101 protein-coding genes, 2 tRNA genes and 1 riboswitch (2 of these 104 only partly in view) are annotated in these 115343 nt (G+C 66.3%); of the genes, 62 read left to right on the top strand and 41 right to left on the bottom strand.

The window, feature by feature from the left end; translation table 11 throughout:
- Positions 1-1273, top strand: the 3' portion of a protein-coding gene (typA, locus tag LFT44_RS13740) for a translational GTPase TypA (RefSeq protein ID WP_236798999.1). The gene continues 656 nt to the left of window position 1, outside the view; 1273 of the gene's 1929 nt are visible here — the last part of the coding sequence; the start codon falls outside the window, past its left edge; the stop codon is at positions 1271-1273.
- 78 nt (positions 1274-1351) lie between these two features.
- On the opposite strand, the gene LFT44_RS13735 is transcribed toward typA, so the two are convergent.
- Positions 1352-1594: a putative acetyltransferase gene (locus LFT44_RS13735; RefSeq protein WP_236798998.1), complete on the bottom strand. Its 243-nt coding sequence runs from the start codon at positions 1592-1594 to the stop codon at positions 1352-1354.
- A 137-nt stretch (positions 1595-1731) separates the two neighbouring features.
- Between LFT44_RS13735 and fdxA the strand changes: the two genes are divergently transcribed.
- The 3 genes from fdxA (at position 1732) to LFT44_RS13720 (ending at position 4745) form a co-directional block, all read left to right on the top strand.
- Positions 1732-2058, top strand: coding sequence for a ferredoxin (gene fdxA, locus LFT44_RS13730; RefSeq protein WP_013601705.1), 327 nt, complete (start codon positions 1732-1734; stop codon positions 2056-2058).
- A 14-nt stretch (positions 2059-2072) separates the two neighbouring features.
- Complete coding sequence (dapC, locus tag LFT44_RS13725; RefSeq protein WP_272910800.1) at positions 2073-3224, top strand: succinyldiaminopimelate transaminase; 1152 nt, start codon at positions 2073-2075, stop codon at positions 3222-3224.
- Between the two features lie 234 nt (positions 3225-3458).
- Positions 3459-4745 carry a citrate synthase gene (locus tag LFT44_RS13720; protein ID WP_056334606.1) on the top strand — a complete coding sequence of 429 codons (1287 nt, stop codon included), beginning with the start codon at positions 3459-3461 and terminating at the stop codon, positions 4743-4745.
- A gap of 202 nt (positions 4746-4947) precedes the next feature.
- Here LFT44_RS13720 and galE read toward each other — a convergent pair whose 3' ends face one another.
- Positions 4948-5961, bottom strand: a complete 1014-nt coding sequence (gene galE / locus LFT44_RS13715) for a UDP-glucose 4-epimerase GalE (protein WP_236798997.1) — start codon at positions 5959-5961, stop codon at positions 4948-4950.
- Positions 5962-6060: 99 nt separating this feature from the next.
- On the opposite strand from galE, the gene LFT44_RS13710 reads away from it, so the two are divergent.
- Both LFT44_RS13710 and LFT44_RS13705 read left to right on the top strand, forming a co-directional pair.
- Positions 6061-6669 carry a TetR/AcrR family transcriptional regulator gene (locus LFT44_RS13710; RefSeq protein WP_236798996.1) on the top strand — a complete coding sequence of 203 codons (609 nt, stop codon included), beginning with the start codon at positions 6061-6063 and terminating at the stop codon, positions 6667-6669.
- A gap of 103 nt (positions 6670-6772) precedes the next feature.
- Entirely contained in the window at positions 6773-7384 is a 612-nt protein-coding gene (locus LFT44_RS13705; RefSeq protein ID WP_236798995.1) for a hypothetical protein, read from the top strand.
- 28 nt (positions 7385-7412) lie between these two features.
- Here the strand turns inward: LFT44_RS13705 and LFT44_RS13700 are convergent, their stop codons facing one another.
- The gene (locus LFT44_RS13700) at positions 7413-8270 is read right to left on the bottom strand and encodes a hypothetical protein (RefSeq protein WP_442863693.1); all 858 of its coding nucleotides are present in this window, start codon (positions 8268-8270) and stop codon (positions 7413-7415) included.
- A 22-nt stretch (positions 8271-8292) separates the two neighbouring features.
- A complete protein-coding gene (gene dapD / locus LFT44_RS13695; protein WP_236798993.1) occupies positions 8293-9321 on the bottom strand; it encodes a 2,3,4,5-tetrahydropyridine-2,6-dicarboxylate N-succinyltransferase in 1029 nt (342 codons plus the stop codon).
- A gap of 51 nt (positions 9322-9372) precedes the next feature.
- Here dapD and dapE point away from each other — a divergent pair, with 51 nt between their 5' ends.
- A complete protein-coding gene (dapE, locus tag LFT44_RS13690) occupies positions 9373-10509 on the top strand; it encodes a succinyl-diaminopimelate desuccinylase (RefSeq protein WP_236798992.1) in 1137 nt (378 codons plus the stop codon).
- 73 nt (positions 10510-10582) lie between these two features.
- Here dapE and LFT44_RS13685 read toward each other — a convergent pair whose 3' ends face one another.
- From LFT44_RS13685 to LFT44_RS13670, 4 genes are all read right to left on the bottom strand, one after another.
- Positions 10583-11422: an amino acid ABC transporter permease gene (locus tag LFT44_RS13685; protein ID WP_236798991.1), complete on the bottom strand. Its 840-nt coding sequence runs from the start codon at positions 11420-11422 to the stop codon at positions 10583-10585.
- Positions 11419-12069: an amino acid ABC transporter permease gene (locus LFT44_RS13680; RefSeq protein ID WP_236798990.1), complete on the bottom strand. Its 651-nt coding sequence runs from the start codon at positions 12067-12069 to the stop codon at positions 11419-11421. Before LFT44_RS13680 ends, LFT44_RS13685 begins: the two co-directional genes overlap by 4 nt.
- 81 nt (positions 12070-12150) lie before the next feature.
- Positions 12151-13038 carry a glutamate ABC transporter substrate-binding protein gene (locus LFT44_RS13675; protein ID WP_236798989.1) on the bottom strand — a complete coding sequence of 296 codons (888 nt, stop codon included), beginning with the start codon at positions 13036-13038 and terminating at the stop codon, positions 12151-12153.
- A gap of 70 nt (positions 13039-13108) precedes the next feature.
- Positions 13109-13864 (bottom strand): amino acid ABC transporter ATP-binding protein, encoded by a 756-nt coding sequence (locus tag LFT44_RS13670; RefSeq protein ID WP_236798988.1) that lies wholly within the window; start codon positions 13862-13864, stop codon positions 13109-13111.
- Positions 13865-13968: 104 nt separating this feature from the next.
- Here LFT44_RS13670 and LFT44_RS13665 point away from each other — a divergent pair, with 104 nt between their 5' ends.
- The 4 genes from LFT44_RS13665 to LFT44_RS13650 all read left to right on the top strand — a co-directional run bounded on the left by LFT44_RS13665 (position 13969) and on the right by LFT44_RS13650 (position 16922).
- On the top strand, positions 13969-14751 hold the full coding sequence (locus tag LFT44_RS13665; protein ID WP_236798987.1) for a TIGR00730 family Rossman fold protein: 783 nt from the start codon (positions 13969-13971) through the stop codon (positions 14749-14751).
- A 43-nt stretch (positions 14752-14794) separates the two neighbouring features.
- On the top strand, positions 14795-15268 hold the full coding sequence (locus LFT44_RS13660) for a DivIVA domain-containing protein (RefSeq protein WP_236798986.1): 474 nt from the start codon (positions 14795-14797) through the stop codon (positions 15266-15268).
- On the top strand, positions 15265-16521 hold the full coding sequence (locus tag LFT44_RS13655) for a hypothetical protein (protein WP_236798985.1): 1257 nt from the start codon (positions 15265-15267) through the stop codon (positions 16519-16521). The genes LFT44_RS13660 and LFT44_RS13655 overlap by 4 nt, the downstream gene beginning before the upstream one ends.
- 233 nt (positions 16522-16754) lie before the next feature.
- Positions 16755-16922, top strand: a complete 168-nt coding sequence (locus LFT44_RS13650) for a DUF3117 domain-containing protein (protein ID WP_009357720.1) — start codon at positions 16755-16757, stop codon at positions 16920-16922.
- A gap of 60 nt (positions 16923-16982) precedes the next feature.
- Here the strand turns inward: LFT44_RS13650 and LFT44_RS13645 are convergent, their stop codons facing one another.
- Positions 16983-17615: an O-methyltransferase gene (locus tag LFT44_RS13645; protein WP_236798984.1), complete on the bottom strand. Its 633-nt coding sequence runs from the start codon at positions 17613-17615 to the stop codon at positions 16983-16985.
- A gap of 227 nt (positions 17616-17842) precedes the next feature.
- Here LFT44_RS13645 and sigE point away from each other — a divergent pair, with 227 nt between their 5' ends.
- The 3 genes from sigE (at position 17843) to LFT44_RS13630 (ending at position 19838) form a co-directional block, all read left to right on the top strand.
- Positions 17843-18457 (top strand): RNA polymerase sigma factor SigE, encoded by a 615-nt coding sequence (gene sigE, locus LFT44_RS13640; RefSeq protein WP_236798983.1) that lies wholly within the window; start codon positions 17843-17845, stop codon positions 18455-18457.
- A gap of 7 nt (positions 18458-18464) precedes the next feature.
- Positions 18465-19364, top strand: coding sequence for an anti-sigma factor (locus LFT44_RS13635; RefSeq protein WP_236798982.1), 900 nt, complete (start codon positions 18465-18467; stop codon positions 19362-19364).
- Positions 19365-19433: 69 nt separating this feature from the next.
- Positions 19434-19838: a Sec-independent protein translocase TatB gene (locus LFT44_RS13630; protein WP_236798981.1), complete on the top strand. Its 405-nt coding sequence runs from the start codon at positions 19434-19436 to the stop codon at positions 19836-19838.
- Positions 19839-19898: 60 nt separating this feature from the next.
- Here LFT44_RS13630 and LFT44_RS13625 read toward each other — a convergent pair whose 3' ends face one another.
- Genes LFT44_RS13625 through LFT44_RS13615 form a run of 3 tightly spaced genes read right to left on the bottom strand, consistent with a single transcriptional unit; the run spans position 19899 to position 23074 of the window.
- Positions 19899-21056: an Mrp/NBP35 family ATP-binding protein gene (locus LFT44_RS13625; RefSeq protein WP_236798980.1), complete on the bottom strand. Its 1158-nt coding sequence runs from the start codon at positions 21054-21056 to the stop codon at positions 19899-19901.
- A gap of 58 nt (positions 21057-21114) precedes the next feature.
- Positions 21115-21807 (bottom strand): DUF1003 domain-containing protein, encoded by a 693-nt coding sequence (locus LFT44_RS13620; protein WP_236798979.1) that lies wholly within the window; start codon positions 21805-21807, stop codon positions 21115-21117.
- Positions 21791-23074: a magnesium transporter MgtE N-terminal domain-containing protein gene (locus tag LFT44_RS13615; protein WP_236798978.1), complete on the bottom strand. Its 1284-nt coding sequence runs from the start codon at positions 23072-23074 to the stop codon at positions 21791-21793. Before LFT44_RS13615 ends, LFT44_RS13620 begins: the two co-directional genes overlap by 17 nt.
- 77 nt (positions 23075-23151) lie before the next feature.
- On the opposite strand from LFT44_RS13615, the gene LFT44_RS13610 reads away from it, so the two are divergent.
- Positions 23152-24117: a general stress protein gene (locus LFT44_RS13610; RefSeq protein ID WP_236798977.1), complete on the top strand. Its 966-nt coding sequence runs from the start codon at positions 23152-23154 to the stop codon at positions 24115-24117.
- Between the two features lie 97 nt (positions 24118-24214).
- Here the strand turns inward: LFT44_RS13610 and LFT44_RS13605 are convergent, their stop codons facing one another.
- Complete coding sequence (locus LFT44_RS13605) at positions 24215-25789, bottom strand: aminopeptidase P family protein (protein WP_236798976.1); 1575 nt, start codon at positions 25787-25789, stop codon at positions 24215-24217.
- Positions 25790-25869: 80 nt separating this feature from the next.
- Here LFT44_RS13605 and LFT44_RS13600 point away from each other — a divergent pair, with 80 nt between their 5' ends.
- Positions 25870-26718: a PHP domain-containing protein gene (locus LFT44_RS13600; RefSeq protein ID WP_236798975.1), complete on the top strand. Its 849-nt coding sequence runs from the start codon at positions 25870-25872 to the stop codon at positions 26716-26718.
- 6 nt (positions 26719-26724) lie between these two features.
- Here LFT44_RS13600 and LFT44_RS13595 read toward each other — a convergent pair whose 3' ends face one another.
- The 4 genes from LFT44_RS13595 to thiE form a co-directional block, all read right to left on the bottom strand.
- Positions 26725-27597 carry a DNA-methyltransferase gene (locus LFT44_RS13595; protein ID WP_236798974.1) on the bottom strand — a complete coding sequence of 291 codons (873 nt, stop codon included), beginning with the start codon at positions 27595-27597 and terminating at the stop codon, positions 26725-26727.
- Positions 27598-27605: 8 nt separating this feature from the next.
- Positions 27606-29288 carry a DEAD/DEAH box helicase gene (locus LFT44_RS13590; RefSeq protein ID WP_236798973.1) on the bottom strand — a complete coding sequence of 561 codons (1683 nt, stop codon included), beginning with the start codon at positions 29286-29288 and terminating at the stop codon, positions 27606-27608.
- 293 nt (positions 29289-29581) lie between these two features.
- Positions 29582-31063 carry an RNB domain-containing ribonuclease gene (locus LFT44_RS13585; protein ID WP_236798972.1) on the bottom strand — a complete coding sequence of 494 codons (1482 nt, stop codon included), beginning with the start codon at positions 31061-31063 and terminating at the stop codon, positions 29582-29584.
- A 39-nt stretch (positions 31064-31102) separates the two neighbouring features.
- Positions 31103-31852 carry a thiamine phosphate synthase gene (thiE, locus tag LFT44_RS13580; protein ID WP_236798971.1) on the bottom strand — a complete coding sequence of 250 codons (750 nt, stop codon included), beginning with the start codon at positions 31850-31852 and terminating at the stop codon, positions 31103-31105.
- Positions 31853-31879: 27 nt separating this feature from the next.
- A riboswitch (TPP riboswitch) is annotated at positions 31880-31998 on the top strand.
- Between thiE and thiO the strand changes: the two genes are divergently transcribed.
- The 3 genes from thiO to LFT44_RS13565 all read left to right on the top strand — a co-directional run bounded on the left by thiO (position 31992) and on the right by LFT44_RS13565 (position 34373).
- Positions 31992-33320 (top strand): glycine oxidase ThiO, encoded by a 1329-nt coding sequence (gene thiO, locus LFT44_RS13575; RefSeq protein WP_236798970.1) that lies wholly within the window; start codon positions 31992-31994, stop codon positions 33318-33320. It overlaps the preceding riboswitch by 7 nt.
- Complete coding sequence (gene thiS, locus LFT44_RS13570) at positions 33317-33553, top strand: sulfur carrier protein ThiS (protein ID WP_236798969.1); 237 nt, start codon at positions 33317-33319, stop codon at positions 33551-33553. Before thiO ends, thiS begins: the two co-directional genes overlap by 4 nt.
- A 4-nt stretch (positions 33554-33557) precedes the next feature.
- Positions 33558-34373, top strand: a complete 816-nt coding sequence (locus tag LFT44_RS13565) for a thiazole synthase (protein WP_272910799.1) — start codon at positions 33558-33560, stop codon at positions 34371-34373.
- A 67-nt stretch (positions 34374-34440) separates the two neighbouring features.
- Here the strand turns inward: LFT44_RS13565 and LFT44_RS13560 are convergent, their stop codons facing one another.
- From LFT44_RS13560 to LFT44_RS13550, 3 genes are all read right to left on the bottom strand, one after another.
- Positions 34441-34743 carry a hypothetical protein gene (locus LFT44_RS13560; RefSeq protein ID WP_236798968.1) on the bottom strand — a complete coding sequence of 101 codons (303 nt, stop codon included), beginning with the start codon at positions 34741-34743 and terminating at the stop codon, positions 34441-34443.
- A 23-nt stretch (positions 34744-34766) separates the two neighbouring features.
- On the bottom strand, positions 34767-34991 hold the full coding sequence (locus LFT44_RS13555; RefSeq protein WP_142133232.1) for a DUF3107 domain-containing protein: 225 nt from the start codon (positions 34989-34991) through the stop codon (positions 34767-34769).
- A 61-nt stretch (positions 34992-35052) separates the two neighbouring features.
- Complete coding sequence (locus LFT44_RS13550; protein ID WP_236798967.1) at positions 35053-35718, bottom strand: TetR/AcrR family transcriptional regulator; 666 nt, start codon at positions 35716-35718, stop codon at positions 35053-35055.
- 84 nt (positions 35719-35802) lie between these two features.
- On the opposite strand from LFT44_RS13550, the gene moeB reads away from it, so the two are divergent.
- Positions 35803-37002 carry a molybdopterin-synthase adenylyltransferase MoeB gene (gene moeB, locus LFT44_RS13545; protein ID WP_236798966.1) on the top strand — a complete coding sequence of 400 codons (1200 nt, stop codon included), beginning with the start codon at positions 35803-35805 and terminating at the stop codon, positions 37000-37002.
- 83 nt (positions 37003-37085) lie between these two features.
- On the opposite strand, the gene LFT44_RS13540 is transcribed toward moeB, so the two are convergent.
- On the bottom strand, positions 37086-38420 hold the full coding sequence (locus LFT44_RS13540) for a glutamyl-tRNA reductase (RefSeq protein ID WP_236798965.1): 1335 nt from the start codon (positions 38418-38420) through the stop codon (positions 37086-37088).
- A gap of 158 nt (positions 38421-38578) precedes the next feature.
- Here LFT44_RS13540 and hemE point away from each other — a divergent pair, with 158 nt between their 5' ends.
- The 10 genes from hemE to hemL all read left to right on the top strand — a co-directional run bounded on the left by hemE (position 38579) and on the right by hemL (position 49826).
- The gene (gene hemE, locus LFT44_RS13535; protein ID WP_142133236.1) at positions 38579-39673 is read left to right on the top strand and encodes a uroporphyrinogen decarboxylase; all 1095 of its coding nucleotides are present in this window, start codon (positions 38579-38581) and stop codon (positions 39671-39673) included.
- A gap of 4 nt (positions 39674-39677) precedes the next feature.
- Positions 39678-41183, top strand: a complete 1506-nt coding sequence (hemG, locus tag LFT44_RS13530) for a protoporphyrinogen oxidase (protein ID WP_236798964.1) — start codon at positions 39678-39680, stop codon at positions 41181-41183.
- A gap of 936 nt (positions 41184-42119) precedes the next feature.
- Positions 42120-42359, top strand: coding sequence for a hypothetical protein (locus LFT44_RS13525; protein WP_236798963.1), 240 nt, complete (start codon positions 42120-42122; stop codon positions 42357-42359).
- A gap of 113 nt (positions 42360-42472) precedes the next feature.
- A complete protein-coding gene (gene hemQ, locus LFT44_RS13520) occupies positions 42473-43174 on the top strand; it encodes a hydrogen peroxide-dependent heme synthase (protein ID WP_236798962.1) in 702 nt (233 codons plus the stop codon).
- Positions 43171-44412, top strand: coding sequence for a ferrochelatase (locus LFT44_RS13515; protein WP_236798961.1), 1242 nt, complete (start codon positions 43171-43173; stop codon positions 44410-44412). The genes hemQ and LFT44_RS13515 overlap by 4 nt, the downstream gene beginning before the upstream one ends.
- The gene (gene hemC, locus LFT44_RS13510; RefSeq protein WP_236798960.1) at positions 44409-45407 is read left to right on the top strand and encodes a hydroxymethylbilane synthase; all 999 of its coding nucleotides are present in this window, start codon (positions 44409-44411) and stop codon (positions 45405-45407) included. Before LFT44_RS13515 ends, hemC begins: the two co-directional genes overlap by 4 nt.
- Before the next feature lie 7 nt (positions 45408-45414).
- On the top strand, positions 45415-46296 hold the full coding sequence (locus LFT44_RS13505; protein ID WP_236798959.1) for a uroporphyrinogen-III synthase: 882 nt from the start codon (positions 45415-45417) through the stop codon (positions 46294-46296).
- A gap of 58 nt (positions 46297-46354) precedes the next feature.
- The gene (gene hemB / locus LFT44_RS13500; RefSeq protein WP_236798958.1) at positions 46355-47338 is read left to right on the top strand and encodes a porphobilinogen synthase; all 984 of its coding nucleotides are present in this window, start codon (positions 46355-46357) and stop codon (positions 47336-47338) included.
- Positions 47335-48426: an LLM class flavin-dependent oxidoreductase gene (locus tag LFT44_RS13495; RefSeq protein ID WP_236798957.1), complete on the top strand. Its 1092-nt coding sequence runs from the start codon at positions 47335-47337 to the stop codon at positions 48424-48426. The genes hemB and LFT44_RS13495 overlap by 4 nt, the downstream gene beginning before the upstream one ends.
- Before the next feature lie 68 nt (positions 48427-48494).
- Entirely contained in the window at positions 48495-49826 is a 1332-nt protein-coding gene (gene hemL, locus LFT44_RS13490; protein WP_236798956.1) for a glutamate-1-semialdehyde 2,1-aminomutase, read from the top strand.
- 162 nt (positions 49827-49988) lie between these two features.
- On the opposite strand, the gene LFT44_RS13485 is transcribed toward hemL, so the two are convergent.
- From LFT44_RS13485 to LFT44_RS13470, 4 genes are all read right to left on the bottom strand, one after another.
- The gene (locus tag LFT44_RS13485) at positions 49989-50726 is read right to left on the bottom strand and encodes an amino acid ABC transporter ATP-binding protein (protein WP_236798955.1); all 738 of its coding nucleotides are present in this window, start codon (positions 50724-50726) and stop codon (positions 49989-49991) included.
- A complete protein-coding gene (locus LFT44_RS13480; protein ID WP_236798954.1) occupies positions 50723-51487 on the bottom strand; it encodes an amino acid ABC transporter permease in 765 nt (254 codons plus the stop codon). The genes LFT44_RS13485 and LFT44_RS13480 overlap by 4 nt, the downstream gene beginning before the upstream one ends.
- Before the next feature lie 33 nt (positions 51488-51520).
- Positions 51521-52471 (bottom strand): substrate-binding periplasmic protein, encoded by a 951-nt coding sequence (locus LFT44_RS13475; protein WP_236798953.1) that lies wholly within the window; start codon positions 52469-52471, stop codon positions 51521-51523.
- 325 nt (positions 52472-52796) lie between these two features.
- Positions 52797-53507, bottom strand: a complete 711-nt coding sequence (locus LFT44_RS13470) for a 3'-5' exonuclease (RefSeq protein WP_236798952.1) — start codon at positions 53505-53507, stop codon at positions 52797-52799.
- Between the two features lie 63 nt (positions 53508-53570).
- Between LFT44_RS13470 and LFT44_RS13465 the strand changes: the two genes are divergently transcribed.
- The 3 genes from LFT44_RS13465 to LFT44_RS13455 all read left to right on the top strand — a co-directional run bounded on the left by LFT44_RS13465 (position 53571) and on the right by LFT44_RS13455 (position 60888).
- A complete protein-coding gene (locus LFT44_RS13465; RefSeq protein WP_236798951.1) occupies positions 53571-53987 on the top strand; it encodes an MGMT family protein in 417 nt (138 codons plus the stop codon).
- Between the two features lie 161 nt (positions 53988-54148).
- Positions 54149-57367: an ATP-dependent helicase gene (locus tag LFT44_RS13460; protein ID WP_236798950.1), complete on the top strand. Its 3219-nt coding sequence runs from the start codon at positions 54149-54151 to the stop codon at positions 57365-57367.
- Entirely contained in the window at positions 57364-60888 is a 3525-nt protein-coding gene (locus LFT44_RS13455) for an ATP-dependent DNA helicase (protein WP_236798949.1), read from the top strand. Before LFT44_RS13460 ends, LFT44_RS13455 begins: the two co-directional genes overlap by 4 nt.
- 92 nt (positions 60889-60980) lie before the next feature.
- Here LFT44_RS13455 and LFT44_RS13450 read toward each other — a convergent pair whose 3' ends face one another.
- The gene (locus LFT44_RS13450; RefSeq protein WP_236798948.1) at positions 60981-62375 is read right to left on the bottom strand and encodes a macrolide 2'-phosphotransferase; all 1395 of its coding nucleotides are present in this window, start codon (positions 62373-62375) and stop codon (positions 60981-60983) included.
- A 139-nt stretch (positions 62376-62514) separates the two neighbouring features.
- Here LFT44_RS13450 and nudC point away from each other — a divergent pair, with 139 nt between their 5' ends.
- The 3 genes from nudC to LFT44_RS22080 are packed head-to-tail and all read left to right on the top strand — an operon-like array spanning position 62515 to position 66402.
- Positions 62515-63537: an NAD(+) diphosphatase gene (gene nudC, locus LFT44_RS13445; protein WP_236798947.1), complete on the top strand. Its 1023-nt coding sequence runs from the start codon at positions 62515-62517 to the stop codon at positions 63535-63537.
- A 55-nt stretch (positions 63538-63592) separates the two neighbouring features.
- Positions 63593-65728 (top strand): ATP-dependent helicase, encoded by a 2136-nt coding sequence (locus LFT44_RS13440; protein WP_236798946.1) that lies wholly within the window; start codon positions 63593-63595, stop codon positions 65726-65728.
- Positions 65725-66402: a M48 metallopeptidase family protein gene (locus LFT44_RS22080; protein WP_373462119.1), complete on the top strand. Its 678-nt coding sequence runs from the start codon at positions 65725-65727 to the stop codon at positions 66400-66402. The genes LFT44_RS13440 and LFT44_RS22080 overlap by 4 nt, the downstream gene beginning before the upstream one ends.
- Before the next feature lie 121 nt (positions 66403-66523).
- On the opposite strand, the gene LFT44_RS13425 is transcribed toward LFT44_RS22080, so the two are convergent.
- Positions 66524-67969: a zinc-dependent metalloprotease gene (locus tag LFT44_RS13425; RefSeq protein WP_236798945.1), complete on the bottom strand. Its 1446-nt coding sequence runs from the start codon at positions 67967-67969 to the stop codon at positions 66524-66526.
- Between the two features lie 137 nt (positions 67970-68106).
- On the opposite strand from LFT44_RS13425, the gene LFT44_RS13420 reads away from it, so the two are divergent.
- The 5 genes from LFT44_RS13420 (at position 68107) to LFT44_RS13400 (ending at position 74010) form a co-directional block, all read left to right on the top strand.
- Positions 68107-69318: a YlbL family protein gene (locus tag LFT44_RS13420; protein WP_442863648.1), complete on the top strand. Its 1212-nt coding sequence runs from the start codon at positions 68107-68109 to the stop codon at positions 69316-69318.
- Between the two features lie 179 nt (positions 69319-69497).
- Positions 69498-72482, top strand: a complete 2985-nt coding sequence (locus LFT44_RS13415) for a UPF0182 family membrane protein (RefSeq protein WP_236798944.1) — start codon at positions 69498-69500, stop codon at positions 72480-72482.
- 118 nt (positions 72483-72600) lie between these two features.
- Positions 72601-72674, top strand: a tRNA-Met gene (locus LFT44_RS13410).
- 191 nt (positions 72675-72865) lie between these two features.
- Positions 72866-72939: transfer RNA gene (locus LFT44_RS13405), tRNA-Met, on the top strand.
- 138 nt (positions 72940-73077) lie between these two features.
- Positions 73078-74010 carry a cytochrome b/b6 domain-containing protein gene (locus LFT44_RS13400; protein ID WP_236798943.1) on the top strand — a complete coding sequence of 311 codons (933 nt, stop codon included), beginning with the start codon at positions 73078-73080 and terminating at the stop codon, positions 74008-74010.
- A 21-nt stretch (positions 74011-74031) separates the two neighbouring features.
- Here LFT44_RS13400 and LFT44_RS13395 read toward each other — a convergent pair whose 3' ends face one another.
- From LFT44_RS13395 to LFT44_RS13385, 3 genes are all read right to left on the bottom strand, one after another.
- Positions 74032-75459 (bottom strand): cryptochrome/photolyase family protein, encoded by a 1428-nt coding sequence (locus LFT44_RS13395; RefSeq protein WP_236798942.1) that lies wholly within the window; start codon positions 75457-75459, stop codon positions 74032-74034.
- Positions 75460-75547: 88 nt separating this feature from the next.
- Positions 75548-76339, bottom strand: coding sequence for a PspA/IM30 family protein (locus LFT44_RS13390; protein ID WP_236798941.1), 792 nt, complete (start codon positions 76337-76339; stop codon positions 75548-75550).
- A gap of 108 nt (positions 76340-76447) precedes the next feature.
- Complete coding sequence (locus LFT44_RS13385) at positions 76448-78508, bottom strand: TPM domain-containing protein (protein ID WP_236798940.1); 2061 nt, start codon at positions 78506-78508, stop codon at positions 76448-76450.
- A gap of 280 nt (positions 78509-78788) precedes the next feature.
- Here LFT44_RS13385 and LFT44_RS13380 point away from each other — a divergent pair, with 280 nt between their 5' ends.
- The 4 genes from LFT44_RS13380 to LFT44_RS13365 all read left to right on the top strand — a co-directional run bounded on the left by LFT44_RS13380 (position 78789) and on the right by LFT44_RS13365 (position 83231).
- Positions 78789-80456 carry a S1C family serine protease gene (locus LFT44_RS13380; RefSeq protein ID WP_236798939.1) on the top strand — a complete coding sequence of 556 codons (1668 nt, stop codon included), beginning with the start codon at positions 78789-78791 and terminating at the stop codon, positions 80454-80456.
- 238 nt (positions 80457-80694) lie between these two features.
- Complete coding sequence (locus LFT44_RS13375; protein ID WP_236802898.1) at positions 80695-81486, top strand: electron transfer flavoprotein subunit beta/FixA family protein; 792 nt, start codon at positions 80695-80697, stop codon at positions 81484-81486.
- Between the two features lie 13 nt (positions 81487-81499).
- Positions 81500-82447: an electron transfer flavoprotein subunit alpha/FixB family protein gene (locus LFT44_RS13370; RefSeq protein WP_236798938.1), complete on the top strand. Its 948-nt coding sequence runs from the start codon at positions 81500-81502 to the stop codon at positions 82445-82447.
- Between the two features lie 4 nt (positions 82448-82451).
- On the top strand, positions 82452-83231 hold the full coding sequence (locus tag LFT44_RS13365) for a PIG-L deacetylase family protein (protein WP_236798937.1): 780 nt from the start codon (positions 82452-82454) through the stop codon (positions 83229-83231).
- A 70-nt stretch (positions 83232-83301) separates the two neighbouring features.
- On the opposite strand, the gene LFT44_RS13360 is transcribed toward LFT44_RS13365, so the two are convergent.
- The 4 genes from LFT44_RS13360 to LFT44_RS13345 form a co-directional block, all read right to left on the bottom strand.
- A complete protein-coding gene (locus tag LFT44_RS13360) occupies positions 83302-84180 on the bottom strand; it encodes an anti-sigma factor (protein ID WP_236802897.1) in 879 nt (292 codons plus the stop codon).
- Positions 84181-84190: 10 nt separating this feature from the next.
- A complete protein-coding gene (locus LFT44_RS13355; RefSeq protein WP_142133266.1) occupies positions 84191-84799 on the bottom strand; it encodes a sigma-70 family RNA polymerase sigma factor in 609 nt (202 codons plus the stop codon).
- A gap of 205 nt (positions 84800-85004) precedes the next feature.
- On the bottom strand, positions 85005-85472 hold the full coding sequence (locus LFT44_RS13350; protein WP_236798936.1) for a tRNA (cytidine(34)-2'-O)-methyltransferase: 468 nt from the start codon (positions 85470-85472) through the stop codon (positions 85005-85007).
- Between the two features lie 22 nt (positions 85473-85494).
- The gene (locus LFT44_RS13345; RefSeq protein ID WP_236798935.1) at positions 85495-86436 is read right to left on the bottom strand and encodes a J domain-containing protein; all 942 of its coding nucleotides are present in this window, start codon (positions 86434-86436) and stop codon (positions 85495-85497) included.
- A gap of 375 nt (positions 86437-86811) precedes the next feature.
- On the opposite strand from LFT44_RS13345, the gene LFT44_RS13340 reads away from it, so the two are divergent.
- Positions 86812-87384, top strand: coding sequence for a hypothetical protein (locus LFT44_RS13340; protein ID WP_336885623.1), 573 nt, complete (start codon positions 86812-86814; stop codon positions 87382-87384).
- Positions 87385-87510: 126 nt separating this feature from the next.
- Here LFT44_RS13340 and LFT44_RS13335 read toward each other — a convergent pair whose 3' ends face one another.
- Positions 87511-87933: a hypothetical protein gene (locus LFT44_RS13335; RefSeq protein ID WP_236798933.1), complete on the bottom strand. Its 423-nt coding sequence runs from the start codon at positions 87931-87933 to the stop codon at positions 87511-87513.
- Between the two features lie 89 nt (positions 87934-88022).
- On the opposite strand from LFT44_RS13335, the gene LFT44_RS13330 reads away from it, so the two are divergent.
- The 9 genes from LFT44_RS13330 to LFT44_RS13290 all read left to right on the top strand — a co-directional run bounded on the left by LFT44_RS13330 (position 88023) and on the right by LFT44_RS13290 (position 98686).
- On the top strand, positions 88023-88688 hold the full coding sequence (locus LFT44_RS13330; protein ID WP_236798932.1) for a helix-turn-helix transcriptional regulator: 666 nt from the start codon (positions 88023-88025) through the stop codon (positions 88686-88688).
- Between the two features lie 44 nt (positions 88689-88732).
- Positions 88733-89962, top strand: coding sequence for a cysteine desulfurase family protein (locus LFT44_RS13325; protein WP_236798931.1), 1230 nt, complete (start codon positions 88733-88735; stop codon positions 89960-89962).
- A 125-nt stretch (positions 89963-90087) separates the two neighbouring features.
- Entirely contained in the window at positions 90088-91221 is a 1134-nt protein-coding gene (gene mnmA / locus LFT44_RS13320) for a tRNA 2-thiouridine(34) synthase MnmA (protein ID WP_236798930.1), read from the top strand.
- A gap of 269 nt (positions 91222-91490) precedes the next feature.
- A complete protein-coding gene (locus LFT44_RS13315) occupies positions 91491-93131 on the top strand; it encodes an ABC transporter substrate-binding protein (protein WP_236798929.1) in 1641 nt (546 codons plus the stop codon).
- 127 nt (positions 93132-93258) lie between these two features.
- On the top strand, positions 93259-94350 hold the full coding sequence (locus tag LFT44_RS13310) for an ABC transporter permease (protein ID WP_236798928.1): 1092 nt from the start codon (positions 93259-93261) through the stop codon (positions 94348-94350).
- A 1-nt stretch (position 94351) separates the two neighbouring features.
- Positions 94352-95395, top strand: coding sequence for an ABC transporter permease (locus LFT44_RS13305; RefSeq protein ID WP_236798927.1), 1044 nt, complete (start codon positions 94352-94354; stop codon positions 95393-95395).
- Positions 95392-97101: an ABC transporter ATP-binding protein gene (locus LFT44_RS13300; protein ID WP_236798926.1), complete on the top strand. Its 1710-nt coding sequence runs from the start codon at positions 95392-95394 to the stop codon at positions 97099-97101. Before LFT44_RS13305 ends, LFT44_RS13300 begins: the two co-directional genes overlap by 4 nt.
- A 98-nt stretch (positions 97102-97199) precedes the next feature.
- A complete protein-coding gene (locus tag LFT44_RS13295) occupies positions 97200-97607 on the top strand; it encodes a chorismate mutase (RefSeq protein WP_236798925.1) in 408 nt (135 codons plus the stop codon).
- The gene (locus LFT44_RS13290) at positions 97604-98686 is read left to right on the top strand and encodes a hypothetical protein (RefSeq protein WP_442863749.1); all 1083 of its coding nucleotides are present in this window, start codon (positions 97604-97606) and stop codon (positions 98684-98686) included. The genes LFT44_RS13295 and LFT44_RS13290 overlap by 4 nt, the downstream gene beginning before the upstream one ends.
- 3 nt (positions 98687-98689) lie before the next feature.
- On the opposite strand, the gene LFT44_RS13285 is transcribed toward LFT44_RS13290, so the two are convergent.
- The 6 genes from LFT44_RS13285 to LFT44_RS13260 are packed head-to-tail and all read right to left on the bottom strand — an operon-like array spanning position 98690 to position 104634.
- On the bottom strand, positions 98690-99403 hold the full coding sequence (locus tag LFT44_RS13285; RefSeq protein ID WP_236798924.1) for a DUF4166 domain-containing protein: 714 nt from the start codon (positions 99401-99403) through the stop codon (positions 98690-98692).
- A gap of 58 nt (positions 99404-99461) precedes the next feature.
- A complete protein-coding gene (locus LFT44_RS13280) occupies positions 99462-100754 on the bottom strand; it encodes a DUF58 domain-containing protein (RefSeq protein ID WP_236798923.1) in 1293 nt (430 codons plus the stop codon).
- Complete coding sequence (locus LFT44_RS13275; protein ID WP_236802895.1) at positions 100754-101728, bottom strand: AAA family ATPase; 975 nt, start codon at positions 101726-101728, stop codon at positions 100754-100756. Before LFT44_RS13275 ends, LFT44_RS13280 begins: the two co-directional genes overlap by 1 nt.
- Positions 101729-101763: 35 nt before the next feature.
- On the bottom strand, positions 101764-102990 hold the full coding sequence (locus tag LFT44_RS13270; protein WP_236798922.1) for a DUF4350 domain-containing protein: 1227 nt from the start codon (positions 102988-102990) through the stop codon (positions 101764-101766).
- On the bottom strand, positions 102987-103625 hold the full coding sequence (locus LFT44_RS13265) for a DUF4129 domain-containing protein (protein WP_236798921.1): 639 nt from the start codon (positions 103623-103625) through the stop codon (positions 102987-102989). The genes LFT44_RS13270 and LFT44_RS13265 overlap by 4 nt, the downstream gene beginning before the upstream one ends.
- A complete protein-coding gene (locus tag LFT44_RS13260) occupies positions 103615-104634 on the bottom strand; it encodes a DUF7847 domain-containing protein (protein ID WP_236798920.1) in 1020 nt (339 codons plus the stop codon). The genes LFT44_RS13265 and LFT44_RS13260 overlap by 11 nt, the downstream gene beginning before the upstream one ends.
- A 766-nt stretch (positions 104635-105400) precedes the next feature.
- Between LFT44_RS13260 and mtrA the strand changes: the two genes are divergently transcribed.
- The 7 genes from mtrA to secA all read left to right on the top strand — a co-directional run.
- Entirely contained in the window at positions 105401-106075 is a 675-nt protein-coding gene (mtrA, locus tag LFT44_RS13255; RefSeq protein ID WP_018768515.1) for an MtrAB system response regulator MtrA, read from the top strand.
- A gap of 61 nt (positions 106076-106136) precedes the next feature.
- The gene (mtrB, locus tag LFT44_RS13250) at positions 106137-108068 is read left to right on the top strand and encodes an MtrAB system histidine kinase MtrB (protein WP_236798919.1); all 1932 of its coding nucleotides are present in this window, start codon (positions 106137-106139) and stop codon (positions 108066-108068) included.
- Entirely contained in the window at positions 108065-109789 is a 1725-nt protein-coding gene (locus LFT44_RS13245; protein ID WP_236798918.1) for an LpqB family beta-propeller domain-containing protein, read from the top strand. Before mtrB ends, LFT44_RS13245 begins: the two co-directional genes overlap by 4 nt.
- Before the next feature lie 135 nt (positions 109790-109924).
- On the top strand, positions 109925-110887 hold the full coding sequence (locus LFT44_RS13240) for a ComF family protein (RefSeq protein ID WP_236802894.1): 963 nt from the start codon (positions 109925-109927) through the stop codon (positions 110885-110887).
- Positions 110888-111031: 144 nt separating this feature from the next.
- Positions 111032-111757 (top strand): ribosome hibernation-promoting factor, HPF/YfiA family, encoded by a 726-nt coding sequence (gene hpf / locus LFT44_RS13235; protein ID WP_236798917.1) that lies wholly within the window; start codon positions 111032-111034, stop codon positions 111755-111757.
- A gap of 32 nt (positions 111758-111789) precedes the next feature.
- Complete coding sequence (locus LFT44_RS13230; protein ID WP_236798916.1) at positions 111790-113001, top strand: winged helix-turn-helix domain-containing protein; 1212 nt, start codon at positions 111790-111792, stop codon at positions 112999-113001.
- Between the two features lie 99 nt (positions 113002-113100).
- Positions 113101-115343: the 5' portion of a preprotein translocase subunit SecA gene (secA, locus tag LFT44_RS13225; protein ID WP_236798915.1), read on the top strand. The gene runs 499 nt beyond the window's last position; only the first 2243 of its 2742 coding nucleotides appear in the window; it begins with the start codon at positions 113101-113103; its stop codon lies off the right edge, out of view.

Genomic DNA, 115343 nt, shown 5'->3' with positions numbered 1-115343 from the left:
GCCGCTCTTCAAGACCATCGTGGAGCACATCCCGGCTCCTACGTACAACCCCGAGGGTGTCCTGCAGGCACACGTGACCAACCTGGACGCTTCCCCGTTCCTGGGCCGCCTTGCCCTGCTGCGCATATACAACGGCACCCTCCGCAAGGGCCAGCAGGTTGCCTGGGCCCGCCAGAACGGTGAGCTGAAGACCGTCAAGATCACCGAACTGCTCGCCACCAAGGCACTGGAGCGCGTTCCCGCCGAGTCCGCGGGCCCCGGCGAGATCGTCGCCGTCGCCGGCATCGAGGACATCACCATTGGTGAAACCCTCACCGACGTCGAGAACCCGCAGCCGCTGCCGCTGATCACCGTGGATGACCCCGCGATCTCCATGACCATCGGTATCAACACTTCCCCGCTGGCGGGCAAGGTCAAGGGTGCCAAGGTTACCGCCCGCCAGGTGAAGGACCGCCTGGACAAGGAACTGATCGGTAACGTCTCCATCAAGGTGCTTCCCACCGAGCGTCCCGACGCCTGGGAAGTCCAGGGCCGTGGCGAGCTGGCGCTGGCCATCCTGGTTGAGCAGATGCGCCGCGAAGGCTTCGAGCTGACCGTGGGGAAGCCGCAGGTTGTCACCAAGACCATCGACGGCAAGATCCATGAGCCCATGGAGCACATGACCATCGACGTGCCCGAGGAATACCTTGGCGCCGTCACGCAGCTCATGGCAGCCCGCAAGGGCCGCATGACCAACATGGCCAACCACGGCACCGGCTGGTGCCGGATGGAGTTCATCGTTCCGGCCCGTGGCCTGATCGGTTTCCGTACCCGGTTCCTCACCGACACCCGCGGCGCCGGCATCGCAGCCTCCATCTCCGAAGGCTACGAGCCCTGGGCCGGACCCATCGAGTACCGCACCAACGGCTCGATGATTGCCGACCGCGCCGGCGTGGTCACCCCGTTCGCCATGATCAACCTGCAGGAACGCGGCTCCTTCTTCGTGAAGCCCACCTCCGAGGTATACGAAGGCATGATCGTCGGCGAGAACTCGCGCGCCGATGACATGGACGTCAACATCACCAAGGAAAAGAAGCTCACCAACATGCGTGCCGCTTCCTCCGACACCTTCGAGAACCTGACCCCGCCGCGGGAACTCACCCTCGAAGAGTCGCTGGAGTTCGCCCGCGAGGACGAGTGCGTCGAGGTGACCCCGGAGGCCATCCGGATCCGCAAGGTGATCCTGGACACCAACGAGCGCGCCAAGGCCAACCGCGCCCGCGCCAAGGCCTAGCAAGGCAAGGAAAGCCGGAACGGCAGGCGGGGACCCCGCCGTCGTTCCGGCTTTTCTTTTCCCTCTGCCGGGGGCGGTTTAGCGTGCAGCCGGGCGGCGCCGCGGGGGAGCCGGCGGGACTTGCTTGGCTGCCACAACGCGCTCAAGGGGAATGACGACGTCGGCCTGCCGGGTGCGGACGGTGCAGGAACCGGCGTCGCAACCCAGCAGGTGTCCCAGGGCGTCCGTGAGGCCGCCCTCGATTTGGTAGCGCACCACCACCCGGGTTCCCGGCTCAGCCGAGGCAAGGAAACGCGCTGGCGCAGGTACTGGCTGACTCACCAGTTCATACTAGGGGGCCCGGCTAGGTTCGCGGGAATGGGCTGGGAGATAATAGGCTCAGATGTCAGACTCCGGCTGTGCCGCCGGATGCAAGAGCCGGCGGGACGCCGGAACCCCAACGTGGAGAGGCCAGGGACGTGACGTACGTAATCGCGCAGCCGTGTGTGGATGTCAAGGACAAGGCATGTATTGAGGAATGCCCCGTCGACTGCATCTATGAAGGCGAGCGTTCGCTGTACATCCATCCGGATGAGTGCGTCGACTGTGGAGCCTGCGAACCGGTGTGCCCGGTTGAGGCCATTTACTACGAGGACGACACCCCGGAGGAGTGGGCCGACTACTACAAGGCCAACGTGGAGTTCTTCGATGACCTCGGCTCCCCGGGCGGCGCAGCCAAGATCGGCAACACCGGCAAGGACCACCCGATGATCGCAGCCCTGCCCCCGCAGAACCAAGACCACTAAAGCGGACGGACATCGTGACCGCAGCAGTTAATTCGTTTGGCCTGGACCTGCCCGACTACCCCTGGGAGGCCATGGCACCGTATGTGGCGAAGGCGTCTGAGCATCCGGGTGGAGCAGTCAACCTCTCGATCGGGACGCCGGTGGATCCGACGCCGCAGCTGGTGCAGGATGCCCTGAAGGCCGCCGCCAACGCACCCGGCTACCCCACGGTCCATGGGACTCCGGCGCTGCGGGAGGCCATCGCTGCCTGGTTCGAACGGCGGCGCGGTGTGCCAGGCCTCGATCCGCGCAACATCATGCCCACGGTGGGCTCCAAGGAACTCGTTGCGTGGCTGCCGCTGCTGCTTGGGCTTAAGCCCGGAGACGTCGTGGTACGTCCCAAGGTGGCTTACCCCACGTACGATATCGGCGCGACCCTCGCCGGGGTCACATCCGTGGCAACGGACAACCTGGACGAACTGGACGAGGCCACCCGCGCGCGGGTCCGGCTCATCTGGGTCAACTCGCCCGGCAACCCCACCGGCAGCGTGCGGGACGCAGACTCTCTGAAGGCGCTGGTGGTCCAGGCCCGCGAACTGGGTGCCGTTGTGGCGTCGGACGAATGCTATGCGGAGCTCGGTTGGGGCGACTGGGACGTCCAGCGCGGCGGCCAGCGGGTCCCCAGCATCCTCGATCCCCGCGTGGCGGGCGGCTCGCACCAGGGCCTGCTCGCCGTCTACTCGCTCAGCAAGCAGTCCAACCTGGCCGGTTACAGGGCGGCGTTCGTCGCCGGTGACCCGGACCTGATGCCCAACCTGGTCAACAGCCGCAAGCATGCAGGCATGATCGTGCCCTACCCCATCCAGGAAGCCATGCGGGTGGCGCTGGGCGACGACACCCACGTTGAGGCGCAAAAGGAGCTGTACCGGGGCCGGCGCGAACGCCTGCTGCCGGCGCTGCTGGACTTCGGCCTGGAGATCAAGGAATCCGACGCCGGCCTATACCTCTGGTCGACGGCAGGGGAGGACACCTGGGAGACCGTTTCCCGACTGGCTGGGCGGGGCATCGTGGTGGGACCAGGGGTCTTTTACGGCGACGCCGGCAACGGCTACGTCCGTGTCGCCTTGACGGGGTCGGATGAACGGATCGATGCAGCGGTAGCCCGGCTGGCCGAAGCTAGCTCCTAGGGTACGTAATATTCGTGTGACTCGCCCCACATGTGGTGTGTTTTAGGCCGCAGGGGCGGGCCCCGGATTAGTGACACCCGCCAAGGAGCGGTACTTTTTAACTGATCAATGGTGGCTTTCTACAAGAAGGCAGCCCGGGTGTTGGAACCTGTCTCTTCAGGCTTCGTGCACGGCTCACCTGATGTTGGATCAAGCTTTCGACAGAGGCCAAAGACGCCTCATGAAGGGGACTCCATGACTGAGACCAACAATGCTGCGACCCTGCTCCACGCAGGTGGCGAGCTGAAGCTCCCGCGCATCCAGGTTGTTGAAGGGAACGAAGGTTACGACGTCTCCAAGCTGCTGAAGCAGACCGGAGCCGTTACCTTTGACCCCGGCTTCATGAACACCGCAGCAACCACGTCCGCCATCACCTACATCGATGGCGATGCAGGCATCCTGCGCTACCGCGGATACCCCATCGAGCAGCTGGCACAGCATTCCAGCTTCCTGGAGGTGTCCTACCTGCTGATCTACGGCAACCTGCCCACGCCCACTGAGCTGGACGAGTTCGACCAGAAGATCCGCCGCCACACCCTGCTGCACGAGGAGCTCAAGGGCTTCTTCGGCGGCTTCCCCCGCGACGCGCATCCCATGCCGGTGCTGTCCTCGGCCGTGTCCGCGCTGTCCACGTTCTACCAGGACTCGCTGGACCCGTTCAACGCCGAACAGGTGGAGGTCTCCACCATCCGCCTCATGGCCAAGCTGCCGGTCATCGCCGCGTACGCGCACAAGAAGTCCATCGGCCAGCCCATGCTCTACCCGGACAACTCCATGAACCTGGTGGAGAACTTCCTGCGCCTGAGCTTCGGCCTGCCGGCCGAGCAGTACGAGCTTGACCCGGTCATCGTCAAGGCACTGGACCTGCTCCTCATCCTGCATGCTGACCACGAGCAGAACTGCTCCACCTCCACCGTGCGCCTGGTGGGCTCCTCCAACGCCAACCTGTTCGCCTCCGTCTCCGCCGGCATTAACGCCCTCTTCGGCCCTGCCCACGGCGGCGCCAACGAGGCCGTCCTGAAGATGCTCCGGCAGATCCAGGCCGAGGGCCTCAAGCCTGAGGATTACATGGAGAAGGTCAAGAACAAGGAAGACGGCGTCCGCCTCATGGGCTTCGGGCACCGCGTCTACAAGAATTACGATCCGCGCGCCAAGATCGTCAAGGCCACGGCCCACGAGATCCTGAGCAAGCTCGGCGGCAACGACGAACTGCTGGACATCGCCATGCGCCTGGAAGAGAAGGCACTCAGCGATGACTACTTCATCCAGCGCAAGCTCTACCCCAACGTGGACTTCTACACCGGCCTGATCTACAAGGCCATGGGATTCCCTGAAAAGATGTTCACCGTCCTGTTCGCCATCGGCCGCCTGCCGGGCTGGATTGCCCAGTGGCGCGAAATGATCAGCGATCCGAACACCAAGATTGGACGCCCGCGCCAGCTGTACATCGGCGAGCCCGAGCGCGACTACCCGGCCCGCTGATCTCCGCCGGCCACAACAGCAGTTACGACGACGGCCGCCCACCTTTCTCAGGTGGGCGGCCGTTTCGCGTTAATCACCATCCGCTGCTGCGTACTTGTCGTTTTGGGCCGCCAAAACGACAAGTACGCAGCAATCGACGGGGATGGCCCGGGCCCGAGCTTTCGAGGGCGGGGAGCCGGCGGGGAGCAATCGACGGGGATGGTCAGGAGGCGTAGCCCTGGGGGTTGTTCTTCTGCCAGCGCCAGTGGTCCTCGCACATCTGGTCCACGGTCTTGGTGGTGGACCAGCTCAGGTCCGCCAGCGCGGAGGTTGCGTCGGCCCAGAAGGCAGGAAGGTCTCCAGCACGGCGTCCGGTGATCTCGTAGGGGATGGGCTTGCCCACGGCCTTCTCGAAGGACCGCAGGACCTCCAGGACGGAGGAGCCCTTGCCGGAGCCCAGGTTCCAGCGGAAGACGCCGGTACGCCCTGCGATGTGGTTCAGCGCAGCGACGTGGCCCTCGGCGAGGTCCACCACATGGATGTAGTCGCGCAGGCACGTTCCGTCCGGAGTGTCGTAGTCGCCGCCGAACACCATGAGCTTCTCGCGGCGGCCCACGGCCACCTGGGCAATGAACGGGACCAGGTTGTTGGGGATGCCCTGGGGGTCTTCGCCGATGCGCCCTGACGGGTGCGCGCCCACGGGGTTGAAGTAGCGCAGCAGTGCTATGTGCCAGCGGGAGTCGGCGGCGCCGAGGTCGGAGAGGATGTCCTCGATCTGTTCCTTGGTGCGCCCGTAGGGGTTGTTGGCGCCGATCTCCATCTTTTCCACGTAGGGGATGGGATTGTGCTCCCCATAGACGGTGGCCGAGGAGCTGAAGACGATGGACCGGACATCGTGCCTGTCCATGACGCGGATCAGGTTCAGGGTGCCCACCAGGTTGTTGTAGTAGTACTTCAGCGGCTCCTGCACTGACTCCCCGACGGCTTTGAGGCCTGCGAAGTGGATGACGGCGTCGATGCCGCTGCCGGCGAAGACTTTCTCGACGGCGGCCTCGTCCACCAGGTCAACGTGGTGGAACTCGGCGGGCTTGCCGCTGAGTTCTGCCACCCGCCGCAGCGATTCCTCGCTGGAATTGACCAGGTTGTCGATGACGACCACGTCGTGGCCGGCTTCCTGCAGGGAAAGAACAGTGTGGGAACCGATGTAGCCGGTGCCCCCGGTAACCAAGATTTTCATGCCTCAACGCTATCCCACGCGGACCGTTCGCCGCCGCAGCGTTCCGGATGCCGGGCGGCCGGGTGCCTTGATGGAAGCACATCTGTGCTAATAAGGATGGTGCCCAAAATAGTTGACGCCGACGCCAGGCGGCAGGATGTTGTCCAGGCGGTTCTCCGCATTATCGCCGTCGACGGGCTGGAGCGTGCTTCGCTGCGGGAGGTGGCGGATGAAGCCGGGCTGGCGGTTGGTTCGGTCCGGCACTACTTCCAGGGGAGCGAGGAGCTGCTGGCCTTCTCCTTCGGCACGGTGGTTGACCGGGTCGTTTCCCGGTTGGAGGGACTCCTGCCGCCGGTGCGGGACGCGGCCGCCGGCAGCCCTGAGCAGCGCGGCGCTGTTTTAACCCTCCTGGGCGGCGTCCTTCCCCTGGACGAGGAAACAGCCATGGACGCCTGCGCCTGGCTGGCTTTCAAGAACGCCGCTCGGATCAGGCCCTTCCTTGCGGCCGAAGCCGACCGGAGCCACCGTGAAGTGGCGGCCATCGTGGGCGGCGTGGTGGCCTCGCTGCTCCCGCATGACGAACCGCAGGAGAACCTGGTGGTCGAGGCCGAACGGCTCCTGGCCACACTGGACGGTCTGTGCATGCATGCCCTGCTGCAACCCGCGTGGATGACCGCGCAGATGTGCCGCGACGTCCTGGAGCGGCACCTGGACGGGCTGGTCCGTTAAATGGCCTGCACTTCCGTGAATTGGCTGCGGGAATAGACTGATAGCCGGGTGCGCGGGAGCTGTCATGGCGCCCCGGCAGAAGCAGGCCAGGGAAGGACTTCGGATGCAGCACGCAAGCGGTTCAGGGTGGCAGATCACTACGGACACGTCCGGGCCGATGATGATTGCGCTCTACGTCCGGGACGCGGCCGGCCTGAACGGCGTGGGCCGCCCCATGCTGTCCCATGCAACGCCCAAAATCCGCCCGGCCGACCACAGGCACCTGACTTCAGACGTGGGCGGCCTCAGCGCACTGAAGACAGAATGGGAGGCCTGGTGGGAACAGCTGCTCAAGGCCTATCCGCAGGCGTCGCCCGAACTATCGCCGCCGAGCTTCGAAGCCTTCGGCAACTCTCCGGCCCTGCAGCGGGTACTGCAGGCACATTTTGGTTCCGCGCTCACCTGGGCCAGGGAGCGCAGAAGCGAATATGCCGAGCTTGAAGCCGAACGCGTTGCCACGGGAACCGACCAGCTGCTCCAGGACATGGTGGACGACAGGCTGATGGAAGTGGGGCGGGATTCGCGGGACTTCAAGCTGACCATTATCGAACTGCCGCTGGATGAGCAGCGGGCCTGGTACCTGGAGCCCGACAAGATCATCATGAGCCAGGAACTGATGAGCCAGCCTGAACTGTTCCGCAGCTACGTCCAACCGGTGCTGGAAATCCTGGTCTAGCCCCCAGGCGGGAGGCCGACGGCGGCACTCAGCTGCCGCCGTCGGCCGTCCGCACCGTGATGCGCACCTGGCCGTCGGGGGAACCCGTGACCTGCCAGCCGTCGCCACTGGCGCGCTGCCAGGTGTGCCCCTCCGCTTCGACCCGCACCACGGACAAGTCCTTGGCGTTGGCAACTGCCCACTGGGCCACGGACCAGGCCAGCGTCCCCTGGGAGTCCACCACCAGGGTGGAACCATCCACCCGGCTGTCAACGCCACCGTAGGCCTGGTCAAGTTCGGTGGCCACCGATGCGGAATTTCCGCCCGCGGTGGGGGAGCGGAGTGTGCACTGGACTCCGGCCGGAGTCTGTCCGGTGAGCCCCGACGCGAACGCCCGTCCCATCTCTTCATGCTGCGCGTACGCCTTGGGGTAGGCGGACCGCTGGACCTGCTGGGCTGCGTCGGTGATGTCCAGCGTCTCGTAGCCGGGAATCTTCACCAGGGCGTCGTAGAACGCATTGACGGCGTAGTAAGGGTCCATGATTTGCGCCTCCGTGCCCCAGCCCTGGGACGGCCGCTGCTGGAAGAGCCCGCGTGAGTCCGGTCCGGCTTGGTCACCGTGGCCGATGTTGCGCAGCTTCGACTCCTGCATGGCCGTGGCCAGGGCGATGGTGGCGGCACGCGGGGGAAGGCCCCGCCGGACAGCTGCTGCGGTGATTAAAGCCGCATTGGCCGCCTGGTCAGGCGCCAGCTCCCCGCTCCGGCCCGCGGCCTTGGCTGTGCAGCGTTCCGAAACGAGGGTCTCGGAACGCTGCACAAAGTACACCGCCGTATAAATGCCTCCCGCTACCAGCGCGAGGGTGAGGAGCAGCACCGCCAGGCGGCGCAGGCCGCGCCTGCGCGCCACAGACAGAGGTGCCATGAAGGAACTAGTTGGCGTGCAGGGCGTCGTTCAGTTCAACTGTCTGGCCCTTGCGGGGCAGGGCTTCAACCGCACCGGTGGTGGAGTTGCGGCGGAACAGAAGGTTGGGAACGCCGGAGAGTTCGGCAGCCTTGACGATCTTGGTGGTGTCCTCGCCCACCTCGTCCTTGGGCCCGGGAACGCGGACCCGGGTGCCTGCCGTGACGTAGAGGCCTGCCTCCACCACCGAATCGTCACCGATGCTGATGCCCACGCCGGAGTTCGCGCCGAGCAGGACGCGCTCGCCGATGGTGATTTTTTCCTTGCCCCCGCCGGAGAGGGTGCCCATGATGGAGGCGCCCCCGCCCACGTCGCTGCCGTCGCCGGCCACTACTCCTGCGGAAATGCGTCCCTCCACCATGGAGGTGCCCAGCGTGCCGGCGTTGAAGTTCACGAAGCCCTCGTGCATGACGGTGGTGCCGGCGGCGAGGTGCGCACCAAGGCGGACCCGGTCGGCGTCGGCAATGCGAACACCGCTGGGTACCACGTAATCCACCATGCGCGGGAACTTGTCGATGCCGTAGACGGTGACGGCACCACGGCGGCGCAGCTTTGCGCGCGTCAGTTCGAAGCCTTCCACGGCGGCCGGCCCGAAGTTGGTCCACACGACATTGGGGAGCTTGCCGAAGATGCCGTCCAGGTTGATGGTGTTGGGCTGGACCAGGCGGTGTGACAGCAGGTGCAGCCGCAGGTAGGCGTCAGCGGTGTCTGCGGGGGCCTCATCCAGGTTGATCTGGACGAAGACCACCTTCTGTTCCGTGCCGCGGTCCTCGTCGACGCCGTTCTCCGCGATGCGGGTCAGTGCTTCGTCGGCGTTCTCCACCGAGCGGAGGTCTTCCGCCGCAACACCAAGCGCCGGTGCCGGGAACCAGACGTCCAGGACGATGGCGTCACCGCCGGCGGTGGCAATGGTGGCCACGCCAAAGCCATAGGCGGAACGGTCATCAGCGGTTGAGGTCAAGGTTTCGGGCACGGCGGAGGAAGCGGTCTCAGTCATGTGCCCCAGTCTATCGAGGGCCGGGCGGGCGGTTCGAACTAGACTGGCTTCGTGACTGCTGAAACCGCCCCTGAACCTGCCGTGTCCGTCCTTGACCTCCGCCAGGATGTGGCGTTGCTGACCGCAGCCCTGATGGACATCAACAGTGTGTCCGGTAATGAAACCCAGCTGGCGGACGCCGTCGAAACCGCTTTGCTGGAGATTCCCCAGCTCAGCGTCGTGCGCGACGGGGACGCGATCATCGCGCGGACGGAACTGGGCCGCCCTGAGCGCGTCATCCTCGCCGGACACCTGGACACCGTCCCGCTGCCGCTCACCGAAGGCTCCAAGGGCACCGTCCCTTCCAGCTGGGAGTCCGGGGTTCCCGGCGAGGGCATCCTGTATGGCCGCGGCGCCACGGACATGAAAGGCGGCGTGGCGGTCCAGCTGGCTTTGGCCGCAGGGATGTTCGACGGCGGCGCGCAGCCCAAGCGGGACGTCACCTTTGTGTTCTACGACCACGAGGAAGTGGAAGCGGTGAAGAGCGGCCTGGGGCGCCTGGTCCGCAACCACGGAGACCTGCTGCAGGGAGACTTCGCCATCCTGCTGGAGCCAACCGACGGCACCGTGGAGGGCGGCTGCAATGGCACCAGTCGGTTCGAGGCCACCACGGCGGGGGAGGCTGCGCATTCGGCCCGCGCCTGGATGGGCAGCAACGCCATCCACGCGGCAGCGCCCATCCTGGCCCGCCTGGCAGCCTACGAACCCCGGACCATCAACGTTGACGGCCTTGACTACCGGGAAAGCCTCAACGCGGTGAAGATCAACGGCGGCACAGCGGGCAATGTGATTCCGGACCGCTGCGTTGTGGAGATCAACTACCGGTTCGCCCCGGACAAGACGCCTGATGAGGCCGAGGCCCACGTCCGGGAACTGTTGGCGGGCTTCGACGTGGTCCGCACCGACGCCGCCGCCGGCGCCCGGCCCGGGCTGCAGCACCCGGCCGCCGCCTCCTTCGTTGCCGCCGTGGGAGCCGCGCCCAAGCCCAAATACGGCTGGACCGACGTCGCGCGTTTCAGCGAACTGGGCATCCCGGCGGTCAACTTCGGCCCAGGAGATGCGCTGCTGGCGCACAAGGATAACGAGCACGTGGACGCCGACGCCGTCCGCAAATGCCTTGCCGCCCTGCAGAGCTGGCTGGCGGCCTGAGGGAGCTTAAAGACAAAAGAGGGCCGGAACTCCCGCGGGAGTTCCGGCCCTCTTTTGTCGAAGGCTTCGCGGACTAGGGAGCCGCAGCCTCCAGGACGTCCGGTTCGGCCTTGGCCACACCGCCGGCAGCCTTCTTGGAGCCGCGGCGCTCGATCCACACAGCCAGCCGCGATACGGAAATGTTGATGGCGATGTAGATGGCGGCGGCCACGAAGAAGACGGGGAACAGGTACTGCGGCCCCAGGAAGTCTGCCATGACCTGCACCGCGCGCAGCAGTTCACCGTAGGCCACGATGTAGCCCAGCGAGGTGTCCTTCAGGAGCACCACCATCTGCGCCACGAGCGACGGCATCATGCGGCGGATAGCCTGCGGCAGTTCGATGAGCATGCGGGACTTGTAGCTGGTCAGGCCGATGGCCAGCCCCGCCTCGCGCTGTCCCTTGGGCAGTGACTGGATGCCGGCGCGGATGATCTCCGCGAACACGGCGCCGTTGTAGAGCACCAGGCCGGCGATAACGGCAATGAACGCGGAGGTGCGGAATCCCAGCAGGATGAAGAGCATCATCAGGACCACTGGCATGCCGCGCAGGAATTCCAGAATGATCCGGGTGGGGATCCGGATGACAGCAGCATCCGAGATCCGCAGCAGGCACAGCAGCAGCCCCAGCGGGAAGGCGATGACTGCTGCGATGGCGGCTGCGGAAAGAGTGGCACCCAACCCGTTGCCGAGCAGCCGCCACACGTCGGCGCGGGTGAAGATCTGCCAGCGGCGCGCCTCGAAGATTCCCTGCTGCGCGAGGGTCATGACGACCCACGCCAGCAGGCCGAGAATCAACAGGCCGCCGATGATTGAGGCAATCAGGGAGATCCGGCGTGCTTTGGGGCCGGGAACGTCGTACAGAACGGAGCTCATCGGGCAATCGCCACCTTTCGTTCCACCGTGTTGGCGAGGATTCCCAGCGGAACGGTGAGGAGCAGATAGAAGAACGCAGTGCCCAGCAGGACGGTGATGACGGCGTCACCATTGGCGTTGGCCAGTTGCCGGCCGTAGCCGAACAGTTCCAGGACGAAGAAGGCACCGGCCACGGAGGAGTTCTTGACCAGGGCGATCAGGATGTTGATCAGCGGCGGGATCACTGTCCGCAGGGCCTGGGGGAGGATGATGAGCGTGAGTACCTGGCCGAACTTCATGCCGATACTGCGCGCGGCCTCCGCCTGGCCCACGGGCACGCTGTTGACACCTGAGCGGACAGCTTCGGCGATGAACGCTGCGGTGTAGGTGCTGAGGGCGATGATCGCGGCGACCTCGAACTGCTCGAACTTGACCCCAAGCCGGGGGAGCACAATGGCTGCGAAGAAGAAGGCGATGGTCAGCGGGGTGTTGCGGAGGATCTCCACGTAGACGGTGCTGAAACCGCGCAGCGCCGCAACCGGGGAAACGCGCGCTGCCGCCAGCAGGGTTCCGAGGATCAACGCGAAGATGCCGGAGACGACGGAGAGGAAAAGTGTGCGGAGAAAACCAGTCCAGTAAAGGGGCAGGTTTTCAATGATGACGTCCATAGGATCCTTCGGCTGTAAGCGTGGACGGATTAAAAGCTGTGCTGCCGGGGCCGCTGTGCAGCCCCGGCAGCTGGACGCTGGTTAGTAGCGGTCGATGGGCGGGAGGCTGGGTGCGGTCTTGATGACCGAACCTGCGGTGGCTTCCCAGGCCTTCTTGTAGGAGCCGTCCTTTTCGAAGGATTCCAGCTGGTCGTTGATCCAGCTGCGGAATTCCTTGTCGCCCTTCTTCAGGCCGATGCCGTAGGGCTCCTTGGTGAAGGTTTCATCGGAGGCCAGCTTGAAGGCGTCCGGTTCCTTGTCAACGAAGCCGGCGAGGATCACGTTGTCAGTGGTGACCGCTTCAACCTGCTTGTTGCGCAGCGGTTCCAGGCACGCGGAGTAGGTGGCGGCCGGAACCAGTTCCGCGCCGTACTTGTCCACGATGGTGGCAGCCGGGGTGGAGCCGGTGACGGAGCAGACCTTCTTGCCCTTGACGTCTTCAGGCTTCTTGATGGTGTCGTTGTCCTTGTTCACCATGAGCGCCTGGCCGGCCTGGTAGTACGGGCCGGCGAAGTCCACAACCTGCTTGCGCTTGTCGCTGATGGTGTACGTGGCGATGACCAGGTCCACCTTGCCCTGCTCGATGAAGGGCTCGCGGTTGGCCGAAACGGTCTCCGACCACTCGATCTTGTCTGCGGGAATGCCCAGCTTGGCGGCGATCAGCTTGCCGATTTCAACGTCGAAACCGACCGGCTTGCCGTCCAGGCCCACCTGGCCGAACAGCGGCTGGTCGAACTTGGTGCCGATCTTGATGGTGCCGGCGGAGGACAGCTTCTCCATGGTGGTGCCGGCAGCGAAGGAAGGCTTTTCGACCGGGCTGGGGTTGCTGGACCCGCCGGAGTCGCCGCCGCCGCAGGCGCTGAGGGACAAGGCGAGGGCAGCGGTAGCCGCCACGACGAAGGACTTCCGCCGGGACATAAATGTCTTCATGACATTCCTTTCATTGATGGCCGTGGGTTTCCGGCCTGGATGCGAACTGAAGTGTGTTGGTTCGGTTGAATCAGTGGGTGAGCAGCTTGGACAGGAAGTCCTTGGCGCGGTCACTCTTCGGGTTGGTGAAGAATTCCTCCGGGGTGTCGTCTTCAACAATCTGGCCGTCTGCCATGAAAACCACGCGGTCGGCGGCCTTGCGGGCGAACCCCATCTCGTGGGTGACCACGATCATGGTCATGCCTTCCTTGGCGAGCTGGACCATGACGTCCAGGACCTCGTTGATCATTTCGGGGTCCAGGGCGGACGTGGGCTCGTCGAACAGCATGACCTTCGGCTTCATTGCCAAAGCGCGGGCAATTGCGACGCGCTGCTGCTGGCCGCCGGAGAGCTGGGCCGGGAGCTTGGGAGCCTGGTGCCCCACGCCTACCCGTTCCAGGAGTGCCATGGCGTCCTTTTCAGCCGCCGCCTTGGAAACGCCCTTGACCTTGATGGGCCCAAGGGTCACGTTTTCAAGGATGGTCTTGTGCGCGAACAGGTTGAACGACTGGAAAACCATTCCGACGTCGGCGCGGAGCTGGGCGAGTTCCTTGCCTTCCTCGGGGAGGACTTTCCCGTCGATGCTGATGGTTCCGCCCTCAATGGTTTCCAGGCGGTTGATGGCCCGGCAGAGGGTGGACTTACCGGAACCGGAGGGCCCGATGACCACAACAACCTCGCCCTTGCGGACCTGGAGGTTGATGTCCTTCAGAACGTGCAGCTGGCCGTAATGCTTATTAACGGCGTTCAGGGAGACGAGAGCATCGCCGGGCACATGAGTAGTCATAGGAAAGAATCTAGCGAACAACGGTGGGTTATGACGCCAATCACCCCAACTTCATGCTGATCGTGATTCAAGAGATACCTGTGGTTGGAGGTTAGCCTAGGTGAATGAGCATCAACGCAGATCCGGCCAAGAATTCCCAGCCGCGCCGTAAGGGGCCCCTTGAGCTGCGCCGCAAGCAGGCGGCAGTGGAAATGTCGGACCAGCATCTGCTTGATACCAAGGGCCCCGGCCAGTTCGTCCACACCGATCCCTGGCGCGTCCTGCGCATCCAGAGCGAGTTCGTGGAAGGCTTCGGGGCGCTCGCGGATATTGGAAAAGCCGTCAGCGTCTTCGGTTCAGCCCGCACCAAACCCGGCAGCATTTACTACGAGATGGGCGTCGAAGTGGGCCGCAAGCTCGCCGAGGCCGGAGTAGCAGTGATCACCGGCGGTGGCCCGGGCTCCATGGAGGCGGCCAACCGGGGGACGGTGGAGGGCAATGGCGTGTCCGTTGGCCTCGGTATCGAGTTGCCGTTCGAGCAGGGCCTGAACCAGTGGGTGGACCTCGGCATTAACTTCCGCTATTTCTTCGCCCGCAAGACCATGTTCGTCAAATACGCACAGGGCTTCATCGTGCTGCCCGGCGGCCTGGGGACATTGGATGAGCTGTTCGAGGCAATGGTCCTGGTGCAGACCCGGAAGGTGACATCCTTCCCCATCGTGCTCCTGGGCGTCGATTTCTGGGGACCGATGATCGACTGGATCCGGGGCACGCTGGTGGCCGAGGGAATGGTTTCCGAAAAGGACTTGGACCTCATCCAGCTGGTGGACGACCCCGCGGAAGCCGTGGACCGCGTCCTGCATGGCGCGGTGACTCCTTCCATGAACGGCGAGCAGCGGCCGGAGTAACGTGGCGCAACGGTTCCAGCCGGCGGTCTGGCACGATGGAGCCGTGAGCTTCTTCCTCGTTTTCCTCGCCGTCGTGCTGGTGGTGGCGGTCCTTTGGGCCGCCCTGGGCGGGCGTTCCCGCACACCGGGCGGCGCCGGGCTGCCTGCACTCCTGGACGGTGGTTTCGAAGAACCGCCCGCGAACCTTCCGCCGGTGCTCCTTCCCGAGCACGCCGTTCCGGAGGACGTGACGCGGCTGCGTTTCTCGCTGGGCCTGCGCGGCTACCGGATGGACCAGGTGGACCAGGTCCTGGACGAGCTGCGGGACCAGCTCGCCGCAAAGGATGCCGAAATAGCTGAGCTGCGCGGCCGGCTGGAGGCCCCTGAGGAACCTTCTGAGCAGACTTCCGACGGCGGAACCGCCGCTGCTGATGCGGCAGGGCAAGAGCCGGGCACAGGAAGCGCCGGAGAGGCTGGCCTCCGGGGCGGCTCCACTCCCGTCCATGAGGATGCAGCCCCGGGGAAGGGCGGCCTGTGAGCACGGTGGACCGCCGCAACCCGCTGGCATCCGCCGGCAACGCAGCCCACCGCGTGGCTTCCGCCGTCCGCAGCTGGCCCTCCTGGCTCCAGGTGACGGCCCTGTACGCGGCGGCGAGGGTGGTCACCGCGTGCATCTTCATGGCCGCGGCACTCCATCAGGGCCCCAACCCCTGGTTCCCCCCAAAGCCGGACTACTGGAACTTCATCAACATCTGGGATGCCCGCTGGTACGGCCAGGTCATCGCCAACGGCTACCCGTCGGTCCTTCCTACGGACAGTGCCGGCAATGTGCAGGAAAATACGTGGGCCTTCTACCCGCTCTTCCCAGCCCTGGCCGGTGGCCTCAGCCGTATCACCGGCCTCAGCCCCGCCGCCTCGCTCACGCTGATCGCCATGCTGGCGGGCTGGGGCGCAGCGCTGGTGGTGTACAAACTTTTCCGGCAGAAGGCCAGCCATGCCACCGCCATGTGGGGTGTTGCGTTCTTCGCGGCCTTCCCCGTTTCCGCCGTCCTCCAGGTCCCCTACGCCGAACCCCTGTCGCTCATGCTGCTCGCGTGGGCCCTGCTGCTGGTGGTGCGCCGGCAGTACCTGTCGGCCATGCCCGTGGTGGTCCTGCTCTGCCTCTCCCGGCCCGTGGGTGTCCCCTTTGCCGCCATGGTGGGGCTGCTCCTGGTCTTCCGGGCCATCGCATTCGTCCGTGCCAGCCCGCAGCGGGGCAGCAATGAAGCAGCCCATTCCGGCCGGGACCTGGCCGCACTGACGGGGCTAACCGCCGTCGCGGGCGTTTCCGCCCTCGCCTGGCCCGCCGTCGCATGGGTGGCCACCGGTGACCCGCAGGCCTATACCAAAACAGAAACCGTGTGGCGTGGCCAGGATCTGGTGCCTTTCAAACCGTGGTTCGACACCGGCGTGGAGCTTTTTGGCCCCGTCCTGGGCGTCCTTGCCCCCGTAGTTTTCGTGGCGCTGTTCGCCGCGATGCTGTTCCTCCGCCCGGTGGTGCGGCTCGGCGTCGAACTGCGGCTGTGGTGCGCCTGCTACATGGGATACCTTCTGGCCTTCCTCCACCCGCAGACCAGTACCTTCAGGATGCTGCTGCCGCTGTTTCCGCTGGCCCTGGGCGCGGCTTTCCTCTCCCGGTCAAGGGCGTACCGGGGGACCGTGGTGGTGATGTTCCTGCTGCTCCAGGTCGTGTGGATCGTGTGGCTGTGGGCGTGGGCGCCGCTGCCCGGCGGAGGGGATTATCCGCCCTAGCAAAACGTGCTTCTGTGCAGGTCAGGACGGGAATAACACGCGCAGGAAAATGTCCATCGATTAGCTACGGGCGGGTAATTCCGCGATAATGATAGGTAAGCAAGGACAAAAGCATTCAGAAAACGCGCAGCCTTGGCGGTGGAACCACCAGCCCGCCATGGCCGCCTGATCGACATGCGGACACAGCCCGCCCGGGCTGATCAGTCCTGGGACAAAATGGAGGGGAATTCCTCATGGCGGCTATGAAACCACGCACCGGCGACGGCCCAATGGAAGTCACCAAGGAGGGCCGCAGCCTGATCATGCGCGTCCCGCTCGAAGGCGGCGGACGCCTGGTGGTCGAACTGAACGCTGCCGAAGCAGCCAACCTCAAGGAATGCCTCGTCGGCGTTACCGAATAATTGTGCCGGACGGGGTCCGCAGCCTGCGGGCTGCGGACCCTGTCTGTCTTCGGGGGATACCTACTTCTTAACGGCCACCAGCAGGCCGTCCCCGGTGGGAAGCATTGCGGAAGCCAGCCTGTCGTCGTCGCGGATTGCCTTGCCCACCTGGCGCAGGGTCACTGTGTTGGGCTCCCGCCCGGCGGGGTTCGCCACCTTGTCCTTGTCCAGGGCGTCGTTGATGACCAGCAGCCCGGAACGCTTGAGCAGCCGGACGGCCTGTTCCACATATCCGGGGAGGCCTGGCTTGTCCGCGTCGATGAACACCAGGTCGTAGGCCCCGTCAGTCAGCCGCGGCAGGACATCGCCGGCGCGGCCGGAAATGGTGCGCGTACGGTTGGCCGGACTGCCGGCTTCGGCGAACGCCTCGCGGGCCGCCCTCAAGTGTTCGACGTCCACGTCGATGGTGGTCAGGACCGCATGCGGGCTCAAGCCGCGCAGGAGGCACACGCCGGAGACCCCGGCGCCCGTGCCGATCTCCACCGCGGTCTGGGCCTTGGAGGCAGCGGCCAGCACCGTAAGGACGGCGCCTACGCCGGGGCTGATCGCGTTGACGCCCAATTCATACGAACGCTCCCGGGCCCGAAGCATTACCTCATCCTCAGCGGGCAGATCTTCTGCATAGGACCAGCTGCTGGACTTGTCGGCGCTCATGGATTTCGCTTTCTGGGCGTAAGGGGGAATGTCTCCCCAAGCCTACTGTGTTTGGCCGGGCAGGCCGGGGAAGCACCCGTTGCGCCCAAGGCTGAAGTTCGCCTGCAGTCAGGAAATTCCCAGCGAAGTTTGACATGATTGGTATCCGCTCATCCAAAAGGTGACCGGCGCCGAATCAGAGATGTCAACAGTATCCGGGCGTTAGCATTCCATGAGGGGAGTGGACGATGTCATCTTCAGTTGTGGCACCTGTCCCTGCAGTCAACCATCCCGATGATGGGTGGGTCCGTCCCACTTGGGAAGAAGTGGTCACCAACCATTCGGCGAAGGTCTACCGGCTGGCTTACCGCTTGACCGGCAACAAGTTCGACGCCGAGGACCTCACCCAGGAGGTCTTCGTCCGCGTCTTCCGTTCGCTGGACAACTTCAAACCGGGGACGCTCGACGGCTGGCTGCACCGCATCACCACCAACCTGTTCCTTGACCAGGCCCGCCGGAAGACCCGCATCCGTTTCGACGCGCTGGCGGAGGACGCAGAGTCCCGGCTGCCGGGCCGTGAGCCGGGCCCCGAGCAAAGCTTCGAACTGAACAACCTGGACCTGGATGTGCAGGCCGCGCTGGAGGAACTTCCGCCGGACTTCCGCGCCGCCGTGGTCCTGTGCGACCTCGAGGGGCTGTCCTACGACGAAGTCGCGGAGGCTCTCGGCGTGAAGCTGGGTACCGTCCGCTCGCGCATCCACCGCGGCAGGACCATGCTCCGGGAGAAGCTCGCCCACCGCGATCCGCGCCCGCAGCAGTCCCGCCGCAAGCTATCGATGCCCCGCATCGCCGGCATCCTCTGAACGGCGCATGAGGTCCCAGTTTCCTTTCGGCGGCAGGCATCAGCGCACCGGCAGCCACCTTGAGGCCTGCCAGGAGTGTGCCGCCACCGTGCGCCGGGAACAGCAGTACCTTGAGCGCCTCCGGGATGCTCCCATTCCACCCGCCAGCGGTGACCTGACGGCACGCCTGCTGGCGCGCACGAGTGAACTGGCGGCCCAGCCGCCTGCGCCTGTACACCAAAGCGGGACCTCGCTGGCCGCCCGGGCCCTGGCGCTGACGGCCGGCGGAACGGTGGCGGCTGCCGGAGTGCTGGCCGTCGGGGCGTTCACGGCGGCAGGAGACCCCGCGGCCGGCGGGGCGGGGGCCACCGAGGCGGCCTTTTCGCATGTCTCCTCGCAGACACCGGCGGACGGCAGGACGTTGACCGCAGCACAGCTCGCCACGCTGCGCTCCGAGGGCTGGGCCTGCCCTGAACTGCAGGCCATGGGATTCCACGTGGAATCGGCCAAGGCGCTGGTTGTTGACGGCCAGCCTGCGGTGGAGCTCCGGCTTACCGACGGCGCTCATCACGCCACCGTTACTGAACAGCATCCCGTCACCGGGCAACCCGCAGCCCAGGCCGCGGCTGCCGGAAGTGTGCCGGTGAAAGCCACCGGAGCCGGCGGCAAAGCGGGTCCGTCGCAGGATTGGGCCACATCGCCATGGGCCGCCACTTACCGCGCGGAAGGCCTCACCATCACCTACCGCTCCGACCTGCCCGCGGCGCAGGCCAACGAAGCCCTGCCCATCCTCAAACGCCTCGCCGACAGTGCCGCAGAAGGGGTGGCGGCCGCCGTTCCGGAGACTTCCGAGGGGCAGGCCGCCGAGCCACTGGAGACCCGGCTGGAGCGCGGGTTCAGCAAGATCGCGGCCCTGTTCAACCAGTGACGCGAACTGTTGCTCCGTCCCGCGGACGGGAATCGTCACTCGCAGCCCGGAAAGGGTAATCTTCCTAAAGTGTTTGGAATCAACGGCCCGGAGTTCATTCTTCTGCTGATCATTGGCGTACTGGTGATCGGCCCCCAGCGGCTGCCCGAATATACCCAGAAGCTGGCGAACCTGGTCAAGGAAGTCCGCCGCATGGCCAACGGTGCCCGCGAGCAGATCAAGGAAGAAGTGGGCATCGACATCGACGATGTCGACTGGAAGAAGTACGATCCGCGCCAGTACGATCCCCGACGCATCATCAAGGAAGCACTCCTCGACGACGACACCAAGCCGGTGAGCGCCAACGCCCCGGCCGCCGTCGCTGCAGTTTCCGGCGCGGCGGCAGCCGCGGAGTCGGCTCCTGCGCGGCCCGAAAGGGTCGTGGAGCGGCTGGCGCCGGGCGAGACAGCGCCGTTCGACACCGAAGCCACCTAGGCCTGCCGCCCCACGGGGCTCACCGCCCGGCGGCAATTAGTGGTCAACGGGGCTTACTGATTACCGGGGCTGCAGCCCCAGTTTCATCCCGGCCAGCCCACGGGGTTTGGCCGCCAACTGCCCTGCGATTGCCGCCAGCGCCATCGCGCCCGCCGAGCCCGGCTGGCCCAGGACGATCGGCACCCCCGAGTCCCCGCCTTCCCGCAACTGGATGTCCAGGGGAATCTGGCCCAGCAACGGAACGTCCGCCCCTACCGTGGCGCTGAGGCGTTCGGTGAGGACTGCCCCGCCACCGCTTCCGAACAGCTCCATCCGGCCGCCGTCGGGCATCTCCAGGTAGGACATGTTCTCAATGACGCCTGCGATTTTCTGGCCGGTCTGTGTGGCAATGGCACCGGCCCGTTCTGCGACGTCCGCTGCCGCGGCCTGGGGTGTGGTGACCACCAGGATCTCGGCCTTGGGCAGCAGCTGCGCAACGGAGATGGCAATGTCACCCGTGCCCGGCGGAAGGTCCAGGAACAGGGCATCCAGATCGCCGAAGTAGACGTCGGTGAGGAACTGTTCCAGGGCCCGGTGCAGCATGGGTCCGCGCCAGGCGACCGGCTTATTGCCGCTGACGAACATGCCGATGGAGATCACCTTCACCCCGTACGCAACCGGGGGAAGGATCATATCGTCCACTTGGGTGGGTTTCTGCGTGATCCCCATCAGCGCGGGGACGGAGAAGCCGTACACATCCGCGTCCACGATGCCCACGCGGAGGCCTTGGGCGGCCAGGGCGCTGGCCAGGTTGACGGTGACGGAGGACTTGCCCACTCCGCCCTTGCCGCTGGCCACGGCGTAGACCCTGGTGAGCGAGCCGGGTTCATTGAACGGGATGCTGCGCTGCCCGCCCGCGCCGCGCAGCTTCTCCTTGAGCGCGTCGCGCTGCGCCTGGTCCATCACCTTCAGTTCGACGTCTACGGCGGTGACGCCCGGAACAGCGAAAAGGGCCTTTTGGGAATCGGCGGTAATGGTGTCCCGCAGCGGGCAGCCGGCGATGGTGAGCAGGACCGCTACGGTGACCTTGCCGTCGTCGGACACCTGGACGGAATCCACCATGCCCAGCTCAGTGATGGGGCGGCGCAGTTCAGGGTCGATGACCGTGGCCAGGGCCTCGTTGACGGCGGGGTGCAGCGGGGACTTGCCTGCTGTTGCGGGATCGATGGGGGCGCTCATGGGAGGAGCCTCGGCTTTCATGCGGTTGCGGACCGCCGGTCAGTGGACGGCCTGGCGGTCATTGGGCAGAGTGGCCGGGTTTGACCCGGGGGATCTGCTGGGTACGCGGGCTGCGCTGCCGGTCCCGTTGTTCGCGCAGTTTGTCCTTGACCTTGTCCCGCGGTGGTTCGTGGGAACCCGGGCCGGTGTCGTCGTGGGTGCGCAGCTCCTCCTGGGCTTCGAGCAGGTCCTCAAGGAGGGAGCGCAGTTCGGCGCGGACGTAGTCGCGGGTGGCCACTTCGCGCAGGGCGATCCGAAGGGAGGCAAGCTCCCGGGTGAGGTACTCGGTGTCGGACAGGTTGCGCTCGGCACGCTGGCGGTCCTGCTGCAGCGAGACGCGGTCGCGGTCATCCTGCCGGTTCTGCGCCAGCAGCAGCAGGGGTGCGGCGTAGGAGGCCTGCAGTGACAGCATCAGGGTCAGCAGGGTGAAACCAAGGTCCCGCGAGTCGAACTGCCATTCCACGGGAGCCCACGTGTTCCAGCCGAGCCAGAAGATGCAGAACACCGTCATGTAGACCAGGAACTGGGGCGTACCCATGAAGCGGGCAAAGGCCTCGGTGGCGTGCCCGAATGCATCGGGGTCCGGGCGGAACGTGGGCAGGATCCGCTGCCTGCCGCTCAGGGGTGTGTCGAGGCTGCCTTTTGATTCCGCTTTGGCCAGGTTCCGCTGGTTGGGGTTCTTCGGAGCACTGATATCAGCCAATGCGGCCACCGAGCCTTCTTATCGGGGCTTCGCCATCATGGGCGCGCCAGTCGTCGGGCAACAAATGATCCAATACGTCATCAACAGTCACCGCCCCCACAAGCCGGCCGGCGTCATTGATCACCGGGAGGGAGTTCAAGTTATAGGTAGCCAGGGTCCGCGCCACTTCGCTGATGTGCGCTTGGTCGGACAACGGCTCGAGGTTCTTGTCCACCAGGTTTCCCAGTGCCTCGAACGGCGGGAAGCGCAGCAGCTGCTGGATGTGCACCACGCCCAGGAAGCGGCCCGTGGGCGTTTCCAGCGGCGGCCGGGCAATGAAGATCGACGACGCCAGTGCCGGGGAGAGCTCCTCGCGCCGGACGTGGGCCAGGGCTTCGGCCACGGTGGCTTCCGGGGGGAGGATGACCGGCACGGGGGTCATGAGGCCACCGGCCGTGTCCTCGTCGTATTCGAGCAGGCGGCGCACGTCCTCGGCGCCTTCGGGCTCCATCAGCTGGAGTAGTTCCTCGGCCTGCGCGGAGGGGAGCTCACCGAGGAGGTCGGCGGCGTCGTCCGGGTCCATCTCCTCCAGGACGTCGGCTGCGCGCTGGACATCCAGGGCGGAGAGGATCTCCACCTGGTCGTCCTCCGGGAGTTCCTGGAGGACGTCCGCCAGGCGTTCGTCCTGCAGTTCGCTGGCCACCTCGAAGCGGCGCTTGTCGCTCATCTCTTGGAGCGCCTCGGCGAAGTCGGCGGGTTTGAGGTCCTCGTGGTTGGCCACGAACTGGGTGGCGGCCTGCGGCTCGGTCTTCTGGCCCTGCTGGGCATCCGCCCAGTCGATGATCAGGGTCTCGTTGCGGCGCAGCCGGCTCAGGGGTGACAGCGAGTGTCCGCGCCGGACGAAGAGCTTGCTCACGAACCAGTCACGGGACCTGTGCTGGTCAATGGCGATGTCTTCGATGGTGGCGTCGCCGCTGCCGTCACGGAGGGTGACGCGCCGGTCGAACATCTCGGCCACCACCAGGGTTTCCGCGCCGCGCTGCTCAAACCGGCGCAGGTTGACCAGGCCGGTGCAGATGACCTGGGTCTGGTCGATCGAGGTGATGCGGGTCATGGGCACGAAGACGCGCTTCTTGCCCGGAACTTCCACCACGATGCCCACCACGTGCGGGGCGCCCTGGGTTCCCCGGGACAGCACAACAACATCGCGCAGCCGGCCCAGCCGGTCGCCCAGCGGGTCGAAGACATCGAGGCCCAGAAGGCGCGCCACGAAGACGCGTGTAGGTGTTGTGCTCACCACTACAGGCTACCGAGTCTGCTCTCTTTTAGCTGAATTTACAGGCAGTACCCACCTTGATGGGCAAGAATGGGACTATGTCGAACTTATTTGGTGCACCCAAGGCCGGCGCCCCGAGCGGACCGGACGATGCCCGGGCCGTTCCCACCGGTGACACCGTTGGCTCCTACACCTCCTACCTCGACGCCCAAAAAGCGGTGGACTACCTGGCAGACCAGCAGTTCCCGGTCCAGATGGTCTCCATCGTCGGCAATGAGTTGAAGATGGTGGAGCGGGTGACGGGGCGGCTGAGCTACCCCCGGGTGGCGCTTTCGGGGGCACTGAGCGGCATGTGGTTTGGCCTGTTCGTGGGAGTCATGCTGTCGTTTTTCGCGCCTTCCCCCGGATACTTTTCGATCATGACGTCGGTGCTGATGGGTGCCGCCTTCTTCATGCTCTTCGGCATCGTCACCTACGCCATGCAGCGCGGCAAGCGTGACTTCACGTCCACCAGCCAGGTGGTGGCAACTAGCTACGACGTCATCGTGGCCCCCGAAGCAGCCCATGAGGCCCGGCGCCTGCTGCAGCAGCTGCCGATGTCCCGTTCCGACGCTGCCTCGGCCCATGGCCCCTACACGCAGAACGACTACTACAACCAGCCCTATCAGCAGCAGCATCCGCAGCAGCAGGGGCCTGCGCGTCCGGCCGGTTGGAACGATCCCTACGGCCAGCGGCAAGGCGCGGTCAACGATACGTCCCCGTCCCGCGAGGGATCAGAGCACGGCTCATCGGCCCAGGACGGACAGGCTCACCCGCACGACGGCGGCCAGCAGTATGGGGGCGGTCAGCAGCAGCAGCCCGTCCGTTCGGCCCGCTATCCGGACCTGCCGGACGGACGCCCGCAGTACGGTGTCCGGCTCCCGCAGGGACCTGCCGCAGATGCCGGGCAGCAAAGTCCGGGTCAGAGCCCGGAACATGGTGCGGAACAGCACGGTGGAGAACATCGTGCGGAAGAACGTCACGTGTCCGACGGCGACCAGCACCAGGGCGAAAACCGGCAGTAACAGCCAACAGATTTACAGGGCCTGACAGCAGGGCATACAAAAAGCGGGACCGCCGGAAAGAATCCGGCGGTCCCGCCTCTTTGTAATTTCTGCCGCGTCAGGCTTCTTCGGTCCGGTAGATGCCGGCCATCCAGTCCTCCACGTCCTCCGCATTGCGTGGCAGGGCGGCGCTGAGGTTTACCGGGCCATCGGCAGTCATCAGGATGTCGTCCTCGATCCGGATGCCGATGCCGCGGTACTCCTCCGGGATCGCCAGGTCTTCCTTCTTGAAGTACAGGCCCGGCTCAATGGTGAACACCATGCCTTCGGTGAGGACGCCGTCGAGGTAGAGCTCCCGCTTGGCCTGCGCGCAGTCATGCACGTCCAGTCCAAGGTGGTGGCTGGTGCCGTGCGGCATCCAGCGCCGGTGCTGCTGGCCTTCGGGGCTGATCGCTTCCTCCACAGTGACGGGCAGGATTCCCCACTCGGCCAAACGCTCGGCCAGGACCGTGGTGGCGGCAGTATGGATGTCCCGGAACTTGGTTCCCGGCTGGGCAGCGGCGAAACCGGCGTCGGCGGCATCCAGGACCGCTTGGTACACCTTGCGCTGGATGTCGCTGAAGGAGCCGCTGGCCGGAAGTGTCCGGGTGATGTCTGCGGTGTAGAGGGAGTCGGCCTCGACGCCCGCGTCCAGGAGCAGGAGTTCGCCGGCATGGATGCGGCCGGTGTTGCGGGTCCAGTGCAGCACGGTGGCGTTGTTGCCGGACGCCGCGATGGTGTCGTAGCCGAGTTCGTTCCCCACCTCGCGGGCCCGGGCAAAGAACGCTCCCTCCACCACGCGCTCGCCGCGGGCGTGGGTGAGGGCGCGCGGCAAAGCCTTAACAACCTCTTCAAAGCCTTCCACGGTGGCGGACACCGCGATCTTCATCTGCTCGATTTCCCACTCGTCCTTGAGCAGGCGCAGTTCGGAGAGGGCCTCGCTGAGCTTCTCGTCCAGGGCATCCAGGACGCCCAGGTCCAGGTTCTCGGGGTCCCTGGCAGTGTTGTACCGTGCGGTGTCCACCAGGGCGTCGATGTTCTCGTCGACTTTGCGGACCAAGCGGATGGAGATGCCGCCGATTTCCGGGGCGCCCACGTCCTTGGTGACGGCTGTTTCCAGTTGGTCGATGTGCGCGGTGGCCAGCCCCAGGCGGGCCTCGAACTCTTCGAGGGTGGGGCGCGCACCAATCCAGAATTCGCCGGAGCGGGAATCCGCGTAGAACTGTTCCGTGTCCCGGCCGGCCAGTGGCCGGAAATAAAGCGTGGCGCGGTGGTTCCCGCCGTCGTCGCCCGTTCCCTCCTTGACCGGTTCCAGGATCAGGACAGCGTCGGGCTCGTGGTCCAGCCCGAGCCCGGTGAGGTGTGCGAAGCCGGAGTGCGGGCGGAAACGGTAGTCGCAGTCATTCGACCGCACCTTCAACGGCCCCGCGGGGATGACCAGGCGTTCGCCCTTGAACAGGGAGGAGATCGCCTTGCGCCGGTTTGCGGCATAGGGGGCGACGGCGTCCAGTTGCGGAAGCTCCTGGCTGGAAGGTGCCCAGTTGCTGGCCATGAAGGCCTTGAACGCGTTGGAACTGGGCCGCTGGGAGCGGTTGTTGACGCGCTCTTCCAACGGCTGGGAAGCAGAGTTTTGGGTGTTTTCGGCATCGTTCACGGCACCATCGTCTCACCAGCTTCGCGGCTAAGCGAACAGGCCTCCCCGGTCTCTAGTCCCCGGTCCACTACGCTGGATAAGTGAGGATTGACCTGCATGCCCACTCCAACGTCTCCGATGGCACCGAGACCCCTGCCGATGTCATGGCCTCTGCTGCCCGCGCGGGATTGGACGTGGTGGCGCTGACCGACCATGATTCGACGGCAGGTTGGGCGGAGGCTTCCGCGGCCGCTGCAAGGTACGGCGTGGCCCTGGTTCCTGGCATGGAGGTGTCGTGCCGGACCGAGGAGGGCATCAGCGTCCACCTTTTGAGCTACCTGCACGATCCCACCCATCCCGGCCTCCTGGAAGAGATCACCAAAGCCAAGGATTCCCGGCAGACCCGGGCTGAGCGGATGGTGACCATCCTGGCGGAGGATTACCCGCTTACCTGGGACGACGTGATCCACCATGTCGCGCCCGGTGCCACCCTTGGCCGTCCGCATATCGCGGATGCCCTCGTCGCCGCAGGGGTGGTGGAGGACCGTTCGGAGGCTTTCGCCTCCATTCTGACCTCCCGCTCGCGGTACTTCATCCCGCACTACGCTCCAGACCCTGCCACCGCCGTCGAACTTGTCCGTGCCGCCGGCGGCGTGCCGGTGTTCGCCCACCCCGTGGCTTCTGCCCGGGGGAGGATCGTGGGGGAGCGCACGTACCGCGAGATGATCGACGCCGGCCTGGCAGGCCTGGAGATCGATCACCGGGACAATCCGGAAGAGGGCCGGGACTTCCTCCGCAGGCTCGCGGCGAAGCATGACCTGCTGGTCACCGGTTCCTCCGACTACCACGGAACCGGCAAACCCAACCTGCTCGGGGAGAACCTCACTGCCGCCGGCATGCTGGCGCGGATCGAGGAACTCGGCACGGGAACTGCCGTCGTCCGCCCCTGACGTTACCTAGCTGGGCTGGCGGGTTACCAGGGTGGCGTGCGCACCGAGCCGCTTGGCCATGATGTCGATGGCCGGCTGGTTCTGGTCCACGCACACGAACTTCCGGCCCAGCTTCGCGGCCACTGCCCCCAGGGTGCCGGAGCCGGCGAAGAAGTCCAGGCACCAGTCCCCGGGGCGGGACGATGCGGCGACCACCCTGCGGACCAAGCCCTCCGGCTTCTGCGTGGGGTAGCCGGTCTTTTCCTTGCCGGTGGGGGAGACAATCGTGTGCCACCAGACGTCGGTGGGCAGCTTTCCCAACTCCCGTTTGGCAGGGGTCACCAGGCCGGGCGCCATGTAGGGTTCACGGTCCACCTCGGCGCTGTTGAAGTGGTACTTGGCCGGGTTCTTGACGTACACCAGGATGTTGTCGTGCTTGGTGGGCCACCGGTTTTTCGCACGCGCGCCGTAGTCGTAGGCCCAGATGATCTCGTTCAGGAAGCATTCCCGGCCAAAGATGGCGTCCAGCATGACCTTGGCGTAGTGCACCTCGCGGTAGTCCAGGTGCAGGTACAGGGTTCCGTCGTCGGCCAGGAGCCGCCAGGCCTCCACGAGCCTGGGTTCCAGGAAGGACCAGTAGTCGCTGAACGCGTCGTCGTAGCGGTGCAGGGCGCCCTTGATGGTGTCGTAGGAGCGGCCCTTGAAACCCACCCGGTCCCCGCCGCCGTCAGCGTTGACCACCATCCGGGTTTGCTGGCGCTGCTGCGGCCTGCCCGTGTTGAAGGGCGGGTCCACGTAAATCAGTGTGAAGGCGCCGTCCGGCAGCGTGGGGAGGTACTCCGCGTTGTCCGCGTGCACCACCAGGCTGCCGCCGTCCGGCGCCCAAACAGTGTCAGTCATCGGGGCAGTTAGCCCTCGGAGTTGCCAGGCTGCGTGCCCTTGTCGGCGCCGGCCACCACTTCGCCGTTGCGTCGGCGGGTGCGGGTCCGGCTGCGGCGGGCGCGGTTCGGCTTTTCGGCGTCCGCTGCGGGTGCTGCAGCTTCGGCGGCAGGAGCTGCTGCAGAGTCCGGCGTACGACGGCGGCGCTCACCTGAGCGGCCAGCGGAGTCACTGCTGCGGGCACCTTCGCGGTTGCCGCTTCGGCTTTCCCGTCCACGGCCGTCCCGGTCGCGTGAGCGGCCTGCGTCACGGCCGCCGCGGCTGTTCTTCTTGCCGGTTTCGCCCAGGTCCTCAAGCACCTCGGCATCGACGCCGGCCAGGGTGCGCTTGTCGCGCGGCAGGCGGCCCTTGGTGCCCTCGGGGATGTCAAGATCCGTGTACAGGTGCGGCGAGGATGAGTAGGTTTCCACGGGCTCCGGAACGCTCAGGCCCAGGGCCTTGTTGATCAGCGCCCAGCGCGGCATGTCGTCCCAGTCAACGAATGTGACGGCGGTGCCCTTGTTGCCGGCGCGTCCGGTGCGGCCCACCCGGTGCAGGTAGATCTTCTCGTCTTCCACGCACTGGTAGTTGATCACGTGGGTCACGTCGTCAACGTCGATGCCGCGGGCAGCCACGTCCGTGGCCACCAGGACGTCCACCTTGTTGTTGCGGAACGCGCGCAGAGCCTGTTCGCGGGCGCCCTGGCCCAGGTCTCCGTGGATGGCGGCGGCCGCGAAGCCGCGGTCCACCAGTTCCTCGGCCACTTTGGCGGCGGTGCGCTTGGTCTTGGTGAAGATGATGGTCCGTCCGCGGCCGCGGGCCTGCAGGATGCGGGCCACCACCTCGGTCTTGTCCATGCTGTGGGCACGGTAAATGAGCTGGCGGATGTCCCGCTTGGTCAGGCCCTCGTCCTCGGGATCCGCTGCGCGGATATGGGTGGGCTGGGTCATGTAGCGGCGCGCCATGGCAATGACCGGGCCGGGCATGGTAGCCGAGAACAGGAGCGTCTGGCGGACCGCAGGGGTGCCGGCGATGAGGGTCTCAACGTCCGGCAGGAAGCCGAGGTCCAGCATTTCGTCGGCCTCGTCGAGGACCACGAGCTTCACATTCTTCAGGCTCAGGTGCTTCTGCTTGTACAGGTCGATCAGGCGCCCGGGGGTGCCCACCACTACCTCGACACCCTGCTTGAGCGCCTCAACCTGGGGCTCGTAGGCGCGGCCACCATAGATGGTGGTGATCCTGGCGTTGCGTTTGCGGGATGCCGTCTGCAGGTCGCTGGCCACCTGCACGGCGAGCTCACGGGTGGGGACGATCACGAGGGCCTGCGGGGCTCCGGGAACGGCGAGCTTGGCGTACCCGGGGTCGTCCTGGCCGATGACCCGTTGCAGTGCGGGAATACCGAAGCCGAGGGTCTTGCCGGTGCCGGTCTTGGCCTGGCCGATGATGTCATGGCCGGCAAGAGCCACCGGCAGGGTCATGGCCTGGATGGGGAACGGGTGGGTAATCCCGGCGTCCGCCAGGGACTCAACGATGTCCGCGCGCACGTTGTAGTCGGCAAAGGACTTCTCCGCGATCTCGTGGGGCGTCTCGTCGGAGATGATGGTTTCTTCCGGCTCGATAGTTTCCGTGCCGGACTCATCGCTGAGGAGCTGGTGGGTATGCAATTCACTCACAGGGGAGTTTCCTTATTCATTTGGGCAATGGCGCTGCCTGCTCAACGGGCCGGCCAAAGCTGGCCGCTCCGGAGCACGCTCAGGCGCGCAAGCGATTCCAGTGGAAGCCGATCGCGGGCTATCTAAATGCTGGCACTGGTGACCAACGGGTAAATCTCAAGATCGCGTAGGGGCGGGCTTGTTGGTTTCAAATCGAGGAAATCAACGACCGGGCATCCAGTTCTACCCTTCAAGTCTAGCCGCATGGGCGTGGAAACACGGTTTCCTCCCGCCCGGGGCGTTCCGCCGGCCCTTTAGGAGACGAGTTCGAAGTGGATCTCCCGCGTGGTGATGTCTGAGGACACCAGCCGGACCCGGACCTTGGTGCCGGACTCCAGCTCGCCGGCGCAGCGCGCCGTCACTGCGGGTTCGGCAATCTGGATGATCCCGGAGCTGCCGTTGCCGTACTTGCCGTTTTTCCCGTTGCCGTTACTGTTCCCGTTCTGCGGCTTGGACCCGGAGATCACGATCGCGTCGAACTCCTGCCCGATGTGGTTCAGCAGCAGGGCCGCCTCCACGGTATCCAGGGCCAGGCGTTCCATCCGTGACGCCAGTTGGTCCGAGCCTGCCATGATGCCCGGCAGCAGCGGCAGGGCCTCCCGCGCCCAGCCGGGAACATCGCCGCCGTTGCTCAGGGCCTCGCAGATGACCAGCACGAAGCGGTCCACTAACCGGCGCAGCGGCGCGGTGGTGTGGGCATAGGCAGCGCCGATGGCGGACTGGATCCCATCCTCGGGGACGGTCCCGTCGAAGGCGGTGTAGGAGGCTCCGCGGAACAGCATGCCTGCCGAATGCATGATGGCCAGCTGCCGCGGATCGGTGGGGTCCAGGGACCGCAGATACTCGCCATAGCTGACTTCGCCGTCCCATGGCCTGCCCAGCACCTCGGTCTGCAGGCGAAAATGCTTCAGGGACCGTTCGTCCGGGGCCGGCATGGTGCGCAGGATGCCCACCTTGCCCTCCAGCATGAGCTGCGCCGCCGCCATCCCGGTCATCAGCGAAATCTGCGCGTTCCAGTCCTCCACCGGAAGCTGTGGAACAGCGTCAATCCGGTAGCCGCCGTCGGGCAGCTGGACAATCTCCTGCTCAGGCATGTTCAGGCTTGCACCTTCACGCGCCCGTTCCAGTGCCACCCGCTTCAGGCCCACCTCACGGAGCAGCTGGAGCACGGGCGGGGCGGTCCCGGCGTCGAGGGCTGCCTGGGCGCCCCGGTAGCTGAGCTTGTCGCGGCTGCGGACCCGCGCGCGACGGACGCTGACCGTCAGTACGGTTGCTTCGCCGTCGAGCGTGAAATCCCAGACGAAGGCCGAACACTCCTGGCCGGGCAGCAGGCTCCCGGCCCCTTCGCTGATGATCTCCGGGTGAAGCGGGATCCGGCCGTCAGGAGCGTAGAACGTCTGTCCGCGCCGCCGCGTCTCCGCGTCCAGGGGGCCTCCCGGCGCAACGAAGGCTGGAACATCGGCGATCGCGTACATCACGCGGTAGCCATCCCCGTCCAATTCAATGAACACTGCCTGGTCCAGGTCCGTGGTGGACGCCGGGTCGATGGTGACAAACTCGACGGCGGTCAGGTCGTAGGACGGCAGCTGCAGCGCCGCAACGGCAGCCAGGGCGTCTTCCACGGCTTCGGCGGGATAAGGACCCGGAAGCTCAAGCTCCGTCCGCAGCAGGCCCAACGCCTCTTCCAAGGCGTTCTTATGGTCGTGGACGTTGGGAGCCAGCCGATGATGTGACACAAAATTCAGCGTAGCCCCAAGTTCCGCGATTAAGCAGGCTCAGGAACCGGCAGCGTCCAGCGCGTCGAGGAGGGAGGCAGCAGCGGCGGCGGGATCAGGGGCTTCGGTGATGGCCCGGACCACCACGATCCTGCGCGCACCCGCCTCCGCCACATGGCGGACGTTGCCGTGGTCGATGCCGCCGATGGCAAACCAGGGCACCGGGTCCGCAGCCTGCCGTGACGCCTCGGCCGCGTACTTGACCAGTTCGGGACCGACGGCGGCCCTGCCGGGTTTGGTGGGCGTAGCCCAGACGGGGCCCACGCAGAAGTAGTCCAGCCCGGACGGTGCGGCAGTTGCGGCAAGGGCGGCATCCACCTGTTCGGGTGTATGGCTGGAGAGTCCGATGGCGGCGTTGCCGTCGACCAGCGTGCGTGCGGCCGCCAGCGGCAGGTCCTTCTGGCCGATATGGAACACCGGGGCCCCGGAAAGCACAGCGATGTCGGCGCGGTCGTTGACCGCCCACAGCTTGCCGTGCCGCACCGCCACTTCCTTCAGCACAGCCAAAAGGTCCAGTTCCTCGGCTGCCTCGATGGTCTTGTCGCGCAGCTGAATGATGTCCACGCCGCCGGCAAATGCCGCGTCCACGAACTCCGCAAAATCGCCGCGGTCCCGCCGTGCATCGGTGCAGAGATACAGGCGGGCAGCCTTGAGGGCCTCGCTGTCGCGGGCGTTGACAACCTCGGCATTGGCAACTCCGCCGGCCGGAGCGTGGGAACCTGCGGGAAGGGAAGGGGTGGTCGCATTCATGCCTGCAAGCCTAATTCCTCTAAACTGGGGAGGTACTGCGGGAGCCCGCGGCAGCTGTCACAAAGCGCCGGGCTGAGAGGGCGTCAGAGCCGACCGCTTGACCTGATCCGGTTAATGCCGGCGTAGGGAAGGAACCCAGATGCGTACCCCCGGCACCACCCAGCCCTCGTCCGTTGATGCGTCCATTCCCTCCACCCTTCGTGCCGACGTCGCCGTCATTGGCGGGGGAGTGGTGGGACACGGTATCGCCTGGGAAGTGCAGCGTTCCGGACGCTCCGTCGTCCTCATTGACGACGCGCCAGGTTCCGGCGCGAGCTGGGCTGCCGCCGGCATGCTGGCCCCCGTGAGCGAACTGCACTACCAGGAGGAGGACCTCCTGGAACTCATGCTGGAGGCATCGTCACGGTGGCCGGCATTCGCGGCCGCCGTCGCCGATGCATCGGGCACGGATTCCGGATACCTCACGACGCCGACACTCGCCGTGGGTGCCGACGCCGCCGACCGCCGCGCCCTGATGGACCTGCGCACAGTTCAACAGGCGAGCGGGCTGTCCGTGGAACCCTTGACCGTCCGGGAGGCCCGCAAACGCGAACCCCTCCTCAGCCCCGCCATCGCCTGCGCCCTCGATACCCCGGGGGACCACCAGGTGGATCCCCGCCGGCTGGTGGCGGCCCTGCGGCTGGCACTGGCCGGCGGCGTCCGCGAAACGCACCACCTGGCCGTGGCAGGGGCAGTGGACGGTTACGCAGTGCCGGAGCGGGCAAGCGGGCTGTTGTGGGAGGACGGCATCGTTACGGGGGTTCGGCTCGCCGGTGGCGGCACCGTCCTGGCAGCGGAAACCGTGGTGGCCAACGGGCTGCAGGCGGGGGCGCTCGCGGACCTCCCCCATGGCCTCGAGCTGCCCCTGCGTCCCGTCCACGGGGACATCCTCCGGCTTGCGGTGCCCGGCCACCTCCAGCCCCTGGTGACCGCAACGGTGCGGGGACTGGTGCACGGAGTTCCGGTGTACATCGTTCCGCGCCGGGACGGGACCGTGGTGATCGGAGCCACCCAGCGCGAGGACGCCCTGTCCGACGCCGTCAGTGCCGGCGGCGTCTACCAGCTGCTGCGCGATGCCCAGGCGCTGGTGCCCGCGGTCGCCGAGCTCGAACTTCTGGAGTGCACCGCCCGGGCCCGCCCGGGAACCCCGGACAATGCGCCGCTGCTGGGAAGGGTGCCGGTGGACCTGGCCTTAAGAAGCGAAGGGTCCGCAACGGAAGCCGGTTACGTTCCGGGGCTCATCATCGCCACCGGTTTTTTCCGGCACGGCGTCCTGCTCACACCCGCTGCAGCAGCGATCTGCACGGATCTGCTCGACGGAAAAGCCGACCCCCGCTGGGTCCCCTTCCGCCCGGGCCGGTTCTCCGGCCTGGGAACGGCCACCCACGGCCTCCACGACAATGGCACCCACACCAAGGAAACAGCGTGAACATCACCCTCAACGGAAACCCGCACACGGTGGCCGACGGCGCCTCCATCACCACACTCGTCAGCCAGGTCACCGGACGCCCGCTGGCTGACAACGGGCAGGCGACGGACGGCGGGAAGCTGGGCGTCGCCGTCGCCCATAACGCCCAGGTGGTGCCGCGCAGCCAATGGTTCGCCACGGCGCTCGCCGAGGGCGACGACATCGAACTCGTTACAGCAGTACAGGGAGGCTGACGCCATGACCGAAACCAGCACCATCAACCCCGCCGGAAACCCCGGTGCCGGCGACGCCCTGGTGATTGACGGCGTCGCCCTGGAATCCCGCCTCATTATGGGCACCGGCGGGGCGCCCAGCCTGGATGGCCTGGGCGCAGCACTCCTGGCCTCCGGCACCGCCCTGACCACCGTGGCCATGCGGCGCTACTCACCCGCCGAAACCGGCTCGCTGTTCCAGCTGCTGGTGGACCACGGGATCCGGGTGCTGCCCAACACCGCCGGCTGCTTCACCGCCAGGGATGCTGTGCTCACAGCGGAACTCGCGCGGGAAGCCCTGGAAACGGACTGGGTGAAGCTCGAGGTCATCGCCGACGAGCAGACCCTCCTGCCGGACGCCGTGGAGCTCGTGGAAGCCACGGAGCAGCTGGTGAACCGAGGCTTCAAGGTGTTCGCCTACACCAACGATGACCCCGTACTTGCGCTGCGGCTCGAAAACCTCGGCGCCGCCGCCGTGATGCCCCTGGGCGCCCCTATCGGCACCGGCCTGGGGATCCTGAACCCGCACAACATCGAGCTCATCGTTTCGCGTGCGTCGGTTCCGGTGGTCCTGGATGCAGGCATCGGTACGGCGTCGGACGCCGCCCTTGCCATGGAGCTGGGCTGTGACGCCGTACTGCTGGCCACTGCCGTGACGCGGGCGCAGAACCCCGCCCTTATGGGCGAGGCGTTCAAACACGCCGTGATCGCCGGCAGGATGGCCCGGGCGGCCGGGCGCATCCCCCGCAGGGAGCATGCCCTCGCCTCGTCGGCAATGGAGGGCCGGGCGGAGTTCCTCTGACCGCGGACCTTAAACAGCTGTGGCCACCACCCGGATGGGTGGTGGCCACAGGCCGTTTACGGATGCCTTAGCGCCGCAGGATGGCGGTCAGCCGCTCCATGTCGTGGCGGGTGCGGGTGCGGCCCAAATAGACCACAGCACCGATGGCGGCAGCAATGCCAAGGACCATGGGCAGGACCCAGGGGAGCCAGGTCAAGCCGGGCAGATAGCCGAAGCCGGCCGCCATGAGGATGATCCATGCCAGCGCCGCGACAGCCACGGCGATCCCCGCCGGCAGCACGGCGCCGTACTTGGCATGGCGCTTGTCATTGGCCCAGACAATGACACCGCCGGCGGCTGCAACCAGCACCACGATGGTCAACGAAAGCATGGATGCTCCCTTTCAGGCGCAGGCTAGAACTGGCCGAAGCCCACGCGGCGGACCTCTTCTGCCCCGATTTCCACGTACGCCAGGGCATTCCCCGGAACGATGATCAGGCGTCCCTTGTCATCCTTGAGGCGCAGCTCATTGCCTTCGCTGATGGCCTCGCCGACAACCTTGGCCACCGTCTCGGCATCCTGGGTCGATTCCAGTACGATTTCGCGGCCAACGTTCTGAACGCCGATCTTAATTTCCAAGGGGGCCTCCCAGCCTGTGAAGTTCTCGTACTTCTCTACGAGGTGTTGTCTTATTTGTAGTCTAGGACTCTTTGGGGAAGCGAGAGATTCCGCGCCAAGCTAAACGGTAGATGAGGTCGCTGGCCACATCGAGGTCCAGGTTGCCGTCGGTTTCCAGCCAGTACCGGGCGCTGACCTGCGCCATTCCGGCCAGACCGCGGCCCAGCAGTTCCGCCTCGAGATGGGGGAGTTTGGTGTCTTCCGCGATGACCCGTGCAATGGCATCGGCGAAGGTGCGGTTGAAGGTTTCCAGCCGGGAGCTGACGTCGGGGTCGTTGATCAGGTCCGATTCGAAGACCAGCCGGTGGGCCTGGTCGTCGCTGGCGATGAAGTGGAAGTACGCACGCATGACGGCCTGGACGCGTTCGTCATTGTCCGTGGTGGAGTTCAGTGCCCCCAGCATCAGTTCGGTCAGGGACGCCAGGTGGCTTTCCAGCAGGGCGAGGTACAGGTCGCGCTTGGAAGGGAAGTGCTGGTACAGCACCGGTTTGCTCACATGGGCGGTTTCCGCGATCTCGTCCATGGCAGCGCCGTGGTAACCGTTGGCAACGAACACTTCCTGGGCCGCAGCAAGGAGCTGGGCACGGCGCTCATCCCGGGGCAGCCGGGCGGACCGTTGGCCTGCGGGGCGGGAGGGAGTTTGCGGTTCGGCTGCGGGCGGGCGGTCGGCCCGTGCTTCAGGGACCACAGTTATCCTTCTTTCCATTGCAGTTACCTTCACTTTACTGCGGGGTAATATGACCTGGCGGTATCCCGGGGCATACATTGAAGTATGGCTTCGTCTTTCACCGCAAATGTTTCAACTATTTCCCTCGATCCACTGGTGGAACCGGCTGCGGACCTGACTCCTGACGAGGTGGAACGGTATTCCCGGCACCTGATCATTCCCGAGATTGGTGCCCTGGGGCAGCGGAGGCTCAAGAACGCCAAGGTGCTGGTGATCGGCGCCGGCGGCCTGGGCGCCCCGGCACTGCTGTACCTTGCCGCAGCGGGTGTGGGCACCATTGGAATCATTGACGACGACGTGGTGGACCTGAGCAACCTGCAGCGCCAGGTGATCCATGGTGTGAGCGACGTCGGACGGCCCAAAATCGAATCGGCGCGGGATACCATTGCGGAGCTGAACCCGCTGGTGGACGTCCGGCTGCACAACGTGCGCCTGGACTCGTCCAACGCCCTAGGGCTGTTCAGCGGCTACGACCTCATCCTCGACGGTGCCGACAACTTCGCCACGCGCTACCTGGTCAATGACGCCGCCGCCATCCTGGGCAAGCCCTACGTGTGGGGTTCCATCTTCCGATTCGACGGCCAGGTCAGCGTCTTCTGGGAAAAGCACGGCCCCACGTACCGCGACCTGTATCCGGAGGCGCCGCCGGCGGGCTCCGTCCCTTCCTGCGGTGAGGGAGGTGTGTTCGGCATGCTGTGCGCTGCCGTGGGATCGCTGATGGTGACCGAAGCCGTAAAGCTGATTACCGGCGTCGGACGTTCCCTGCTTGGACGCGTGGCACTGTTCGACGCCTTGGGCGGCAGCTGGCGCGAGATCCGCGTGGCCAAGGACCCCGCCGCGGAACCCATCACCGAACTTACGGACTACGAGGCGTTCTGCGGCATTGCCCCGGCAGCGCAGGCCGATATCGAACACACCGTCACTGCCACCCAGTTGGCCACCATGCTGGCGTCCCGGAAGGCCGGGCTCAAGGACTTCGAGCTGGTGGACGTCCGGGAATCGGGAGAGTACGACATTGTCCGGATCGATGGGGCCAGGCTCATCCCGCAGGGACGCATCCTGGCCGGTGAGGCCTGGGACGAACTTCCGCAGGACCGAGACATCGTGTTCCACTGCAAGGCCGGGACCCGGTCCGCCAACGTGCTGGCGGCGGCACGGCAGGCCGGCTACCAGCGGGTCAGCCATCTCGACGGCGGGATCCTGGCCTGGGTGCGCGACGTGGAACCCGAAAAGCCCGTCTACTGACCGGCATGCTCTATCAGATATGGCTCCCAAACCGGTGGTTTGGGAGCCATATCTGATAGAGCAACTTGGGTCTTGAAGGGACCTCAGGCGGTTTCGCGGCCCTTGTGGTCCACCGGGCACTCGGCCTGGGCCAGTGCAGCGGAAGCGGTGGGGGAGGCGGCGGGCTGTTCGACCGTGATGCCGTACAGCGCCTCCAGCGCAGCCACGTAGTCGTCCTGCTGGCCGTTGGCGGCGAGTTCGCGGGCGCGAACCGTGGGAACGTGCAGCAACTGCTTGACCATGCGGCGGAGGGCGAACTCCACTTCTTCGGCGGCGGCGGTGCAGCCGTGCCGGGCCCGGACCTTTTCCATCTCCGCGTCCAGCACGTTCATCGTGTGGCGCCGAAGGGCAACGATGGCCGAGTCGACAGAGCGGGCCTCGCGTTCCTGCTCAAAGGCCTTGGCCGCACCTTTCACGATGCCGCTGGCCTGGGCGAGTGATTCTGCCTGTTCCTGCGGTGCCGCGAGCCGCACCGACTCAAGGGTGAGCAGTTCAACGCCCTCCAGCTCGCCGACGGCGGGGTCGAAGTCATGGGTGAGGGCCAGGTCGATGGCGATCAGGGGCTGCGCGGAGTCGGCGCGTACCTGGGACAGTTCATCAGCCTCAACGCGGGTGTCCGAGCCGCTGCAGCCGATCATGACGTCGGCAGCAGCCACGGCGGGACGCAGGGAGTCCGCGTCCAGGGCCACGCCGCCGCGCGAGGCCACGAACCCTTCGGCCCGGCCGGATGAGGAGAAGACGGAAATGTCCGTGCAGCCGCGCTCGCGCAGCAGTGCCATGGTGGCGCCGGCGTAGGCGCCGGTCCCGAAGAGCACCACCTTCTTGGTGGACCAGTCGGGGTTTTCGGAAAGATCGGTGGCCAGGTCCAGCGCCACGGAGACGATGGAAAGCCCGCGGGAACCAAGGGCGGTCTGCGCGCCCACGTCCTTGGCGGTCTTCGAGGCCGCCTGGAACAGCCGGACCAGGCCGGCGCTGGCGGTGCCGTCGTGCTGGGCGTTGATCAGCGCCCGCCGCACCTGGCCGGCGATTTCACGTTCACCCACGACGGCGGAGTCCAGTCCCGCGCTGACGGCGAACAGGTGCTGGGTGACTTCCGGTCCGGTACGGGTGCTGAAGGACCGCGAAACGAGGGGTTCGGCCAGGCCGCTGGCCTCGCTGATCCGGGATACGAGGGCCGCCCGGGCCGCTTCGACGTCGTTGGGGTTGGGGGCTTCGCCGTAGATTTCGTAGCGGTTGCAGGTGGCAAGGACCACCGCCCCGGCCACGGCAGGGGATTCGGTCAGCGCGGATGCGGCAATCCCGGAGGAACCGTTGCTCAACTGAGCAACGGTTTCGAGATCGATGTCGGCGTGTGTAGCCACCAATGAGAAAAGAACCACAGCAGACCAATCATAGCTTTTTCGTTGTCCGGTAGAACAACCTCCGGAAAGGATAGTCGCCACACTCTGCAGTGATTCGCGCCACCTTGCCGAAGCGGGCCCGGACAGCGACAGGTTGTCGTTATCTTTTGCTGCTCTTTTTGGGCACAATCAAAAGCATGACTCCTAGCCCCGCCGTCTCAGCTGCCGGCGCCCTCGCCGCAGACCATCCATTGATGGACGGCCGCACCGCCGACTCCCCGCTGATCACGGCGTACCGCGGGGGCAAGCCGTCCCGCCGTCCCGTGTGGTTCATGCGCCAGGCTGGCCGGTCGCTGCCGGAATACCTGAAGGTACGCGAGGGCATCGCGATGCTGGACTCCTGCCTCCGCCCTGAACTGGCGTCCGAGATCACGCTCCAGCCCGTGCGCCGCCATGACGTGGATGCCGGTATCTTCTTCTCCGACATCGTGATCCCGCTGAAGCTGGCCGGCGTCGGAGTGGACATCGTTCCCGGGGTGGGGCCCGTCCTGGAGAAGCCCGTGCGCACAGCGGCCGACGTTGCCGCCCTGCCGCAGCTCACCTGGGAAGCGCTGGAGCCTATCCGCGAAGCCGTTCGGCTCACGGTGGCGGAACTGGGCAAGACGCCCCTCATCGGCTTTGCCGGTGCACCGTTTACCCTTGCTGCCTACATGGTGGAGGGAAAGCCGTCCCGCGACCACCTTGGCCCCCGGACCATGATGCATGCGGATCCCGAGACCTGGGCCGCCCTCGCCAACTGGGCTGCTGACGCCTCCGGCATGTTCCTCCAGGCCCAGCTCGAGGCAGGTGCCTCGGCCGCCCAGCTCTTCGACTCCTGGGCGGGTTCGCTGGGACTGGCCGACTACACGAAATATGTTGCGCCGGCGTCGGCCCGTGCCCTGGACCATGTCCGCCACCTCGGCGCCCCGCTGATCCACTTCGGCACCGGCACCTCCGAGCTCCTCGTTGCAATGCGCGATGTCGGTGTGGACGTCGTGGGCGTTGACTACCGGCTGCCGCTCGATGAGGCAAACCGCCGCCTGGGCGGAACCGTCCCGCTGCAGGGAAACATCGACCCCGCGCTGCTGTCGGCCCCCTGGGAAATCCTCGAGGCCCACGTCCGCGAGGTCATAGCCGCGGGATCGGCAGCTCCTGGCCACGTCCTGAACCTCGGCCACGGGGTTCCCCCGGAAACGGACCCCGACGTCCTGACCCGGGTCGTGAAACTCATCCACTCCATCTCGCCGGAGTAAACCCATGGGCAGCTCTCCGGCGGCGCCCGGCCCGGCACTGGTGGTGGGCGGCGGAATCTCCGGGCTCCTGTCGGCCCGGGAACTTGCCGCGGCCGGTTATGAGGTGACCGTCCTTGAAGCGGGGACGGCGTGGGGCGGCTGCGTGGGCAGCCACACGGTTGCCGGGCTCACGCTGGACAGCGGCGCCGAGTCGTTCGCCACAAGGTCCGACGCCGTTGCCCGGCTCTGTGTAGAGCTCGGCCTGGGCGAAAAGATCGTTCCTCCAAGGCCAGGCGGTGCGTGGGTGCAGCTTCCGGACGGGCCCCGCGAACTGCCCAGGACAGGAGTCCTGGGCATCCCGGCGAACCCCTGGGATCCTGAGGTTCGCCGCACCCTGGGCATGCTTGGCTCGTTGCGCGCCTCCCTGGACCGCTTCCTGCCTGCCTCCGTAGGCGCCGGTGCGGGTGTTACCAGCGTGGCCGCCCTGGTCCGGGCCCGGATGGGCTCGCGGGTGCTGGAGCGGCTCGTCTCGCCGGTGGTGGGCGGCGTGCACTCGGCCGACCCCGGGCTGCTCGACGTCGACATGGTGGCTCCGGGCCTGCGTGCAGGCCTGCGGAAACACGGTTCGCTCGCTGCCGCGGTGTTGGCGCAACGCCGCCGCGCCGGTGCTCCGGCCGCCCAGCAGGCACAGCAAGGACAGTCACCGCAGCCTGGTAAGCCGGCCAAGGCAGGTTCCGCCGTGGCCGGCCTCGAAGGCGGCATGCACACCCTGGTGGATGCCCTGGTATCGGATCTCCAGCGCCTGGGCGTGACGCTGCTGCCGGGCACTGCCGCCACGGCTGTCGCCCGCACCCGGGACGGCTGGCGCGTCGAAGCGCCCGGAACTTCCTATAGCGCCGCCTTGCTGGTCATGGCCGTGGACGGACCCGCCGCCGTCGAACTCCTGGAAGGTGCGGTTCCTGCCATCGCAGGGAAAAAGCCCGCCTCCGGGCCGGACGTCAAGCTCGTGACGCTGGTCCTGGATAAACCGGACCTGGACGCAAGGCCGCGTGGAACCGGAATCCTGGTGGCCCCGCAAACGCCTGGGGTCCAGGCTAAGGCCCTGACGCATGCCACCGGCAAATGGGACTGGCTCGCTGCTGCCGCCGGTCCGGGGAGGCACGTGGTGCGCCTCTCCTACGGCCGGATGGACGGCGAACCTGCCCCGGCAGCGGCATCGCCATCCGAAACAACGGTGCAGCCGGGCGGCCCCGAAACTGATGATGAGCTTTTTGCGGCTGCCCTCCGTGACGCCTCCGGGCTCCTCACTGTCCGGATCGCGGAGGAGGACGTGCAGGGCTGGGACGTGGTCCGCTGGCGCGGAGCCCTGCCGTTCGCGGCCGTGGGCCACCGCGCGCGGGCAGCGGAAATCCGCAAGGCCTGCACGGCTGCCGGCGGGCTGGCCGTCGTTGGCGGCTGGGTGGCCGGGAACGGACTGGCTGCCGTGGTCGCCGACACACGTGAGCAAATTGGCCAACTGGCCGCCGCCTGAGCATCGCTGCTGGTCAACCGGCCACCCCGGGATTCTGGAGCTGTCCAGCGCACACCCCGGTGGGCCTTCCGGTTTTCAAACGGCCCACCATTCTGGTTAGGGTCGATGACTATGGTTTCAAACAGGTCCGAGCTTTCACTGTCCCGGACCGGTATCCATGGGGGACTTCGACGCGGCACCGCAGCAGCGGCCGTCGGAGCGGTACTGGTTCTTTCCGCCGGCGTCCAGGCAGCATTGGCTGACGATGCAGTTTCCACTCCCCAGGACCCGCCGGTGCAGGCGTCCCCGGTGGCAACTGCTGATGCGGGTGTCGCCCCACACCAGGAGGCCATGACGGTTCAGCGCGGTTCAGAGGGGGATGGGAAGATGCCTGCCGCCGACGCCCAGCGTCCGACGGCTCCCGCCCTCCCCGCAGTGCCTGGGGTGTTGCGTCCAGCCGTGACGGTGTCCCTGTCCACCGCCATACCCACGGCAACGGCTCGGGCCACAGCCGCCGCCTCCATGACGGCACTTCCACTTCCCGACCTTCCGCTCCCGATCGTCTCAGGCACGCCGCTGGTTACGGGCGGGCAGGCCAGCGCGCCTACGGCCACATCTTCTCCGGCACCGTCTTCTCCAGTGCCGGCCTCGCCCGGATCGCCAACTGAGGCCGGGCCTTCCGCGGCCTCCGTGCCAGGCACTGCCCCTGCACCCGGCAGGTCGCCTGCATCCGGCACCGCCCCTGCTGTGGGCGCCCCGGTTGGAGCAGGCGCGCAGGCCCCAGCACCGGTTCCTCCATCGGGCGCATCGGGAACCGACCCACTGGCTGTAGCACACGCCGGCGGAGCACAGGCATCCGGGACTGGTACGGCGGGGGCGGCAGGAATGCCAGGGGCAGCCGCTTCCGGCATTGCGGGATCTACCGCGGCCGACGCGAGCCAAGCATCTTCGGATCCTGTGACCGCATCGGCTCCGGTGCTGCCGACTGATCTCCCCACCGCCCTGTCCATCAACGCCCGCCAGTCCCTGCCCACCCGTGCCCCGCAGGCTGCCGGTGAGCCCGCGGAGCCGGGCCGGGCCGTTTCATCCACCGGACCGCTGCCGGACGTGCCCGGTGCCATGGTGTGGCTGGGGGCTGGACTGGTCGGCGTGGGGGCCGCGGCAGGGCTGGTATTCCTGCGCATGCGCCGCCTCTAGCAGTCCTCCTGGAGACTGCCTGCTGCACTGCCAAATGTGACTTTGCTCACTTCTACGTGCTGTAGAAGTCTTCGGTTTCGTCTTGGAGGCGGGGAGGGGGCAAACTTGTAACCATGAGCCACACTTCTGCCGAATCTGTCACTAAAACCGAAGAATCAGCCGAGCAGTTCTTTACCCTTTGGACGGTCTTCAAGCGGTCGGAATCAGTGGTCCGCAGCGCCGACGCCGCCGCCGACTTTGAAGCACTGCTGGAGCGGCTCGCCGCTGCCGGCGTGACGCACCGGGGCAGCTACGACGTCTCAGCCATGCGCGCCGACGCCGACGTCATGGTGTGGCTCCACGGTTCCAAGCCGGAAGCGCTGCAGCAGGCCATCCGCGACATCCGCCGCAGCACCCTCTTTGCCGGCACTGAGATTGTCTGGTCCGCCATGGGCGTGCACCGCGAGGCCGAGTTCGCCAAGAACCACACCCCCGCCTACTCCCGGGGCGTAGCTCCCGCCGAGTGGCTCTGTGTCTACCCGTTCGTGCGCTCCTATGAGTGGTACATCCTGCCGGAGGCCGAGCGCGGCAAGATGCTCCGCGACCACGGCCTGCTGGGACGTGACTTCCCGCAGGTCATCTCCAACACCGTGTCTTCCTTCGCGCTGGGTGACTGGGAATGGATCCTGGGCCTGGAGGCGCCGGAGTTGGTGGACCTGGTGGACCTGATGCGCCACCTGCGTGCCACGGAGGCCCGCAACCACGTCCGTGAAGAAGTCCCGTTCTACACCGGACGCCGGATCTCCGCCGACGAGGTTGCCGAGGTGCTGGCATGAGCCCGGAGCAGCAGGCAACCGCCGTCAACCCGGTGACCGAGGCCGGCCGCATGGCGCCCAAGAATTACGACGCCGTCCTGCTCGCCTCCTTCGGCGGTCCGGAAGGGCAGGAGGACGTCATTCCTTTCCTCCGCAACGTCACCCGCGGCCGGGGGATTCCGGACGAGCGGCTTGAGGAAGTCTCGCACCATTACCGCGCCAACGGCGGCGTCAGCCCCATCAACCAGCAGAACCGCGAGCTCAAGGCAGCGCTGGAAGCCGAACTCGCTGCCCGCGGCATCGACCTGCCGGTCCTGTGGGGCAACCGCAACTGGGCGCCCTACATCCCGGAAACCCTGCAGGAAGCGTACGACGCCGGCCACCGCCGGGTGCTGATGCTCACCACCAGTGCCTACTCCTGCTACTCCAGCTGCCGCCAATACCGCGAGGACATCGGCATGGCGCTGACGGAGACTGGCCTGGACGGCCGCCTGGAAGTGGACAAGGTTCGCCAGTACTTCGACCACCCCGGCTTCGTGGAGCCGTTCGTGGAAGGCACCGCCGCCGGCCTGGCCGACGTCCGCGCCAAGCTCGCGGAAGCGGGTACGCCGGACGCCCCGATCCACGTCCTGTTCGCCACCCACTCCATCCCCACCCGGGACGCCGAGGCCGCGGGCCGGTCCGAGGGGGAGCCGCGCGAGTTCGAGGAAGGGTCCGCCTACGTGGCCCAGCACCTCGCCAACGCAGGCGCCGTCATGGACAAGGTCAAGGACGAATCCGGGCAGAGCGCACCGTGGTCCCTGGTGTACCAGTCACGTTCCGGTGCCCCGCACGTGCCGTGGCTCGAACCGGACATCAACGACGCCATCGAGGAGCTTGCCGGTCAGGGCGTCAAGGGCATCGTCATTGTTCCCCTCGGCTTCGTCAGCGACCACATGGAAGTTGTCTGGGATCTGGACACCGAGGCGATGGAAACCTGCGCCAACCTGGGCCTGGCCGCCACCCGCGTCCCCACGCCCGGGACGCACCGGAAATTCGTCGACGGCCTGGTGGACCTGATCTGTGAACGCACCGTTGCCAACAACATCGCCGACCGGCCCGCCGTCACGGACCTTGGCCCCTGGTACGACGTCTGCCGGCCGGGATGCTGCGCCAACTTCCGCGGCGAAAAGCCCACCATCGCAGGGGCAGACACCACCGTCGGCACCGGCCACGATCCGTACCCTGCCGACGCAGCCGGGAAAACGGCCCAGCTGTGACGGTCCGGATCGGAACCCGCGCCAGCAAGCTGGCGCTCACCCAGACCCAGCAGACCGCAGACCAGCTGGCCGCCGTCGGAGGTTTCCCGGTGGAACTGGTGCACGTCCGCACCGACGGTGACGTCCTCACGGGGTCGCTGTCCCAGATGGGCGGCACGGGCGTGTTTGTTGCTGCCCTGCGCGACGCGCTGCTGCGCGATGAGTGCGACGTGGCCGTTCACTCGCTCAAGGACCTGCCCACCGGGGCAGCGGTAGGGTTGGCTCTCGCCGCCACCCCGCGCCGGGTGGATGTCCGCGACGTCCTGTGCGCCCGCGACGGGTTCAAGCTCGCAGACCTGCCGGCCGGTGCCCGCGTCGGCACAGGTTCGCCCCGCCGCGCAGCCCAGTTGCGCGCCGCCCGTGCGGACCTGGACATCGTGGATATCCGCGGCAATGTCGATACCCGCCTGGGCCGTGTTCCCGGGTTGCCCGGCAACTCCACTGACCAGGTGGTGCCCGGCAAGTCCTGCGACCTGGATGCTGTGGTCCTCGCCGCGGCCGGCCTGGAGCGGATCGGCAGGCTGGACGCCGTCACTGAGTACCTCGAAACCGACGTCATGCTGCCCGCCGCCGGCCAGGGATCCCTGGCCATCGAGTGCCGCACGGCCGACGCCCCGCCAAAGCCGGGATCAAGCGAGGGCTCCCGGGCCGTCCTGGCCCAGGCCCTGGCCGCGCTGGATGACCCCGACACCCGCCTCGCCGTCACCGCCGAACGCGCGCTGCTGGCCCGGCTCGAGGCAGGGTGTGCAGCCCCCGTCGGCGCCTACGCCTACCGGAAGGGCAGCATGCTGCATCTGGAGGCCGTGGTGTGCGCCGTCGACGGAACGGACCTGGTGCGGGACAGGCGCGCTACGGACGGGCTGACAGAAGTCGGTGCCACCCTGCTGGGAATCGAACTGGCCGAAGCCCTCCTCGCCGCCGGAGCCGCCGACATCGCAGACCTGCAGGCGTCCTGACCTGGCAATGACGCAGCCTTCCAGCAGATCCGGACAGAACCACCCGAACGGCGGCAAGCTGCCCGGCGGAGTCCGGGTCCTGGTCACGCGCAGCCCCGAACGCTCCGCAGACCTGGTCGCGGCACTGCAGGAAGCCGGTGCCTCGCCGGTTCTGCTTCCGCTCATCGACTTCGAACGGGCCCCGGACCAGCACGCGCTGGATGTCGCCTGCGACGCCCTGGCAGCGGGTGCCTTCGACTGGCTGGTGGTCAGCAGTGCCACCACCGTGCACGTCCTGATGGAAAAGGCGGCCGAACGTGGCCTGCGCATGGACCAGCTGGTTTCTTCCGGTACGCAGGTCGCCGCCATCGGTCCGGCAACACGCCGCCTGCTGGACTCGGGCGGAGTTCAGGTAACCCTCACGCCGGACGCCGAGCAGTCTGCTGCCGGCCTGCTCGCTGTGTGGCCCGGCGGCGGCACAGTGTTCCTGCCCCAGGCGGACATTGCCGCACCCGCCCTGGCGGAAGGCCTGGCAGCGGCGGGCAGTGCCGTTGAGGCGGTAACCGCCTACCGCACCGTTGACTACCCGGCGGCAGCGGAGCGAAGGCTCGGCGTGCATCCGGAGGACGGCGACGCCGGCCCGCAACCGCCGTCGTACTCCCTCCTGACGCCTGAAGCCGCCGCGGCAGAGATCGTTGCCGGAAAGATCGCCGCCGTGATCGCAGCCTCCCCGAGCGCCGTCCGGCGGATCGCTGCGCTGGGGCCGCTGGCGGCTTGCAGGCTGGTGGCCATAGGACGCTCGACGGCGGACCAAGCCGCCGCCCTGGGCCTGGACGTGGCGGCAGTGGCGACTGAGCCGACGCCCGACGGGCTGGTGGCGGCCGTGGCCAAAGCACTCAACCCGCCCTGACCGGGACCGGCACGTTACCTCCAAAAAGGCTTCACAACCAATGCGAAGGACAGGATCCATGACTTTCCCCAACCAACGCCCCCGCCGCCTGCGCACTACCCCCGCCATGCGTCGGCTGACCGCCGAAACCCGCCTTGCACCGGCGGAACTCATCCTTCCGGCCTTCATTCGGGAAGGCCTCACCGAACCCAACCCCATCACGTCGATGCCCGGCGTGGTCCAGCACACCACCGACACCCTGAAGCGCGCCGCGGCGGAAGCCGTTGAGCTCGGCCTCGGCGGCATCATGCTCTTCGGTATCCCGGAAACCCGCGACCCGGAAGGCTCGGCTGCGCTGGACCCGGACGGGGTGCTGAACAAGGCCATCCGGGACGTCCGTGCCGAGGTGGGCGACGACCTGGTGATCATGAGCGACGTGTGCCTGGACGAATTCACCGACCACGGCCACTGCGGAGTGCTCGACGCCGACGGGTACGTCGACAATGACCGCACCGTGGAGATCTACGCCCGGATGGCCGTTGCACAAGCGGAGGCCGGGGCGCACATGCTTGGCCCTTCGGGCATGATGGACGGCCAGATCGCCGCGATCCGCTCGGCCCTGGACGAGGCCGGCCACGTCAACACCTCCCTCATCGCCTACGCCGCAAAGTACGCCTCGGCGTTTTACGGTCCCTTCCGCGAAGCCGTGGACTCCCAGCTCAAGGGCGACCGGCGGACCTACCAGATGGACGCCGGCAACCGCACCGAAGCCCTGCGCGAGGTCGAACTCGACCTCGCTGAAGGTGCGGACATCATCATGGTCAAGCCGGCCATGAGCTACCTGGACATCGTGGCGGATGTGGCCGCGATGAGCCCCGTGCCCGTGTCCGCGTACCAGATCTCCGGTGAGTACGCGATGATCGAAGCCGCCGCCGCCAACGGCTGGATCGACCGCCGGGCCGCCATCACCGAATCCGTGCTGGGCATCCGGCGCGCGGGCGCCCACACCGTCCTCACCTACTGGGCAGCCGAACTGGCCGGCTGGCTCAAGGAATCCCGATGACGGACGGGCCTGCTGCTGGGCGCACCGCACCGGGACCCACCGCACCGGTGGGGGAGGAGCGGATCCTCCTGGGCCTGAACACCTTTGGCGACGTTGGCGAAAATCCCGACGGCAGTCCTCAAAGGCACGCTGAGGTCCTGCGCCAGCTGCTGGAGCAGGCGGAACTGGCCGACGCCGTCGGGCTTCATGCATTTGGCGTGGGGGAGCACCACCGCAAGGACTACGCTGTGTCCGCGCCGGAGGTCTTCCTGGCTGCCGCTGCGGCGCGGACGTCCCGCATCCGGCTGGGCTCCGCCGTAACGGTCCTGAGTTCCGACGATCCCATCCGGGTTTTCCAACGGTTCGCCACGGTGGACGCCATCTCCAACGGCCGCGCCGAAGTGATGCTGGGCCGCGGATCGTTCGTGGAGTCCTTTCCGCTGTTCGGGCTGGACCTGGCGGACTACGAGGTCCTGTTCGAGGAGAAACTCGAGCTGTTCGACAAAGTGCGGGCGCAAAAGCCCGTGCACTGGGAAGGCCGCACCCGGCCGGCACTCGCCGGCCTGAGCGTCTACCCGCCGCTGGAGCACCACCTGCTCCCAACGTGGATCGGGGTGGGCGGAACGCCCGAATCCGTGCTCCGCTGTGCCCAGTACGGCTACCCGATCATCTTCGCCATCATTGGCGGCCAGCCGCGGGCCTTCAAGCCCCTGGCGGATCTCTACCGCGAGGCGATGGCCAAGTACGGGCACCCGATGCAGCAGATTGCCACCCACTCGCCGGGGCATGTGGCCGAAACCGACGAACAGGCCCGGGAAGAGCTGTTTCCCCACTGGCTGAAGCTGCGCAACAAGCTGGGAGCCGAGCGCGGTTGGGGGCCGGCGGGGCGGGGCGAGTTCGACGCCCTCTGCTCCACGGAAGGTGCCCTCTACGTTGGATCGCCGGAAACGGTGGCCCAAAAGGTCGTCCGGCTCAAACGGAACCTCGGCGTGGACCGCTTCGACCTCAAGTACAGCAATGGGCCGCTTCCGCACGCGGCCATGATGCGCTCCATCGAACTGATGGGTACCGCCGTGGCGCCGCGGGTGGCGGAGCTGCTCGCCAGCTGACCGGGCCTTCCGGTTGACTGAGCTGCCCTGCCAACTCTGCTCTTCGGCAAACTGAGAGAATAGGAACCATGACTTCCAGCAATCCTCGCAATGAGGCACTCTTCGACCGCGCCCGCCAGTTGATGCCGGGCGGCGTCAACTCCCCGGTCCGGGCTTTCGGTTCCGTCGGCGGAACGCCGCGCTTCATGGTCTCCGCCAAGGGACCGTACCTGACGGACGCCGACGGCAAGGAATACGTGGACCTCGTCTGCTCCTGGGGCCCGGCACTCCTGGGCCACGCCCACCCGGCCGTCCTGGATGCCGTGCACGCCGCTGTCGACCGCGGGCTGTCCTTCGGTGCTTCCACCCCTGACGAGGCCAACCTCGCCGAGATCGTCAAGGAGCGTGTTCCCGCCGTCGAACGCCTCCGCATGGTGTCCACCGGCACCGAGGCCACCATGACGGCCGTCCGGCTGGCACGCGGGTTCACCGGCCGCAACCTCATCATCAAGTTCGCGGGCTGCTATCACGGCCACCTGGACGGCCTCCTGGCCGCGGCCGGTTCGGGCGTGGCCACCCTGGCCCTGCCCGGATCCGCAGGTGTCACCGAGGCCACCGCCGCTGAGACCCTGGTGCTGCCCTACAACGACCTCACGGCTGTCAAGGAAGCCTTCGCCGCCCACGGCCAGACCATTGCGGCCGTCATCACCGAGGCAGCGCCAGCGAACATGGGTGTCGTCACCCCTGCCGAAGGATTCAATGCAGGGCTCTCCCGGATCACCCGGGAGCACGGCGCACTCCTCATCGTTGATGAGGTCCTGACCGGCTTCCGCACCGGCTACTCCGGCTACTGGGGCCTCACCGGCGGCGCGCCCGACGCCGAGGACCCTTGGACGCCCGACCTGCTCACCTTCGGCAAGGTCATCGGCGGAGGAATGCCGACGGCGGCACTCGGCGGCCGTGCAGACGTCATGGACTACCTGGCCCCCACAGGCCCGGTGTACCAGGCCGGAACGCTGTCAGGAAACCCGGTGGCCATGGCGGCAGGCGTTGCCACGCTGACCCATGCCACCCGCGACGTCTACTCCTTCATCGACGTCCGGTCGCTGGAACTGTCATCCGCCCTCTCCAACGCCCTGGATGCCGCGGGCGTGGACCACTCCATCCAGTTCGCCGGGAACCTCTTCTCGGTGGCCTTCGGAACCTCGGCCACCGGCGTGCGCAACTACGCCGACGCCCAGGCGCAGGAGACGTTCCGCTACGCGCCGTTCTTCCACTCCATGCTGGAATCCGGGGTCTACCTGCCGCCGTCGGTCTTCGAGGCCTGGTTCCTTTCGGCCGCCCACGACGACGACGCCATGAACCGTATCTACGACGCCCTTCCCGCGGCAGCGAAGGCAGCCGCCGCTGCACAGGGCTGAGCCCCCGGCGATAGGTGCCTCCCGCCGTCGTCCTCCACTCGCGAGATGGCATTTAACGGCAGTTCCCGGACATGGGACTGCCGTTAAATGCCATCTCGCGGAAGGCAAAAGGAACCCCCGCCTGCAGGCCGCAGGCGGGGGTTCCCTTGTGTGCTTAAGGTGCTACAGGACGTCCGAGAGGAAGCTCTTGAGCCGGTCGGTCCGCGGCTCGGTGAAAAGCTGTTCCGGGGGGCCGGATTCCACCACCACTCCGGCGTCCATGAACGTTACCGAGTCCGAGACGTTGCGGGAGAAACCCATTTCATGGGTCACCACCACCATGGTCATGCCGCCCTTGGCGAGGTCCGCCATCAGCGCCAGCACGCCCTTGACCAGCTCAGGGTCGAGGGCGGACGTGGCCTCGTCGAAGAACATGACCTCAGGCTTCATGGCCAGGGCGCGTGCGATGGCCACACGCTGCTGCTGGCCCCCGGAAAGGTTGGCCGGACGGGAATCGGCCTTGTGCTTCAAGCCCACCAGGTCCAGCTGCTCCAACGCTTCGCTGCGGGCCTGCTCCTTGGAAAGCTTGCGCAGTTTCCGCAGGGCCAGCGAGACGTTTTCCTCCACGGTCTTGTGAGGGAACAGGTTGAACTGCTGGAACACCATGCCGATCCGGCGCCGGAGCTCGTCCGGATTGTCCTTCAGCACCGACCGGCCGTCCAGCAGGATGTCGCCCTGGTCAGGTTCGATCAGTCTGTTCATGACCCGCAGCAAGGTGGACTTGCCCGAGCCTGATGGCCCGATGACCGATGCCGTAGTGCCCTGCGGAACGTGCAGGTCAATGCCCCGCAGGACGTGATTGCTGCCGAAGGAAAGGTGGATGTTCTTGGCGCTCAGTGTTCCCGATGCGAATTCGCTCATGCCTGGGCTCCCTTTCCAACGACGGCTGCTGCCTCGTCCGGTTCTTTCTTTTCCGGCCGGCCCGTCCGCAGGCGGGTATCGATGTAGTTGACCAGGTGGGTGAGCGGAATGGTCATGGCCAGGTAGAAGATGGCAGCTGCCACATACGGGGACAGGTTACCGCTGCGGGCGGCAGCGTCCTGGCCGATCTGGAACAGTTCCCGTTCCGTGGGCAGCAAGCCCAAGGTGAAGACCAAGGAGGAATCCTTGATCAGGGCAATGAACTGATTCATGAGGGCAGGAAGTACCCTGCGGATACCTTGTGGCACCACCACAAGACGCATCGAGGGACCGTAGCCGAATCCCAGGGCGCGCGATGCCTCAAGCTGCCCCTTGTCCACGCTCTGAATGCCGGAGCGGAAGATCTCACCCGTGTAGGCGGCAGCCATGAGTGACAGCGCCGCGACGCCCATGGGGTACGGGCTGTTGCTGCCTGTCAGTTCGCGGAAGATCGGTCCGAATCCAAGGCCGATGACCAAGATGGTGAGGACCGCCGGGAGCCCACGAAACACGTCCGTGTACACCCGGGCAGTCCACCGCGCCACAGGATTCCTTGAGATTCCCATGAGAGCCAGGAGCAGGCCGACGACGGCCCCGATCAGTCCCGAGGTGATCGCCAGGACCAGCGTATTGGGCAGGCCCACCGCGAACATGCTTGGCAGAACCTCGGCGATCTGCTTCCAGTCAAGGAAGGTCTCTCCGAGTCGTGTCAGGAAATCCATATGGCGTCGCTATCTTTTGTGGTTGGCAGGTTTCTACTTTGCTGGGACCTTGACGGCCTTGCTGCCCGGCTTCCAACCCTCGGGGGTCTGCTCGGCAGCGGTCGGACGGTCCTTGTACCACTCGGCGGTCAGCTTGGACCAGGTACCGTCGGCAACTACGGCATCAAGGGCAGAGTTCAGCGCTTCCAGCAAGGCAGGGTTGTCCTTGGCAACGGCGTAGGCAGTGAAGTTCTGCGTGTTGAGCTTCTTCTCGGCAATCTTCGTGCCGTCACCGGGCTTTACCTGGCCGGTTGCCTGCTGCGACGGTGCCACCCAGGCATCCACCTGCCCGCTCTTCAAGCTGGCGAAAACGGTGTTGTAGTCAGGGAAGGAAACAGGCTCAAGGTTCAGGGTGTTCTTGACGTAATCTTCCTGGACGCTGCCGCTGACAACGCCAATGCGCAGGCCGCTCTTCAGTTCAGCGAACGTCTGGACCTTGGCGTCTTCCTTGGTCACCAGGGCCATGTAACCGAAGTCGTAACCATTGGTGAACGCAACTGTTTCACGGCGGGCGTCCGTGGTGGAGATCGAGGAGGATCCGACGTCGAACTGCTTGTTCTTGACCTGGCTGAGAAGCGCCTGGAATTTGGTGGAAGCAAACTCGACCTTGAGCCCCAGCTTGTCGGCCATAGCCCGCAGAAGCTCGTTGTCGTAGCCAGTGAACTTGCCGGACGAATCAACGAAGATATTAGGCGGGGCGTCTGACAGGGTTCCGACGCGCAGGGTGCCCTCAGTAACGAGGCCCAGCTTGCTCTTGTCGATTTTGTCGAGGGGGGTGACATCGGCAGTGGTGTACTTGTCCAGCGTCTGCTGGTCGCTGCCCTTCAGGGCGTCCGTGGGGGTGCCGCTGGGCTGGGAAGACCCGCCGCCGCAGGCTGCGAGGGAAACCGCGAGGGCAAGTGCAACGGGAGCGGTAGTGAGCCACTTCATCGCTTTGATTTTCATCAGGTTGTCACTTTCATGAGAGTCGTAAGTCGACCGGGCCGCAAGGCAGCGCTGGGGCGCCTGGCACCTGCCCGGCGCTCATCCAACTCTCCGGGACAGGGGTGACTGCAAAACTTTATTGTCTCACCAGGGCAGAACCGGGCTGGCGCCGAAGAAAAAGAGTAGCTTTCGGTCTAGAGGCGAATTTAATGCGCTCCACGACGGTTCCAGGCGTCAAGGGAAGTGCTAGTGGTCCCTGCAGGCGAACGCTGCTCAGCGAGGGGCAGGCTTTATGTTTCCCGGCGTGACTGTGAGATGCCTCCCACTTGGAGGCACGGCGATGGTTCTAGAAGCCGCCTGCCGTGGCATCCTGCGGCGGAAGTACGGGCCAGTCTCCCTCAATGACGGCCGCGGGCTTCGTCTTCCGAAGATATCCCTGGAAGTCGGCGGCCTGGCTGACGGCCCAATCCACCTGGAGCTGGTGGAGCTGGCTGGCGGGCATCATCAGCTTTGGGAACTTCCCTGCCATCGCATCAAGGACCCGGAGGGTTGCCAAGGCATCAGCCGCCGACGTGTGGGCGTTGTCCAGCACCACTCCGTACTCCTCGCAGAGCGCGGTGAGTGTGCGTTTGCCCTTGCGGTACCGGTCAACCTGCTTGTTCATGATGTACGGGTCCAGGACCGGGAAGCGGGTGAGCTGCGGGATTCCGTAGCGGGCCGACTCGGCGGCAAGGACCGTGAAATCGTAGCTGGCGTTGAATGCAATCACCGGGGTCCCGGAATCGAAGAGCTCCTGCAGCGCCGCCGCCACTTCGCGTGTGACCTCGTGGGCGGGCCGGCCCTCCCGCCTGGCCTGTTCTGTGGTGATGCCGTGCACGTCGCTTGCCTCGGTGGGGATCTCGACGCCTGGATCGGCCAACCACTCGTGTTCCTTGATGACCTGGCCTTCGTGGTCCACCACGGTGATCGACGCCGTGACGATTCGTGCCGCCCGTGAATTACGGCCGGTGGTCTCAAGGTCGAAGGCTGCGCGGGGGAGTGTGTTCCAGGAGCTCATGCTTCAACGCTAAGGGGACCCGCCGACAATTCCCGGGAGCGCCACTGCGGCTACATTGGATCAATGCGGAATGAGTACGTCCAAGCGGTCCTGGCCGTCGTGAGGCTGGTGCCCGCAGGGTCCGCAGTGTCGTACGGGGACGTCGCCGAGCTCCTGGGGTCAGGAGGCCCGCGCCAGGTCGGTTCCGTCATGAGCCACCATGGCGGAGGTGTCCCATGGTGGCGTGTCCTGAAAGCCAGCGGCCATGCACCCGAGGGCCACGAAGCCGAGGCGCTGCTCCTTTACCTTGAGGAAGGAACCCCGCTTCTGGGGGATTACAGTTTGTACTTGCGCAGCGGGGAGGGGCGGTGGCGGGTGGATCTGGCCGCGGCGCGCTGGGCGCCGACAGAAAGTGATTTTGACACCATCGATGAAGTTGCCGAGGCCCTGGAGCGCCGCCTCCACCGATTGTCGGTGGCTGATGATGGAATGAGTTTGTGACCGTAACTATTCCTTTGACCGGCCCCTGGGACCCCCACCGGCAAGAGCCTGGGACTGGCCAGGAGCCGGCAGCACCGGGTGCAGGAGGCACTGGAACCAGCAGTGCCCTGCCGGGGTCGCCGGCCCTTCGGCTGCTTCCGCCACGTCGGCTGCATGTGGAAGTGCCCCGGCTCACACCCGATCAGCAGGCAGCGGTCGACGTCGTGCAGGGTTCGGGACCCGTACTGGTGCCTGGCGCCCCGGGTACCGGGAAGACCACCGTCCTCGTCGAGGCCGCCGCCCAGCGCGTCTTTCGCGACGGCGTCGACCCCGAACGCATGCTGATCCTTGCACCCACCCGCCTGGCAGCGGACTTCCTGCGCGACCGTTTCACTGCCCGGCTGGACAGGAGCCTGAGCACCACCCCGGCCAGGACATGGGCTTCATATGCGTTCGACGTCATCCGGCGGGCGAAGGCCGAAGGCGTCATCCCGCTGTCCAGGCCGCCGCGCCTGCTGTCGGGTCCGGAACAGGACCTCATCATCAAGGAACTCCTAGGGGGCCACCAGCTGCCAGGACTGGAATTGCCCTGGCCTGCCGACCTGGAAGGCGCCATGGAGACCCGCGGCTTCCGCCAGGAAGTGCGCCAGCTCTTTGACCGCATCATTGAATCAGGCCGTACAGCCGAAGACCTTCCGCAGCTCGCGGATGACTGCGACCGGCCGGACTGGAAGGCCGCAGCGGCCCTCTATGCCGAATACCGGGACGTCCTGGACCTGCGGATGCCGGAGGCCTTCGACCCCGCTGGGATCATCACGGCGGCCAGGCAGATCTTCCAGGACTCACCCGATTTCCTCGCGGCGGAGCGCGCCCGGCTGCAGGTGGTCCTGGTGGACGATATCCAGGAGGCCAACCCGGCCATCTTCGAGTTACTGGCGGACATCACCGGCGGCAAGGACTGCTACGTGACGTCATCCCCGGACACGGTGGTCCAGGGCTTCCGGGGTGCCCGGCCCGATCTGGTGGCTGAACTGCCCCGTCTGCTCTCGGCCACGGGGGCCGTCATCGAGCGCCCGCTTTGGAATGCCCACGGCCTCGCGCCTGCCGTGGCGCAGGCCTGGTTGAACGTCGCAGGCCGCATCTCGCAGCGCGCGGGCGGGCAGCTGGCCCGCCGCCTTGAGCAACCCACGTGGCTTGCGCAGGGTGAGGACGCAGGGGAGCCTGAAAATTCCGGACAGACCGCAGATGAGGCGTCGCAGGGCAGCGTGGAGGCCCACCTGGTCCCCACTCCCGTGCACGAGCTGCGGTATGTTGCCCAGCGGATCCTGGACCAGCACATCAACCACGACCGCGACCTGGCGGACATTGCCGTCATCGTGCGCAACGGCGGCCAGGTCAGCGAGCTGCAGCGGTACCTTGCCGGACAGGGCATTGCCGTACGGGTACCGGTGGCGGAGACCGCAGTCCGGGACGAGGTAGCTGTACGTCCCCTCCTTGATGCGTTTGCCGTCGCCCTGGATCCGGCGCTGTTGACGCCGGAGGCCGCGGTTTCATTGCTTACCTCCCGCATCGGCGGGGCCACCTCCATTGAGCTGCGCAGGCTGCGGCAATCGCTGCGGCGGGAGGAACTCCTGGGCGGGGGTGGGCGGGCAAGTGACGCCCTGTTGGTCGAAGCACTGCTCGAACCGGGCGCGCTGGGTGCGTTGGGTATCGAGGGCCGCGCCGCCCGCCGCACTGCCCGCATGATCCATGCTGGGAGGGAGGCAGCAGTCCTGCCCGGAGCCAACGCGGAGTCAGTGCTGTGGGCACTGTGGGACTCCACCGGGCTCTCGCGGGTGTGGACAGCCGCGGCACTGGAGGGCGGACCCCATGGCGCCCGCGCCGACCGTGACCTTGACGCAATGATGGCGCTCTTCCACACGGCGGAGCGCTATGTGGACCAGATGCCCGGCGCCGGGCCCGAACAATTCCTCGAATACCTCCTGAACCAGGAGCTTCCCATGGACACCCTCGCAGCCCGCGCCCAGCTCGACGATGCTGTGGAACTTATGACTCCTGCCAGTGCGGCAGGCCGGGAATGGCCGGTTGTGATCATCGCCGGGCTGCAGGAGGGAGTATGGCCCAATACAAGGCTCAGGGGTGAACTTCTCGGAAGCACCCTGTACGCGGACGCTGTGGAGCACGGTCCCGCCTACGCCCTCCAGCGCGATCCCTTGAGCCGGCTGCGGGACATCCGCTACGACGAACTCCGAAGCTTCTCCACCGCGGTCTCGCGGGCACGCGAACTGCTGGTGTGTACCGCGGTGTCTTCGGAAGACGACCAGCCATCGTCCTTCCTGGATTTCGTTGCGCCCTTGGTGCCCGGCCAGGAGGCAAGGCCGTTCACCCAAGTGGAACGGCCCATGACTCTGCGCGCCCTGGTCGCTGAACTTCGGCAGCATGCCCAGCTGGATGGAGATTTGCCCCAGGCGCAGGAAGCAGCCAAGGTCCTGGCACACCTTGCCGCCGCGCAACCGGCCGTTGCCGGCGCGCACCCGGACAGCTGGTGGGGATTGGCCCCCCTGACATCCTCCGAGGCAGTGGTTCCGCCCGGCGGGACCGTTTCTGTATCCCCATCGAAGGTGGAGACGGTGCAAAAGTCGCCCTTGGACTGGTTTGTCCAGGCAGCAGGTGGCGAACCGGCCACCGACTTCGCCCGGAGCCTGGGAACCCTGGTGCATGCAATCGCCCAGGACATGCCAGACGCATCCGGATCCGAATACGTGGCTGAACTCGTTCGCCGCTGGCCGGCGCTGGGCATGAAGGACAACTGGGAGGGAAGGCTGGACTTCCACCGCGCCGAGGCCATGGTGCGGAAGCTGGCGCAGTATGTGCTGTCCATGAGGAGCGAAGGCCGCAGCCTTCTGGGCGTGGAGCAGGACTTCGAAGTGGCCCTTGGCGAGGTGGCGGTGGATGAAGCGACGCCGCGGGAAGCGGTTCTCCGTGGGCAAGTGGACAGGCTGGAGATCGACGGCGAAGGCCGCCTGGTGGTGGTGGACCTCAAGACCGGGAAGCGGCAGCCGGGCAAGGGCGAGCTGTCCCGCCATCCGCAGCTTGGTGCATACCAGGCCGCAGTACTGGCCGGCGGCTTCGACGCCGGACCCGCCGGAGCCCGGCAGCCCGGGGGAGCGGTGCTGGCACAGCTGGGGACCACAGCCAAGAGTCCCGCCATCCAGCAGCAGGAACCACTAAACCCGGAGGAGAACTGGGCCTTGGACATGGTCAAGGACGCCGCCACCGTCATGGGCGGCAGCGAGTTCATTGCCCGGCACGACCCCTCAAAGGGCAGCCATGGGGGCCATGGTTGCCGGCTCCCCGAGGTATGCCCCTTGTGTGTGCGCGGAAGGCAGGTGACCGAATGAGCGAGGCACTTTCCACGCTGCCTGCGGCACAGGATGTACTGCCCGTACGCTTCAGCCCGGAAGAACTTTCCGTGCTGCTCGGCGAAAAGAACACCCCTACACCTGAGCAGTCGGCCATCATTTCCTCGCCCCTGGCACCCCGTCTGGTGATCGCCGGAGCAGGATCGGGAAAGACCGCCACCATGGCGGACCGGGTGGTTTGGCTGGTGGCCAATGGCTGGGTCACCCCAGAGGAGGTCCTGGGGGTGACCTTCACCCGCAAGGCTGCAGGCGAGCTGGCCAGCCGCATCAGGTCAAAGCTCCTGGCCCTGCAGCGCCTCGCCGCCAAGGACACCAGGATGTTCCCGGAGGGCCTGCTGAGCACCGACGCCCTGGAGCCCAAGGTGTCCACGTACCATTCGTTCGCGAGTGGCGTCGTCTCGGACTATGGGTTGCGGCTTGGCGTGGAGCGTGACGTGGTACTGCTGGGCGGAGCGCAGGCCTGGCAGTTGGCAAGCGAAGTGGTGGAGGCGTACGACGGCGAATACGCCCACTTCCGGGCCGCCAAATCCACCTTGGTCAAAGCCGTCATCCAGTTGGCGGGAGAGTGTGCCGAGCACCTCCAGGAACCCGAGGACGTCGAAGCGTGGCTCATGGCGCGCCTTTCGGAGTTTGAGTCACTGCCTTACCTGGCCGGCAAGATGAAGAACCCGCCCAAAGCGGCCGCGGACCTTGCGGGTATGCTGCGGACCCGCGCAAGCGTCGCGGACATGGTAGGCCGTTACGCCGCGGCCAAGCGTGCCCGGGGCGCACTCGATTTCGGCGACCTGGTGGCGCTCGCCGCCAAGGTGGCACAGGATGTCCCGTTGGCGGCCCAAATGGAGCGGCAGCGGTACAAGGTGGTTCTGCTGGACGAGTTCCAGGACACGTCCTACGCGCAGCTGGTCCTCTTTTCCCGTCTCTTCGGCGGCGGCCATGCGGTTACAGCGGTCGGTGACCCCAACCAATCAATTTATGGGTTCCGTGGCGCGTCGGCCGGACAGTTGTTCCACTTCGTCCGCGAGTTTCCGGTCCGTACCCGCGCGGCGGAACCTGGAGCGGGTTGGGCGCCCGCTCCAACTTCCTACCTGACGACAGCGTGGCGGAACGGCCGGTCCATCCTCTCGGCCGCCAATGTCATGTCGCAGTCCCTCGGCAGGGCAGCTGTACAAAATGGACCTGCCGGGGGCAAGGCCGCCGCCGCTGAGGTCCCTCCATTGCAGCCGAGTCCATTTGCCGTGGAGGGGACTGTGGTGCTTGGCCGCTTTGCCAGCGACGTGGAGGAGGCCGCCGCCTTGGCCGACGACGTCCTGAAATACCGGGTCACCGACTTTGAGCTGAAACCCGACGGCACCGCCGAACCTCCGGCCATCGCAGTGCTGTGCCGCAGGCGCGCCCAGATGGAGACCGTCCGGCGGCAGTTTGAAGCCCGGGCAATCCCTTACGAAATCGTGGGTCTTGGCGGTCTGCTGGACACCCCGGAGATCGTCGACCTTGTTGCCACCCTGCGGGTGCTTGCCGATCCTGGCCGCTCCGATGCCCTGATGCGGCTGCTTGCCGGTGCCCGGTGGCGGATAGGTCCCGCCGACCTCATGGCATTGCGCGACTGGTCAAGCCAGCTGGCGCGGAGCCGTGGAACGGCTGCACAGGGATTCGACGACCACAGCCTTGACACGGACAGCGACGAGACGGATGCGCCAATCCTCGAAGGTGACCTGACTGACGGCGCCAGCCTGGTGGAAGCTTTGGACTTCCTTCCCCGGGACGGGTGGACGTCGCCGACTGGACGTACCCTCAGCATGGGGGCGCGCAGCCGGTTGTCGCGCTTGTCGATTGAGCTGCGGCAGCTGCGGGCCTATCTGGGTGACGACCTGACCACACTTCTGGGTGAGGTAGAGAGGGCCATGCTGCTGGATATCGAGGTGGCGGCCCGCCCAGGGATCAGCATCCACCAGGCCCGCCGCAACCTCGACGCCTTCCAGGATGCAGCTGCCGGCTTCCTCCGCACCTCCCAGCGGGTGGACATCCTCGCCTTCCTGTCCTGGCTGGAGGCTGCATCGGCGGAAGAAAACGGGTTGGAAGCGCCGGCCAGCGACGTAAACCGGGAAGCGGTGCAGCTGCTGACCGTGCACGCGTCCAAGGGCCTGGAATGGGATGTGGTGTTTGTCCCCGGAATGAATGCGGGCGCCTTCCCCAGCGACAGGGACTCCCGCTGGAGCAGCGGCGCCGCCGCGCTGCCCTGGCCCCTGCGCGGGGACCGCGCGGACCTCCCCCAGTGGGACCTTGACCAGCCGGACCAGAAAGGCTGGCTGGATGCCGAGAAGGACTACAAGGCCGGCGTACAGGCACATGGCGAGTCGGAGGAACGGCGCCTGGCCTATGTTGCCTACACCAGGGCCAAGCACGTGCTGTGGGTGTCCAGCGCCGCCTGGGTTGGTTCACGGGCCGGGCGGGCGGAGATGTCACCCTTCCTTGCCGAGCTTGAAGCCTTGACCCAGCCGGCGGACGGCGTCCCGTCTCCGAATGCGGTGGTCCACCCGCTGTCGCTCGCGGAAGCCGACCTTCCTGACCAGAGCCCGCTGACCCTCGAAACAGAAGAAGCAGGCTGGCCGTACGATCCACTGGAAGGACCGGTGGATCCGCGGAGCGGTGAACGCCTTCGCTTGGCCCGCGGACGGCGTACAGCCATGGAAGCAGCAGCCCAGCGCGTGCGGGGGATCCTGGAGGCAGGCGCCGGCAGGCCGGTTCCCGGAGAGGTGGCAGGGAACCACAGCGCTCCCGGGAAGGGGAACAGCCCACTGTCCGGGGCCCGGCCCGAGCTTGCGGGTGTGGCGGCAGGCTGGGCCCGTGAAGCAGCCTTGCTGCTGGAGCGCAGGGCAAAGAGGTCCGGTGGCCGGGATATTCATCTGCCCACCCACATTTCCGCTTCAACCCTGGTTGACCTCGGCGACGACCCCAGCGCCGTATTGGGACGGCTGCGCCGGCCCGTGCCGCGTGAACCTGGTATGTCGGCGCGAAAGGGCACCGCTTTCCACGCCTGGGTTGAGGAGTACTTTGGAACGGCAGGGATGCTGGACCTCGGTGAAGCGCCGGGTTCAGACGACCACATCGATGCCGCTTACAACCTCGACGAGATGGTGGCCACCTTCAAGGCCTCCCCGTGGGCCGACAGGTCACCCGCGTTCGTTGAGGTCCCGGTGGAAACCAGGGTGGGCGAGGTTGTGGTCCGCGGACGGGTGGATGCCGTCTTCCAGGACGCCGATGGCCGCTGGGACCTGGTGGACTGGAAAACCGGACGCCGCCCGTCCGGGGAACAGCTGAAGACCCGTTCAATCCAACTCGCGGTGTACCGGCTCGCGTGGGCGCGACTGAAGGATGTGCCGCTGGAGGATGTGCGGGCAGCATTCTTTTACGTTGGCGATAACGCCGTCGTCCGGCCGCACGACCTGGGAACGGCGGCTGAGCTGGAAGGAATCGTTGCTGCGGCGCTCAGCCGCCCCTAGGACCGGCGGGCCAGGACCGCCGCGCCTGGGGGCACCGGCACCAACGCGTCGCGGCCTACTCTCCAGCCGACACGGGCCGCTCCCTGCGAAGCTCAGCCCTGTTTGACGTTGATGACGGAAATAGCGGCAGTTGAGGTGTCGTCCGGACCCTTTTCTTCCTTACCCGGCCCCGCCTGGGCCTCGCCTTCGGCCGCGGGTGGTTCCACCGGAATGGGGGCTACATGCACGGCAGGACGGGGGCGTCCTGCCAGCTCTGCCTGGGCTGCCGGCTGGGCGCCTACGGCAGGCCGTGCCTGTCCGGAAGGTGTGGCCGGACCAGGCTGAACGGTCGCAGGTTGGGCGCCCGCAGGGCTGCCGGGATCGGCGTGGGTGCCCTCAGGGCTGGCAGGGCCAGGTTGGCCAGGGCCGGTTTGCGCGGGGACGGGGATGACAGTAACGGCGGGAGTGACGGCTGAACTGCCACTCCCCGTTTCATGGGCTGTTGCGGAAGCTCCGGCAGCGGCAGGTGCTGCTGCTCCGGACGTATCCGGCCCGTTCTTGGCCGGCAGCGGCTCGACGCTGATGGGCTGCCCGCCGTACTCGGCGATGTCGCTGGCGAGGCTTTCCAGCATTCCCTCCGCTTCGCTGACCATTTCAGGATCACCCGTGGCCAGGCCTTTGACCAGGTACTGCGCCAGGGCGAACTCCGCGGACAGGGCGGCCCGGCGCAGCAGGTGCTGGTCCGGGACGTCGCGCCGGCTGGACGTGTAGGCGGCCAGCACCGTGTCGATGAAGTCCTGCTCGTTGGATGCCACCAACCAGGCAAAGTCGTCGGCAGGGTCGCCGATGCGCAGATCCGTCCAGCCGGTGACTGCGGTAACACGTCCGGACTCCACCAGCAGGTTGTCCTCGTGCAGGTCGCCGTGCACCACACAGGGGTTGAACCGCCACAGCGAAACATCCTCCATGGCGTGTTCCCACCGGCGCAGCAGGGTGGCGGGTATCTTCCCGGTGGTTGCAGCCTGGTCCAGTTCGTTCAGCCTCCGTTGGCGGAACTCGTTGGGGGTGTAGCTGGGAAGATCGGCGTTGCTGACCAGTGACCGCGGCAGGTCATGGATTGCAGCCAGGGCGGAACCGATTTCGCGGCCCAGCGCGGCGGGGCCCGACGTCAATTCCTCGACGCTGCGCGTGCTGCCGGACAGGTGCGAGTATACGAAAGTGGTTAGGGCCCCCAACCGGACGCTGCCCGCCACGGTCGGCATGAGGAACGGCAGTTCCGCCCGGACCCCCGGCGCGAAAGCACGCAGCACGAGGAACTCCGTTTCGAGCCGGGCGCTGGCTTCGGCGTGCCGCGGCGACCGTACCCGCCAGCGCTTTCCCTCGGAGTCAAGGAGCAGGGCTGAGTCGAAGTCCGCTGGGTCATCCGGCGCAGAGCTAACGGCCGTCGGGGTCAGTCCGGGGACTGCCGCGGTTGCAATCGCCGCCAGTTCAATCGGTTTTCTTCTCACCGTTCCACGGTAAGTTGCGCGCCGTCCCAGAAGGCGGTCCGGCCGCGGCGAGTCTTGAGATAGCTGCAAATCCCGGAAACCAACCCGGACGGACGCCCGGGAAATGTGAAATGTCGGTGGCAGTCAGTACGGTGGAACCATGAGCCACGCGGAGTCCGTAACACCCGTCCATCAGGCCGTGCCCGCACCACTGCCGGCAAACCACCTTGTGGACACCCTTCTTCCGGTGAGGCCGGCCCTGGTGGACCGCGGATCTGCCGTGCGCGGCAGGCCCGGCATGGTGGATGAGCTGCTGGCCGGTCCGGAGGCTGTGGCCGCAGTCCTGTCCCGGCGCCAGGGGCTGGTGCGGGGGAGCAGCCTGGTCCTGACTGGGGCCAGGGACCTCCTTGCGGAACTCAATGCGGCAGGATTCGCGCCGGAGCTCGTCGTATACCTGGGGTCGGCCCTGCCCCCCGCCGATCTCCCAGCCGGGACCGAGCTGTTGCTGTTCGTGCTGCCTGAACCCCCGGAACCTGGCACCGCCGGGATTCCTGCCGACGCAGCCTGGGCCGGGTTCCGGGAGGTCGCGGCAGGATTGACCGCCACCTCCACTGCCCTTTTCGTCGAGTCCAGCGCCATCGCCAACTGGCACGCAGCCCACACGCACTGCCCCCGTTGCGGGACACCCACAGAGGTGGAAGCCGGCGGCTGGGTGCGCCGGTGCCCGGCAGACAATTCAGAGCATTTTCCCCGGACTGATCCCGCCATCATTGTCACGGTGGTAGGACCGGACGGCCGGCTGCTCCTGGGCGGCGGCGGCCCTCCGGAAGCCCGGAACTACTCCACGCTGGCCGGCTTCGTCGAGCCAGGGGAGTCGCTCGAGGAAGCCGTAGTCCGCGAGATCCAGGAAGAGGTGGGGGTGCGAGTCACCGCCTGCCAGTACCTGGGCTCCCAGTCGTGGCCGTTCCCGGCCTCCCTTATGCTTGGATTTACCGCCGTTACCGAGGACGCCGAAGCAACGCCCGACGGCGTGGAGGTCACCAGGGCCCGCTGGTTCAGCCGCGGGGAACTCCAGGATGCGGTGCTCAGTGGGGAGATCACCATTTCCACCAGGCTTTCCATCGCCCGTTCCCTGATCGAGCACTGGTACGGCGGCCGGATCCAGGACCTGGCCGACGCCTAAGTTATTCCATTCACCAGACACCAGCACGCGGTAGTCGAGAAACAAAGCAGCAGAAGTGACTACAGAGAATTTTGATGGATCCGGTTCCCTTGAGGACCGGATCCTTGGAGGGCTGGACGACGAACAGCGTGAGGTGGCCAGCACCCTGAACGGTCCGTTGTGCGTGCTGGCCGGGGCGGGAACCGGGAAGACCCGCGCCATCACCCACCGCATCGCCTACGGCGTGCACTCCGGGGTTTACACACCGCAGCGCGTTCTCGCAGTCACCTTCACCGCCCGCGCGGCCGCTGAGATGCGGAGCCGCCTGCGGGACCTCGGCGCGGGAAATGTGCAGGCAAGGACGTTCCATGCTGCCGCCCTGCGCCAGCTGCAGTTCTTTTGGCCGCAGGCTGTGGGCGGCACACTGCCCAACCTGCTGGACCACAAGGCCCAGCTTCTTGCGGAGGCGGCCCGCCGGCTCAGGCTCAGCACCGACCGGGCGTCCATCCGCGACCTTGCCTCGGAAATCGAGTGGGCGAAGGTATCGATGCTGACGCCTGCCAACTACCTGGAAAACGCCCAGGGGAGGGGCGCACCCGGCGGGTTCGACCTCACAGCGGTGGCGCGTGTCTTCCAGTCCTACGAGGATGTCAAGACCGACCGCAACGTGATTGACTTCGAGGACGTCCTGCTGATCACGGTGGGCATCCTGCAGGAGGACGAAAGGGTAGCCGCCACCGTTCGCGAACAGTACCGGCACTTCGTGGTTGACGAATACCAGGACGTGTCACCGCTGCAGCAGCGGCTCCTGGAGCTCTGGCTCGGCGGGCGGGACGAACTCTGCGTGGTGGGTGACGCCAGCCAGACCATCTACTCCTTTACCGGCGCATCGCCCCGGCACCTCCTGGACTTCAAGGCCCGCTACCCGCAGGCCAACGTGGTCAAACTCATCAGGGACTACCGTTCAACGCCTCAGGTGGTGAAGCTGGCCAATGACCTGCTGGCTGGCCGCCCCAGCGGAGGGCCCACCGCTGACGCCGCCTGGGCCGCGCCCCTGCAGCTTGTGGCCCAGCGTCCAGCCGGGCCTGCACCGCAGTTCACGGAGTGCACGGATGATGAAGCGGAAGCCGCCACCGTGGCGCAGAAGATCAAGGCACTGCTCGACGCCGGCACTCCGGCCAGCCAGGTGGCAGTCCTTTTCCGCACCAACGGGCAGTCTGAGGCGTACGAGCAGGCATTGGCAGCGGCGGGCATCGGCTACCAGCTCCGCGGCGGTGAGCGCTTCTTTGCCCGCAAGGAAGTCCGGGACGCCATCCTCCAGCTGCGCGCAGCCACCAGGGCTGTGTCCCCAACGGATGCCCCGGAACCTCTCGGGCAGCTGGTGCGCGACATCGTTTCCTCCTTGGGTTACACAGATTCCGCGCCGCACAGCGGCGGGGCCCTGCGCGAACGCTGGGAGTCGTTGGCGGCACTGGTGGCGCTGGCCGATGAACTCGTGCAGAACCGCGGAGCCCAGTTCGGCCTGGGGGACTTCGTCAACGAACTCCAGGAACGCTCCCTCGCCCAGCACGCGCCCACCGTGCAGGGCGTTACGCTCGCTTCCCTCCATGCTGCCAAGGGCCTGGAATGGGATGCCGTCTTCCTGGTGGGCCTCAGCGAAGGGCTGATGCCCATCTCCTTCGCCGATTCGCCTGAATCGGTGGATGAAGAGCGGCGGCTGCTGTACGTCGGCATCACCCGTGCACGGGAACACCTGTCCCTCTCGTGGAGCACGGCAAGGACACCAGGGGGCCGGGCCAACCGCAAGCCGTCCCGGTTCCTTGACGGCCTGCGGCCTGACTCGGTGGCAAGTTCAAGCACCCGCGCAAAGGGAACCGTACCGCGCCGCAAGGCTGCCGCCCCCGCCGTCTGCCGGGTCTGCGGCAGCATGCTTGCCACGGGAGCTGAACGGAAGGTGGGCCGCTGCAACGCGTGTCCGCCCACCTATGAGGAACAGACCTTCGACGCCCTGCGCAGCTGGCGCCGGGAAGTGGCGCAGTCAGCGGACGTTCCGGCGTTCGTGGTCTTCACCGATGCCACCCTTACTGCCATCGCCGAAGCCAGGCCCGCGTCGATGGAGGAACTGTCGGGCCTCGCCGGCGTGGGTCCCTCCAAGCTGGAAAAGTACGGGGAAGACGTCCTCCGGGTCCTGGCCGAAAGCTCGGTCCTGTGAGGCCCAGCCCCAACAGCAGCTCGCGGCAGGCAGCACCCCAGCCGGCCGCGGCCCTGACCACAGCGGACGGTTCCCCCGTGGAGGTGCGGCGGTCTGTCCGGCGCACCCGCACGGTTGCTGCGTTTTGGGAGGATGGGACGGCGGTGGTTGCCATCCCGGCCCGGTTCACGGCAGCCCAGGAGCGCGAGTGGGTTCACCGCATGCTGGCCAAACTGCACAAACAAGGGGAGCGGCACGCTGCATCCGGCCGGCGGCGTCCTGCCACTGATGAGGCCCTTGCAGCCCATGCGGCACAGCTGTCCGCCCAGTATCTTGGCGGCCGGTCACGTCCTGCTGCCGTCCGATGGGTGGGCAACCAGAACTCCCGGTGGGGGTCCGCCACCCCGGCCGACGGAACCATCCGACTGTCGGACAAGCTACAGCCCATGCCGCAGTGGGTCATCGACTATGTCCTGCTCCACGAGCTTGCCCACCTCCTGGTGGCCTCGCACAACGCGGCTTTCTGGAAGCTGCTGGAGGCCTATCCGGAAACCCAGCGGGCCAAGGCGTTCCTTGAGGGCGTCTCGTTTGCCACGTCCCGCGGCCTGGCGCCCCGGGGTCTGGACAAGGACGGGGCGGAGAGCCAGGCAGGCACTGGGCAGCTGCCCGGCGAGTGGTCCGACGACGCCGACTAGGACTTTTCCGGGCACTCCGCCCCTGCTCCCGGTCCTTGAACACGGCTCCCGGACCTTCAACACGGTTCCTGGTCCTTAAACACGCTGGCGGGCCAGGAAATCCTGGCCCGCCAGCAAAGTGTCAGCCCCTTGGCTGGTCTGTACCGCCGTCGTCGTCCTGGCCTGGGGAGTCCTCGCCTCCGGAGTCCCCACCCCCGGCGCTGTCGTCAGTATCGTTGGTGTCCTCGAAGCCGCCGCTGAGCAGCTTCTGCAGCGCATCGTCCACCTCGCTGTCGCTGGCCTCGGCGAGCTTACGGCGGGAGCTGAAGCCCTTGGGGTCATCCAGGTCCTCGGCAGTGGGCAGCAGGTCGGGGTGGTGCCAGATGGCGTCACGGCCCTCGATGCCCCGCTCCTCCTTCAGGGTGGCCCACAGGGTGGCGGCGTCGCGGAGCCTGCGCGGGCGCAACTCAAGTCCCACCAGGGAAGCGAAGGCGTGTTCGGCGGGGCCGCCGGTTGCGCGCCGGCGCCGCACTGTTTCGCGCAGCGCGCCGGCGGACGGCAGGACCTTCTCGGTGGCAGCAGCGGTCAGTTCATCCACCCAGCCCTCCACGAGGGCCAGCGCGGTCTCGAGCTTCTCCAGCGCCTGCTCTTGGGCGGGGGTCCGCTGTGGCATGAAGACGCCCTGGGACAGGGCCTCCTGGATGCCCTCGGGATTGCTGGGGTCCAGGTCGCGGGCAAGCTCCTCAATGCGTGAGGTGTCGATGTGGATGCCACGGGCGTAGGCCTCGATGGCGCCCAGCAGGTGTCCGCGCAGCCACGGGACCTGCACGAAGAGGCGCGCGTGCGCGGCTTCGCGCACGGCAAGGAACAGCCGGATGTCGTTCTCGGGCAGGGACAGGCCTGCACCGAATGCGGCGACATTTGTTGGCAGGAGCGCCATTTCAAGGTCGGCGAGCGGCACACCGATGTCGGTGGAGCTCACCACGTCCTGGGACAACGCGCCGATGGCCTGCCCCAGCTGCATGCCGAAGATCGCGCCGCCCATGTTCTGCAGCATGGACGAGGCGCCGCCCATCATGGCCTTCATTTCCTCGGGCATCTGCTCCGTCATGGCGGAGGAGAGGGCGTTGGCGATGCTGTTGGCCACGGGCTCCGTGAGCCGCTTCCAGGTCCCCAGTGTGGCTTCCACCCATTCGGCGCGCGACCACGCCTTGCCGATCAGGCCGGTGGAGGGCAAATCGGTGACGGGGTCCAGCCACAGCTCAGCGAGGCGTAGGGCTTCGTCCACATCCCGCGACTGCTGCGCCGTGACCGACGGATCAGAGCTGCTTGCGGCCACACGGCGGGCATTGTCGTGGGCCAGGGTCCAGTTGACGGGGCCCTCCGACGGGGCGCTCATCATCGCCTGCACCTGTGAGAACATCTGTGCCAGCAGGTTGGGGTCATCCGGCAGCCCGGCCGCCTTGGCCAGTTCGGCGGGGTCGAAGTTCTCCATCCCCTTGCCGCCCATCAGGTTCTGCAGCATTTCGGTCAACGGATCCTTCGGATTGTCGTCGCCGTTGGACGGATTGAGTGGGTTGGAGGTCATGGTCCCGCCGATCGCTGGTGTGACTGTTGATCAACCTTCACGGTACCCCGGCGCGGGTCGGCTGTCTGCCGCCCGCCGCCGTCGTTCGCTGTAGGCAAAGCGCCCCCGGCGAGCCGTCACCGCGTAGTGTTGGTAGGGTGACTACAACCCGTGGCGGACATCCCTCCGAGGACCACGTTCCCGACGTTTCCCCCTTCTCCGCTCCCGGCCCCTTTGGCCCTGGCAGCACGCCGGAAAGCGCCGGCAGCGGCGACGCCGTGGAGGCGGACCGCGGGGTTGAAGCGGCCGACGGCGGACGTCCCGGCAGGCGGCTGTCCACCATGATGATCGCCGGGCTGGCTGCGCTGGGGTTGGGAATTGCGGTGGGTACACTGCCGGTGCCTTACGTCATCGAGTCGCCCGGCCCCACCTACAACACGCTGGGGGAGAGCCAGGGCCACCCCGTGATTAATGTGAGCGGCCATGAAACGTATCCCGCTGCCGGGAGCCTGGACCTGACCACCGTCTACGTTGACGGCGGCCCCACCGGCTCCGTCAGCATCCTCAGTGCCTTCTCCGCCTGGCTGGACGGCTCCAAGTCCGTCTATCCGGTGGAACTGATCTATCCGACCGGCACCACGAAGGAAGAGGCGCAGGAACAGAGCGCGGTGGCCATGGCCACGTCGCAGGAGAATGCCGTGGCCTCCGCACTGAACGAACTGAAGATCCCGTTCGGACAGCAGCTGCAGGCCGCGGGTCTGTCCAAGGATTCGGCGTCGGCAGGCAAGATCCAGCAAGGGGACATCCTCAAGGCCATCAACGGCAAGGACATCACCTCGCTCTCCGTTGTCCAGGATGAACTGGCCGAGGGCAAGGGGGCCCCGGCAACGGTGACAGTTGAGCGTGCAGGCCAGCCGGTCACTGTCCAAATCACTCCCAAGGACAATGGCCAGGGCCGCTTCATCCTGGGTGTCATGCTGAAATATCTCTTCACTTTCCCTTTCCAGGTGCAGATCTCCCTGGACAAGGTGGGCGGCCCCAGCGCAGGGCTTATGTTCTCGCTGGGCATCATCGATACGGTCACGCCCGGTGACCTCACGGGCGGCAAGCACATTGCCGGCACCGGCACCATCTCCCCGGAAGGAACGGTGGGCCCGATCGGTGGCATCGGCCAGAAGATGCGGGGTGCGCGCTCCGCCGGTGCCACCCTTTTCCTGGCGCCCGCCGGCAACTGTGACGAGGTTACCGGCCACGTTCCCGACGGACTCCAAGTAGTCAGGGTGCAGAACCTGGCCGAGGCCCGGCACGCAGTGGAGCTGGCCGGAAGCGGGCAGGATACCTCCGCACTTCCTGCCTGCACCGGCAAATAGCACCTGCGCCAGCACTAGACTGAGCCCAACTAGACTCGACAGGAACTAAGCTCCACCGCCACTCGTGGCACAGATGACGGACGAAACCAGCCGTTTGACCGGTACCGTACGTCGCTCGCACGCTTCGAATCTCGACGACCAGCTATGAGGTACCCAGTTTGTCCCGTCCCGCCAGCACCATGTCCACAGGCAGACCCCCTTCACGACGCGGCGCCCTGACGCCCACGTTGATCGTTGTCGCCCTGGTGGTAGTGGGCTTCATTTTCTTCGCCAACGTCTGGACCGATGTCCTCTGGTACCGGCAGCTGGGCTTCGTCGAGGTCTTCGTCACCGAGAACCTCGCCAAGATCGCAACCTTCGTGGCCGGCTTCGCCATCATGTTCGCGGCCGTCTTCTTCTCGATCCGCATTGCCTACAACGCCAGGCCGGTCTACGCGCCTGACTCGGAGGTCCGGGACAACCTCAACCGGTACCAGGCACAGCTGGAGCCTGTCCGCAGGATTGTCATGATTGGCCTGCCCGTCCTCTTTGGCTTGTTTGCCGGCAGCGCAGCCGCCAGCCAGTGGCAGAAAGTCCTGCTGTTCTTCAACCAGGTGGGCTTTGGCCAGGCCGATCCGCAGTTCAACATGGACATCAGCTTCTACCTGATGACCTTGCCGTTCCTCGGGTTTGTAACCGGATTCCTGATCAGCGTGGTGGTGATTGCGGGCATCGCCGGCATCCTCACCCACTACCTCTACGGCAGCATCCGCCTAATGGAGCGCGGCGTGTTCACCAGCCGCGCCGCGCAGATCCACATCGCAGTGACCGGCGCCGCGTTCCTGGTGCTCCTGGGCGTCAACTTCTGGCTGGACCGTTACTCTTCCGTGCAGAACAACGGCGGCCGCTGGGCCGGTGCCCTCTACACGGATGTCAACGCCGTCATCCCCACCAAGGCCATTCTCGCCGTGGCCGCCGTGCTGGTGGCCATCCTGTTCATCGTGGCGGCCGTAATCGGCCGTTGGCGCCTGCCGGTGATCGGCACGGCAATGCTGATCATCACGTCCATCCTGGCCGGCGGTGTTTATCCCTGGGTCATCCAGCAGTTCCAGGTCCGCCCCTCGGAGCAGACGCTGGAAAGCGAATACATCAAGCGCAACATCGAGAACACGCGCAAGGCCTACGGCCTGGACGGCATCGAGGAAACCCGGTACGAGGCCACCAACACCGCCAACACCGGCGCCCTGGCCCCCGATGCGCAGACCACGGCCAACATCCGCCTCCTGGACCCGAACCTCATTTCAGACGCCTTTGCGCAGCTGGAACAGTACCGCCCGTACTACCAGTTCCCCAAGGCCCTCAACGTGGACCGTTACGAGGTGGACGGCAAGATCCAGGACACCGTCATCGCGGTGCGTGAACTGAACCCCACGAACGTGGCCACCAACCAGCAGGGCTGGCTGAACCAGCACGTGGTGTACACGCACGGCTATGGGGTTGTGGCTGCCAAGGGCAACAAGTTCACGGCTGACGGCAAACCCGAATTCCTTCAGTCCGGTATCCCGTCGACAGGCGTGCTGGGCAATGACAACACTTACGAACCCCGCATCTACTTCGGCGAGTCCTCCCCTGAGTACTCAATCGTGGGCGCCCCCGACGGCGCTACGCCCCGCGAGCAGGACCGGCCTTCCGGCAAGGAAGGGGAGGGGGAGACCCAGTACACCTTCAAGGGCAACGGTGGCCCCAACGTTGGCTCGTTCTTCAACAAAATCCTCTACGCCATCAAATTCCAGTCCTCGGATCTGCTGCTGTCCGACGGCGTGAACCCGGAGTCGCAGATCCTCTACGACCGCAACCCGCGCGAGCGGGTCCAGAAGGTGGCCCCCTACCTGACCGTTGACGGCGGTGCGTATCCGGCAGTCGTGGACGGCCGGGTCAAGTGGATCGTGGACGGCTACACCACCAGCCAGTACTTCCCGTATTCACAGCAGAAGTCATTGTCCGATGCCACCGCTGATTCGCAGACTACTTCCGGCCGCGCCGTGGCCCTGCCCAACAGCACCGTGAACTACATCCGCAATTCGGTGAAGGCAACGGTGGATGCCTATGACGGTTCGGTCACCCTGTATGCCTGGGACGACACCGATCCTGTCCTGAAGGCCTGGCAGAAGGTCTTCCCGTCGACGCTGAAGCCGTACTCCGAGATGTCCGGCGCCCTCATGAGCCACGTCCGGTACCCGGAGGACCTGTTCAAGGTCCAGCGTGAGCTGCTGGGGCAATACCACGTGACGGATCCCACGAGCTTCTACAAGAACAACGATGCCTGGAGCACCCCGGCTGACCCGACCGTGAGTACGGATGTGAAGCAGCCGCCGTTCTACATGTCGCTGCAGATGCCTGACCAGGAGAAGCCGGCCTTCCAGCTGACGTCCTCATTCATCCCGCAGATCGTCAACGGAAATGCCCGCAACGTGCTGTACGGCTTCCTCGCCGCCGACTCCGATGCAGGCAACCAGGCCGGCGTGAAGGCGGACGGCTACGGCAAGCTGCGGCTGCTGCAGATCCCGCCGGAGACCCAGGTTCCCGGTCCCGGCCAGGCGCAGAACAAGTTCAACTCCGATCCCACCGTGTCGCAGGCGCTCAACCTGCTGCGGCAGGGAGCATCGGACGTCCTGAACGGCAACCTGCTCACCCTGCCCGTGGGCGGCGGCATCCTCTATGTCCAGCCGGTTTACCTCAAGTCGACGGGTGAGACATCCTACCCAACGTTGCAGCGCGTCCTGGTGGCGTTCGGCGACAAGGTGGGCTTCGCGCCTACCCTGGACGCTGCGCTCAAGCAGCTCTTCGGTGGGGATTCGGGTGCGGCAGCGGGTGACTCCGCCAACAACGGACAGACTCCGGCAGGTCCGGCAGCGCCTGCCACCCCCGCCGAGGCGGATGCCAAGGCCCAGTTGAAGGCGGCGCTGGATGAGGCGAACTCGGCCATCCAGGCCGGCCAGAGCGCGCTTGCAGCCGGCGACTTCGCTGCCTACGGCGACGCGCAGAAGAAGATTGCCGCGGCGCTGAAGAAGGCCATGGACGCGGAGGCCAAGATCCCGGCGACTGCCCCGCAGGCCAGCCCGGCCCCCGCAGCCTCCGCCGCGCCTTCGGCCACGCCTTCACCGTCCGCGTCAGCGGGTCGGTAGTACGACGTCGCCAGCCCGGTATCTGCGCCCACGGGAGCAGATGCCGGGCTGGCGTAACGGACGTCACGCCGCTCTGATTTGGCCTGCGGTTCACCTCCCGGTAGAGTAGTTCTTGCGACGCGGGGTGGAGCAGTTCGGTAGCTCGCTGGGCTCATAACCCAGAGGTCACAGGTTCAAATCCTGTCCCCGCAACTGAGGAAAGGCCCGGACATTGGAAACAGTGTCCGGGCCTTTTTGCTGTCCCCCGCAGCCGCGGCAGCACCGCCGTCGAACTTTGCCATAGCGGCGGACGGGACCAGGGTGCCCGGTCAGGAGTTGGAACCCGAGTGGCCGCGCTGGGTGGTCAGTCCGCCGGCAAAAGTAGGGTAGTGTTGATCAAGCGACGCGGGGTGGAGCAGTTCGGTAGCTCGCTGGGCTCATAACCCAGAGGTCACAGGTTCAAATCCTGTCCCCGCAACTTATGAAGGCCCCGACCGGCAGTTACGCCGGTCGGGGTTTTCCGTTTCCTTGGATGGGCCCAGTTCCTAGTATTCTCTTTCGAAGGGCCCCGCGATCTGTGGGCAGCCCCAGTCATTCCTGAGAGGTATGTTGTTCGATGGCCACACCCACGAAGAAGCCCGGCACCGCTACGGGCAAGCGGTCCCGGCTTTACTGGATGGTTCCCGCCGTCCTCGTGGCCGTGGTCCTGGTGGTGTTGGTCGCCAAGCTGCTCATGGGGCTTCCGGCCGTGGCTTCCTTCGTCAGCGACTACCCGGGCCAGTCGAAGCTGCCGGCCAATGCCCCGGTGGGATTTCCCGCGTGGCTGGCCTGGCAGCACTTCCTCAACGCTTTCTTCCTGCTCCTGATCATCCGAACCGGCTGGCAGGTGCGGACCACCACGCGGCCCAGCGGCCACTGGACCAGGAACAACAAGGGTTTGATCCGCACCAGGAACGCGCCCGCCAAGATCAGCCTTGAGCTCTGGTTCCACCTGACACTGGATGCCCTCTGGATCCTGAACGGGCTCATCTTCGCCGTCCTGCTGTTTGCCACCGGGCAGTGGACGCGCATCGTCCCCACCAGCTGGGACGTCTTCCCGAACGCGCTCTCGGCGGCGCTGCAGTACGCCTCGCTTGACTGGCCCACGGAGGACGGCTGGATCAACTACAACGCGCTGCAGCTGCTGGCATACTTCGTGACCGTCTTCATCGCCGCGCCACTGGCGTTTATCACCGGCCTCCGGATGTCCGGGGCCTGGCCCAAGAAGGCCGCCGGCCTCAACAAGGCGTTCCCGATTGAGTGGGCCCGCGCCGTCCACTTCCCGGTGATGATCTACTTCGTGGCCTTCATCGTGGTCCACGTCTTCCTGGTGCTTACCACCGGTGCCCTGCGGAACCTGAACCACATGTACGGGGTCCGCGACGACGACGGCTGGTTCGGTTTCTGGGTGTTTCTCGCCTCCGTCGCCGTGATGGTGGCTGCCTGGTTCCTGGCCCGTCCCATCTTCCTGCGGCCCATTGCTTCCCTGATGGGCAAGGTCAGCCGCTAAGCCTGGCGCCGCCAGCAGTGGTCAGGCGTTCTTGATCTGCTGGTAGGCCTCAAGCGCGCGTTCCCGCGACTCTGCCAGGTCCACAAGCGGTGCGGGGTAGCGGTCAACGTCGGCCGTCCAAGGCTCGTGGATCTTCTTGCCCTGGACGTCCCGGAGCTCCGGAATGAAGGTCCGCAGGTAGCTGCCGTCGGCGTCGAATTTCTTGCTCTGCGTGACGGGATTGAAGATCCGGTAGTAGGGCGAGGCGTCCGCCCCGGACCCTGCAACCCACTGCCAGTTGGCCGGGTTGTTGGCAGCGTCCGCATCCACCAGCGTGTCCCAGAACCATTCCTCCCCGATCCGCCAGTCGGTGAGGAGGTTTTTGACCAGGAAGGATGCAGCGGCCATCCGCACCCGGTTGTGCATCCAGCCTGTCTGCCACAGTTGCCGCATCCCGGCATCCACCAGCGGGTAGCCCGTGTTTCCCTGCTGCCAGGCGGCAAGCTCTTCACGGTTGGTGGGGGCCCAGCGGAAGTTGTCGAAGGCCGGCCGGAAATTGCGGGTGGCCAAATCCGGGTTGTGGTACAGCAGGTGCCAGTTGAATTCGCGCCAGCCCAGTTCAGCCCGGTAAATACCGACGTCGGAAGGGACCGTGCCCGGATGCCGGCGCCGGATCTCGCGCCACACGCGGAACGGACTGACCTCCCCGAACCGGAGGTGCGGCGACAGCCGGCTGGTGCCCTCGGTGCCGGGCAGGTTGCGGCCGGTTCCGTACTCCTCGATGGGCCCATCCAGGAAGTCTTCCAGGCGCTGCTGGGCGCCCATTTGGCCTGGCCGCCACGTGGCAGCCAGTCCGCCGCTCCAGTCGGGGGAGGAGGGCAGGAGATTCCAACTGGCCAGGCTGTCACTGGCCGGCAGCCCGCGTCCGGCAGGAGCGGGGTGGGGCGGCGTCTCCGGCGCCTCGAAGGGATCCCGGATGTCCTGTGACGCGAGGCAGGCGCGCCAGAATGGGGAATAGACCTTGTAGGGGCCGCCCGCCCCGGTCCTGACGGTCCAGGGCTCGAAGAGCAGGTTCGCCTGGAAGCTGGACGCCTGCATCCCGTTGCCGCCGGCCCACTCCTTGAGGTCGGCGTCGATGCTCCGTTCCGGCTGCCCGTACCTGCGGTTCCAGAACAGGTGGCTTGCCTTCGTCTGGGAGGCCAGCGTCCTGATGGCCTCTCCGGCAGGGCCTCGACGAAGGACCAGGCGTGATCCGCGGTTTTCGAGATCCGCGGAGAGTGCGGCGAGGGAGTGGTGCAGCCACCAGCGGGCGGCGCCGCCGAGGGGCCGGACGCCGCGGGACTCCTCATCCAGGACGTACACCACCGTGAGCGGCATGCCCCGGTGCACCGCTTCGGACAGGGCCGGGTTATCGTCCAGCCGCAAATCGTCGCGAAGCCAGACCAGGGACGTTCCTTCAGAAGAAGCCATGGCCCCACGCTACACAGCGGATACAACTATGGCCGGGACCGCGGTCCCGGCCATGGCCGTGTATCATCCGCCGACGTGATGGCGGGCCTTACAGCTTGTCGAAGTCTGCCTCCTCGACCGTTGATTCAGACGAAGCCGGGCTCGCCGCACCCAGGGCAGGCTTGGAGTTGCCGCCGGCCTTGAGCGCCGCCAGGCGGGCTTCGATCTCGGTCTGCTCACCCAAGTCCTCCAGCTGGTTGAACTGTGCGTCCAAGCTGGATGCCGCGAGCTCCTGCTGTCCGCGGACCTTGGCCTCTTCGCGGCGGATCTTCTCCTCGAAGCGGCCCACCTCGCTGGTCGGGTCCATGATGTCGATGCTCTTGATCGCGTCGTGGACCTGGGACTGAGCGGCTGCTGTCTTGGACCTGGCCACCAGCTCGTTGCGCTTGCTGGTCAGCTGGTTGAGCTTGTTCTTCATCTGGTCCAGGCCGGTCTTCAGCTTGTCCACCACTTCCCGCTGGGAGGCGATGGCAGGCTCTGCGCCCTTGGCTTCGTTCTCGGCAGCCATTTGGCGCTGCAGGGCGACCTTTGCCAGGTTGTCGAACTTATCTGCGTCGGCAACGTCGCCGGCAGCACGGAACTCGTCAGCCTTGCGGGAGGCGGCCAACGCCTTGCTGCCCCAATCGCGGGCATTCTTGACGTCTTCGTTGTAGTCGTCTTCCAGCATGCGGAGGTTGCCGATGGTCTGCGCCACTGCGGACTCGGCTTCGGCGATGTTATTGGTGTAGTCGCGGACCATCTGGTCCAGCATCTTCTGGGGGTCCTCGGCGTTGTCCAGCAAAGAGTTGATGTTTGCCTTTGCCAGCTGCGCGATCCGGCCGAAAATGGACTGCTTAACCATGGTGTTTGCCTTTCATCCTGCTCTTTGTTGACCACTGGAACCGGTGCACAGTGGTGTACTTCGTCTCTCCGCCCCGCCGGGATCTTCCAGCGTGTCCGGCGGAAGTCTTTAGAAACTGCCGGAGTCGCCGCCGCCGAAATCGCCGCCGCCAAAGTCCCCGCCGCCGAAGCCGCCCGAGTCTCCGCCAAAGCCGCCTCCGCCGTCGCCGCCCCAGCCACCGCCGCCGCCCCAACCGCCATGGCCCCCATGAAGGATGGAATTGATTAGGATCCCGCCCAGGATGGCGCCGCCCAGTCCGCCGCCGCCTCCGCCGCCAAACATGCCGCCGCGCCCAAAGCCCGAGTTTGCGTAGCCGTCGAAGTGCTCAACGTCGGCCTGGGCCAGCTGCGCCGCCTGCGCCGCGAGGGCATGCGCCTGCTGCGCGTAAGTAAGCGCGGTGACGGGATCGGTCCTCGCGATGGACAGCGCGTAGTCGAGGTTCCGCTGGGACTCTGCCAGCCGGGTCCGTGCCTCGGTTCCCACACCGCCGCGCCGGGCGGTGATGTAGTCGGAGGTGGCGCTGATCTGGGCCTGTGCGGACATGATGGTCTGCTGCAGTGACGCCTGTGCCCGCCTCGCCTGCTCCTGCTGGTCGCGGATGCCGGCCAGGGCCTGGTCCAGGGACTGGTGGGCCGTCTCCACCCGCTGAAGGGTGGCGATGGGATCGATCTTCCCACCCTGGATCTCGGTCTTCACCTGGGCCAGCGCCGCTTCCACCGCGGCCACCGGACCTGCCAGTTCGGTGTGTGCTCCGGACTGGATCATGGCCTTTGCCTGGGCCAGGTCCTGGGAAGTGTCCACAACCGCTGCTTCGAGACCGTTGCGGGCCTCGTCGAGATTGCCGGCTACCTTGGAGATCGCGTCCAGGAGGACGTTGGTCTGGTGCAGGCTTTCCTCGGCCGCACGGACGGCTACCGCGGCCAGGCTGCCCTCGCCCTCACCCAGCTTCTGCCGCGCCGTCTCGGATGCGTTCTGCACGAAGGCCAGGCGTTCCTTGGCCTGCACGATATTGTCCGAGACCTGCACCAGCGCGCTGTCGGCATACTTGGACCGCATGGCCGCCAGGGACTGTTCAGCGCTGGAGATCTTGGCGTCAGCCTCGCTGGCTCCCGCGTTGACGGCCGCAAGGGCCTGCGGAGCGTTCTTCTCCAGCTCACGCAGCGAGTCAAAGTCCGCTTTTTGCTCTTGGAGCGATTCCAGGGCTGCCTCCGAGCGGCGGATGATCTCACCCATCCAAGTCCGCTGCTGTTCCTCGGTATCCGGGATGTGGTCATCGAGCTGCTGCTGCAGCTTGAAGGACTCCGCCATGTGGGCCTTTGCTTCCGCCAGGGCCTTGGTGAAGTTCCCGACGGCGGAATCCCCGTACTGCGCCTGGGCGAAACCGAGTTCCTGCTCGCTGGATTTGATGGCGTCGTCGGCTTCGATCAGCAGGGAACCACTCTTGCGTCGGAGTTCCTCAACGCTGAGTGACGCCAGCGGGTCCAGCTCGGCGCCCTGCGGGCCGTAGCTTCCGCTGGAGGCCGCTTGGACGGCGGCTTTCTTCCGGCGGTTCCGGTAGTACAGGTACGCCCCGCCTCCTGCGACCACTACGCCCGCACCCACCAGGACGCCGGCGCCGGCTCCGTTCCCGGACGAGACGTTGCCGCTGCCGCCGCCGGCGGCGTCGCCAACAGCGGCGGCGGTGTCGATGGCAGCTTGGGCGAAGTCACGCTTGCCGGCTCCGAGGTTGGGCACAATGGCGTTTTGGGAAATGCTACTGGTCTTCGACGCGATCGAACTGGCTGAGTTGGGTGCGAAGTAGTAGTGACCGTCATCGGACATGGTCAGGATGACGTCTGACTTGCCCATGCCCTTTTTGGTCGCAACGGCTTGAGCCCATTGTTTGGGATCGGTGGGGTTGGTGAACGTCTTCACGGTGACCACGTACAGGTTGTACTTGTGGTCCTTCAGCAGCTTCTGGATCGCATCCTGGACTTCGCCCTTCCGGCTGCCCAGCACGTTGGCGTCGTCAACGATGTTGGTCCCGGAGGGGATGGGGACAGGGTCTTCGGCCCAAGCGGCGCCGGCGGGTACCGCCAGCAGCCCGGCAAGGCCGATCACGGCGAGGATACGTCTGAACTTTGACCGCATGTGCAACCCTTCAGCATGCCTGACACCGATTCGGGACGAATCAGTCGTCGAATCCACAGCGCCCCCACGCTTGGTGTGAAGCCGCAGGTCGCTGTGGCATTTCATCTTGATTCTATGGTGCACCCCACAGGCAGTCCATGCGACCGAATATGCCTCCAGCGAAACGCCTTGCTGCCGGAGACCCTTGCTTGAAGCGTTCAGGAAGCTCTCAGCAAACATCCGAGCTTGTTCCAGCGGAACGGGTCATAGTTAATGGCAGACGAGGATGAAAGGAAGTCTCATGACTGAGAATCAAACCCCAGGACCGGTCCCTGAGGACAACCGCGCGCAAAGCCGGAACCCGTGGGACCGGCAGGGCGCGGAACAGCCTGGAGACCGCCAGACGGAAACTCAGTATGGGAACGCGGGCGGACCCGGCACCCCTCAAGGCAACACGGGCGCCCAGGACCACACGGGCCCCCAGACCCAAGCCGGCCCACAGAACAACACCGAGCGGCTGGACCCGCCGCAGGCACGCGACCACCACACCCAGGAACTTCCGGGCGCACCACGCCCGGTCTACCCGCAGCGGCAGCCGTTCTACGGCCAGTCCGCCAATTATGGACAGCAGCACCAGGATGGCCAGTCCGGATACTACGGACAGCAGCAGTACCAGAATGGCCAGCCCACGCACGGCACCGGCCACGGCGCACCCAATGGGAGTGTCGGCCTGGCCCCCAATCCCAAGGACGCCCCGCGCCGGAAGGCGACATTCGGTATCGGCACCCTTGTGGCCAGCATCCTCGCAGCAGGCCTGGTGGGCGGTGGAGTGGCTACGGTAGGTGCGGGCGAGCTCTCCGGCCACAACGCCTCCAGCACATCGACCGTCGGCAGCAACAGCCAGCCCGGCACGGTCATCGTCAACAACAAGGACGACGTCAACGCCATTACGGCAGCTGCGGTGAAGGCCTCGCCCAGTGTTGTCACCATCAGCGCCACCAGCGGCAGCTCCGGCGGCACCGGTTCCGGCATTGTCATCGATGACCAGGGGCACATCCTGACCAACACCCACGTGGTGACCCTGGACGGCCAGACCGCCAATGCCACCCTTGAGATCCGCACCAGCGACGGCAAGGTCCTCCCGGCAAAGCTGGTGGGAACCGATCCCCTGTCCGATCTCGCCGTCATCAAGGTCGACGACACCTCCGGGCTCACCCCCGCCACCCTTGGTGATTCCTCCAAGCTCAATGTAGGGGACACTGCCATCGCCATCGGTTCCCCGCTTGGCCTGACCGGGACCGTCACGGACGGCATCGTATCCACCCTCAACCGGACCATCAGCGTGGCATCATCGGCAGCGCCCAAGGGGGGCGACAACAGCCAGGGTGGCGACCAGGGATTCCAGTTTGCCCCTCCTGGCGGCGGGCAGAGCCAGCAGAACTCCAGTGAAGGTTCCATCGCCATCAACGTGATCCAGACGGACGCGGCCATCAACCCCGGCAACTCCGGCGGCGCCTTGGTGAACAGCAAGGGCGAGATCATCGGCGTGAACGTGGCCATCGCGTCCGCCGGTTCAGGCACCTCCACCTCCCAGAGCGGCAATATCGGCGTCGGGTTCAGCATCCCGATCAACAACGCCAAGCGTGTGGCCCAGGAGATCATCGACAGCGGCAAGGCCTCCCACGGCCAGCTCGGCGTGAGCGTCAAGGCCAAGACGACGTCGGGCGCGGCCTCCGAATTCTCGGTGGGAGCTGACGTCGCCACCGTTGAGGCCAACTCGGCAGCAGGAAAAGCGGGCATCAAGGCGGGCGACGTCATCACTAAGTTCAACGACCTCACCATCGGCGAGCCGAACCAGCTGACCGCGGCGGTCCGGGAACAGCCGGCAGGATCCAAGGTGAAGATCACCGTGCAGCGCGGCGGCAGTGAGCAGACGTTCGACGTCACGCTGGGCGCTGCAGCCAGCTAGGCACAGCAGGACCAACGCAAGCCATGACGACGGCGGCGTCCCCCACCAAAGGGGGCGCCGCCGTCGTCATTCCCTGCTTGGGAAACGGCGCTGAAACAGGCGTTAACGGAAGAGGGCGCGGGGACGCGCCGATATGGTTAGCTAGGAGCTACCCGCCTGCCGGGCATTCCGCGGCCATGCCCACCCGGCTGGCTGTCCACAAGCATGGAAGGCTGCTGTAAACACAGTGGAAGAGACATTGAAGATCGTAGTCCTGGTCAAACATGTACCGGACGCCCAGTTCGACCGCCACCTCAACGGGGACGGCAACACCGTGGACCGCGACGAAAGCATTCTGTCCGAGCTTGACGAGTACGCCCTTGAAGCAGCGCTGCAGCTGGCGGAGGCGCGTGGCGGCAGCAAAGCGGGCAACCAGGTCATCGCCCTCAGCATGGGACCTGCCGGTGCCGTCAACGCGGTCAAGAAGTCACTGCAAATGGGCGCCACTGAAGGCGTGCACCTCACGGACGATGCCCTGGCCGGATCCGATGCCGCGGCCACTTCACTTGCGCTCGCCGCAGCAGTGCGGCACCTGGGCGACGTGGACCTGGTCATCACCGGCATGGCCTCCACAGATGGCGAGACCTCCCTTGTTCCGGCCCAGCTGGCCGAGCGGCTTGGGCTGCCGCAGGTCACGTTCGCGTCCACGCTCCAGGTGGACGGCGGCCGCTTGACGGCCCGCCGCGATGCCGACACGTCGTCTGAAACGGTGGAGGCACCGCTGCCCGCCGTTGTGTCCGTCACCGACCAAATCAACGAACCCCGGTACCCCAACTTCAAGGGCATCATCGCCGCCAAGCGCAAGAGCATCACCACGCTGTCCCTGGCCGACATCGGCGTGGAGCCCGCGCAGGTGGGCTTCGCCGGTTCCTGGACCAGCGTGACCAATGCGGAGCAGCGGCCGCCCAGGACCGCGGGCACCATCATCACCGACGAGGGCGACGCCGGCATCAAGCTGGTTGACTTCCTGGCCGCCCAGAAGCTGCTCTAAGAGGGACACCGACATGGCACAAGTACTTGTATTCATCGACAACCCCGGCGCGTCGCTCAAGAAGAGCAGCCTGGAACTGCTGACCCTGGCGCGTTCCCTGGGCGAGAGCACAGTGGCGCTCAACGGCGAACTGGCCGACGGCGTCGCTGCCACCTTCGCCGAATACGGCGTGGCCGGCATCCTGCGCCCGTCCGTCCAGGACCTGGACGACTTCCTGGTGGCACCAAAGGCCGCCTACGTTGCCGCCGCCGCCGAAACCGCCGGTGCCGCCATCGTCCTGCTGGACAACTCGCCCGAGGGCAAGGAAATCGCTGCACGTGTGGGCATTCGCCTGAACGCCGGCGTCATCACTGACGTCGTCGCCGTGGACCCGGACGGCACTGCACACAAATCGGTGCTGGCTGGTTCCTACAACACCGCCTGCAAGGCCAGCACCGCGGTGTCGGTGTTGACCCTGAAGGCCAACAATGTCACCCCGGAGCCTGCAGCCGCCCCAACAACTCCCGGGACCGCCACGGTGGAGGTTCCCGCGGTAGCCGCAGCGGCCCGCATCACGGAGCGGCAGCAGAAGGTTGCCAGCGGCCGGCCTGACCTCACCGATGCCCGCATCGTGGTGGCCGGCGGACGTGGCATGGACGGCGACTTTGGTCCCGTTGAAGAACTCGCCGATGCCCTTGGCGCGGCCGTCGGCGCCTCCCGGGCCGCCACGGACGCGGGCTGGATCAGCCACGACGCCCAGGTGGGGCAGACCGGCAAGACCGTTTCCCCGCAGCTGTACATTTCCGCGGGCATCTCCGGCGCCATCCAGCAGAAGGCCGGCATGCAGACGTCCAAGGTCATTGTCGCGGTGAACAAGGATGCCGAATCCCCGGTCTTCGAAATTGCGGACTTCGGCATCATCGGCGACGTCTTCGATGTCCTGCCGCAGGCGGCCGCCGAGATCAAGAAGCGCAAGGGCTGAATCGTTGACTGCCTCCACTGGGCAGGCAGGGAGCCCGTTCAACCCGGATACGCACCGGGTTGGGCGGGTGCTCTGTTTTGCGGCCCATCCTGACGACATCGACTTTGGCGCGGCCGGAACCGTCGCCGCCTGGACGGCGGCCGGCGTGCAGGTCAGCTATTGCATCATGACCGACGGCGATGCGGGCGGCTTCGACCCCGCCAACCGTGCGGACATCATCGCCATGCGCGACGCCGAACAGCGCCGGGCCGCGAAGCTGGTCGGTGTCACCGACATTCACTACCTTCACCAGCGGGACGGCTACCTTGAGCCGTCGCACGAGGTGATGAAGGAAGTGGTGCGGCTGATCCGCCAGGTCCGTCCCGACGTCGTCCTTGCCATGCATCCGGAACGGAACTGGCAGCGCATCCAAAAGAGCCACCCGGATCATCTGGCCGTGGGGGAGTCGGTGACACGGGCCGTGTATCCGGCACTCGAAAACCCCTTCGCCTACCCTGAATTGGCCGACGCCGGGCTCGAGGCCTACAAGCTGCCGTGGCTGTGGCTGTACGCGGGACCCGAGGAACGGGAAAACCACTTTGTGGACGTCACGGACCAGGTGGAAGCCAAGCTGGCCGCGATCCACGTCCATGTCAGCCAGCATCCTGACGTCGCGGCGATGGAAACCACCGTCCGCCGGGGGATGCAGCTCAATGCCGGCAGGGCAGGGTTGCCCGAAGGGCGCAGCGCGGAGGCCTTCCACGTGGTGACCGTTAACGGACCTGGCACCATCGCGGGTTTCTAGGACGGTGAAACGCCCCCGGTTCCTTGATCAAGGAACCGGGGGCGTTTTCCTGTCGCCGGGACCGGGGACCTCAGGCTCCCAGCGGAGCCGCCGCCACCGTGGGCAGCGTGGGGGCCTTGGATCCACCGGCCGGCTCAACGGTGATGCCCAGCGAGGCAGCCGTGTGGATGCCCTGGACGACGGCAGGCTTGGAGAGGGCCTGCTCATCCATCAGCCCCTGCGACACCGGCGCCGAACCGTCCTTGGGGATCAGCCACATCTGGTAGACCTTGCCGGCAGGGGGAGCGGGCACGCCGCTCATCTTCACCACGGCCGCGTCCTCGGAAGCTGAAATCAGCAGGGTTGCCTTGCCGCCGCCGGCCACGTTCACCGACGCCTCGCGCAGGTCGCCGGCCCTGGCCACCTGGTTGACGGGATCGTTCTGGTCAGCCATGTAGGCACCCACGCCCACACCGCCCAGGGCGATGGCCGCTGCTGCTGCCACGCCCACCAGCCAGCGTCGGGTGCCGGATGTGCCTCGGCGCTCCTCGCGGCGCTTGCGGGCCTGCGCCAGCTCATCCTGTGGGCCGGACCCGCCTGGAGTCCCCATCGGATGGGCCGGTGGCGTGCTTCCGGCCGGTGCCGGTGCGTCGCCGGCGCCCGGTCCACCCTGGCTGGGGAATTGGGCAGGAAGTTGGGCGACGATCCGCTTAAACAGGTCCGACGGCGGTTCCTCCTCTACCCGGAAAGTGCGGGCCAGCGCCTCCCGGGACTGCCGGACGCGCGCAAGGAAGGCCAGCCGCTCCGGCTCCGGGGCGGTCGAGATGTACTGGTCGATGGCATCGCGTTCCTGCTCCGTGACCGCGTCAAGAGCGTAGAGTTCGGCGAGGTCCACGGCGCGGCCTGCGGCAAGGTCCATCGCCACCGTGTCCCCGAAGGACCTTGACCGGCTGTTGCGGCCTTCATCCATTCCGCTCATCTCAACTCACCCCCAAACAGGTCTTCAATCGGATCAGTCCGTCGCGGATGCGGGACTTGATAGTGGGCACTGCCGCATTCAGCCGCTCTGCCACCTCACGGTAAGTAAGGCCGCCGTAGTAGGCCAGGCGGACGGATTCCTGCTGTGTTTCAGTCAGCGTGCCGAGGCAGCGGACCACCGCCTCCGCTTCCAGGCGGCTGCCCACTTCATCGGAAACGGTGTCATGGTCGATGTCCTGGGTGCTGGCACCGTACTTGGCTTCCCTGTCAGTGGAGGACTGCGACGAGCGCACCTTGTCCACGGCCCGCCGGTGCGAGATGGTCATCAGCCAGGAGAGCGGGCTGCCTGCCTGCGGATCGAACTTCGCGGCGTTCTGCCAGACCTGCAGGAAGACTTCCTGCGTGGTGTCCTCGCTGAGTTCGGGATCGATCAGAACACGGCGCGCCATGCCGAAGACCCGCCGGGACGTGAGCTGGTAAAACTCAGCAAACGACGCCTGGTCCCCTCGGGCGATGCCCGCCAGCAGGACCGAGAGGCGTTGACTGAGGTCAGCAGGTGGGTCAGTCACCGCGGCCGAGCCTTCGGAATTGGGCGCGTTGGGAGTTTCCATTACGTCCAAGCATAAGTCTCCGGGCGGGGAATCCTCAGCAGTGCCGTGCCGGTTGCGGCTGTCCGGCCTGGATGGTGCCTCCAGTAGTGTCACCTGCCGCTCCTCGGTCCTGGTCCGCTCGAATGCTTACAGGAGCTATTCGGCGCAGGGCAGGGCGCGGATGGGACAACGGATGAAGATTTTCCGTGGGGCGGAGCAGGGGATCCTAAAGCGTGGCCCCCGCGAATCCCTGCTGGCGCCAGGCCTCGTAGACCGCGATGGAGGCGGCGTTGGCAAGGTTAAGGGAACGCAGGGCCGGCAACATGGGCAGCCGCACCGTGGCAGTCACATGCGCATCCTTCTTCAGTTCGGGCGGCAGTCCGACGGATTCGCGGCCAAACAACAGGACGTCCCCCGGAGCGTAGGCAATGTCTGTATAGCTGGTGGTGCCGTCAGAGGTGAAGGCGTAAACGCGCTCGGGCTGGAGGTGCTGCCAGGCGTCCTCGATGGTTTTGTGGACGGTCACGACGGCGAGGTCGTGGTAGTCCAGCCCGGCCCGGCGCAGCTTGGCGTCGGAAAAGTCGAAGCCAAGGGGTTCCACAAGGTGCAGTTCGGCGCCGGTGATGGCGGCGAGGCGGATGGCGTTGCCGGTATTGCCGGGAATCTCTGGTTCATGGAAAAGGATGCGGAACACCTTTCCATCCTAGCTACCGCCGTCAGTGCATGCCGCGCAGCAGCCTGGCCAGGACCGGGACGTTCACAGTGTTGGGGGCGGGCCCGGAGGCCAGGAACTCCTTAAGGCCCCGCACCATGCCCGCCGCGTTGACGATGTGGACAGTCTCCAAGGCTCCGGACGGCCGCCTGTGGTGGTCGATTACGGGTTCGTGGAGGTTTCCGTCCGGGCCATGCACCACGGTCCATCCGGTGACGTTGAGCTCCGGGAAGATCTCCTGCATGGCCCACACCACCCGGGCCAGCTGCGGAGGCGCCACGGAGCGGCCGCCATGGTTGAGGGTCCTGCCGTCCCAGGCGTAGGCGCCCTTGGGCAGGAGCATGGAATTGACCAGGGCCAGCCGGTAGCCGGACAGGACCGCATGATCGATGTGGCTGTTGTCCGCCGGGGATTGCAGGCCGTTGATGAGCCTGGCGGCGGGAATTGCCGGCAGCACCTGCCGGGTCAGCAGTTGGACGGTGCGCATCTCGCGCTGGATGCGGGCCTCAGCGCCGAAGATGCCGCGTTTCCGCGGCATCCCGTGAACCTGCTGGCTCGCATGGGCCAGGGGGATGAGCGGAGCACCGCTTCCCTCGTACGGCGGCACGTAGATCGGCGGGTCGCCTGCGGTGTTCCTGCCGTTGTCCGGCCTCCGGACAGTGGCCGACGCCCTGCTTCCGGCGGCCGGGGCATCAAAGTGGGCGCCGTCGTCGGGCGCAACGCCCTGGACTGATCCGGCGCCATAGGACCGGTCGTAGGCTTTCCGCCGCTGCGGATCGATCAGGGTCTCGTAGGCAGCAGTCACGCGCCGGAAGGTTGCGGCGTCACCACCGTGGTCTGGATGGGCAATCCTCGCAGCGCGACGGTAGGCCACCTTGATCTCCTTCTCGGTGGCGGTGACGGCCACGCGCAGGACCTGGTAGTGGGAGCTGCTGCTCTCGGTCAAGCATTCTTCCTTTTCATCATGCGCGGCTTCCTGTTTTTCGTCAGGGAAGCGGCTGCCCGCCCAGTCTAGCCAGCGCTTGTGGCGGCCTCACCGTGACAACGAACGCCGGGTGCTTGCGGGTTCCCGGGGCACCGGAGTCTAGACTCGTGCCTGCGCGGCTGAACGGTGACACAGGAAAACCATGTGCGCGGTGACCCGGGCCGGCGGTCAAATTGAAGAACAACAGCCGGAAGGAAACAGGCAGGGGTGGAAATGGAAATGCCGACGACGGCTGGGTGGCCCGGCAGGACGCGGCGCACGGGAGTGCCGCTTGCCTTTGCATGCCTGGGCGCTGTGCTTCTGGGCGGATGCAGCGTAGGCGTTCCGGATCCTTCCGTGCCGGCCGCAACTCCGAACACTCCGGTGCTGGCCACTCCCACCATCACCCCGGGACACGATGCCGCTGCAGTGGCGGCGCGCGACCTGCCCTTCTCCGCCGGTGGGACCCTGGCGCCCGGAGTTCCGGTAGGCATCTCTGATGAGCTGAAAGGCGCGCCCGGCTGGAAGCTCGAAAAGGAAAACGTGGCCGGTGCCAGCCAATACGCAAAGACGGATGGCTGTGTTGTGGCGGCACGGGTCAGTACAGGACAGGCCCCCTTGGCGCAAGGCGGGGACAGGGAATCCACCGTTGCTCTTTTCCAGTACCTGGACGGCACCATCCAGCCTTCGTACCTGAAGACGGAAACACTGCAGTGGGGCGGTGCCCCGGATGCGCCCGGCAGGAACGTGGAAGTGCTGGCGCTGGAGCAGCCGGCTCCGGGCGGCAGGTCCACTGTGGTTCTGGCGAGGGTTTTTGGCACGGCGGGTTCGTCGGCCTATATAACGGTGTCCTGCCCCAATCCGGCAGCACTGGCGTCAGCGCGCAACGAGGTCCGCCGCTACCTGCCGCTGCTTCCTCCCACTGCTTGAGCCGGCCGGTTGGCCGCTGGGCCAGTTGGCGCGTCGACCAGTTGGCGCAAGGCCGCCGGCGGCTGGAGGGCACAGCTGCCGGCGGATACTTTGCACAGAGCGCCCGCTTCCGCGGACAGGAAAGGGCTACGCAGCGGCCGCGGTGGTCCCCGTTGACAGCCGGTTGAGGGCCAGGGCGCCCACCAGGAGCCCGAAGTCGCGCAGGGCCACGTCGTAGAAGCTTCCCAGCAGCAGCAGGTTGATGATGATCCCGACCAGCCAGGCGGCCACCAGCAACGAGCCAAGTTTCGGACGCACCGCCACTACGACGCCGGCGATGATCTCCACGACCCCAACCACATACATGAAGGTCTGGGGTGGCAGCGGCACCACCGCAGTGGCTTGGGGCGCCAGGTACACGGTCCACTGCGTAAGGATGTTCGTGAACTTGTCCAGGCCGAAAAGGATGGGTGCGACGGTAAAGACAGTGCGCAGAACCAGGAAGGCCTGCCGGGCTGCCGGCATGGTGGTGTATACATGCTGGGCGCGCACTGCCGATGCTGACTTCATGGTGTACTCCTTCTAAAAGTAGATAATGTAATTTTAGAAAGCTGATGGTCTATAATCAAGAGATCTTGACTTTGGATTTGGGAGGCATCATGTACCGACTTCCCTGGGCCGACAGGATCGCAGCCGTCGCCTCACTCACGGATGCGAAGAGGCTGCAGCTGTTCGAGCTGGTTGCGGCATCGATCCGGCCCGTGGGACGCGACGAGGTGGCCGAGGCTTCGGGCATGGCACGGAGCACCGTTTCCTTCCACCTCGACAGGCTGGTCCAGGACGGGCTGCTGGCCGTGGAGTTCCACAAGCCCGCGGGCAGGGTGGGGCCGGGCTCGGGGCGTCCGGCCAAGATGTACCGGCCGATGGCTGGCGAAGTGGGAGCCTCCGTGCCGGACCGGAACTATGACCTTGCCGGGGAACTGATGGCCGCTGCCATCGAAACCTCGCAGGCCGACGGTGGGCCGGTGGGGGAGTCCCTGCGCGCAATTGCGTTCCGGAAGGGGCGGGAGCTCGCAGAATTAGCCGGTGGGTTGGAGGAGTTCCTGGCGGAGGCGGGCTACCAGCCGCAGCCTGACGGTGACGGCGGCTACCTGCTGCCCAACTGCCCCTTCCATCGGCTTTCCCGGGCCCACGCCACAGTGGTCTGCGATATGAACGGCGCCTTCCTGCGGGGGGCGGCGGTTGGCTGCGGCAGCCCCGAGGACCGTGTTGCCGAGGCCACCGGACCCGGTCACTGCTGCGCACGGATCCAGGGTGCGGGCTGACCGCAACCGCCGGGAATTGGGGCCTGCAGGGATAGAATTGGAGGATGCCCGCCTACCTCGACCATGCCGCCACCACGCCGCTTTCGGGCGCTGCGCTCGCCGCCTTGACCCGGGAACTCGCGCGGACCGGTAACCCCTCATCGCTGCACGGGTCCGGCCGGCGTGCCCGCCGTGCCGTGGAAGATGCGCGGGAGGCCATCGCCGCAGCGGCGGGAGCCCACCCCTCGGAGGTGATCTTTACCTCGGGAGGAACCGAGTCGGACAACCTCGCCGTCAAGGGTATGTACTGGTCCCGGGTGGCAGAAGACCCCAAGCGGCGGCGCATCCTCTGTTCCGCCGTCGAACATCACGCGGTTCTCGACACTGTGGAATGGCTGGAGCGCCACGAAGGTGCGGAGGTGACCTGGCTGCCCGTCGACGGCGAAGGAGTTCTGGACCTCGACGTGCTCCAAACCGAGCTTTCGCGCGATCCAGGGAGTGTGGCGCTGGTGACCGTCATGTGGGCCAACAACGAGGTGGGCACCATTCAGCCGATCCCGCAGATCGTTGAACTTGCCCATGGCGCCGGCGTCCCAATGCATTCCGATGCCGTCCAGGCATTCGGTTCGGTGCCGGTGCACTTCAAGGACTCCGGCCTGGATGCCATGTCCATCTCCGGGCACAAAATTGGTGGTCCCGTCGGGGTGGGGGCACTTCTGCTGGGGCGGGCGGTGAAGCTGACACCAGTGCAGCATGGTGGGGGGCAAGAGCGCGACGTCCGCTCCGGCACGCTGGACACCGCTTCCATTGCTGCCTTCGCCGCAGCTGCGGAAGCGGCCGCCGCTGCGCTTCCCACGGAGTCGGCCCGCATTGCTGCCCTTCGGGACAGTCTGATCGACGGCGTCCGCGAACGGGTACCGGAAGCGGTCCTTCGCGGCGCGCCCGGCGACGGCCGGCTTCCTGGCAACGCCCATTTCACGTTCCCCGGCTGCGAAGGGGACTCGCTGCTGTTCCTCCTTGACCTGGCGGGCATCGAATCGTCAACCGGTTCGGCCTGCACCGCGGGCGTGCCCCGGCCGTCCCACGTGCTGCTGGCCATGGGGCTGGACGAGGAAACGGCGCGTGGAGCCCAGCGGTTCAGCCTGGGGCACGCGTCCACCGAGGCGGACGTCGATGCCCTTCTTGCTGCACTCCCCGAGGCGTACGCACGGGCGCGCCAGGCGGGCATGGCCGGGCATGAGTCCTCGATCCAGACCGCGGGTACCGTGGCGCGGCAGGTGCTGGGCGGCGCCTGACCCTCAGGCCTGACCTGTCCGGCCGATTTGCCTGCCGCCGTAGAATGGATAGGCGAACATCGTTTCCGCCGCCGGTGCAACCAGCACGGCCCCGGAAAACAAGCATCCCCCAACAGAAAGCCAGCATGCGAGTACTAGCAGCCATGAGCGGCGGAGTTGACTCCGCTGTTGCCGCCGCCCGCGCGGTGGAAGCCGGGCACGACGTCGTCGGTGTCCACCTGGCCCTTTCGCGCATGCCCGGAACCTTGCGCACGGGCAGCCGTGGATGCTGCACCATCGAGGACTCCCGCGACGCATGGCGTGCCTGCGACGTCCTCGGCATTCCCTACTACGTGTGGGATTTTTCCGAGCGCTTCAAGGAAGACGTCGTCCAGGACTTCATCGACGAATACGCGGCCGGCAGAACGCCCAACCCCTGCATGCGCTGCAACGAACGCATCAAGTTCGCCGCCCTGCTGGAGAAGGCCATCGCCCTGGGCTTCGACGCCGTTTGTACCGGCCACTACGCCAAGGTCATAGAGGACGCCGACGGCAACCGGGAACTGCACCGCGCTGCCGACTGGGCCAAGGACCAGAGCTACGTCCTTGGCGTGCTCACCCACGAACAGCTCAAGCACTCGATGTTTCCGCTGGCGGACACCCCGTCGAAGGCCGAGGTGCGGGCCGAGGCGGAGCGGCGCGGCCTCTCCGTCGCCAACAAGCCGGACAGCCATGACATCTGCTTCATCCCCGACGGCGATACTGCGGGCTGGCTCGCCGAAAAAATCGACATGGCCAGCGGTGACATCGTGGATGAGACCGGCGCCAAGGTAGGGGAACATCCCGGGGCGAACGCCTTCACCGTGGGCCAGCGGCGGGGACTCAAGCTCGGCACGCCTGCTGCCGACGGAAAGCCGCGCTTTGTCCTGGAAATCAGGCCCAAGGAGAACAAGGTGGTGGTGGGACCCGAGGCCCTGCTGGCCATTGATGAGATCCGCGGCATCAAGGTTTCCTGGGCAGGACTTCCCATCAACGAGGTGGAAACCGGAGCCGAATTCGACTGCTACGCGCAGGTCCGGGCACATGGGGACCCGGTTCCGGCCACTGCCTGGATGGAGCCCGCCGCCGACGGTAATGGCCGAGGCCAGCTGGTGGTCCGACTGACCACCCCGCTGCGCGGAGTGGCGCCCGGCCAGACCGTGGTCCTTTACCAGGGCACCAGGGTGCTGGGCCAGGCAACCATCGACGCGGCGCGTTCGCTCCAGCGGGCCCCCCTCTAGCCTGTTTGATCCAAGGCACTGTCCCGGGTATTGCCGGGGCAGTGCTTTGCTGTCCCCGGAACTTTGATGCCGCCCGGCGCCAGCAGAATCTGTCCGGCCAGTGGGCAGCAGTACCAATGAGATAAATTTTGTGTTTCAAGTCACGGAATTGGCCGTATTGAGGACTGACTCTCTGATTGAATCTAGGGATCAGCACTGCTCGCCGGGGCAGGGGCCAACATTGCCCGTGTCTCCGGCGTGCGCGTACTCATCGGACAGAAAGTTCACAGATGATCAAGAGCACAACCGGCCTGCACCGCGCCATCGCGCTGGCAGGCATCTCCGCCCTGGCCCTGACAGCCTGCACCGGGCCATCGGGCGGCGGCGGTGGAACGTCCAGCGGCGGCAGCGCCGGTGGCGGTGCCATCACTTTCGGAACGACCGACAAAGTCGTCACCCTCGACCCCGCCGGCTCCTACGACGCAGGATCCTTCCTGGTGATGAACCAGGTCTACCCCTTCCTGATGAACTCCAAGCCCGGCTCTGCCGAGGTCAGCCCCGATGTCGCGGAGTCCGCCTCCTTCACGGCACCCACCGAGTTCACCGTGAAGCTGAAACCGAACCTGAAGTTCGCCAACGGCCATGCCCTGACCGCCTCGGACGTGAAATTCTCCTACGACCGCGTGGTGAAGATCGACGACCCCAACGGTCCGGCGTCCCTGTTGTCCAACCTCAAGTCGGTTGAGGCGAAGGACGACACCACCGTCGTCTTTACTCTCAAGCAGGCCAACGACCAGGTGTTCCCCAGCGTCCTGGGCACCAACACGGGCCCCATCGTCGATGAGGAAGTGTTCCCGGCCAACAAAGTCATGAGCGACGAAGACATCGTTGCCGGCAAGCCCTTCGCGGGCCCGTACACCATCGATTCCTACAAGAAGAACGAACTGGTCAGCCTCAAGAGCAACCCGGACTACAACGGGCTGTTGGGCAAGCCGGCCAATGACAGTGCCGTCATCAAGTACTACGCCGATTCCAACAACCTCAAGCTGGACGTGCAGGGCGGAAACATCGACGTTGCCGGCCGCAGCCTGACCGCAACCGATGCCGCGGACCTGGACAAGGACTCCAAGGTCAAGGTCTACAAGGGCCCCGGTGGCGAACTGCGGTACATCGTCTTCAACTTCGACACCATGCCCTTCGGCGCCAAGACGCCGGAAGCCAACCCTGCCAAGGCCCTCGCGGTGCGGCAGGCCATGGCCGACATCGTGGACCGCCAGGCCATTTCGGACCAGGTCTACAAGGGCACCTACGTCCCGGCGTACTCGGTTGTCCCTGACGGCCTGCCCGGCGCAACCCAGCCGATGAAGGAGATGTACGGCGACGGCAGCGGCAAGCCGAGCGTGGACAAGGCCAAGAAGGCCCTGTCCGACGCCGGCATCACCGGTCCGGTCAACATCAAGCTGCAGTACAACCCGGACCACTACGGCAAGTCCTCCGGTGACGAGTACGCCATGGTCAAGGAGCAGCTGGAGAAGTCAGGGCTGTTCACCGTGGACCTGCAGTCCACCGAATGGGTGACCTACTCCAAGGCACGCACTGCTGACGCCTACCCCGTGTACCAGCTGGGGTGGTTCCCGGACTACTCCGATGCGGATAACTACCTCACGCCGTTCTTCATCCCCGGCAACTTCCTGAAGAACCACTACGAGAACCCGACCGTCACGGACCTGGTGCAGAAGCAGCTCACCACCCCGGACAAGACCGAGCGGCAGAAGCTGATCGGCGACGTCCAGACAGCTGTGGCCAAGGACCTTTCCACCCTGCCGCTTCTCCAGGGCTCGCAGCTGCTGGTGGCCGGGAAGGATGTCAAGGGCGTCGAGAAGACCCTTGATCCTTCCTTCAAGACCCGTCTTGGCGTCCTTTCCAAGTAAGCACTCCACCCCCATCGGGCTCTGACAGGCCAGAGGCGGGACGCCGAAACGGTGTCCCGCCTTTTGCCGGTCATCAGCCAGCACCGAGGGGAATGCTGGCTCCCGGTCACCACGAATCCAGGTACCGATGACAACTTTGATTGAAGCGCCACCCAGTGACGCGGACGCACTCCTTCCGCCCAAGAAAAAGCAGGCAGGCGGAGGGCTGGGCCAGTACATCCTGGTCCGCTTCCTGCTGATTTTCCCAACCATCCTCATCCTGGTCACCATGGTGTTCTTCCTCATGCGGATCACCGGGGATCCCATCACGGCCGCCATGGGCGGCCGGCTGCCCCCGGACCAGTTGCAGGAACGTATCCATGCCGCCGGCTATGACCGGCCCGTGCTCGTGCAGTACTTCGAATACCTGGGCCAGCTGGTCTCAGGAAACTTCGGCACGACGCTTTCGGACAACCGCCAGGTCACCGAGATGCTGACCACCTACGGCTCGGCCACACTGGAGCTGGCCATCAACGCCCTCATCGTCGCCCTGCTGGTGGGAATCCCGCTCGGCATGGTTGCCGCGCAACGGCGTGACCACCTGCCGGACGCCGTGCTCCGAATCCTGGCCATCCTCTTCTACGCCACCCCGGTCTTCTTCGCCGGCATGCTGCTGAAGCTGGTGTTCTCGGTGTGGCTGGGCTGGCTTCCCGTAGCCGGCCGTGCCAACACCAGGACCGAGCTGTCCCTCACCGCGCTGGAAGCTCCCACCGGCATCTACTGGCTGGACGCCCTCCGCAGCGGGAACATGGCGGCCTTCAGCGACGTCATGTCCCATGCTGTCCTTCCGGCGCTGGCACTGGGCCTCCTGACCGCAGGTGTCTTCCTGCGGCTGGTCCGCACCAACGTCATCGGTACCCTCGGCAAGGATTACGTCGAGGCCGGCCGCTCACGTGGCGTCAGCGAGTTCCGGCTGGTCACCAAGCACGCCTACAAGCCGGCGCTGATCCCCATCATCACCGTCATGGGCCTGCAGATCGCGGTGCTGCTCGGCGGCGCCGTGCTCACCGAAACCACCTTCGAATGGAAGGGCCTCGGGTTCCAGCTGGCCAACTACCTTACGGCGCGCGACTTCGTGGCCGTCCAGGGCATTGTGGTGCTGCTGGCCGTCATCGTCGCCGTCACCAACTTCATCGTGGACATCCTCGCCGCGCTGATCGACCCACGCGTGAGGTACTGACATGACCGCCGAAACCACTCTCGCACCTGTCGCCAACCCGCGGGCATCCTTCATCGGCCGGCTGCCGGTTGTGTCGCACTACAACAAAAGCGTCGGCCTGCAGCGCTTCATGCTGGTGGTGGGCCTGGTCCTTACCGGCATCTTCCTGCTCACGGCGCTGGCCGCACCGCTGCTGGCGCCCTACGGCTTCGCGCAACTGTCCGACGCCGACGGCAGTTTCCCCACCCAGCAAGCCCCGGGCGGCAAACACCTCCTGGGCACCACCGTGGGCGGCTACGACGTCCTGTCACGCGTCATCTGGGGTACCCAGACAGCGCTGCTGGTCATCATCGTGGCCGTGGTCCTCTCCATCTTCGCCGGCGTCATCCTCGGCCTGGTGAGCGGCTACATCGGCGGCTGGCTGGACCGCGTCCTCGTAGTGGTGGCCGACGCGATCTACGCGTTCCCGTCACTGCTGGTGGCCATCGTGATGGCCATCGTCATCAGCGGCGGCCAGTCCAGCCTGTTTGGCGGGATCCTGGCGGCGGCCATCTCCATCACGGTGGTGTTCATCCCGCAGTACTTCAGGGTGATCCGGGCAGAGACCATCCGGCTGAAGGCAGAACCTTTCGTTGAGTCGGCCAAGGTGGTGGGTGCATCGAACATCCGGATCATGACCCGGCACATCTACCGCAACGCCACCCGCACCCTGCCGCTGATCTTCACCCTCAACGCCTCCGAAGCCATCCTGACCCTGGCCGGGCTCGGCTTCCTGGGCTTCGGCATTGAACCAAGCTCTGCGGCCGAGTGGGGCTTCGACCTGAACAAGGCGCTTGCGGACACCACATCGGGCATCTGGTGGACGGGCCTTTTCCCCGGCCTGGCCATCGTCTGGACAGTCCTTGGGCTGACGCTGGTGGGCGAAAGCATCAACGACCTCAACGATCCGCGCCTCCGCGGCCGTAAGCGCAGCGGCCGCAAGGGCGCTGGTGCCACGCCGGCCGCTCCCGCTGCAACCGCCGCTCCCGGCGGGTCCGGCCCCGAAACAGAATTGAGCAACCCGTGAGCGAAAATCTCGGTTACCTGTCAGACCAGCAGGACCGGAAAACAGTCCTGGATATCGACCACCTGAAAGTCACCTTCGCTACGGACGGCGGTGACGTGCGTGCCGTCAAGGATGTCAGCCTGGAGGTCAGGGCCGGCGAGGTGGTGGCGATCGTGGGCGAGTCCGGGTCCGGCAAGACGGTGACGGCGAAGACCATCCTTGGCCTGCTGCCGGAAACGGCTGTGAGTTCGGGTGCGGTGCTGATCAACGGCGCCAACGTCATCAGCCTCAGCCCGGGTCGGCTGCGCCAGATCCGCGGCCGCGACGTGGCCATGGTGTTCCAGGAGCCGTCCACCGCCCTGAACCCTGTGTTCACGGTGGGGTGGCAGATCGCCGAAGGCATCCGTGCCCATGCGGGAGCAAACGGCGGGGGACGGGTGTCGGCGAAGGAAGCCAAAGCCCGCGCCATCGAGGCCCTGGGCAAGGTGGGCATCCCCGATCCCGAACACCGCGTCAACTACTACCCGCACCAGTTCTCCGGCGGGCAGAAGCAGCGGGTCGTGATCGCGGCGGCACTGGCGCTGAATCCAGGCCTTATTGTTGCCGACGAACCCACCACTGCCCTGGATGTCACCGTCCAGGCCGAAATCCTGGAACTCCTCCGGGACCTGCGGGACAAGTACGGCACCTCGATCGTGCTGATCACGCACAACATGGGCGTGGTGGCAGACCTGGCGGACCGCGTGGTGGTGATGTACCAGGGCGACGTCGTGGAGGAAGCCCCTGCGAAGACGCTGTTCGCCGAACCCAGGCAGGACTACACGCGCAGCCTCCTTGCCGCGGTGCCGCACCTTGGCCGCAACTCGGCGTCGGCAGGCCTGACCGAACGCCGCCACCAGGATGAGGAAGTGCTGGTGGCGGCCGACAAGCTGGAGATCGAGTACCCGGGGCGGCTTGGGACGCCTGCCTTCAAAGCCGTGGATGGTGTCAGTTTCACCTTGTCCAGGGGGGAGGTGTTTGGCTTGGTGGGGGAGTCGGGGTCCGGCAAGACCACTATCGGCCGCGCTATTGCCGGGCTCAACCGCACTACCGGCGGGAGCCTCAAGGTGCTGGGCTACGAGATGCTGAACCTTCGCGAGCGCACGTTCAAGCCGCTGCGCAAGGATATTGGCTTCGTGTTCCAGGACCCGGCTGCCTCCTTCAACCCGCAGTTGACCATCGGAGAGTGCATCGCCGAGCCCATGGTTATCCACACCCGGCCAAGCGATGCCCAGGCGCGCAAGCGCGTTGGTGAGCTGCTTGAATCAGTCCAGCTGCCGGCGTCGTACGCGGGCCGGTACCCGCACGAACTGTCCGGCGGCCAGCGGCAGCGGGCGTCGCTGGCGCGTGCCCTGAGCCTGAACCCCCGGTTGCTGATAGCGGATGAGCCGACGTCGGCCCTGGACGTTTCGGTGCAGGCGAAGGTCCTGGAGCTGTTCCGGGACATCCAGGAGGAATTTGGCTTCGGCTGCCTGTTCATCAGCCACGATCTTGCGGTGGTGGACATCCTGTCCTCCTGGGTCGGCGTCCTGTACAAGGGCAAGCTGGTGGAGCAGGGGATCGGCAGCCAGGTCATGGGTAACCCGCAGCATGACTACACGCGGCGGCTGATTGCCTCCCTGCCGGTGCCTGATCCGGCCGAACAGGCGAAACGCAGGGAGGAGCACCGGGCGCTCCTGGGCATCTGACCCGGAAAGTCGTTACCGTAAAGCTCCGGTGCCGGCAGTGTGCCGGCACCGGCGCTTCACACCCGCGGTGACTCCGTCCGCTCCCATAGACTGGAGCCATGACGCAGCACAACCCCATCCCTCCTGGCTCCGATGATTTCGACCCCTCCGCCAGTTCCCTGGCAGGTCAAGTGGACGATTCGGTGATGGCTGAACTGCTGTCCATCCGTTCCAGCATTGACAACATTGATGCCACCCTGGTGTACCTCCTGGCTGAACGCTTCAAGGCCACCCAGAAAGTGGGGTTCCTCAAGGCAACCCACCGCCTGCCCGCCGGTGATCCGGGACGGGAAGCCGCCCAGATCGCACGCCTGCGCCGCCTGGCCGAGGACGCCCACCTTGACCCGGCGTTCGCCGAGAAGTTCCTCAACTTCATCATCGGCGAGGTAATCCGCCACCACGAGGCCATCGCCGAGGACCACCAGGCGTCATCCGGACAACAGTCCCAGACCTCCGCACTGGCGTGAGCCGGGAACAGTACCAACGGGGCTCCGCCCCGCGTCCGGCCAACGCTGCGGACACTTCATTCGAAGCCCCGGAAGTAACGGCCACGGCGCTGGGTCCGTGGCCAGGCGAAGACCCGCTCGAAGCCACCCGGATTATCCGCGGCGAGCTCGGCAGCCCACACCTGCCGTTCCTTGCCGAGCTTCCGGACCGCGGGGTGGGTTCCGACGCCCTGGGCCGTACCGCGTCCCTCCTTGAGGAGCTGGCGGTGGACGTGCAGCCGCACGGGTGGCGGCTTGTGGACCGGCCCGGCAAGGACATGCGGCGTGCCGCGTCGGCGCTCTCCACCGACCTGAACGTGCTCGCCGACGTGGCGGGCGCGGAGGACGTTTCCCCTGCAGAGTTCAAGGTTCAGTTGGTAGGCCCGCTCAGCCTTGCGGCAGGCCTGCACCTGCACAACGGTGAGCGCGCGCTGCTGGACTACGGCGCGCGGCGGGACCTGGCCGCTTCCCTCGCAGCAGGAGTGGGCAGTTACCTCACGCGGGTGGCAGCGGCCGTTCCCGGCGCCCGTTTGGTGGTACAGGTGGACGAGCCCGCCATCGCCTCAGTGCTGGCCGGAACCATACCCACCGCCAGCGGCTACCGCACCCTGCGCGCGGTACCGGCATCGGAAGCGCGGGAGTCCTGGCGGCTGGTCCTGGATGCCCTGCGCGAAGCCGGTGCCGCGGACGTGGTGGTGTCGTTTCCGGAGATCGAGGCACCGATCGAACTGGTCCTGGCTGCAGGCGCCGACGGTGTTGCACTGCCGTTGAAGGCGTTGACCAACCGCCAGTGGGAGCAGGTGGCCGGAGCGGTGGAGGCCGGAAAACAGTTCTGGGCAGGCGCCCTGGAGGTCTCGGGCGGCCCAATGCCCAAGGTTGCCGACTGCATCGAGTCCGTATGGCGTCCCTGGCGCCAGCTGGGCCTTCCGGCGTCGCTGCTTGCCGCCACCAGGGTGACGCCCTCGGCAGGACTGGCCAATCTCACACCCTCACAGGCCACCGCGGTGCTCGGCAGGCTTACCCAGGTGGCTGACGGCCTCAACCAGCTGGTACTGGGGTAGGCGTCAGACCCTGTTTTCCCAGCGGTCCGGCTGCGCATAGCGGGGCAGGTAGCTTTGCGCGGAACTGCCGCCGGTGTAGGGGCGCAGCCGGTAGTCGAAGGTACCGGCGTACACCAGGACCAGACCGATCTGGGGCTGGATGACCTTGACCTGGATGCGGTGCCGCCCGTTGCTGCCCTCCGCCGGGTCCCACCATTGTTCGGCATAGGCCTTGGCGTCCAGGGCTGCCGGAAGGGGTACCCGGAGGGCACCCAGGAAAAGCCGGGAAGCTTCTGATACTCCGCGCAGCCTGCCGTCCAGGGTGACGCTGAGGTTCAGATCCGTCACCAGGCGCCGGTACCGTCCCACGTAGTCCACCAGCCGGGTGGCGCCGGCCCGGGTGATGGCGCTCGTGGTGTCCTGGAAAAGCCGGGTCCGTTCCGGGAACCGTATCTCCCGGCGGGCGGTGAGGCTGGAGCGGCCGAACGGATCCTGGTGCGCGTGGTTCTCGATCCGGAACGGAATGTTTTCACCGTACTCAGGAAAGAAGGCTTCTTCGCCCCCGGTGAGCCGCAGCAAGGGGCGCAGCCACCGCTGGCGGCACCCGACGACGTCGAACGTTCCTTCCCCCACGCCGTAGTGCCCGGACCCCGGTGCCAGCGAGAAATACTCCTGCAGCTCGGGCTGCAACCGGGAGAACTCCCTGCCCAGGACCTGCCGGTAAATGGGAACGCTCATCAAATGGACCTCCTGTTGCCTATGCCGTCTTGCTGTTCGGGGCTGACTGTCTCCGGGTTCACAATCTACCGGCAGCCTTAAGCCGGATGTACATGTCCGCAAGCCGGGGCGGCAGTTCGTGGGGCTCGGCGTCCACCACCTCCGCTCCGTAGCGCCGCAGCTCGGCAGTCACCGCCGCACGCTGCAGGAGCGCGCGTTCAGCCGCAGCAGCACGGAAGACTCCGGTGGCATCGTGGCGTTCCCGGAGCATGGCGCCAAGCTGGGGGTCGCGGACGGCTGCCACCACCACGACGTGCTGGCTTGCCAGCCGCTCGGCAACCGGCAGCAGGCCTTCCTCCGGAGCCCCGCTGTCCAGCGACGTCAGCAGCACCACGAGCGACCGGTGCGCGGATACGGCACGGACCTGCGCCGGGACGGCAGGCCAGTCCATCTCAATCAGTTCCGCGTCAAGGGGTGCCATTGCCTGGACCAGCCGGCCCAGGATGGTGCCCTGCCCGGCCGAGCCGGCCCGCGCCCGCGTCCTGCGGTCAAACGCCACGAAGTCCACCCGGTCTCCGCCGCGTTCAGCCAGGACACCCAGGAGGAGCGCCGCTTCGATCCCGGTGTCCAGGCGCGTTTCGTCACCGATCCTGGCCGCGGACGTGCGGGACGTATCGAGGACCACCACCACCCGTCGGTCCCGTTCCGGGCGCCACGTCCGGACCACCACCGCGGAGCGCCTGGCCGTGGCGCGCCAGTCGATGGAGCGCACGTCATCACCGCGGACGTAGTCGCGCAGGGAGTCGAACTCCGTGCCGGCGCCGCGGATCTGGACGGCGGCCTTTCCGTCGAGTTCGCGCAGCTTCCGCAGCTTGGAGGGCAGGTGCCGCCTGGAATGAAAGGGCGGCAATACCCGCACTGAGCCGGGGCAATCGATGGTGCGCTGGCGGGCGGCCAGGCGCAGGGGCCCGAACGATCGAATCGTCACGTGCGGCGCTGCCAGGTCGCCACGCCGGACAGGTTGGAGCTTGACCTGGTACCGCCTTCCTTCCCCGGCCGGTACGTCGATGGCCTGCACCGGGTTCTGCGCCCCGGCGGACGGTTGCCAGCCATCCCGCAGCGAGCCGCGGAGTGGGCGGGCACCGCCGTTGCGCACCGTGAGGATGGCGTCCACAGACTTGTTAAGCGTCACGTTCTCCGGATCCGCACGCACCACATTGACCCGGCGGAGGGATGCCGCGAAGACCAGGTCCGCAACCAACAGGGCCACGAGCACGGCGGCGGTGGCAAGTACGGTCAGCCACCCGGGGGACAGCAGCACCGGCACCAGGCCAAGCAGCACCAGCGCAACGAAGCACCCCGAGATGGCCATCAGCGGGGAACGGGGACGGACGCCAGGATGCTGCCCAGGACGTCGTCCACGCGGACGCCGTCCATCTGGGCTTCGGGCTGCAGCGCCACGCGGTGCCGCAGGCACGGGAGGGCCAGCGCCTTGACGTCGTCCGGGATGACGAAGGGACGCCCCGAGAGCCATGCCCAGGACCGTGACGTGTTGAGGAGTGCAGTGGCACCGCGCGGTGACACTCCCAGCTGGAATGAAGGGGCGGCCCGGGTTGCCCGCACAAGGTCAACGATGTAGCCAATGATTTCCGGTTCCACCGCCACGCGCGCCACTGCCTCCCGCGCCCGTTCCAGGTCCTCTGCGCCGGCCACCGCCCGGACCCCGGCCGCCACCAGGTCCCGGGGATCGAAACCGGCGGCATGGCGGCGGATGACTTCGATTTCGTCCCCGCGTTCGGGCAGCGGCATGGTGAGCTTGAGCAGGAACCTGTCCAGCTGCGCCTCCGGCAGGGCGTAGGTCCCCTCGTACTCCACCGGATTCTGGGTGGCCGCCACCAAGAAAGGCGCCGGAAGCCGCCGGGAGGTGCCGTCCACCGATACCTGCCGCTCTTCCATGGCTTCGAGGAGTGACGCCTGGGTCTTTGGCGGCGTGCGGTTGATCTCATCAGCCAACAGCAGGTTGGTGAAGACGGGACCCTCCCGGAAGCTGAATTCGGAGGTGTGGGAGTCATAAACCAGGGAGCCTGTGACATCGCCGGGCATGAGGTCGGGGGTGAACTGCACCCGTTTGGTGTCCAGGCTCAAGGCGGAGGAGAGCGCGCGGACCAGCAGGGTCTTGGCAACCCCGGGCACGCCCTCCAGCAGCACATGCCCCTGCGAAAGCAGGGCAATCAGGAGGCCGGTGACCGTGGCGTCCTGTCCCACCACTGCCTTTGCCACCTCCTGCCGGACAGCAAGCAGTGCCTGCCGTGCGCCGTCGTCGTCCATGTAGCTGCCTGAGTCCATGGCATTAAGGGTTGCCGGGCCACTGCTCTGTTCGCTCATCGGGTCATGACCTCTTTCTCGAGTTTGTCCAGCGACTGTGACCAGGCCACCAGCCGGGCTTCGGTTGCGGGGCGTTCGTTTATCAGTTCGCGGATGCCGGTGGCGTCCGTGCCGAGGTACTTGGCCACCGCGGCTATGGTGTCCTCGGCTGTGGCACCTGGGCCGAGGCGGAGCTTTCCGGAAAGCCGCACCAGCAGCCCTGCCCGCAGGTTGTCCCGGGCCTGGCCGACGGAGCGGGAGTCCTGGTAAAGCCGGGCACGCCCTTCCGCAGTCTCAACAGCCTTGACCACCACCGGCAGCGGCTCGAACACCAGCGGGCCGTGGCGGCGCCCCCGCCACAGGACGGCGGCCGATGCCACCAGGAGCAGCCAGGGGCCCAGGAAACGGGCCCAGTCCGGTGCAAGGTCATCCAGTGTCTTCCCGGATCCGGTCACTGCGACGTCCTCCAGCGAGGGCAGGTACCAGACCAGGTCCGGCGATGCGCCCAGCATCCGGACTGCCAACGCGGCGTTGCCCAGTTCATCCAGCTTGTCGTTGCCCAGCACCGCCCGGTTGCCCAGCACGGCCAGGCGTCCGTCGTTGCTGACGGCGAACATCCCGGCGGTTCCGGCTGCCCGGTAGCAGGCCGTCCCGCCGTCGTAGACGAAGCCGCCCTGGCCCGTGACCTGTCCCGCTGCCTCCGCATCCGGCTGGTCGCAGCCCGGGTTTAGGACCGGGAAGCCATCGGGAACCACACCGGCCTGGCGGATCCCGCTGTCAAGGGCGGTGAGGGTTTCCAGCCTGGGCGAAACCACCACCACTTTGTCAGCGGCCGACATAAGTGCGGCCAGCTGCGGCTCACCCAGGATGCCGTTCCTGTCATAGAGCAGGAGCGTGGGGGAGGAGCCGGAGCGCAGGTCATCCAAGGCTGCGTCGAAACGTGCGGGCGTGTGGACGGAGACTCCGTGCCGGCCCAGGATCTCGCCCAACGCCCTGGCCCCGTCCGGCCCGGCATTGTGGACTGAGAGGGGAATCGTGTCGCCATTGGGAGCGAGTTGCGTGCCGATCACCAGCGCCAGCGCGGCGGCCACCACAACACCCGCTGCCGTAAGTCCGCGGTGCTGCCGCAGCCAGGCGAGGAACCTCCCTGCGTGGGAGGTCGGTGGCGCGGACACGGCTTCCGGGATGTCCTCCCGGCCAGCGGCAGGACCCGGATGCCTGGTATCAGTAGCGGAGCCGCTCATGGCAGCCGTACCGCGCTGCCGGATGGAACCGGCTTCGTGGCATCCAAGTCGGAGTCCAGGCCCACCATCTCCTGGTAGTCGGCGCTGCCTGCATACCTGTTCCCATACCGAATGCCGTCAAAGACGGCCGCCGCCCGCAGCAATCGCCCGGACTCAGCGTTGAAGGACACGGACAGTGCCCGCGCCGCTTCATCGGCGGTACGGCCCGGCTGCGGGTCCAGGATGGTGCGGTCTTCAGCGCTGCGGACCACGGCACGGAAGCGGTCGACGACGGCGTCCCCCCACTTTCCGGCCGCGGCTGCGGCTTCTGCGCGGTTCCGGTAGTCGATCGCTGACATGGCCGCTTCCCGTTCGGAGACGTCCTTGGCCTTCCGGGCGCGGGCGTTCAGCCGGGGGCGCGCGAGGATGATGGCAGCTGCGATGATGGCCGCAATGACGAGGGCGATGACCGGGCTGGGCACAGCTGTTGAGTCCCCGGTGGAGCCGTCCAGGGACTGCAACCAGTCGAGGAAGTTCCGCCAGAGGGTGTCCACCCAGGATGGGGCGGCGTCCCGGTATTCCGGTTTGGCCAGCTCCTCTACCGCCCAGCGCCGTGCCTCCGCCGAATCCGGGAGCACCGGAGGCTCAGCGGCCATACGTCCATGCCCCTGGTGACCCTGGCGCCGTCCCATACCCGGGGTACGGCGTGCTCCTGCCTGCCTGCGTTCCCCGGCCCGGGACGCCGTCAGGATCAGCACCGGTCTCCAGCTGGCGCAGCAGCGCGATGTCCAGGCCGTCCTTGCGCATCCGCAGGTCCATATAGAGCAGCGCCATCACGGATGTCTGGTAGGCGTAAGCCACCGCGCCCACCAGGGCACCGATCACCGCGGTGACCACACCCATGACAACGCCCATTGTGGCGTCCTGCCCGCTGCCGCCGTGCGGCGAGACCACACCGGACACGAACGTGGGCAGGAGGCTTACCGGAATCAGGACCACCTGGGTGACCACCCCCACCAGGACCGCCACCACCAAGGTGATGCCCAGGATCCGCCACCAGTTAGCCCGGGTTAATTCCCAGGAACGACGGATTCCGGCAAAGGCTCCAACCTCTTCGATGACGACGGCGGCAGGCGCCACCATGACCTTGACCGCCACCCACGCAACCGCGACGCCAAAAGCCAGCATGAGGGGGAATACCAGCAGCACGGCCGCGCCCCGGACGTTGGAGAACAGGAAAACAATGATGGCGACAAAGAGCGCCATGGTGGCCAGAACCGCCGCCACCATCAGCGCCGCCAGCCCGGCCAGTGCGCCGAACCTTGGCCGCGCCAGCGACAGCATGCGCCGGAAGCCGGTGGGCCGGTTCAGGATGGAACGCGCCACAGGCACCACCATGGCGCCTTGGAGGATGGCGGAAATGAACACCGACAAGATGGACAGGAGGGCAAAGCCGGCCATCATACCGATCCCAAGGGAGGTGAGTTCGGCGCTGCTGGCCGTTTCGGCCCAGGCCTCGACGGAGCCCGACGAAGTGGCAAGGAGCGCTGTGACTACCGCAGCGAGGATGGCCGACAATGACTGCGCCAGCAAACCGGCCCCGAGCATTGCCTTGGCATTGCGCCTGATGGCTTGGAACGATCCGTCCAGAACTTCCCCGAACATCAGGGGCCGCAACGGAATGATCCCCGGCTTCGGCGGGGCTACGTAGCGCGGCTGACCGCCGGGTGAGGCCCCGTATGGTGACGCCCCATACGGGGTTGCTCCATAAGGTGATGCCCCATAAGGCGCAGCGGGATAGGCAGAGCCGTTGTACTGGGACCCGTTGTAAGGGGAACCATTAGGCGGCTGCCCGCCGCTGGCCTGTCCGCCATTGGATTGTCCGCCGTATGCCTGGCTTCCAGAGGGGGAGGCGCCGGGGTATGGGCCGCCGGCGTACGGGTTATTCGCGGACGGTTGCTGGCCGGGCGTCTGCTGCCACGGCTGTGTTTGAGGCCGTTGCTGCCATGGCTGCTGCTTCTCCCAAGGGGACTGCTGCCCGGACTGTGATTGCTGGCCTTCGTGGGGTTGGTGCCCGGGCGGCGCCCACGGCTGGTTCCATGCACCCGCGCCTGGTTTGGGCGTTGCGGGCCTGGGCGCGTCGGGTCCTGGCGTCTCCGGGCCGGGCATGCCTGCCGACACGGGCGTGCTGCCGTCCGGTGCATCCCGCGGCCGCTCCTGCCTGGGTTCCCCGGGCCCCGACTCCTGTGGTGACACTGATTCCTCCCCCAATACCAGTCTGCCCGCCCCGTACCAGCCGCCGGAAGGTGCGCACCGGCAGCGCGGGACATGACCCCAAGACTATAGTTCCGGCGTCGGACGGCCTAGTACTCCCGCCATGCCGGAAGCCGCTCAACAGGACAAACCCATTTCGATAAGGGAATATATAGCTATGAAGGCACGCATTCTGGTGGTAGACGATGACGAAGCGCTGGCCGAGATGATTGGAATTGTCCTCCGTAATGACGGCTTCGAGCCGGTCTTTTGCGCGGACGGAGCCCAGGCGCTGGACGTCTTCCGGTCATCGCGGCCGGACCTGGTCCTGCTCGACCTCATGCTTCCCGGCATGGACGGCATCGAGGTCTGCCGGCAAATCCGCGGCGAGTCGGACGTGCCCATCGTCATGCTGACCGCCAAGTCGGATACCTCCGACGTCGTCCGCGGACTCGAGTCCGGTGCTGATGACTACGTGCCCAAACCCTTCAAGCCCGCCGAGTTGGTGGCGCGCGTGCGGGCCCGCCTTCGCCCCGGGGACCAGAAGGCGCCCGAGACACTGCGCATCGCGGACATCACCATCGATGTTGCCGGCCACACCGTCAGCAGGGGCAATGAGCGGATCTCCCTGACCCCGCTGGAATTCGACCTCCTGGTGGCGCTGGCCCGTAAACCCTGGCAGGTCTTCACCCGGGAGCTGCTGCTGGAGCAGGTTTGGGGATACCGCCATGCTGCAGACACCAGGCTGGTCAACGTCCATGTCCAGCGACTGCGGTCCAAGATCGAGCAGGACCCGGAAGCCCCGGAAGTTGTATTGACGGTGCGTGGTGTCGGCTACAAAGCAGGGGTCTGACCCCTCCGCGCGGGACGGGGAACCGGACCAGCGCACAACCCCGCACTCTGTCGTTGCCGGCATGGACCGGAACACCGCGGGCCAGGACGACGTCGCGGGGGACACCGCGCCCCGCGACGGCGCCGCACCCGACGCTGCCTCTCAGGGATCCGGCTCACAGGACGCTGGCTCACAGGGCGCGCCCGGTCCCCGGGATGGCATCACTCCCGTCCTCAGGCATGTGGGCTTCAGGGCCAGGATTTGGCAGCGGCGTGCCCTGATCGTCGCCCTGCGCGTGGCACGCCTGGTCCGCACGGGCGTCCGCCGCTTCCTTCCCGGCCTGAGGTACCTGGGCCGCGCCCTGCAGCAGCGCTGGCGCCGGTCCCTGCAGTTCCGTACCGTCCTCACCACCCTCATGCTGGCCGTGACCTCGTTTGCCGTCGTAGGCGCATACCTGTCCAACCAGATCGCCAACAACCTCTTCCAGGAGCGGCTGACCCAGGCAGAGTCGGAGACCCGTTACAACGTCAAGCAGGTACAGGACACGTTCGACGGCGCCCAGGTCACCGACCAGTCCAGCGTTATCACCTTGGTTTCGGACACGCTGAGCGCCGTGGAAGGCCGTGGTTCGGTCATCCAGCGCCGCTACGTCTTCGAAGCGATGCCCAACCAGACCAAGCCCCGGAACCGCTGGGTGGAGTCACGCGCCTCCGACCAGCTGACCGTCAGTGTCATCCCCGCGGACCTGCGGAAGGCAGTCCAGGACTCCGGCAAGGACCAGTACTGGGCCTCCACGGTCATCCCGGTGGGCACCGAGGACCGGCCGGGAATCGCCGTCGGGAACAAAGTGACCTTCAACGGCACGGTGTACGAGCTCTACCTGATCTATGACCTGAATACCGCCCAGCAGACGCTCAACGAAATCCAGAGCGTGTTGTGGGCCGGCGGTGCCGTGCTGGTCCTCATGATCGGCGCCGTAGCCTGGTACGTCACCCGCAACGTGGTCAGCCCGGTCAGCCACGCCGCCATGGTGTCCGAGAAGCTGGCAGCCGGACAGTTGCAGGAGCGCATGGTGGTCAAGGGCGAGGACGAGGTGGCGCGCCTTGGCGCTTCCTTCAACCACATGGCAGCCAGCCTGCAGGAGCAGATCACGCAACTGGCAACGCTTTCGCAGATGCAGCAGCGATTTGTCTCCGACGTCTCGCACGAATTGCGGACGCCGTTGACCACCGTCCGGATGGCAGCAGAAGTCCTCTATGACGCGCGTGATGATTTCGACCCCATCAACAAGCGGTCCGCAGAGCTGCTCTACAACCAAGTGGAGCGGTTCCAGTCCCTCCTCTCCGACCTCCTTGAAATCAGCCGCTTCGATGCGGGCGTGGCAATGCTGGATGCCGAGCCGGAGGACCTGCTACAGGTGATCGCCCACGTCATTGAAGGAGCGGCACCCGTAGCCGCGGAGTATGGCTCCGAAATCATTTTCGCTGCCCCCGAAGGGGCGATGATCGTGGAAATGGACGCGCGGCGGATTGACAGGATTTTGCGGAACCTGATCCTGAACGCAGTCGAGCACGGTGAGGGCAAACCCGTGACGGTCACCGTCGCGGCCAATGATACTGCCGTCGGCGTCGCGGTCCGGGACCACGGCATTGGTATGGACCAGGCACAGGCTGCCCGGGTTTTCGACAGGTTCTGGCGTGCCGATCCCGCCCGTGCCCGCACCACCGGCGGCAGTGGCCTGGGACTGTCCATCGCCATGGAAGACACAAAGCTGCACCACGGCTGGCTGCAGGCCTGGGGAAGGAAGGGGGATGGTGCCAACTTCCGGCTCACCCTCCCGCTGCGGCAGGATGCCGTGATCGCCGAGTCGCCCGTCCAACTGGAACCAAAGGACGCCACCATCCCGGGAGCGCCGGGAAGCATCCCGGCGGAACAGGACTACAAGAACATGCTGGTGCTCCAAACAGGCACCGCCAGGCCTGCTCCGGTGCGGGCACCCGAGGAGACACCATGAGGGCGGCAGCGCGCCACGCCAGGTACCCGGCGGCGCTGCTGGCGCTGCTGGCGCTGCTGATCGTCCTGCTGTCGGGCTGCGCGCGGATCCCCACGTCCGGCCCGGTCGGCAAGAGCAGCGAAAGCAGCGCGGGAAACGTCAGTGCACCGGTGTTCCTGCCGGCGGCGCCACAACCGGGCGCATCACCGGAAACCATCATCGACTACTTCTACCGGGCCGGCAGCGGCTACGAGGACGACTACGCGGTGGCCCGCCAATACCTGACGCAGGCATCGGCAGTGTCCTGGAAACCGGACAAGCGCGCCCTGGTGTACCGGGAGGCCCGCGTTGTCCCCACTGGCACCGAGAACGTCTTCAACTACGAACTGGACGTCTCCTACACGGTGAACGCGGACGGCATCGCCACGCAGTCGCCGCCGGGAACAGTGGAACGTATTCCCGTGACGGTGACGCAGGTGGACGGGGAGTGGCGGATCTCCGCGATTCCGGACGGGACAGCCATCGCGGAGGAAACGTTCAAGGTAATCTACGGCGCCTACCCCATCTATTTTTACGACCCCACCTTCACATACGCCGTCCCCGACGTCCGCTGGTTCCTGAAGAACAAGACTGTCAAGGCCATGACCAGCGCATTGCTGGCCGGCCCTGCTCCATACCTGCGCGGCGCCGTCGCCAGCGCTTTTCCCTCCGGGATCAAGCTGGCCCGTGAATCGGTGCCCGTCGTGTCCGGGGCGGCCCAGGTGGACCTGACGGCCAAGGAACTGACGGAAACATCGGCCGAGGACCGGCTGCGCATGCAGATGCAGCTGACGCTGACGTTCCGAAGCCAGCCCGACGTGGTCAATGTCGAGCTGCGCGCCAACCAGGACCTGGTCCGGGTGGAGGACAACGGGAGTGTCCTTCCGCCGGTGCTGGACAAGACCGTGCCGTCGCGGCAGATCGCCATTAGCGGTAATGAACTGGTGCGGTACGAGAACAACCGGGTGTCGCCGCTGCCGGACATGCAGCCGGTTTCAGCGCTCAATCCCCGGTATCCTGCCGAGTCTCCGGTCTCGCAGACTGCGGCCTTCCTCAACGACGGCCGAACCACGCTGTACAGCATCAGCCCAGGGCAACCTGCGCGTTCCCTGACCACCAGGAGCACCCTCAGCCGGCCGTCCATCAGTCTTAGCGACTGGGTATGGACAGCGGGGCCGGGCGCCACGGGTGCCACCGAAGTGGTGGCCTTCCACCCCGCCGGCGTGGCGGAAGGAGCAGCAGTCCCGTCCGTAACGATGGCACCCGCTTGGCTCGCCGGCCGCACGGTGAAGGAACTCCGTATCTCGCGCGACGGGGTGCGCGCCCTGGTCATTTCCGAACAAAACGGCAAGTCCAAGGTACAGGTAGCGGGCGTGATCCGGGCCGGGGACGGCACACCGCGGGAGCTGACGGTGCCCATCACCTTGGTGGCTTCCAGTGATCCCGACCAAGGCGTCTGGGTGAACGGCACCACCGTGGCGGTCATGAAGGGGGCCGCCGGTACGAATGTCACGCCGGAACTTCTGTCCCTGACTTCCGGGCAGCCGCAGCAGTTGGCTCCCTGGCCGGGCCTGGTCTCCATCAGCGCCGGAAATGGCGCCGACGACCTCTACGTGCAGTCCGGGGAAGGGATCTTCCAGCGCCTCGGCAATGGCTGGTCGCCGCAGATCAAGGGGCCCATCGATCCGGCATTCCCGGGCTGATCCTCTTCTGCCCCCGAGCTGGCAACGTGCAGGCAGCGCAGCGCTTCGCCGGGTTGGGATCCCGTCTTGTCCACATAGCCGCCGGCCGGCTGCCCGCTGCCCCTGGATCTGGTCCACAGTGGGACGGTGGACGGTATGAAGCCAGGAAAGGATCCCGCCGATCGCGGCCGCAATCGTAGGCGGGTCATCGATCCCGATCTTTGCCCGCCGCCGCCCTCGGCGGCACTGCACCGCGCTGAGCACCAGGCGGCCTTCCTGCGCCTTCTCGACTGGGTGACCGGTGCTGCGGAAGAACTCCTCGCTTTGGCGGTCCCGGTGGACTGCGTGTGCTGCGGATCGGAGGACCACAGCCTTTGCCCATCCTGCGCCGGCCGCCTCCGGCAGCTGACCAGGCAGCCCTTCCGCGCCGAAAGCGGGGCGCCGGCCCTGATGGACGTTGCGGGAACGGTCATGCTGCCGGTGGTGGCGGCAGGTGTGTACCGCGACGAACTGGCACAGGGGCTGTTGTCGTTCAAGCGGCATGGGCAGCACCAGCTTGCCAAAAGCCTTGGCCGCGCGCTGGCCTCGGCAGTCAGGGCAGCAGCACGTGGCGGCACCGGGTTCCTGTTGGTTCCGGTGCCCACCAGCACGTCCGCGTATGTCAACCGGGGTTTCAGTCCCGTCCACCTCTTGCTGAAGCAGGCGGCACGGCAATTGCCGGGGTTCGACGTCGCCGATGTCCTGCGTAAGGCCCCGGCATCCGGACGCCGCTTTCCGGACCGGTGCAAGGGGCTTGTCAGCCGGGAAGCGTTGGGGGGTCAAAAGGGGCTGGGTCGGGGAGCCCGGTCACAACGGGTCCGGGGGTCCATGCAGGTCAGATCCACTGTCCGGGAAAAGGTCGCAGGACGCCCCTGCATCCTCATCGACGACGTCCTGACCACCGGCGCCACCCTTGGCGAAGCGGCCCGGGCGCTGCACCTTGCCGGCGCCCAGGTGAGGGGCGCTGTCGTGCTGGCGGCGACACGCCCACCCGACGCGCCGGACCCGGAGGCGGTACCCGCGGTACGGCCAGTGAACCACCATGACTTAGAAAAAAATAAACCGGGAAAGGATGAATAACGGGTGGCTATGAACTAACGTCTGAGGTGGGTACCAAGAACAGAATGTACCTTTCGATGGCGGCTCGGAGAGGGGCTCGACTGTCAGGCAGCCCGGCCCATGGAAGTGCCGCCGTCGTGTCACCGAAGTCATTTGGAGGGCACCATGGAGTTTATGATCAGCGGACGAAATCTGACAGTTTCAGACCGGTTCCGCGAATACGCCGGGGAAAAGATCGCAAAGATCGAATCGTTGGGTGACAAGATCCAGCGGGTCGATACGAAAGTCTCCAAGGAGACCAATGCCCGGCAGACCGGCGACCAGTTGACCGTCGAGGTGACAGTCCTGGGCCGGGGCCCCGTAATTCGTGCCGAAGCGAGCGCCGCAGACAAATTTGCCGCCTTTGACCTCGCCTACAACAAACTGCTTGAACGGCTCCGGCGGGCAAAGGACCGTAAGAAGGTCCACCACGGCCGCCACACGCCCAAGGCTGTCCGTGAAGCAACAGCCACCCTTGAACCAGCCAGCGCGCACGAACCGCTGTACCTTGAAGCCAACCGCAGGAGCGAAACCGCGCAGGCACCGGAAGAAAAATCCCCTTACGATGTCGAGAATGACATCCCGGCCGGGAGTTCGCCGGTACTGATCCGGCGCAAGGTCTTTCCCGCTGCTTCAATGACCCTCGACGATGCCGTGGACAACATGGAGCTCGTCGGCCATGACTTCTATCTTTTCGTGGACAAGGCGACCAACACGCCGTCCGTCGTGTACCGCCGCCGCGGCTGGACCTACGGAGTCATCACTCTGGACCACGAATGCGAGCCAGGGGACACTGCCGTGGAGGAAAAGGTCCTGGCCTACCGCTCGGATGACGCCGCCGCTAACGCATAAGGTGGATTAAACCACCGCCAGAGAGGACTCAATTGTCAGCAACGCTGAGCCTTGACCAGGCCCGGCGGATCGCACTGGCAGCACAGGGACTCCATAAAGGACGGCCCACCGGCCCCGTGACAGCACGGACGGTGGGCCGTACTTTTGCCCGACTGCAGCTCGTCCAGATCGATTCCGTCAACGTCCTGGTCCGGAGTCATTTCCTGCCCTTCTATTCCAGGCTAGGCAATTACGACCGCGACATCCTGCAACGCATGTCAGCCAGCCACCCCCGCCGTATGCTGGAGTACTGGGCCCACGAAGCGAGCTATATCCGGCCGGAGCATTACCAGGACCTGATTCCATGGCAGAAGCGGTCCTGGGTGGGCGCCTCCCGGCTGGACCCCGTGATCCGCGCTGACGTCGCTGCCCGGATCCTGGCAGTCCTTGCCCGGTCCCGGCCCATGACCGCCTCGGAGCTGACAGCCCGGCTTGGCCACGTGGAGGAAAAACAGTCGGTTAACTGGGGCTGGAACTGGAATGCAGTTAAACGCGTGCTGGAAGACCTGTTTGAAGAAGGCCTGATATCGGCGGCCTCCAGGACCGGGCAATTCGAGCGCAGGTACACGCTGACATCGAAGGTCCTGCCGTCCCCGGCTCCTGAAGTCCGGGAAGTGGACCCAACGGCAGCACTCCAGCGGCTCACCGATTCTGCCGCGCTGGCGCACGGAATCGGAAGCATCCGCTGCTTCGCGGACTACTTCCGGACGCCGGTCAAAGCAACCGCCCAGGCCGTGGAGCACCTCGTGCAGCAAGGCAGGCTGGAACCTGTCACGGTCACTGGCTGGGGGCGGGACGTCTTCCGGCACGTGGAAGCGACACTGCCACGGCGTGCCACCGGCCGTGCCCTGTTGAGCCCCTTCGATTCCCTGGTTTTCGAGCGCCGACGCCTGTGGGAACTGTTCGGGTTCCATTACCGGATCGAGATCTACACGCCCGAGCCAAAACGGCGCTTCGGATACTACGTCCTGCCCTTCCTTCTCCGGGACCGCATCGTGGCACGGGTCGACCTGAAAGCGGACAGGGCTGGCGGCCGGCTGTTGGTGAGGTCCGCTTTTGCCGAGCCGGACGCGCCGGTGGACACCGCCGTCGAACTCGCTGCCGAGCTGAAGCTAATGGGCCAATGGCTTGGCCTGCCGGAGGTGGAAGTGGGGGAGGCAGGCGACCTCGCCGTGGTTCTGTCCCGGGAGCTGGCACGCCTGTAGGGAGTATCCGCTCTGAGGGAAAAGGGGCACCGGCTGCGTGTCTCTCCCGTAGACTGAACACGCCAGAATTCGGCGGCATCAGACTGGGAGCATCTTCACGTGGCATCACTTATCGAAAAAATTCTCCGCACGGGTGACAAGAAAACACTCCGGCAGCTGCGGAACTATGCCGATTCCATCAACGCCCTCGAAGACTCATTCAAGACCTTCACCGACGCCGAGCTGCGTGAGGAGACCGATCGTCTCCGCGAACGCCACCGGGACGGTGAGAAACTCGACGACCTGCTTCCGGAGGCCTTTGCCGCCGTGCGGGAAGCCTCCTCACGCACCCTGGGGATGCGCCACTTCGATGTCCAGCTGATGGGCGGCGCCGCCCTGCACCTGGGCAATATCGCTGAAATGAAGACCGGTGAAGGCAAGACCCTGGTGGCGACCGCTCCCGCCTACCTGAACGCCCTCACCGGCAAGGGCGTGCACGTGATCACCGTTAACGACTACCTCGCCGAATACCAGTCCGAGCTCATGGGCCGCGTGTACCGTTTCCTTGGTTTGACCAGCGGCGTTATCCTCGCCAACCAGGATCCGGCCGTACGCCGCCAGCAGTACGCGGCAGACATCACCTATGGAACCAATAACGAGTTTGGCTTCGACTACCTGCGCGACAACATGGCCTGGGACCGGAATGAACTCGTCCAGCGCGGGCACAACTTTGCCATCGTCGACGAAGTCGACTCCATCCTGATCGACGAGGCACGGACGCCGCTGATCATCTCCGGCCCGGCCCAGGGCGACACCAACCGCTGGTACAGCGAATTCGCAAAAGTTGTGCTCCGGCTGCAGCCTGAGAAGGACTACGAAGTCGACGAGAAGAAACGCACCGTCGGCGTCCTGGAGAGCGGGATCGAAAAGGTCGAGGACTACCTCGGCATCACCAACCTTTACGAATCCGCGAACACCCCGCTGATCGGATTCCTGAACAACGCCATCAAGGCCAAGGAACTGTTCAAGCGGGACAAGGACTACGTCATCCTGGATGGCGAAGTCCTCATTGTTGACGAGCACACCGGCCGCATCCTGGCCGGACGCCGCTACAACGAAGGCATGCACCAGGCGATCGAGGCCAAGGAAGGCGTCGAGATCAAGGCCGAGAACCAGACGCTGGCCACCGTGACGCTGCAGAACTACTTCCGCATGTACAGCAAGCTTTCGGGCATGACGGGTACCGCTGAAACCGAGGCAGCTGAGTTCATGAGCACCTACAAGCTGGGTGTTGTGGCCATTCCAACCAACCGCGACATGCAGCGGATCGACCAGTCGGACCTTGTGTTCAAGAACGAAGTTGTCAAGTTCGACGCCGTGGTTCGCGATATCGCCGAACGGCACGAAAAAGGCCAGCCCGTCCTGGTTGGCACCACCAGCGTGGAAAAGAGCGAGTACCTGTCCAAGCTCCTGGCCAAGGAGGGCATCCGGCACGAGGTCCTGAACGCCAAGAACCATGCACGCGAAGCTGCCATCGTCGCGCAGGCAGGGCGGAAGGGTGCCGTCACCGTGGCCACCAACATGGCCGGCCGTGGTACCGACATCATGCTCGGCGGCAACGCCGAATTCACTGCCGTCGCCGAGCTCGCCAAGCGGGGGCTGGACCCGGAGGAGAACTCGGAAGAGTACGAGGCCGCCTGGCCCGCTGCCCTCGAAGAAGCCAAGCAGTCCGTGAAGGATGAACACGAGGAAGTCCTGAACCTCGGGGGACTGTATGTCCTGGGCACCGAACGCCACGAGTCACGCCGCATCGACAACCAGCTCCGCGGCCGGTCCGGCCGACAGGGCGACCCCGGCGAATCGCGCTTCTACCTTTCGCTGACCGATGACCTGATGCGGCTCTTCAATTCCGGGGCCGCAGAGCGGTTGATGAACAGCTCCGTCCCGGACGACGTGGCGCTGGAATCCAAACTCGTCTCGCGGGCCATCGCTTCCGCCCAGGGCCAGGTGGAAGGCCGCAACGCCGAGCAGCGCAAGAATGTGTTGAAGTACGACGACGTCCTCAACCGCCAGCGTGAGGCCATCTACAGCGACCGCCGGCGCATCCTTGAGGGCGACGACCTGCACGAAAAGGTGCAGTTCTTCATCGAGGACACCATCACGGCACTCATCGACGCCGCAACCGCAGAAGGAAACGGCGACGACTGGGACTTCCACCAGCTGTGGACAAACCTCAAGACGCTCTACCCTGTCAGCGTTACCGCCGAAGACATCATCGAAGAGGCCGGCGGCAAGTCCAGGGTCACCGTGGAGATGCTGAAGGAGGAAATCCTTTCCGACGCCCGCCTGGTGTACCAGGCCCG

Origin of the sequence: Arthrobacter sp. FW306-05-C (genome assembly GCF_021801725.1) — a bacterium.
GTDB lineage: Bacteria > Actinomycetota > Actinomycetes > Actinomycetales > Micrococcaceae > Arthrobacter.
Note: the sequence above shows the minus strand (reverse complement) of the source record. Positions and strands in the feature narration are given on the sequence as shown.

What these genes read in the sequence shown, in the direction of transcription:
- LFT44_RS13475 (WP_236798953.1), bottom strand. Translation starts at nt 52,471, where the DNA reads ATGAAAATCAAAGCGATGAAGTGGCTCACTACCGCTCCCGTTGCACTT.
- LFT44_RS13505 (WP_236798959.1), top strand. Translation starts at nt 45,415, where the DNA reads ATGACGCAGCCTTCCAGCAGATCCGGACAGAACCACCCGAACGGCGGC.
- LFT44_RS13685 (WP_236798991.1), bottom strand. Translation starts at nt 11,422, where the DNA reads ATGAGCTCCGTTCTGTACGACGTTCCCGGCCCCAAAGCACGCCGGATC.
- LFT44_RS13305 (WP_236798927.1), top strand. Translation starts at nt 94,352, where the DNA reads ATGACCGCCGAAACCACTCTCGCACCTGTCGCCAACCCGCGGGCATCC.
- LFT44_RS13480 (WP_236798954.1), bottom strand. Translation starts at nt 51,487, where the DNA reads ATGGATTTCCTGACACGACTCGGAGAGACCTTCCTTGACTGGAAGCAG.
- LFT44_RS13720 (WP_056334606.1), top strand. Translation starts at nt 3,459, where the DNA reads ATGACTGAGACCAACAATGCTGCGACCCTGCTCCACGCAGGTGGCGAG.
- LFT44_RS13360 (WP_236802897.1), bottom strand. Translation starts at nt 84,180, where the DNA reads ATGGATGAAGGCCGCAACAGCCGGTCAAGGTCCTTCGGGGACACGGTG.
- LFT44_RS13650 (WP_009357720.1), top strand. Translation starts at nt 16,755, where the DNA reads ATGGCGGCTATGAAACCACGCACCGGCGACGGCCCAATGGAAGTCACC.
- thiE (WP_236798971.1), bottom strand. Translation starts at nt 31,852, where the DNA reads ATGAATGCGACCACCCCTTCCCTTCCCGCAGGTTCCCACGCTCCGGCC.
- LFT44_RS13560 (WP_236798968.1), bottom strand. Translation starts at nt 34,743, where the DNA reads ATGCTTTCGTTGACCATCGTGGTGCTGGTTGCAGCCGCCGGCGGTGTC.
- LFT44_RS13705 (WP_236798995.1), top strand. Translation starts at nt 6,773, where the DNA reads ATGCAGCACGCAAGCGGTTCAGGGTGGCAGATCACTACGGACACGTCC.
- hemL (WP_236798956.1), top strand. Translation starts at nt 48,495, where the DNA reads ATGACTTCCAGCAATCCTCGCAATGAGGCACTCTTCGACCGCGCCCGC.
- LFT44_RS13275 (WP_236802895.1), bottom strand. Translation starts at nt 101,728, where the DNA reads ATGGACTCAGGCAGCTACATGGACGACGACGGCGCACGGCAGGCACTG.
- LFT44_RS13680 (WP_236798990.1), bottom strand. Translation starts at nt 12,069, where the DNA reads ATGGACGTCATCATTGAAAACCTGCCCCTTTACTGGACTGGTTTTCTC.
- LFT44_RS13280 (WP_236798923.1), bottom strand. Translation starts at nt 100,754, where the DNA reads ATGGCCATCTCGGGGTGCTTCGTTGCGCTGGTGCTGCTTGGCCTGGTG.
- LFT44_RS13265 (WP_236798921.1), bottom strand. Translation starts at nt 103,625, where the DNA reads ATGGCCGCTGAGCCTCCGGTGCTCCCGGATTCGGCGGAGGCACGGCGC.
- mnmA (WP_236798930.1), top strand. Translation starts at nt 90,088, where the DNA reads ATGCGAGTACTAGCAGCCATGAGCGGCGGAGTTGACTCCGCTGTTGCC.
- LFT44_RS13310 (WP_236798928.1), top strand. Translation starts at nt 93,259, where the DNA reads ATGACAACTTTGATTGAAGCGCCACCCAGTGACGCGGACGCACTCCTT.
- LFT44_RS13315 (WP_236798929.1), top strand. Translation starts at nt 91,491, where the DNA reads ATGATCAAGAGCACAACCGGCCTGCACCGCGCCATCGCGCTGGCAGGC.
- LFT44_RS13415 (WP_236798944.1), top strand. Translation starts at nt 69,498, where the DNA reads ATGTCCACAGGCAGACCCCCTTCACGACGCGGCGCCCTGACGCCCACG.
- LFT44_RS13465 (WP_236798951.1), top strand. Translation starts at nt 53,571, where the DNA reads ATGCGGAATGAGTACGTCCAAGCGGTCCTGGCCGTCGTGAGGCTGGTG.
- sigE (WP_236798983.1), top strand. Translation starts at nt 17,843, where the DNA reads ATGTCATCTTCAGTTGTGGCACCTGTCCCTGCAGTCAACCATCCCGAT.
- hemB (WP_236798958.1), top strand. Translation starts at nt 46,355, where the DNA reads ATGACTTTCCCCAACCAACGCCCCCGCCGCCTGCGCACTACCCCCGCC.
- LFT44_RS13470 (WP_236798952.1), bottom strand. Translation starts at nt 53,507, where the DNA reads ATGAGCTCCTGGAACACACTCCCCCGCGCAGCCTTCGACCTTGAGACC.
- mtrA (WP_018768515.1), top strand. Translation starts at nt 105,401, where the DNA reads ATGAAGGCACGCATTCTGGTGGTAGACGATGACGAAGCGCTGGCCGAG.
- LFT44_RS13625 (WP_236798980.1), bottom strand. Translation starts at nt 21,056, where the DNA reads ATGAGCGCCCCCATCGATCCCGCAACAGCAGGCAAGTCCCCGCTGCAC.
- LFT44_RS13595 (WP_236798974.1), bottom strand. Translation starts at nt 27,597, where the DNA reads ATGACTGACACTGTTTGGGCGCCGGACGGCGGCAGCCTGGTGGTGCAC.
- thiO (WP_236798970.1), top strand. Translation starts at nt 31,992, where the DNA reads ATGCGTACCCCCGGCACCACCCAGCCCTCGTCCGTTGATGCGTCCATT.
- LFT44_RS13400 (WP_236798943.1), top strand. Translation starts at nt 73,078, where the DNA reads ATGGCCACACCCACGAAGAAGCCCGGCACCGCTACGGGCAAGCGGTCC.
- nudC (WP_236798947.1), top strand. Translation starts at nt 62,515, where the DNA reads ATGAGCCACGCGGAGTCCGTAACACCCGTCCATCAGGCCGTGCCCGCA.
- LFT44_RS13335 (WP_236798933.1), bottom strand. Translation starts at nt 87,933, where the DNA reads ATGAAGTCAGCATCGGCAGTGCGCGCCCAGCATGTATACACCACCATG.
- LFT44_RS13330 (WP_236798932.1), top strand. Translation starts at nt 88,023, where the DNA reads ATGTACCGACTTCCCTGGGCCGACAGGATCGCAGCCGTCGCCTCACTC.
- hemE (WP_142133236.1), top strand. Translation starts at nt 38,579, where the DNA reads ATGACTCCTAGCCCCGCCGTCTCAGCTGCCGGCGCCCTCGCCGCAGAC.
- moeB (WP_236798966.1), top strand. Translation starts at nt 35,803, where the DNA reads ATGGCTTCGTCTTTCACCGCAAATGTTTCAACTATTTCCCTCGATCCA.
- LFT44_RS13395 (WP_236798942.1), bottom strand. Translation starts at nt 75,459, where the DNA reads ATGGCTTCTTCTGAAGGAACGTCCCTGGTCTGGCTTCGCGACGATTTG.
- LFT44_RS13675 (WP_236798989.1), bottom strand. Translation starts at nt 13,038, where the DNA reads ATGAAGACATTTATGTCCCGGCGGAAGTCCTTCGTCGTGGCGGCTACC.
- LFT44_RS13645 (WP_236798984.1), bottom strand. Translation starts at nt 17,615, where the DNA reads ATGAGCGCCGACAAGTCCAGCAGCTGGTCCTATGCAGAAGATCTGCCC.
- LFT44_RS13260 (WP_236798920.1), bottom strand. Translation starts at nt 104,634, where the DNA reads ATGTTCGGGGAAGTTCTGGACGGATCGTTCCAAGCCATCAGGCGCAAT.
- LFT44_RS13285 (WP_236798924.1), bottom strand. Translation starts at nt 99,403, where the DNA reads ATGAGCGTTCCCATTTACCGGCAGGTCCTGGGCAGGGAGTTCTCCCGG.
- mtrB (WP_236798919.1), top strand. Translation starts at nt 106,137, where the DNA reads ATGGACCGGAACACCGCGGGCCAGGACGACGTCGCGGGGGACACCGCG.
- LFT44_RS13325 (WP_236798931.1), top strand. Translation starts at nt 88,733, where the DNA reads ATGCCCGCCTACCTCGACCATGCCGCCACCACGCCGCTTTCGGGCGCT.
- LFT44_RS13370 (WP_236798938.1), top strand. Translation starts at nt 81,500, where the DNA reads ATGGCACAAGTACTTGTATTCATCGACAACCCCGGCGCGTCGCTCAAG.
- galE (WP_236798997.1), bottom strand. Translation starts at nt 5,961, where the DNA reads ATGAAAATCTTGGTTACCGGGGGCACCGGCTACATCGGTTCCCACACT.
- LFT44_RS13635 (WP_236798982.1), top strand. Translation starts at nt 18,465, where the DNA reads ATGAGGTCCCAGTTTCCTTTCGGCGGCAGGCATCAGCGCACCGGCAGC.
- LFT44_RS13245 (WP_236798918.1), top strand. Translation starts at nt 108,065, where the DNA reads ATGAGGGCGGCAGCGCGCCACGCCAGGTACCCGGCGGCGCTGCTGGCG.
- dapD (WP_236798993.1), bottom strand. Translation starts at nt 9,321, where the DNA reads ATGACTGAGACCGCTTCCTCCGCCGTGCCCGAAACCTTGACCTCAACC.
- LFT44_RS13385 (WP_236798940.1), bottom strand. Translation starts at nt 78,508, where the DNA reads ATGCGGTCAAAGTTCAGACGTATCCTCGCCGTGATCGGCCTTGCCGGG.
- LFT44_RS13390 (WP_236798941.1), bottom strand. Translation starts at nt 76,339, where the DNA reads ATGGTTAAGCAGTCCATTTTCGGCCGGATCGCGCAGCTGGCAAAGGCA.
- LFT44_RS13380 (WP_236798939.1), top strand. Translation starts at nt 78,789, where the DNA reads ATGACTGAGAATCAAACCCCAGGACCGGTCCCTGAGGACAACCGCGCG.
- hemG (WP_236798964.1), top strand. Translation starts at nt 39,678, where the DNA reads ATGGGCAGCTCTCCGGCGGCGCCCGGCCCGGCACTGGTGGTGGGCGGC.
- LFT44_RS13355 (WP_142133266.1), bottom strand. Translation starts at nt 84,799, where the DNA reads ATGGAAACTCCCAACGCGCCCAATTCCGAAGGCTCGGCCGCGGTGACT.
- LFT44_RS13565 (WP_272910799.1), top strand. Translation starts at nt 33,558, where the DNA reads ATGACCGAAACCAGCACCATCAACCCCGCCGGAAACCCCGGTGCCGGC.
- LFT44_RS13670 (WP_236798988.1), bottom strand. Translation starts at nt 13,864, where the DNA reads ATGACTACTCATGTGCCCGGCGATGCTCTCGTCTCCCTGAACGCCGTT.
- LFT44_RS13515 (WP_236798961.1), top strand. Translation starts at nt 43,171, where the DNA reads ATGAGCCCGGAGCAGCAGGCAACCGCCGTCAACCCGGTGACCGAGGCC.
- hpf (WP_236798917.1), top strand. Translation starts at nt 111,032, where the DNA reads ATGGAGTTTATGATCAGCGGACGAAATCTGACAGTTTCAGACCGGTTC.
- LFT44_RS13495 (WP_236798957.1), top strand. Translation starts at nt 47,335, where the DNA reads ATGACGGACGGGCCTGCTGCTGGGCGCACCGCACCGGGACCCACCGCA.
- LFT44_RS13610 (WP_236798977.1), top strand. Translation starts at nt 23,152, where the DNA reads ATGTCGAACTTATTTGGTGCACCCAAGGCCGGCGCCCCGAGCGGACCG.
- LFT44_RS13665 (WP_236798987.1), top strand. Translation starts at nt 13,969, where the DNA reads ATGAGCATCAACGCAGATCCGGCCAAGAATTCCCAGCCGCGCCGTAAG.
- LFT44_RS13240 (WP_236802894.1), top strand. Translation starts at nt 109,925, where the DNA reads ATGAAGCCAGGAAAGGATCCCGCCGATCGCGGCCGCAATCGTAGGCGG.
- LFT44_RS13295 (WP_236798925.1), top strand. Translation starts at nt 97,200, where the DNA reads ATGACGCAGCACAACCCCATCCCTCCTGGCTCCGATGATTTCGACCCC.
- LFT44_RS13455 (WP_236798949.1), top strand. Translation starts at nt 57,364, where the DNA reads ATGAGCGAGGCACTTTCCACGCTGCCTGCGGCACAGGATGTACTGCCC.
- LFT44_RS13270 (WP_236798922.1), bottom strand. Translation starts at nt 102,990, where the DNA reads ATGAGCGGCTCCGCTACTGATACCAGGCATCCGGGTCCTGCCGCTGGC.
- hemQ (WP_236798962.1), top strand. Translation starts at nt 42,473, where the DNA reads ATGAGCCACACTTCTGCCGAATCTGTCACTAAAACCGAAGAATCAGCC.
- LFT44_RS13425 (WP_236798945.1), bottom strand. Translation starts at nt 67,969, where the DNA reads ATGACCTCCAACCCACTCAATCCGTCCAACGGCGACGACAATCCGAAG.
- LFT44_RS13485 (WP_236798955.1), bottom strand. Translation starts at nt 50,726, where the DNA reads ATGAGCGAATTCGCATCGGGAACACTGAGCGCCAAGAACATCCACCTT.